Source organism: Aquimarina acroporae (genome assembly GCF_023195925.1).
Taxonomy (GTDB): domain Bacteria; phylum Bacteroidota; class Bacteroidia; order Flavobacteriales; family Flavobacteriaceae; genus Aquimarina; species Aquimarina acroporae.
The window spans coordinates 1-115,343 of the sequence record NZ_JALPRE010000009.1; the positions used below are offsets into that span (position 1 = coordinate 1).

The window sequence follows — 115,343 nt, forward strand, 5'->3', positions numbered from 1 at the left end:
TACAGACACGGCCTTAGTAAGCATTACGATTACCGATGTTGTAGATATTGCTCCAACCGCAGATACTTTTACCACTACAGATACAACACCAACACTTACAGGAACTGGAGTTCCAGGAGAAACTCTAACTATCGAGGTAGACGTTGACGGAGATGGGACACCAGAAGTTACATATACAGTTGTAGTAGATGGTTCAGGAAACTGGAGTGTAGATACAACAACAGCTACACCTGATAGTGGAAGTTTACCAGTGCTTAATGACGGAGACATGATCGAAGTGACTGCTATTAATTCTTCTGGAGTAGAAGGAGTAGGAATAGTAACGATTGATATTAATGCTCCTACAGTAGATACTTTTACCACTGCAGATACAACACCAACACTTACAGGAACCGGAGTTCCAGGAGAAACTCTAACTATCGAGGTAGACGTTGACGGAGATGGGACACCAGAAGTTATATATACAGTTGTAGTAGATGGTTCAGGAAACTGGAGTATAGATACAACAACAGCTACACCTGATAGTGGAAATTTACCAGTGCTTAATGACGGAGACATGATCGAAGTGACTGCTATTAATTCTTCTGGAGCTGAAGGAGTGGGAATAGTAACTATTCAATTATCTCTTACAGGGACTGTCGAGGGAACCGTATATGATGATATAAATGGAAATGGGAATCAAGATACTGACGAGCCAGGTATTTCTAATGTAGAGGTAATTATTACAGATGTGAATGGCGGAGAGCAAGTTGTATCAACCGATGCAAATGGTTTATTTACAGCTACGGTACCAGCTGGTGAAACTCAAGTAGATATAGATAATGCTACCTTAGAAATAGGAAGATTACAAACTCAAGGTACAGACCCAACAACCGTTACCGTGATTGCTGGAACCAATACTTTTGAAGAGAATAATGGATTTACCTTAATTGGTGATATCGACGAAGAGATTGTCGTATATACTGGGGTAACTCCGAATGGTGATGGCGTTAATGATGAATTTAGAATCGTTGGATTAGAGAATTTTCCTAATAATACCCTTCAGATATTTAATAGGTGGGGTGTTAAGGTGTTTGAGCAGGACGGATACGAACAACCTGGATCAGAATTCTTTAGAGGTATTAGTAACGGTAGAGTTACAATTAATAAAGAAAAAGAGTTACCGGTAGGTACTTATTACTATGTTTTAGAATATGAAAATGCTGATGGAATTAGAAAGTCTAAAGCGGGATACTTATACATAAATAAATAAATTATTTAGAATAACATATATTTGTTATACCCTAAATCTAATTAAATATCGATGAATAGACTATTATTAACAATTGTGCTGACCTTTTTGGTTCTCGTTTTTGATGACGCTCAAGCGCAACAAGATGCTCAATACACTCAGTATATGTATAATACGATAAGTGTCAATCCAGCCTATGCAGGAAGTCGTGGTGTTCTAAGTGTAATGGGACTTCATCGAAGTCAATGGGTTGGTCTAGAAGGAGCTCCACGAACACAAACTCTTACTTTAAACACACCTCTTGGAGACAACGAAAGAGTGGGTCTGGGATTGTCGATAGTCAATGACGAAATAGGTCCCACAGATGAAACGTATATCGATGTTGATTTCTCATATACCATTCCTACATCAGAATATGGGAAACTTAGTTTTGGTATAAAGGCGGGAGCTCATTTGTTGAATGTTGATTTCCAGCAACTCACTCGGTTTAATCAAAATGATGCCTTGTTTGAGAATAATATCGATAATAAATTTAGTCCACAAGTAGGAGTTGGAGTATACTATCACACCGATAAGTTTTACATGGGGTTGAGTGCACCTAATTTATTAGAAACTGATCATTTTGACGAAAGCACCACAAGTAGTGATAGTGATGCAATAAGTTTTTTGGCAGAGGAAAGAATTAATTATTACCTAATAGCAGGACATGTTTTTGATCTTTCTGATGATTTGAAATTTAAACCAGCATTACTAACCAAATTAGTTTTTGGAGCACCTTTGCAAGTAGATGTTTCTGCTAACTTTTTGTTGTATGAACGACTTACTCTGGGTGTGGCGTATAGATGGAGTGCGGCTGTTACAGGGCAGGTAGGTTTCCAGATATCAGATTCTATGATGATTGGTTTTGCATATGATCGTGAAACTACAGAACTAGGACAGTCACAATTTAATGATGGAAGTTATGAGGTAATGTTACGATTTGAACTTTTCAAGAAATACAATCGTATGCTTACACCACGCTTTTTTTAATTCATATTATTTATTATGTATATGGGGCAATATTTACTTAAGTTGTTTTTGATAATTACGATTCTTTTTTCAGGAGAATATACCTTTGCACAAGGTAAAAAACTTGAAAAAGCAAAAAATCAATATGATCGTTATCAATATATTGATGCTCAGGAGACTTACCTGAAAATTATCAAAAAAGGATATAAAGATGCCGATTTATTTAAAAATTTGGCTAATAGCTATTACTTCAATAGCCAATATAACGAAGCTCAAAAATGGTATAAAGAATTACTCGAAACCTATCCTAATGATGTAGAGCCAGAATATTATTTTAGATATTCCCAAACGCTAAAAGCAATAGAGAAATATGAAGAAGCCGATGAGTATATGAATAAATTCATCGAACTGGCAGATAACGATCAAAGAGTAAAGTTATATAAGGATAAACCGAATTACCTAGAACGAATAGATTTTCAATCTGGAAGATTTGAAATAGAAAATTCTTCTATTAACTCTTCGTTTACCGATTTTGGAACGGCATTCTTTGGTAGGTTTGTAGTTTTTGCTTCATCACGAGATACACTAATCTTTAAAAAGAGTGTACATCAATGGAATAATGAAGCTTTCTTAGACCTTTTTCAGGCAGAGTTCAATCCAACCAATGGAGAGTTGTCAGAAATTGAAAAATTTGGAGGGAATCTAAACTCTAAGTTTCATGAATCTACGCCTGTATTTACCAAAGATGGTAGTACGGTATATTTTACGCGAAATAATTTTAGCGAACGTAAGACAGGTAGAGATAAAAAAGGTACAAATAAGCTTAAAATATATCGTTCCTACAAAAATGCTCAAGGAGGTTGGACTACTCCACAGAGTCTTTCGTTTAATAGTGATGAATACTCTGCAGCACACCCGGCACTTAGCACCGATGAAAGTACGCTATATTTTTCTTCTGATATGCCAGGAGGGAAAGGACAGTCCGATATCTACAAAGTTGCTATTAACGGAGATGGAAGTTTTGGAGAACCTCAAAACCTTGGAGACAGAATTAATACCGAAGGAAAAGAAACATTTCCTTTTATAAGTGCTAGTAATGACCTTTACTTCTCTTCAAACGGGCATATAGGTTTAGGAGGACTAGATGTTTATGTCACTGCGTTAGATCCAAAAACTGAAGAAGAAGAATTAGTAGTCAATATTGGAAAGCCAGTAAATAGTCCCAAGGATGACTTTGCTTTTATAGTAGATTTAGTGTCTAAAAGAGGATATTTTTCTTCTAATAGAGAAGGAGGAGTTGGAGGAGATGATATTTATAGTTTCCTTCAACTAGAAGATCTTCGAAGTTTTTGCGAAATTTCAATTGCTGGTGTTGTCACAGATAAGGATACAAATAACCCTGTACCAGGAGCTAAAGTCTCAGTCTACGATAATAACAACAATGTCTTACAAAGTGCTCAAACCGATAGTAGTGGTAGTTATAAGTTTGAAGAACTTAAGTGTACTTCAAAATATTTTGTGAGAGCAGAAAAAGAAGAATATCAAACTGCAGAAAAATTGGTGTCTACTCCAGATAAGACTGAGGATTTAGAGGTGTCGCTGGTTATAGAAAGTAAAATTAAGTCGGCTGATGTTGGTGATGATTTAGCAAAAATTCTATCGCTTAAACCAATTTATTTTGATTTTGATCAATCTTATATAAGAGATGATGCTACTATCGAATTAGCTAAAATTATTGAGGTGATGAATCAATACCCTCAAATGAATATCGAAGTGCGATCTCATACCGATAGTCATGGAGATGATAACTATAACCTGTTATTATCAGATAGAAGAGCTAAGGCTACAGTAAAGTATATGATAGACCAGGGAATCTCTAAAGAAAGATTAACAGGAAAAGGCTTTGGAGAAGAACAGCCAGTGAATGACTGCAGTAATGGTTCAAATTGTAAGAAATCTGATTATCAGTTAAACAGACGTAGTGAGTTTATAATTATTAAATAAACTTTGAATATTTGAGTTTACTATGTAATTAAAAACAAAAAACACCTCTTTGTAGGGGTGTTTTTTGTTTTTGGACGAATTGTAGTATATTGATTTAAAACTCATAGTAGACTAGGTTATTTGATAAAATACTCATTATTAAGTAATAGAGAGTTATCATTTTGAAAACAAACGAACTTATAATTAGATTACTAGTAGGATTTCGTAATTTTGATATCACATAAAAATGCTAATGGAAGAAGAAAAAGTCATTTTGGTAAATGAAAATGATGAGCAAATTGGATTAATGCCTAAGCTTGAGGCACATCAAAAAGCACTATTACATAGGGCTTTCTCCGTATTTGTTCTCAATAGTAAGAACGAATTAATGCTTCAGCAAAGAGCACATCATAAATATCACTCTCCAGGATTATGGACCAATACGTGTTGTAGTCATCAAAGAGATGGAGAAACCAATATCGAAGCAGGAACAAGAAGATTGCAAGAAGAAATGGGATTCATTACTCCTCTTAAAAATTCAGTCTCGTTTATATATAAAGCGCCTTTTGATAATGGTCTTACCGAACATGAATATGATCATGTTCTAATAGGGAACTATGAAAGTGAACCTGTAATCAACCCAGATGAAGTCGCAGATTGGAAATGGATGGGTGTTGAAGACGTTAGAGATGATATTGCAAAACACCCAGAAATGTATACAGAATGGTTTAAAATCATTTTTGATAAATTCTATTCATACATCACATTATGAGGATAAAAGCATGTAGAAAAGCCCATTTTAATGCAGCTCATAGATTATATCGTAAAGATTGGAGTGAAGAGAAAAACTTCGAGGTTTTTGGAAAATGCAATAATCCTAGATATCATGGGCATAATTATGAGCTTGAAGTTGGTGTAATAGGAGAGATAGATCCGGATACTGGTTATTTGATAGATCTAAAAATTTTGAAAGATTATATCAAAACAGAGGTAGAAGATTATATGGATCATAAAAATCTTAATGAAGAAGTAGAAGAGTTTAAAAATTTAAACCCAACTGCCGAGAACATTGCAGTGGTTATTTGGAATAGGCTTCGTAATAAGTTAGACCCAAAATTTGATCTAGAAATAACTCTTTATGAAACTCCTCGCAATTTTGTAATTTATAAAGGAGAATAATTATGGCTCTGGAGGTAGGAGATAAGGTTCCCGAATTTGTAGCAAAAAAGGACACTGGAGAAGAATTTAATAGCTATGAAATCATAAAAAATAAGCCTCTGGTGATTTTTTTCTATCCAAAAAATTTCACACCAGGATGTACTAAGGAAGCATGTGCTTTTAGAGATAGTTATGAAGATTTTAAAACATTGGGAGCTGAAGTAATCGGTATTAGCTCAGATAGTGTCGCTTCCCATACTCGGTTTAAAAACAGATACAAACTTCCGTATACGTTTCTTTCTGATCCTGAAGGAGAGCTAAGGAAGCTTTTTGGGGTTAAATCAGAATTATTGGGGTTGTTACCTGGACGAGAAACTTATGTAATTGATCGCGATGGAATTGTTCGTTTGAAATTTAATAGCATGAACGCTTCAAGACATTTGAATAAGGCATTGTCTAAAGTTAAAGAACTGGCTAAAGTTTAATTGAAAATAGTAATTTTGCATAAAACAAAACAATATGGCAAATAAAAGAGATCTTAAGAAAGACATAAATTATGTATTAGGTGATATTATCGAAGAAGTATATGTATGGGAGTTAGATAATCCTGGAAAAGATAATAAAGCGGGAGAAGCAATTATTGATGAAGCTATTTCTACATTCGATAGTCTCATTGCCAGGGTTAACGATCGCAAGACTGAAAATCCGTCTAAACATTTTAAAGCTATCAAAGAAGACCTAGAGAAAACCGCAAAGTCTTTGGTAGAAAAAGTAAACGCTTTATAATTTTTTTAAAAAAGTATTTGCAAATATCGTTATTGCGATTATATTTGCACCGCTTTTGCCGATATAGCTCAGCTGGCTAGAGCAGCTGATTTGTAATCAGCAGGTCGTGGGTTCGAGTCCCTCTATCGGCTCTTAAAACAAAAAGCTCCGAATATTATTCGGAGCTTTTTTTATTCTTTATGATTAATTCTTATTGCTCTTCTGCCTGTATAGAATCGATCGTCCTAGATGCTTCTTCCTGTTTTGTTTTACGTTTTTCTATGTAATCGATAAGTTGCTTCCCATATAAAGACTTTCTTACCTTCGGGCTAAGAGATTTAGCAACAGTATCAAGGTACTTTACATTCGCATCATATACTTCACTTAATGTTACATAAGGAGCAACTTCCAGTTTTTTATTGAAAATAGCAAAATTGATAGTGTACAAATATTTTTGACGTAATAGCTGTTTGTACGCCTTGTCATTTTCCATTAATTTTTCATCGTCCTTTTGTTTAGTGGCCTCATAATCTTCACGCATCAATCTTAAGTTACGTTGGTTAAAACGTTCTAGCATTTTCTTGTATTCCTGATACTTTGCCTGATTTTTTCCTCCAGTTATTTTTACATCTTTCTCAAAATCACTTAAGGTAGTGTTTATAGTGATCTCGCCAGGTTCAGCAAAAAAATCTATACGATCATTGTATTGCGCACCATCGTCCTTATCCAGATATAAATAGTGAATTTCAGGTTCGTCGACATTTGATGTCATTACAAATTCTGAAATTCCTTCTACGATTACAGAATCTACATTCACCAGTAGGGTATCTTCAACTTTTTGCAGATATAAAATCCCTTTCTTTAAGCCTTTAATGTTTCCTGATACAGTAACGTTTCCTTTTTTTTCCGGAGTGCTACAATTGGTTAAAAAAAATGCGATCAGCACTATGAAAGAAAATTGTTTCATTTATTTTTTTGATGTTTTTAAAATAGACTACAAAGATGCTATAAATAAAACTGAAATACTAGCCTCCAGAAGCCATTTGCATTAAAATTGTACATAGAAGAGCGCCGTAGGTTCCCACTACATACCCAAAAACAGCTAATAGAACCCCCACTGTTGCTAGCGATGGGTGAAAAGTAGCTGCAACTACTGGTGCTGAAGCAGCACCACCAACATTTGCTTGACTACCGACTGCAAGAAAGAAATAGGGAGCTTTAATTAATTTGGCAACGACTATTAGCAGAAATGCATGTATAGACATCCAAACCAAACCAATAGCTATAAGTCCTGGCTTGTCGGCTACTGTTCTTAAGTCCATTTTCATACCTATAGTAGCTACTAATATGTAAATAAAAATACTACCAATTTTACTGGCGCCTGCACCTTCATATGTTTTGGCTTTGGTATAGGATAGCAAAATACCAATAGCTGTTGCAATAGTTATCATCCAAAAGAATTGGGAAGTAAAAGAAGACAAAGCAGAACTCTTGTCGTTAAAAACTTCAAAATTGGATGATAAAAATTTTGACATTCCTGAAGCTCCCCAATGAGAGAGTCCAACAGCAACAAAAGCCAATGATAACATGATCATATAATCTGTTAATGTAGGATTTCTACTTACACTTTCAGCATAGTCTGATACTTTTTGTTTAAGCGCTTCTATAGCCGAATTATCAGCCTTTAACCAGCGATCTATTTTATTGCTTTTTCCAATACCAATTAATAAGACCGCCATCCATACGTTGGCTACAACAATATCTACTAGTACCATTGCTCCATATTTATCTGGATTATATTGATAAATTTCAAGCATAGCCGCTTGATTGGCACCACCACCAATCCAACTTCCCGCAATGGTAGATAACCCTCTCCATACTGCATCAAAATCTGCTCCACCAACTGTTTCGGGTGAAAACATAGAAATTAAAAGAACTGCTAGGGGGCCTCCAATGACAATTCCCACCGTTCCTGTTAAAAACATAATAACTGCTTTTGGTCCTAGGTTAAAAATTCCTTTCAAATCAATACTCAAAGTCATAAGTACTAATGATGCTGGTAAAAAATATCTACTGGCAACATAGTAAACATTGGATGATCGTTCTATCACTTCACCATCGGCGGTTACTTCTTTCCATTCTGGTGCTATTAGGCCTAAAGAGTTAAAAATTGCTGGTAGCAAATAACATAATAGAATACCTGGAACATATTTATAAAAAGATTTCCAAGGTCCGGTTTTTATCGAAGATGTATAAAAAACAAAACCAAGACAGAGCATTAAGATACCAAAAACTACGGTGTCATTGGTAAATATTGGAGTGGTGTTTTCCATTTTTAGTGTATTTAGCGAGTTGCAAAATACACTATTTTAGAAAAGACTGAAAAACTGTAGGATGAAAAAACGCTAATCGTTGATCCAGTATTTAAGCAAACTCTTTTGATTATCCGTACTATTTGGTTTTGGTTGTAGGATTATTTTTTCAATCATTGGTGATTGAACCGTAGAATTAAACACTTTTTCTTCTCCGTTGCGTTTAATTTTAAAAACGATTGGAGCACCCATTTCCCATTGGTTTGAATCTGCAAATAGATCGTAGATGTTTTTAACAGAATACTCTTTACTATTAATACTTAGTAGAACATCACCTCCCATAATTCCTAGACTTTTTAGAAAACTATTGTGTTGTGTGTCTGATTCAAAAACAACTTCTTGGGTAGTTTCTGAAGCTTTAACCAAAGGTTGTTGTTCATCTATAAAATAGGAAGATAGCACATCTTTTGTCCCAAACTCAAGTCCTACTTTATTAAGATAAAAACTATAATCTATAGGGGTATTATTAACAACGTGAGTTTTTAAGAACTCTCCAATTTCAGGATAAGAAAGTTCTGTAACGACATCGATTAGCTCATCATCATCAAAAGGAGTTTCACTTCCGAATTCCCCAGATAATTCTTTTATAAGATCGAGCACACCCAAAACCCCATCACTTTCTTCCCGCATTATAATATCTAAGCACATTGAGATTAAGGCCCCTTTTTCATAAACATTTCTATAATTTTTTCGATAAGGCTCTTCAAGAATGTTTTTACTCATTGTAGTAAAAGACATAGTGTCATCAAATTGCTTTGAAATTTCTATTTTTTCCAAAATACGTTCAAAGAACTGTTCTTTGCTAATAAGTCCTTGTGTAATTTGAAAAAGGATGGAAAAATACTCTGTTGTTCCTTCATATAGCCATAAATGTTTAGACATGTTAGGCATATTGTAATCGAAATCATGAATCTCTTTTGAATGAATAGTAAGAGGGGTTACTATATGAAAAAATTCGTGTGAGACAACATCTGTTAGTGTTTCATTTAGTTTTTTAACTGAAATTGATTCAGGTAATACTACCACTGTAGAAGTATTATGTTCTAAGGCACCAAATCCTTGAGCATCATCCTTTTTGGAGGTAGATAGATATAGTAGGATACTGTATTTTTTGGTAGAATTAATATTTCCCAAGAAATTACGTTGTGCCCGAATTACTCGTTCCATCTGTTGCATTAATCTTGAGGCTCTATGAATTTTGTTTGGTGAGTACACGCTAAGCAGTATCTCAATACCATTTATGGTAAAAGTTATGCGATCGGGATCAGAATACATAATTGGTGAATCTGCCACATCTGCGTATCTTTTGAAAATAAAAAAATCGGTATCGTAATGGAGTTTTTCTACCAGGGTTTCCGGAGTAATTTCTTCCAAAGAACCTGAGGCTTCAAGATTTTTAGGATGTTTAATAAACAATCTATATTTATTCTCTTTCATTTCAGAAAAATAACCTACAAAGGCATATAAATTTAAAATGAAATTCTGATTACGACTTATATTCGTACCTGTAGGTGAGAAGATATCATGTTTGTCTTCAGTGTCAAAGGTATCATTAACCCAATAGGTAATACTTCCTAGTTCTTTTACATTATTTATTTTCCATCTATTGTCTCCATACTTTTGAACATACAAAGGATTTCCTTCTTTATCAAGAGCTTTAAAATCTTCAATGTATTTGCCGTAATTGTTATTTTGATATGTACCAGGTACTATTTTAGGGATAAAATAGCTTATAGTGTCTACATCAAAACTTTCAACCTTTATTTCTACCTTAACTTTATCGTCTTTTACATCAAAAAGATCTATATATGCGGTAATAGCAGAATAATTTCGTGAAATTACGGATGTAGTCTCTACGGGTTTACAACTAATTAATTCTAGTATTAAGAATACAGTTATAGTGGGGTATAGGATAGGTTTAAAAATTTTTAGCACTATTACAAAATATTATTTTTGATATAATCTGCAACACCATCTTCTTTTCCGGCTAAGGTAACAGCATTTGCAACTTCAAGAACCTCTTTCTTTGCATTTGCCACGGCAACACCAACACCAACGGCTTTAATCATGTCTACATCATTATAATTATCTCCAAATGCAATCGCTTCTGAAATAGGGATATTAAAATGTGTGTCTAATAGAATTTCTATAGCTGTTAATTTAGAAATGTTCTTATGGGCAATCTCAATATAAGTAGATTTTGAACGATATAGATGCAATATATCATCAAAATTGCGCTTTAAAAAATTAAAAACAGTATCAATATGGTTTTCTTCACCCATGCACATGATTTTATGAGCTCCGATATTTGATGTTTTCCAACTTTCAATAACTTCATTAGTGGGTTTCACCTGTGGTGATACTTTGGTGTTATTCGCTTCTCGATTTGCCCAAAAATCCATCTTCGGGACATACCAATCGTCGTTATGATAAAGACTTATATGTACTTTTTGCTCTTTGTTGAAGACGTGTAATGCCTCAATGATATCAACTGGGATAAACGTAGAATGTACTGCTTTTTGATCTACCAAAATTAATCCGCCATTATAACAGATTAAGGGTTGATTACCAATTTCTAACTCTTCTTGTAAATGTGTCATCGCACTTGGCATTCTCGAAGAGATAAGAACAACAGGGATTTCTTTTTTAATTCTTTTGATTTCAGAAATGGTAAATTCAGAAAGTTCTCTTTCGGGGTTTAATAAAGTTCCGTCGATGTCAGAAAAAACAATGCGATTTGGCATATTAGCAGTTATAGTTTGAATCAAAATAAAGGGGGTGCAAAAAATTATTGCTTAACAAAGTTAGCAATACTGGAAATAACTTCCGGGATTATTTTTCTCCAGGCTTCATTATATGATTTATGGTTTTCTAATCTATTCCCTTTTATTTCCTTTAAAATGTGGTTCATATTAGGTACAATTACATATTCAGCTTGAGGAGCAGCTTCTTTAAGTTTTTCTGCTTGAGTAAGTTCTACCTGAATATCTTTATCGCCATGTAATATAAGTATTGGTATTTCTAATTGTGCTATTTCCTCAGAGGGAGTATATTTTAACCAAGATCTTATAAAAGGTTGTAAATTATATCTAAAAATAGATTCTAATGCCGGATCGTAACCGGTGGCTCTGCCACTTTCTTTAAGTTGTTTAAAAGCTACAGCCGCACTTTTGTCTAAACCAGGAGCTTGCTTAGAGATTTGTTCTATAATTACATCGTCTAGAGATTCTGCATTTCCAGCAATTGAAATAAAACCATCAATATTTTCTTTGGCAGCAATCATGCCTACTAACGAACCTTGCCCATGACCTGCTACTATTATTTTGGTGTAGTTACTATTGTTTTTAAAATAATTAATAACAGATATAGCATCTTCAATAAAATGGTCAAAGAGCATTTCATTTTCTTTTAGCCCTAAACCATCCATTTTGAATAGTCTTTTGTCATAACGGTATGTTGCTATTCCAGATTTAGCCAGCTCGTATGCAAGTCTTTTAAATGTATCATTTTTAGACATGTGATCGTTCCCATCTCTGTTAATGGCACCCGCATCCATAATGAAGATGACTAAGGGAACTTTTTCATCAGAATATGGAGTAACTAGGGAACCTTCTATATATTTATTGACTTTTACAAAGGCCGAATTAAATTCTTTTTCTTGGGTGTTTTCTGTTTCATTATCTGGAGTTTTTAGTATTTCCTGACCTCGACAAATAATGGTAAGAGCTACAAAAAGTAAAGAAAGTTTCAACTTCATAATAGGGCAGATTAAGTTTTGAAAGTTATATACCAAACGATAAATACCTAATCATATTTTGATCTAAGTAAATTATGGCCTATCCCAAGATTTTCTCTCTGATTTAACTTCGTACTAACATACCCTTTTTTATCTTTGCGGCAAAATTTAAAATAATGAATCTTCAAAATAGGATCACTTTACTCTTGGTTTTTATATCATCTATAATGTTTTCGGCTGATGATTGGGGAAAAACTGGACATAGAGTTACTGGAGAAATTGCAAATACGTATTTGACTAATAAAGCTAAAAAGCAAATTTCAAAAATTCTTAAAGGTCAAAGTTTAGCTATAGTCTCAACCTTTGCAGATGACATTAAGAGTGATAAGAAATATAGAGGATATAGCCCTTGGCATTATGTGAATTTTTCATTTGATAAAAAGTATGGAGAGGAAACTCCAAGCGAATATGGTGATTTGGTGAAAGGCATAGAGAAATGTGTACAGATGCTTAAAGATGAAACTTCAAGCCCAGAAGATAAAGAGTTTTATTTAAAAATGTTAATTCATTTTGTAGGGGATTTACATCAACCATTGCATGTAGGGCGAGGAGAAGATAAGGGTGGTAATGATATACAAGTACGATGGTTTAAAGATGGTACAAATTTGCATCGACTTTGGGATAGTAATATGTTGGATCACTATGGGATGAGCTATACAGAATTGGCTTCGAATATCGATCAATTATCGAAATTTCAAATTGAAGAAATAAAAAAAGGTACTGTTTTAGACTGGGTTCATGAATCTCAAAACCTTGCTAAACAAGTTTATGCTTCGGCAAATGTAGGTGAAAAATTAGGATATAAATATATGTACGATTACTTTCCAACCGTACGTAAACAATTGCATAAAGGAGGTATTCGCTTGGCGGCTATATTGAATGAGATTTTTGGATAGTTTTTGCTAGTTGCTTAATGCTAACTCTTTACGGTATTGTTTGGGAGACATCGAGAAGTGTTTTTTAAATGTTTTTGTTAAATGACTCTCATCTGTATATCCAAGTTGATACGCAATTTCAGCAATGGTAAATTCGGTATGCTGCAATCTATATTCTACCAGTTTCATCTTGTATTTGGTCACGTATTGATGTATAGATTCTCCGGTTTTTCTTTTAAAATAAGTACTTATTGAACTTTGAGACATATTAAACTTATTAGCTAAGAAACTAATTTTAGTTAAATCATTATCATAAACATGTTGTCTAATGTGACTAAGAATTTGATCGATTTTGGTATGACTTATCGGAATTTCCCTCTGACTTGAATTATATTTTTCGGAGATATTTCGAACAATAATACTCAAAATAGTACTAATGGCATTGGAAATAATTTCCTGGTAGTATATTTTTTCATTCTTAAATTCTTCTAAGACTACATTGTGTATATCCCAAATAATACCTCTATCTTCTTCATGCGAAATTACATCCCCAGGTATAATATTAGGGTGGTGCAGCAATTGTTCTATACGCTGTAACCAGAATTTACGATCCGGTAGGTTCACTTTACTAGAAAATAAGAGCTCAGTAAATTTGAAATAAGTGAATTTAGAATGCGTTTCGATCTCAAAATGATGAGTGTCCTCTGGTGCAAGTAAAAATATATTATTTTCATCATAAGGAAATCGTACTCCATTTATTGTGTGATGGCCACTTCCTCTTTCAACAAAAATAATCTCAAAGTAGTTGTGATTATGTGGTTCCGCTTCCCATTCATCTGTGGCATATTGGTGTACAACGAAGGTTTCGTGTAATGTATAGCGGTTCATAAACAATTTTTTATATTCTAAAGTTACAAAATTTAAATCAATAAATGTTAAAATTTGATTTTTACAAGTATATTAAAACGAAAACGTTTGAAGGTTTTGATAGTTAGGTAGTTGTGTAATTTTTATACAAGTTATATAAAGATTTATACCAGAATTTAAGGTAATAAACTTTTAATTTTGTGCCACTAAATTTTTTTCTACTCTTCACATGAAATTTAAAATTTATTTATACCATTTTATACGCATTTCCTTTGGAATGCTTCTGGTTTTATATAGTGTTTATAATGTAATTAAATATTCAGGCTTTTTAAGCCGACTTGACCAGTATTTTAATTCAGCTTCCGTTTTTGATGTATGGATTATTGAGGCATTAGCTCCTTTGGTACCTTTTGAGGAGTTTATTATTGGATTTTTTCTGGTTTTGGGAATGTTCACGAGAAAAGTATTGGTTGTATCCACATTTCTATTGGCATTTTTTACACTCTTTTTATTTGATGCGGGATATACCAACTGTGCTTTGATTCATCTTGTTTTATGTACAGTGTCAATTATTTTATTGAAAAAAGATAATTACAATATAAATTCATTTCACTACGATAATACCTATAAAACGATCTAAAAGATTAGTAAGATTTCCCCCTTTTTATGAATTTTTTTCATAGAGTTGATTTTCGTTTGATTAGAAAAACCCTTAGTTCATAAGGGTTTTTTTATTGTATAACTCTGTACGTAAGGTTTATTCGGGGTTGTATTACTTTAGAAGTCTTAGGGATTTGGTGTAGCCAATGTTCTTGCGTAGTCCCTTGCATAATTAGAAGACTGCCATGTTGCAGTTGGATCGTTTTTCTATGGTCTTTATGAGCTTTATGTTTCAAATGAAACCTACGCTCTTCACCAAAACTTACAGATGCGATGACTGGGTTTTTTCCTAGTTCTTTTTCATTATCAGAATGCCAGCCGTTACTGTCTTGCCCATTTCTATATAAGTTCAAAAGGCAAGTTGTAAATTGAGTAAGACATACTTTTTCGATCTCGTTTTTGATCCATAATAATTCTTCAGTAAACAGGTTAGGGTGCATCGTAACATTCGAATATGTATATGTATTAGAGTTGTTGGCATAGAGTGCCGTGAGTCTAGGTTGCAAGTATGTTTTTCCAAACACTTTAATGGTGTCTTGTTGCCAATTGATTGTGTTTAGTAATTTCTTATAAAGATCATCTGCTTTTTTGGATTCAAAAAAAATGGGATAATAAAGAACATCGGCATCAATCATGTCTAAGTGTATTGGCTCTCTATCAGATTCAAAAAAATCCAGCTTCATATCAAAAAATAGTTTTGATCAAATATAAGTATAGGCCCAATATATTAAACCAAACTGAAGAAATAACCTAAAATACAAAACGGGTTTAGGAAGATTAAGCCCGGCTTTCTTATTTAAAATCATATGTATATGAACTGGGAAAAAAACTATAAGCATTGCAATTATTCCCCATAACGCTATACTTCGAGTTTTGCTAAAGAATAGTCCCAAACCAGCTAAAATTTCTGTAGCACCACTTAGGTATACCCAAAACTTATGATACGGAATGTAGAGAGGCATTATGCGCATAAATGCCTTGGGGCGTATAAAATGAAAAATACCTGCTATAATGAAAACGAAAGATAATACGTATAAATGCCAACTCATTAAACTCCTGTTGTTTTTTCTTTACCTGCACTACTTATTGCAAAATCTTTTCTTCTGGTCATTTTTTTGATAAAACTTACTTTTCTAAATCGAATTGCAGACCAATCATCATCTATAGAAACTTGTCTTACAGGTTCTAGGTTGTAATCTCCCAAAACTCCCCAACCATTATCACGGTTAATCTCGCTTTTGTATTTTTTTGAAGTCTTTTTTGGGTAAGCAAACCATAATATAGCGTCACCTACTAATTTTGGATACACCGTTTCGATTCGATTTTCAATTTGCTTTTTTTCGATGACAAAAACAATTGCAAAATCAACCTCTGAAACCTGAATCAATGATTCTTTAACAACAACATCTTTTAAGCAGTCTAGCTCTTTGCAAAAACCTTCAGGTTCGTTTAAAATTAGAACTTCATCTAGATCCTTTGGGAGTTGCAATTTTTTAAATAGAGGAGTCATGCTGTGAGATTTAAATCAAGTAAATGTGCTTCTTAAAGATACGAAAAAAACTGTGTATCTAATAATTCTGCTTTGAATAATGTAAAAACAACGTTTGCCTGTATTTAACAATTTATGATACAATAATAGGTTTAGATTGTAGTTTTAAACATATCAACTTAAATAAATTATATTATGACACAAACTCTCAAAAGCCATGGGCTAAAAGCCTTGGCTATTTTCGCATGCGCAATCTTCATTTCATGTGAGAATGACAAAACTGAAACTTCGATTGACCAAATCAATGACCAAAACTTGAAAGATGGTTTTTATCAGGAAGAAGCGTATCCTGAGACGGAAGGTGAAATTAAAACTATTCAGCTCAATGGGCAATCTGTAAAAGCCGAAAAAATTAATGGTGAGTATATCGTAGAAGGCGATATGATTTTTACTGAAGAAGACCTTGCCATGATGAATTCTAAAAGTACCGGTCGTACTACTAGGAGATGGCCAAATAATACGGTGTATTATGACATAGAAAGTAGTTTGCCAAACCAAAGTAGGGTAACAGATGCTATTGCTCATTGGGAAGCCAATACAGATTTAACGTTTATTCGTCGAACCAATCAATCTGCCTATATCTATTTTAGAAGAGGTAGTGGTTGTTCTTCATCTGTAGGTAGAACGGGTAGTAGACAAAATATTAATCTAGCCAATGGTTGCTCTACAGGAAATACCATTCATGAAATTGGTCATGCGGTTGGGTTATGGCACGAGCAAAGTAGAAAAGACCGAGATCAATTTATTACCATAAATTTTCAAAATATTCAATCGGGTAGAGCATTTAACTTTCAAACATATGTTCAACAAGGAATAGATGGTGATGAGTATACCAATTCCTTAGATTTTGGATCTATTATGTTATACAGCTCATTTGCATTTTCTGCGAACGGACAGCCTACAATTGTAAGGAAAGATGGGTCAACATATAATGCACAACGAAATGGTCTCTCTTCGGGCGATATTGCAGGAATAGGTGTTATGTACCCAGGAAATGGAGGTGGAAATGATATCTGCGATGGTGTAGCTCCATGGTCAAGTTCGCAAGTATATCAGGCTGGTGACTTGGTTACCTACCAAGGTTTCTTGTATAGAAAAAGATCGGGTAGAGGATGGGATAGACTTGGCGCTTGTGGATCGTCAAGAAGTAGTGGTAAATCTTCGGAGTCTTTATCAGATCTTAATGATATCACCAAAGACTAATTCATTTTATTAAGAATAAGAAAACCCTCCTTTTGTTTAGGAGGGTTTTTTTGGTATAAAACAACAAGTCTATTTATTGTAGACTTATTTCTTTTGCATTTTCAGGAGTATTAAATATAACCCCTTCTTCATCCAAAAATGTAATATCAGAAATAGTAGCTTCTCCCAATTTATCTGTCATTCCTTTTTCTTCGGTCCAACCATAAAAATCCCATTTTGTAGCAAAAGGAATACCGTCTACCATGATAAAATCTTTATAATGTATAGCGTGTGGGTCGGCTTCTGCCTTTGAAGTATCACCTCCGCTTCCAAAAGTGACAATATAGGCAGCTGCTTGCATAGTATTATTCTCAGGGTCTGTATAAACTACATACCAATCATCTGGAGCATCACCAATACCTTTTTCAAAGGTGAGTTTTGCGGTTTGATGATCTTTTTCATCAAGAGGTCTCATATTCCCCAATTCCCATTTGGTTCCAGGGTCACTCAATTTATAAGGAAATCCAAAAAAGTAAGTCCATGTAAACATATCGAAGCGTGCACCAGCCTCCTTAGCATCTTCAGGACATAAGAATACCTTTTCACCGGTATAGATAAGTTTACTATTGTCTTTTTTGTCAATTCTAATTTTAGTCGAATTGGTCAGCATAGTGATTTTACCTTCCAAGTGTTGTTTACCTCCAAAATAAATATTTGCATAAAAACTGACCACTTTATGATTTAAAAAAGCATCTTTTTTATGTGCGGTTTCTATATTTTTAATGTAGGCATCAACAATAGAAGTTGCACCATCACCAATTCCTCCATTTGGTTCTACAGGTATGGCTTCCTCTTTGGTTTGGGTATTGTCTGTAGATGGAGTCTCTTTTTTCGTTTGACCACAAGAAATAAGTAATGATAGTAGTCCTAAAGTAAATATTTGTTTCATGAATGTCGATTTGTGTTATCACAAGTAAAATTACTAAAACCTAAAGTTGGAAAATAATATTTGTGCAAAAATGTAACGATAAGACGAAATAACAGTTGTATTAGTGAAGCTGTTATGTTTTTTAGTGTCTGCAATTTAAAGATTTGAAGAAGGGTTTTCCTTCGTTCATGATAAAAACACTCAATAAAATGTAACAAAAACCCAAACGGGGTTACTTACTATGTACACTCTTATTTCTTTATAAATTAAATATAAACAATCAATGAAAACGAGATTATCAATGTTATGGGGCACTTTTATAGTGCTGTTATGTATGTCTTTTGCTCCTACTTATGGACAAGACGTGATCGGAACCTGGAAAGGGAAATTGTCGGTTCAAGGAAACGAAATCCCTTTAGTGTTTAATGTAGAAAAAAAAGATGGAGCCTTAGCAGCTACTATGGATAGTCCTTCTCAGGGTGCTACGGGACTTCCAATGGATACAGTATTATTTGAAAACAATCAATTAACTTTGGCATTTAAACAGGCTGGAATCAAATATGTGGCCGCTTTAGAAGCAACAAAACTTAAAGGAACTTTTTATCAGGGAGGAATGGAACTACCACTAGAAATGGAAAAATCAGAAAAAACTATACCGGGTAACCCAGAATTGGTTACATCAGATACAGAATTAATTGAGTTGGCTAGTTTAGATAAAGGTGATTATAAGTATGCAGTAGAAGATTATTTTGCAAGGCCCAAGGCAAGAACTTTTCGTTTTTCGCCTAATGGAAAATACCTTTCCTACCGAGAAAAAGATGACAATAAAAAGAATCATGTTTACGTAAAAGAAATCGCTACAGGCAAGGTAACGCGTGTTATCGAGGAAAAAGAAGAGTTAATTAGAGGATATGGTTGGGCAAATAACAATCGTTTAGTATATGTAATGGATAAAGGAGGTAATGAAGATTACCATTTGTTTGCAGCAAATATTGACGGTTCTGACCAAAAAGAATTAACTCCATTTGAAGGTGTACAAGTGAATATTCTTGAAGGCTTAAAAGAAGATGAAGATCATATGATTATCTCGATGAACAAGAATAACAAACAAATTTTTGAGCCATATAAAATTAATATCATCACCGGAGAACTTAAACAACTGTTCAAAAATGAAGATGCCGCAAATCCGATTGCAGGATATAGTTTCGATAAAGATGGAAACCTTAAGGGATATTCAAAAATTCGAGATGGAGTAAACTTTGATTTGTACTATGCCAAAGAAGAAGGAAAGTATGAAGTAATTAAAAAATTAAATTGGAAAGATACATTCTCTATTTTGAGATATGATTACGCAACAGATAACCCTCATGATGCTTATGTTGTTTCTAATTTAGATTCAGATAAATCTGAAATCTATTTATATGATTTGAAAGCAGATAAAATCATCAAAAAATTATTCTCAAATGATAAATATGATGTTTCCAATTTATCTATTTCAAGAAAAAGAGGATACGAATTAGATTATTGGTCATATGAGGGAGAAAAAAATGTTGTGGTACCAGTAAGTGATTATTACAAAAAGCTGCATAAAAAGATTACTGCAAAATTTCCTGATCACCAATATTCTATAGCAGATAAAACAGATGAAGAAGACAAGTATTTGATTTTCCTGCAGAGTGATAAACTATATGGAGTTTATTATTCTTATGATGTGAAAGCTGATGAATTTAAATTGCTATATAATTTGATGCCTCAGTTGAAAGAGAATGATATGGCAGAAATGCGTCCTATTACTTTTAAAAGTAGAGATGGACTTACCATTCATGGATATATCACTTTGCCAAAAGAGGCTTTACAAGGTAAAAAAGTGCCTCTAATTGTAAATCCACACGGAGGACCACAAGGTATCCGTGATTCTTGGGGCTTTAATCCAGAATCTCAGTTATTTGCAAGTAGAGGGTATGCCACTTTACAAGTTAATTTCAGAATATCTGGTGGCTACGGAAGAAAATTCTTAGAATCTGGATTTAAACAAATTGGAAGAAAAGCGATGGATGATGTTGAAGATGGATTAAAATATGTAATCGATCAAGGTTGGGTAGATAAAGATAAAGTAGCAATTTATGGAGGAAGTCATGGTGGTTATGCTGTTCTTAGAGGATTGACCAAAACTCCAGATCTATATACTTGTGGGGTAGATTATGTAGGTGTTTCAAACTTATTTACATTCATGAAAACAATTCCTCCATATTGGAAACCATACTTAAAGATTATTAAAGAGATTTGGTATGATGAAGATGTAGCTGAAGAGAAAGCAATAATGGAAGAAGTGTCGCCAGTATACCAAATTGATAAAATTAAAAAACCTTTATTTGTTGTACAGGGAGCAAACGATCCAAGAGTTAACATCGATGAATCTGACCAAATTGTAAAAGCATTACGCCAAAAAGGATTCGACGTACCATATATGGTTCGATATGATGAGGGACATGGTTTTGGTAAAGAAGAAAACTCTATCGCGATGTATAAAGCGATGATGGGATTTTATGCAAAATATTTGAATTCTAAAGAGAAAAAGACGCCTGTAAAGGGATAATTTGATCTTTGTTTCAAATAAAAACCTCCTGAAACTTGGGTCAGGAGGTTTTTTTATGCTTTTTCTTCATACTCAGGACAATCAAGTCTTATATCTTGATCTTTTAATGTAGTTTGTATAAGGTTACAATAGTGACCTGTATTGGTTTTGTCATAAAACCTACAACCATAACAGGTACGTTGTACAGACAAAACTCCAGCAGTATTTAATTTAAATATTAATGAACTTATAGTCTTTACCATAGACTCTTGTTCGTTTTGAGTTAAGTTTAAAACTTGTTTTCGAATTGGATCTGCAAAATTCTCTGTTTCAGATACACTTTTTTTGCCCTTAGGTGATAAAGAAATAAAGTAACTTCTACTATCAGAAGCTGTTTTGTGTTTTATAATCATTTCTTTTTTGTCAAGTGCTTTTATAGCATCACTTATAGTAGGCTTAGTAAGATTAAACTCCTTTGCAAGATGACTTACAGTACATAAACTTTCTTTATGATAAGCAATAAAGATTAATATTTGTATTTGAATTGGGCTTAGCCCTATAGTCTTAGCGTGATCCCAAAGAAGAGTTCTGAACGCTTCAGAAATACGTTCAAGACCAATTACAATTTTTGCAATATTGTCTTTGTGTTGATATGGTAAATCAAAAATACTCTTGTTCATAATCTTAAAACTAATGAGAAAGGGACTCTTTCTCATTAGCAAAGTTAGTAATCCTAATTATTTTAAGGTCAATTATTCACAGTTTTCCATTTCAATAATATCATAACCTTTGGTTTCGATGTTTTCAATCATTACTTTAGAGGCTACTGCAATATGACAGAATTTACACTCTTTCGACGTTAAATTTTGGGTGTCAAATGATTTTGTTTTTAGGTAAGATTTTCCGAATTCAAAAACACGTTGTTCATCTTTTAGTGTATCAGGAACTAAAATATCAAAATGCATTACGGTTCCGTTATTTCGTTGAACATAAGTATCCCAGACTGCTATTCTCATTTGTGTATTATTTAGATTGAACGATAAATGGTAATGATAATTCTTTACTTAGTATACTATATACCTTATAAACTCCAAGCATAGGGCGGTCTTTATCATTGGTATTTACCTCCATATAGGCAGAGACTGCATCGAATTTGAAATCGACTTTATGATGTATACGATAATCTGGAATTACTACAAGTATTTCATTTCTTTGGGTAGTAACCTGATAACCTGGAGAGTCCATGTACATGGGCATGCCAGGATTTGTGGGAGGTAACACTACAGTTTTATCATCTTTCTTAAATTGTTTGACCGAAAGACCACCATCTACTCTTTTATCTTCGTGTAGTATAACCCAATGTGGGTGCCAAATAACCCCATCGTTATCAAACTTCTTATCTGAATTTTCATCCCAGAGTGGAGTGTCATCAAAGTCAGGATGAGAAGTTAATGCTAATGCAACAATACCAGATGTTGGATTGAAACCAACATCTTCTGGTTGTAATGTTGTAGGAAAAACATATCCCAAAACTGGAGCTCCGTGTAGCTGTCCAGCTGGTGTTGGGGTTGTAAGACCTGCATTTCCTTCTACGGTTATTTTCCAAATGGTACTAGCAATAGAGGTGTCATGTATTACAGTAGCTTTAGAGATTTTGAAATCTTTAGTATTGTAATCAGTATGCTTTTGATAAGCATACGAGGCATATGAATATACCAGTAGAGCGATGGTTAAAATTAAATGTTTCATAGTTTTGAAATTTTAATAGCTAGGATTTTTTTAATTAGGAATCCTAACTATTAGTTTGAAAAAAATTAGCCTTTTACATCGGCAATTGATGCTCCATAGTTAATATGAAGAACATTTCCATTAGGAGTTAAAAGAGCAGGAACAGATTGTACACCCGCTTTTTCGGCGTTTTCGATTTCAGATTGATCTTCGCCAAGGTGAACGATTTCTACGTTCGAGTTTCCTATAAGATTCACTATGTCTTGCTCTGCACTTATGCAAACAGGACATCCTGCATGATAAAAAATTGATTTACTCATTATTTTGGTTTTGATTAAAATTCTGATACAAATATAGTAAGGAATCCTAACTATAAAAATAATTTTAATTTTTTTAACACTTTGATCAAAATCTTGATCTAATTCATTCGATTGAGATTGTCATCTACATTTTTGTTCTTGAAAGAAGATTTACGCTCCTTGCCAAAGGAGTATTTTAAAGAAAACGAAAGCTCTTGAGCATTTGCGTAAAAAGTATCGTTGGTGATTATACCATTTACAGTATACCTATCATTGAAGTTCATATTTCTAAAAATATCATTTACATTTATAGAAAATCGCAGATTTTTTAATACAGTTTGGTTATAGGATGCTCCTAGAATAAACATAGCATTTCTCTCAAAAATTCCTTGATACCTTTTAGATAATCCCCAAAAGTTAACCCCTATGGTAATTTTAGGTTTAATTTTTAACTCACTATTAGAATAATAATAAAAATAAGGCCTGGTTTTTATGTTCAAAGCGTTGAGGTCATTAATCTTGCTATACGTCAAATTAAAAAGGTTAGAGGTACTGAAGATTTTGTAACTCAAAGTATTTCTGAATTGTAAGGAGTAACCCGTTTCTTCATTAAAATTTTCTGGAGATGTAGTAATTCGATTTTCTTGAGGATTATATACAGAACTAAAGAATATTGGGTTTCTAATAGTAAAATAGTTTAGTCTAAGATTCGATTTTTTGTGTTGTATACTAGCGACAATTTCTTCAGTGAGTGTCGATCTAAGATTGACATTTCTTTCAAATTCTACCAATGGGTTTATAAATGTACTTATCGAACTGGCGTTAAGATACCCAGGTCTATTAATGGTTTTGTTGTAATTAATAGTAATGGTTTTGGTGCTGTCTACAGGAATATTTATTCTCAAATTTGGAAATACACGAGTTTGTTCTCGATTTACCAGCAAAGAAGAAGAATTTCTGAACGCTCCTTTTACAAGATTAGTTTCTACTCTGGTTCCTATGTTATAAGTGATTTTTTTTATAGAGCCCGACAATTGCGCATAGGTTGCATAAATATCTTCATCATAATCATATGTTGAGATGATACGATCATCGGTGTTCAGGAATTCAAAATCTGAAAAGGCAATTGCATTTCCAATTGAAACGGTACCTCCAACTTCCATCTTAAGGTGCTTTTTTAGTTGTTTCTCAAAATCTATTCTTGCGGCAAAAGATCCAATTTCGTAGGTTTGATCACGGTTTTGAGATAATTGAAATCCGCCCTCATTAATATTGTTAAAAATAGTACTCTTCAAGTCTCTTTTATAGTTTGAATATTGTAGGCCAAAAAATAGGTTATCCGTATTGTTTAATTTTTTAGAAAGATTAAGATTCGAAGTTAAGAAGCTTCTTGGAGCGTCATTGGCACTTTCTGAAACAATAAAATCTTCCACTTCACCTATTTGTTGAGTGGTATTGGTACGTATCGGAAATTTATCCCTTTGTGTTCTGTAGTTTATTCTACCTGAGATATAATCGGTATCATTAACCTCATAGAAAAAACCGGAACCTATTATAAATTGTGGTCGTGGTCCAATTGCTTTGGCATCATATTCAGATCTAATATTTTCTTGAGGTATGTTGAGTTGGGATCCTGAACTTTCCCAAAAACCTATCTGATTATAATTGAAATTACCTTGTAGTTCAAGTCTTTTTCTTTTAAAATCACCTTTTAATTCGGAGTAGTTACTAAATCTTCTTTTGAATGAGGCAACTTCAGAAATATGTATTTTATAGCCATCATTTTTATTTCTTTTTCGGGTAATTAAAATTAGTGTTCTACCTTCTGCCTCATATTTGGCAGGAGGGTTATCTATAATTTGAATGTCCTTTATATCACTTACCGAAATTGATTGTAGTTGGTCAAAATCAATACGTTGATTATCCAAATAGAGGAGTGGAGTTCCTCTCCCAATAATAGATAGAGATTCTTGATCTGGGCTAATTTGTATCCCTGGTAGTTTAGACAAAACATCGGTAGTAGAAGGTAAAGACTCAAAAATAGAATTTTCGATCTGTACCGATATGTTTCCATCTTTGAAACTAATGTTATTCTTGGTTCCTTTAATGGTAACTTCATCTAGATGGATAGTCTCTTTGGAAAGTTCAATTTCTATTTTTTTATGGGTATCTAAAACAACTTCTTTTGAGGCTTTTTTATATCCGAGACAGGTAACGGTAATTATATATTTACCTTCGGTTAGTTCGAGAAAAGTGAATTTACCATCTTTGATAAAGGTGTATTTTATAATTGTTCCATTTTGGCTATCGGTTAGTAGTACATCTCCATTTTCTACAATATTTTGATCTTGCACCAAAATAATACCGGTCAAATTATATTTATTTTGTGCATATAGTTGTAGCGATAGCAATAAACATATGGCAATAGAGATCTGTTTCATCAACTTTAATTTTGTGAAACAAAGAACTATAGAAATTACCCGATCTGTTGGTTTTTATGATCTGAATAAGGTACTAGTACCGGTATGATTTTACTTTTTGGAAAGTAATTCCTGGCGGTTCGAGATATTTAGTTTGCCGTAAATATTTGTGATATGCGTTTTTACAGTGCTTATACTTACAAACAATTCATTGGCTATTTCTTTATTGCTTTTACCAGAAATGATAAGGTCTTTTACAATTTTTTCCTGTTTGCTTAACGGAACTTGATTGGAGGAGCGTTTTTTTCGGGAAATTATAATAAAACTTACTAAAGCAAGAATGATCAAAATAGCAATGCCGTTTATCCAAAGACTTGTATGGTACTTTTTATTGGTTTGTTCCTGTATCAAGTACGTGAGTTTATTCTCTAAGTATAAGTAGGTGGCAGGATCAAGCTCACTTGATTTTAGCTCTTGTATAAGATCAAAATAATAATCAGGATTTTCTTTGATGTCTTTATCTAATAAATTTTCGTCATCAAGGGTTTTTATTCCAATGAGCTTTACCAAAAGGATTTGAAGAGAATCCTTGACATACCCTTTTGTTTCTATAAGGTATTGCTCGGGGTCAAAATCGGTGGTCAAATTTTCAAATCTACTTTTAAACTTTTTGAGCCTTTGCCATTCTAGATCAGCTTTATTATTAGTAGTGTAGCTTCCAAAAGGGATAATACTTTTATTAAAAAATATAGTATCCTTTTTTGATGCTATAAACAATCTATAAGTCTTTATTTTGTCCGAGAGTTTCTTTTTTTCTTTTAAAGAAATGGGCTGAAGCTGTACTTTATACATTTGATCTTCTTGATCGAAAAGCTTTTGATCAAATGCAAAAAAACCGTCTTTATCTATAGTAGCAGAGGCAATAGTGATACTACTGTAAACACTATTGTTTTCATTTTGTTCGATTTTACTTAAGTAGACTTTATTTTTCCAAACATCTTGGTCCTCTAAAGTAACATAGCCAGATACCGGAGTTTGACCAAAAATCAGGGAACTACAGAAGAAAAAACATATTGATATGTAATACAAAGACCTCATGTTTTTGAGAAAATCAGTTTCATACGAATGTAAAAGATTTACTATTCATATCAAAAGTGAAAAACAAAAACCGCTTCATTTAACAAAAATGAAGCGGTTTAAATAATTATATGGTGCTAATTATTTAATCATATCAAAGCTGCGATTAATAAAAGCAGTTAATTCTTCACCTTTCAACAAGTTTTGTGATAATCTTGCCAAATCTAATGATTGTTTGATTAGTCGTTCTTTTTTCTTGTCGGTTTTGGTTCCTGCTATTTGTCCTACCAATTCATGATTAGTATTTACAATTAGGTTGTACATTTCTGGCATATTACCCATACCAAACATACCGCCTCCACCAGTTTGTTGCATCTCTTTCATACGACGCATAAACTCTGGTTGCGTAATCATAAAGGGAGCCGCATTGCTATCCATAGCCTCTAATTGTACCGTATATTTATCTGCTGGAATTACCTTTTCAAGATCTACTTTTAAAGCGTCTTTTTCCTCATCAGATAATTTAGAAATCGTTTCTTCATCTTTTTTGATCAAATTATCGATATGATCTGCATCTACTCTGGCAAATGTTATTTTCTCTTTGCTGGTTTCTAATTTTTGAATAAGATGCGATACAATAGGAGAGTCTAATAGTAAAACTTCATACCCTTTGTCTTTTGCTGCTGCAATGTATGCATGTTGCTCATCTTTATTAGAAGCATAAAGAATAACAAGCTTATCATCTTTGTCGGTTTGATTTTCTTTAATCTTTTCTTGTAACTCTTCAAAAGTTAGGTAGGCGTTATCTACAGTTGGGTATAATGCAAATTTATCGGCTTTATCAAAGAATTTCTCTTCAGAAAGCATCCCGTATTCAATAACGATCTTGATATCATTCCATTTTTGTTCAAAATCTTCTCTGTTGTTTTTGAACATAGAATTCAATTTATCTGCTACTTTTCTAGAGATATAACTAGATATCTTTTTCACATTACCATCGGCTTGTAAATAAGATCTGGATACATTCAAAGGAATATCTGGCGAATCTATAACTCCACGTAGCATAGTCAAGAATTCGGGAACAATACCCTCAACATTATCAGTTACAAAAACTTGATTTTGATACAGTTGAATTCTATCTTTTTGTAAGTTCATATCCTGACCTAACTTAGGGAAGTATAATATTCCTGTTAGGTTAAACGGATAGTCTACATTAAGGTGAATGTTAAATAGAGGTTCCTCAAACTGCATTGGGTACAATTCCCGGTAGAAACTCTTATAATCTTCATCCTGTAAATCGGCAGGTTGTTTTGTCCAGGCCGGGTTAGGGTTGTTTATAATATTGTCTATCTCTTGCGTTGGAGCAGGATCTTCTTCTTTGGCATCTTCGGGTTTTGGTAAAGTTTCTGTCTTTGTTCCAAATTTAATTGGAACCGGCATGAATTTATTATACTTAACCAATAACTCATTGATTCTAAAATCTTCAAGAAACTCTGTATCATCTTCTCCTATGTGAAGGATGATTTCGGTACCTCTCTCGGTTTTATCATGTGCTTCTAAACTATAGGTTGGTGATCCATCACAAGTCCAGTGTGCAGCAGGTTCATCTTTGTAAGATTTGGTAATGATTTCTACTTTACTAGCTACCATAAAGGCAGAGTAGAACCCAAGACCAAAGTGCCCAATAATTCCAGATTCCTTGGCACTATCTTTATATTTTTCAAGAAATTCTTCGGCTCCAGAAAATGCTACTTCATTAATATATTTTTCGACTTCTTCAGCCGTCATACCAATTCCTTGATCAATGATATGCAAAAGCTTATTTTCTTTATCTACTTTTATTTCGATAATCGGATTTCCATACTCTACTTTGGCTTCACCAATACTGGTTAGGTGCTTTAACTTTAAAGTCGCGTCAGTGGCATTAGAAATTAACTCTCTTAGAAAAATTTCGTGATCAGAATATAAGAACTTCTTAATCAGAGGAAAAATATTTTCTACTGAAACATTAATATTTCCCGTTGTCATTTTTATTCGGTTTTAATTTGTTGTCTGTTTTTGAAAGCTACAGTTTCAAAAAAAGTACCAATTGTAGTTTGCTGACAAACTGGCATTGAAGTATTCTTTTCAAGCGAAATTTTGTAATTATTTCAGTGATTTTATGACTAAAAGTATTCAAAATTAAGTTTCAAAATTTATGAAACAACTTTAACATATTTTTTGTTTAACTTTTTATCGTTAAAATTAAACAATTCCTATCTTTACATATAAATATAAACAATATGGCCGCTACAAAAAGTAAACAAAACATTGATAGTCAGTATATCATATCGAAGTATATGGAATATGTGTTAGAAAACGATATGTTTCCCAAATCGGTTTATAAATTTTGTAAAGCGATTAAAATAAAGGAAGAAGAATTTTATCAATTTTTTGGAAGTGTAGAAAGTATTAATAAGGGTATTTGGAATACTTTTTTTACTACAACAATGTCCGTGATGCAGAAAAATAAGGATTATGAAGGCTTTACTAGTAGAGATAAAATGTTAACCTTCTTTTATACTTTTTTTGAGATGCTTACCCTAAATCGGAGTTATGTGTTATTTGCTCTCGATGGGCATGATGGCCCCTTTAAAAACATGGTACAACTTAAAAGTTTGAGAGGTCATATAAAAGATTTTGCCAAAGAACTTATCGAAGAAGATAATGATCATAAGTTGTATAAAGTAACTAAAAATCCAGTGGGAATATTTTCTGAGGGTGCGTGGTTGCAATTTTTGTTCTTATTGAATTTTTGGACAGGAGATGAATCTCCAGGGTTCGAAAAAACTGACATGGCTATAGAGAAATCTGTAAATACCATTTTCGACCTTTTTGATAATACCCCTTTAAATAATGTATTAGATTTTGGGAAATTTCTGTGGAAGGAAAAAGTAATGTAGCATTTGTTGTAAGGAATTAAAAAAATCGTAGACATAAAAGCATAGAAAATATATGAAGACAATAGATAAAATACCAACTTCAAAATTAGGACGTACAACCGAGCTTGTAAAAACCGGGGTGCGGGTAGGTGGTAATTATCTGAAGTATTATAGTAAAAAAGCTATAAACCCCAATACTACCAAAGAGCAACTGAATGAAGAAAATGCTGCCGATATATATGATGGCTTAAAGAATTTAAAGGGAAGTGCATTAAAGGTAGCACAGATGCTTTCTATGGAAAAGAGTTTACTTCCTAATGCCTATGTAGAAAAATTTTCTCTAGCTCAATTTAGTGTTCCTCCTTTGTCTGCTCCTTTGGTAAGAAAGACATTTAAAAAGTATCACGGGCAATATCCCGAAGAATTATATGATACGTTTGCAACTCAATCTGTTAACGCCGCTAGTATTGGACAAGTACATAAGGCTATTAAAGATGGGAAAAATCTTGCTGTGAAAATTCAATATCCTGGAGTTGCAAACAGTATAAGTTCTGATTTGGCGATGGTAAAACCCATCGCCATCAGAATGTTTAATTTAAAAGGTAAAGATTCTGAAAAATACTTCAAAGAAGTAGAAGGGAAACTACTCGAAGAAACAGACTATATTTTAGAGGTTAAACAGAGTAAAGAAATTACAGAGGCATGCTCGGTAATTCCAAATCTAAAATTTCCTAAATATTATGATGAGCTTTCAAGTAAACGTATCATCACAATGGATTGGATGGACGGCATTCATTTAAGCGAATTTACCAAAGAGAACAAAGATCAAAAAAAGGCAGATAACATAGGACAAGCCTTGTGGGATTTTTATATGTTTCAGATACACGCTCTAAAAATGGTTCATGCAGATCCTCATCCAGGGAATTTTCTGGTAGATCAAAATGCCCAACTTATAGCGATCGATTTTGGGTGCATAAAACAAATCCCGTTAGAGTTTTATACTCCATATTTCGAATTAGCTCAAAAAGAAAATATAAATAACCCCGATATTTTTACTCAAAAGATGTTTCAATTAGAAATACTCCGAGAAGAGGATTCTCCCAACGAAAAAAGATTCTTCTCGGAGCTATTTCATGAAATGCTAAGTTTGTTCACATTGCCTTTTCAGCAAACTACATTTGATTTTGCAGATGAAGGTTTTTGGGGTAAAATAACAGAATTAAGTGAAAAATATTCAAAAGATACAGAGTTAAGAAAAATGAATGGTAATAGAGGAAGTAAACACTTCCTTTATATGAACAGAACTTTTTTTGGCTTATATAATTTGCTGCACGATCTAAAGGCTAAGGTGCAGGTAACAAATTATGAAAAATACCTTTAGTTAGTCTTTCGACTAACTTGGTTTGTTTATTTATTGGTTAGGTTGTTAGGAAGGTGCGCTGTGGTTGGCGCACCTTCCCTTTTATGTCGAAATCATATCTATACTGTAGGAAAAAATGGCTCAAATAAAAATTGAAACTATTTTATTCTTTCAAAAAATACAAATATCCTTATCTTCACGGTATTAAATTTCCCCTGATTATGAATAAAGGCAAAATATGCATAAATATTATTGCTGCACTTTCTTGTTTTCTTTCATTCGCGCAGCTAAGTAAAGAAGGAATTCAAGATTTGATAAGTGAGATTGAAAATACCTCAGATAATTATTCAAAGCTTAAATTATTAGATTCTCTTACTCATCAACTCAATACTTCAAAATGGAATGATTTTGAGTATTACAAACAAAACTATCCAAAGTATACTCTTTTGTACATAGATATTGCAAAAGGAATAGATAGCATAGATTTGGCTGCTTCTAGAACAGCAAGACTCACCAATCATTATCTACAAATAGTTGGGAAACCAGATTCTGCTGCTGTAATTATAGCAAACATCATAAATGACAGTGCTAAATTTAAAAAAAGAATTAACCTTGGTCATTTGTATTTAAAAAGAGCAGGAACATTCTATTTGACCGAAGAGTTAGGTAGGGCGGTAGTAGACTATCAAAATGCCGAAAGAATTTATCATCAAACTAAGGATACCATTTTTGAGGCAGATGCAATATATTTTGAAGGCCAGGCTCGTGAACGATTAGGAGAGTTAACTACAGCACTTTTAAAGTATCAAAAAGCTGGTGAATTGTACGCCAAAATGAAAGATACGGCGTATGTAGCCTACACAGGGCTTGGTGTGTCGGGAATTTTTAGTCAATTATATGTGTTAGATAAATCTTTTGAAGAGCGACAGCGAATTAGAAATTTATTAGAAAAACAAAAAAATAAGGATTATCAAGCTTTATCAGAGTTGGCCATCAATGATGCACGCGATTATGTGAAAAGAAAAGAATTTGGGAAAGAAGGGCAAGCACTTTTAAGGGCATTTAATCTTATAAAAGATAATGAAAACTATGAAGCACAACGTTTTCGGGTTAGGTCTTATATTTCTGAATACTATTCTAAACAAAATCAACCTGAATTAGCAAAAAAGTATTTGGATACTTTGGAACAATTTCCAGATTTGGTTAACAACTCTTATGATAGAATTTTTTATCTGAAGGCCTTAGGTCGTTATAAAATTGCAAGTCAACAATATAAAGAAGCTATTCCTATTTTTAAGGAAGAAATAGAAATTTTTGAGAAATCTAAAGATGTTAGAGGGCAAGTACACCTCGAAAAAGAATTGCATAATGCTTATAGCAAATTGGGGCAGTTTTCTGAAGCTTCTAAACATTTAGAAAGACATATTCTTTTAAAAGACTCTATGTACGATTTGACTCGATCAAATAGCCTTATCTACTATCAAAATCTATATGAAAAAGAAAAGAGAGAAAATCAAATAGCTGCGCAAAAAGCAAATATTCAATTGTTAGAACAAAAGGATAAAGCAAAAAGAAATTTGTTAATCTTTGGTGGGATTGGTCTTAGTTTGTTATTCCTATCTGCGTTCTTATATAGAAATAGAGTGTATTTGTTACGTAATAAAAAACTACAGCAATCGTTCTTACAAGAATTATTGCAAATGCAAGAACGGGTGAGTAAACGTATTTCAAAAGATTTACACGATAGCGTAGGTCAAAGTTTATTAATTATCAAAAATAAAGTGCTGCAGAATGACGATAAAAAAACGGCCCAGGTGGTTGATGGTGTCATAGATGAGGTACGATCTATTTCTAGAACATTGCACCCTTTTAAGTTAGAAGAGTCAGGCCTTACGGTTACTCTTGAAAGTAGTGTCGAGACGATCGACGAGACCTATGATATTTTTATTTCGGCAGAAATAGATAATATAGATCAGGTGTTTGATCAAGAAAGAGAAATTAATATATATCGATTGGTTCAAGAAAGTTTTAACAATATCATAAAACATTCAAATGCTAGATCTGCAGAGATAAAGGTGGTGAATAAGAAAAATGACGTAGAGATTGTGATTAAAGATAATGGAAAAGGATTCGATGTCTCTAAAGAGAAGACCTCTGCTTCCAAAATAGGATTAAAAACATTGAGTGAAAGGTCTAAGTTTTTAAAAGCTAGTTTTAAAATACTTTCCGAGATAGATAATGGAACTACGTTGATATTTAAAATTCCGAAGTATGTTTAAACCAGATATACTTATTGCTGATGATCATCCCCTTTTGTTAAAGGGATTAGAAGAGTTTTTAAAAGAAAAGAATTATAGTATTATCGCAACATGCAGTGATGGACTTTCAGCATATAATACGATAATTAAAGAAAAACCTGATATTGCCATTCTAGATATCGAAATGCCAAATATGACAGGAATAGATATCGCAAAAAACTGTAGTAGGCATAATATTGAGACCCGCATTGTATTAAATACACTTCACAAAGAAAAAAAACTATTCGATGATGCGGTAAAATATAATATACATGGGTATTTGTTGAAGGAGTTTGCTCTTTCTGAAATTGAAGCTTGTATCGCAAGTGTTTGTCAGGGTAAACCTTATTTTAGTGAGAAAATTTATAAGAGATTCTCCCATAAGACTACAGATGGCACAAATACAGATGTGCTTACTCGTTCAGAAGTGAAGATCCTAAAATTAATAGCCGATGAAATGACTAGTAGCGAAATCGCCGATTTCTTGAGTATTTCTGTAAGAACGGTAGAAAAGCATCGAGCGAATATGATTAAAAAGCTCAATATTGATCAAAAACCTAATTCGCTTCTTATTTGGTCACAAAAGAACAAAGATTCTTTGTTTTAGAATGAATAGTAGTTTTTAGTATTTACGTAGCCCTACGTATGTTCTGGTATCTTCTTCGGGGTTATATTTGTACTCATCATTTGAACAATGAACAATTTTAAATAGTAAGACACTATGTTTTCGATATATCAAAACCCATTAGAAGGTAAAGTCTATATCGATCTTGAAGATAATTCTTCTTCAACATCTTATAAGGTTGTGAATGCAAATGGTCAAATTGTTAAAAAACGCAATAAGCTAAGATATAGGAATACAATTTTGTTTTCCATGTTACCAGAAGGAGTGTACACCATTGAGGTTAAAACTAAAAATAAGGTAACAACTAAAAAATTTCTAAAATTCTAAGTTTTAGGAAGATTGGGGGATAAAAGCCACGGGTTCTAGGAATTGTGGCTTTTTGTTTTTTTATGCTCTTTTTTGACCGATAATAGAGTTAAATAGTATTGATTAGCGCAAATAACTCAAAATTTTCAATTGTAAAATATTGTGTTTCATACAGAAGGATTCATTTTGCTATGCATGCATATAATATAATTAAGGTTTGTTTTATCAAAATGTTAAGAATACATATATTGTGCGGCAGTTTTAATTAAGTATAAAATAAGCACAATACACAATAATTAACTATATGTATACTTCAAGAATATCAGGGTTGGGATCATATGTTCCTGAAAATGTGGTTACAAATGATGATCTTTCAAAAATAATGGATACCAATGATGCCTGGATCCAGGAAAGAACAGGAATCAAGGAAAGAAGGCATATTAAAAAGGGAGATGGCAACAGTACTTCTACTATGGGAGTTAAAGCCGCTAAAATTGCTTTAGAAAGAGCAAATGTATCTACCGATGATATTGATCTGATTATTTTTGCTACGCTAAGTCCAGATATGTATTTTCCTGGAGGGGGTGTAAGAGTTCAGGAAATGATGAACATGAGAACCATTCCTGCCCTTGATGTTAGAAATCAATGTAGTGGTTTTGTATATGCCTTATCTGTGGCCGATCAATATATCAAAACAGGGATGTACAAAAATGTTCTTGTTATTGGTAGTGAAAACCACAGTGGGGGATTAGATATGTCTACTCGGGGAAGAGCTGTTTCTGTGATCTTTGGTGACGGGGCAGGAGCTGCTGTTGTAACACGTAGCGAAGAAGACGGAAAAGGAATTTTGTCTACGCATTTGCACAGTGAAGGAGCACACGCTAAAGAATTGTCGCTAGAAGGACCAAGTACAGATCACTGGGTGCCAGAAATCATTGCTGAGAACCCTCAAGAGAACATTCCATATTATCCTTATATGAATGGACAATTTGTTTTTAAGAATGCGGTTGTTCGTTTCTCTGAAGTAATAAATGAAGGATTACAGGCAAATGGATTATCTGCCACCGATATCAATATGCTTATACCACATCAAGCGAATCTAAGAATTTCTCAGTTTGTACAAAAACAATTTAGATTGAGTGACGATCAGGTATATAACAATATTCAGAAATATGGTAATACTACTGCAGCATCTATTCCAATTGCCTTAACTGAAGCTTGGGAGCAAGGAAAAGTAAATGACGGAGATCTAGTAGTGTTGGCAGCATTTGGAAGTGGATTCACTTGGGGTAGTGCGATAATAAAATGGTAATCAAAATGATAACTCTTTAAAATAGTATAAAGAAAAACGCGAATCTAACTAGATTCGCGTTTTATATAAATAAATAAGGTTATTATTTTTTAAAGGCTAATTCAAATAAATTATAACCAACTGTACTATATTAAACGGTATAAATTGTAAAGTGTTACAAAAACACTTAAATTTTTACAATTATTTAACTTTATAGGTTTTTTTGAGTTATCATTATTAAAATTAACTAATTAGCTTGATTTTGTTTATTAAATTAACATTTTTTTTGAAAAAAATGCATTTACAAGATGCCTCCTCCAGATTTTTCGTTATTATCTCTACGTTTTCTGGAAACTTTTCGATTTTTTCCACTCCCAAAGCGATAGGATAGTCCTAGATAAATTGTTTGTGTTTCTCCTTGAAATCTACCACTTTGCGGAAAAGGAGTGTCGCCAGAAAATCTGAATCTCATCGTATTAAAAATATCATTAAAATTAACACTTGCCGTTCCTTTTCCCTTCATGAAGTTGTATCGTGCCCCAGTATTGATAAAATAAAATGGTTTTGTTTTAAATTGTACTCCTTCCTGCTCGCCGCGATAAAAACCGAATATTTGAAAAGTAAGATTTTTGGTAGCTTTGAAATTATTATTGATTCTGAAATTGTAAATAACGGCATCAACTTCTCTAGAAACACCTTCAACGATTCCTTTTTGTGTTTGTCCATATAAATCAAAACTGGCATTAAAATTCCACCATGTTGTAGGCTTATAATTACTAGAGAGTTCCACTCCGTATGCTGAGTTGTTATCGAAATTATCGAAGGTCAAAATTTGTCCTTCTTCTACATCTGGATTTTCTACAAGTGTTTGATTAATTTCATCATCAATTAAACGATAAAATACACCGCCCGTTATAGATCCACCTTTTACTCTTTTGGTATAGTTTACTTCTATAGAGTTGGTGAATTGAGGATCCAATTCAGGATTTCCTATAGATATAATTCTTGGGGTACTCCATTCTCGAATAGGATTCACTTGATTAAGCCCTGGGCGATCAACTCGTCTACTATAACTCAACTGGTAGGAATCTTTTTCACCTGGTTTATAGGTTAAGTATGCAGATGGATAAACGGTGAAAATTTCATCTTCAAATACTTTTTCACCATTAAAAACGGCTTCTACTTGATAGCTTTCAAATCTTGCACCAAGTTGGTATGACCATTTTTCTAAGTTCTTTCCGTAGGTTGCATAAAACGAATGAATATCTCTATCATAACTATAGACCGAATTAGGGAATAAAGTAGATCTGTAATCATTATCTGTTCTTCGTAACCTGGTTTCATATCCTAATTCGAGCTTCGTGCTTTCAGATAGGGGATTTACATAATCTAAATTAATGGTCGTATTGGTTCTTTCATTATCAATAAGGTCATTATAATTTGTAAAAGAACCATTTCCTCCTATAAAGTTAAAATCATCGTCACTATCACTTTCAAAGACATTGTAATCTATTTCTAATTCTATGTTGTGCCCTTCTTTCTTGAAGTCATGTTTATAATCGAAATTATACGTAGAACCTAGATTATCACTATCGCTTAGAAGGTCCTGGGTGAGATCATTTTCATTTCCATTTAGGAAAACAATATCTGTGGTCCCCGAAGTAAGTCCGTCGAAAAGATTTTGGTTTGTGTATACCGATATCGTATTGCGGTCATTGATAAAATAATCTAAACCAGCCTTGAATAGGTGCGACTTATTGTTATCGAGAAATGTAAAATCGGTGAGATAATTTTCATCTTCTCTAAGTACAAACCCAGCATTTCTATTTTTGGTAATGTTTGCTCCGTAATTACCATATAGATTGACTTTTCCTGCTCTATAATTTAAGTCGATTGAGCTATTGAAACGTGCATTTTTATCCCAATTTACTCCAAGGTTGATGTTACCATTAAACCCTATATTACTATTTTTATGCAATACAATATTTATGATACCACTCATTCCTTCTGGATTGTATTTTGCTGATGGATTGGTGATTAACTCGATTTTTTTGATCGAGGTAGAAGGGATTTGTCGCAACAACTGACTGGCGGTCATATTGGTGGGCTTGCCATCTATTAAAATACGTACGTTTTGATTCCCGCGTAAAGCAATATTTCCGTCTTGATCTACATTAACTGATGGGATATTGTTCATGATTTCTGCTGCAGTACCCCCAGTTGTGGTAAGGTCTTTTCCTACATTTATCACTTTGCGATCTATTTTTTGCTCTACAGTGGTTCTTTCTGCTACTACTGTAACATCATCTAGTGATTCGGCAGTTTCTTCAAGAGCAATGGTGCCAACATCAATATCCTTACTTTTTTTCGAAATCTCTATAGGTTGAGAATAGGTGGAGTACCCTATAAATTGAATTTTTAAAGTATAATTTCCTTTGGGTACATCGGCAATAAGAAAATCTCCATTTTCTGTACTAATTCCTCCACTTATAATTTTATTTGTTCCATCATTTAGAACTACAGTTGCATAGGGAATGGGTTGTTTTAGATTTTTGTCTATAACCTTCCCTTTTATGGTTCCAACGATAGCTTCGTTATTGGGTTGAGCGGTGAGAATTAGACACCAAAATGATAGAAAAAACAGTACAATTGTCTTTTGATTAATTGTTTTCATCTGAACGTTTATTTGATTGATTGTTGAATGATAAAGTACCTTAATAAGGTACTTTACTTTTAAGCATACGGTGATTAAGCGTATATAATGACTAGACGACTAGAGTGGTTTTCTGTTACAATCTATTTTCGTTTTAACATTATGTTATAAAAAACGAAAACCGCCTTGTCGAAGGGCGGTTTTCCATAATAACCAAATAGTAACACTAACCATCAACTATGAATAAAATTTGATTATTATAAAGTAACTAACTAACTAAATCTATGAAAAATCATATCTTTATATAAGTAAGACGTGTCGGCTAGGTTTGTGTTACACTCTATGATTGTTTTTAACATTCTAACTTGTTTTTTTAACGTTTTACTATTTTAAGATTAAATACACAATCTTTTATTAGGAACTGGCATAGCATATGAGTAAAAAAACATTAGTGATTGGGGCATCATTAAAAGTCGATAGGTATTCGAATTTTGTGATTCATAAATTGATTAATCATAATCATGAAGTCATTGCGATAGGCTTGAAAGAAGGAGATATTGGTGGTGTTACCATAGAAACTGAATTACTTCCTTTTGAAGATGTAGATACGGTGACATTATATCTTAATCCCAAGCGCCAAAAACCCTATTATGATTATATAAAAGATCTTAAACCTAATAGAGTAATATTTAATCCTGGAACAGAAAACCCTGAGTTTTATGAGCTTTTAAAAGAAGCAGGTATTCATGTAGAAATTGCCTGTACGTTGGTGTTACTCTCTACGAATCAATATTAATCCTAAGAAGGTTAAAAGACCATTAAGTATTAGAATAAAAAAGCCAAATTCAAAACCAAACCAAGTTGAGCTATTATCACTAATTATATACGATAAAATAGGAGATGCTATTGCTACAATGGGGACTAATTTATCTTGTACTTTAAGCTTAGTAAATAACCCAAAGCTGTATAATCCTAACAATGGTCCGTAGGTGTATCCTGCAAAAACAAACAATTTGGCAATGACACTTTCATCTTTGATGATATATTTAAAAGAGATAATAACAAGAACTAGAAGTATCGAGAATAGTATATGAATTCTCTTTCTGATTTTAACTTGATCTTCTACCTTATACTTTTTTTCAAGATCCAAAATATCAATACTAAAAGAAGTTGTTAACGAGGTTAGCGCACTATCTGCACTACTATAAGCAGCCGCAATGAGTCCTAGTACAAAAAATATAGCGATGCCAAAACCTAATCCGCTTTGGGTAGCAATGGTAGGGAACAATTGATCTTTATGAGCATCTATGCCGTTTTGAGCTGCATATTGCGTTAGTAAAAGCCCTAGTCCCAGAAATATAAAATTTACAAATGTTAGTACAATGGTAAACCAAAACATGTTTTTTTGTGCATCTTTTAAATTACGACAAGTGAGGTTTTTTTGCATCATATCTTGATCAAGACCTGTCATAACAATTGCAATAAATGCACCAGAGAGAAATTGTTTCCAAAAGTAATTGGCGCTTTTAAAATCATCAAAAAAGAACATTTTAGAAAGATTACTATCTATGATGTGGCTTAGAAAATTACCACCTTCGATATTAAGACCTTCTGAAACATAATATATGGCTACGCCAACAGCGATTAACATAAATAGTGTTTGTAATGTATCTGTCCAAACGATAGTTTTTATTCCAGATTTGAAAGTGTATAACCAAATAAGTAAAATAGTGATAATCACAGTTACCCAAAATGGAATTAACAATGCATCAAAAAGTATGGCCTGTAATACATTTGCTACCAGAAATAATCTAAAGCTAGCACCAACTACTCTAGAGAGCAAGAAAAATGAAGCGCCTGTTTTGTATGAATAATTTCCAAAACGATCATCTAGATATGTGTAAATAGAAGTGAGATTAAGTTTGTAGTAAAGAGGGAGAAGTACGGTACCAATGACAGCGTATCCTAAAATATAACCCAAAACTACTTGCATATAGCTAAATTGTGAAGCTTCAACCCATCCTGGTACAGATATAAAAGTTACTCCACTTAAGGAAGCTCCTATCATTCCAAAAGCAACTACATACCAAGGAGATTGTCTATTAGCTTTAAAAAAAGCTTCATTTCCAGAATTCTTTCCTGTGAGATAAGAGATAAGCAAAAGAACGGCAAAATAGCCCGCTATGAGCAATAGAATTTGTGTGGGTTGCATAAATTTTGGTTCAAAAGAAAAGCAAAATACGAATTTCTCACTAAAGATTTTTAGTTCTTAAAACTGAGAAATAAGTTAATCTGTAATTAACAGAAAAATAAGGCAAGCCAGACTTGGGATTCGATATAATTAACTTTTTTTGCAGCGAATTTAAAAACTACGTTATGAGCGCCTCAAAAAATAACCAGATTTTAGAATTTAAGAACTTGGTTTTAAGTTATATCAGAGAAAAAGATGTTGGAGAATTCTCTGATTTTGTATTTCGATTATACCGAAGACATTATAGAAAAAAGTATGGTTGGGAACCTTCAGAAGAAGAATACTATGGGATGAAGGAAGAAGATATAAAAAGATTTTTCCAGTCTACATGCTTTGCTTTCAAAAATAACCTTAACCAAATAGTAGGTACAATTAAGGTTACCTATAAGTTGCCCGCAGATGTGTTTCCTATTGAAGATGAATTTGGGATTGATTTGGATACAATTATAAACGAAAGAGGCTTAAAGGTTAATCATATTTGGCACTTAGGGAGATTAGCTATTGATTCTGCTTTATTAAAAAAAGAAAAAGATATTATACCTTCTACGTTACTTATTAGAGAATTGATTCGACAAACTTTTATGATTGTAAATCGTAATAAAAATGGTTTGATTGTCGCAGAGTCTGATGCTCTTATCTATACAATATTTAGGGAGTTGGGTATAAATATGCAAAAAATTGGTCCTGTTCAGGATTGTTTAGGAAGTCCTACATACCCAGTTATAATAACGGGTGAAGATGTGAAGAGTTGGTTGAGAAATATTGATGACATAAACTCTGATACATTATATATGATTAAATAAAAAATAATATAAATTTGAAGTTCATAGTCGTATTGAAACAATAATCATTAACCAATAACAATAATTACACAATGAATCCAGTAAAGCAAATCGCCGAAATGCATGATGAAGAAAGATATCATAAAAACGTCTTATATATTACACCCGAACAGCAAGATGCTATAAAAAATGTAAAAATTGTATTTGGTGGTGTTGGTCTGGGTAGTGTAATTGCAGAAGCAGCGCTTCGTCTAGGTTTTGAGAATTTTGTGTTTATTGATGGAGATGAAGTAGAGATGTCTAACTTAAATCGTCAAAATTATGAGGGTGATGATGTAGGAGAATCAAAGGTTAAATCTATTACCAAAAGATTAAAAGCAATTAACCCTAATGCTCAAATTGAGTATCATCATTTGTTTCTTGAACCAGATATCATCTCACAATATGTTTCTGGATGTGATATAGCTATTAATGCGATAGATTTTGACACTGCTCATACTCCTTTTGTTTTTGATGAGGTATGTAAAGAGTTAGGGATACCAGTTATTCATCCTTTAAATTTTGGATGGGCAGCTGCAGCCTATTTAGTAACTCCAGATAGCGAACAGATTTATGATATTGCAAGGAGAGAGGGAAGGTTTGAGTTGGTGTTGGTAGAAAATATTTTGGCGTACATAAAGGATAGAGAAGATCTTCAGCTAAATTGGTTGTACGATTTTTATGAATTATACAAAGAAAAATCTACAGAAATAACTCCTCCTCAATTAGTCGTGGGATCACACCTTGCAGCAGGATTGGTTTCCAATATATTATTTTGTCTGTGTAATCGTCTAGAAGTTAAAAAGTTTCCAGAACCTTATTTTATTTGTACCAGATAAGAAAAAGGAATTTATCTGTTTCTTACATCACTTTCTATCATGCCGTCTCTTAGACGAATGACGCGATGCGCATGTTCGGCTACTTCTTCCTCGTGTGTCACGATGATAACGGTATTTCCGGCGGCATGAATCTCATCAAAAAGATTCATGATTTCTATGGAAGTTTTGGAATCTAAGTTTCCTGTGGGCTCATCTGCTAAAATAATAGATGGTTTATTTACTAAGGCTCTTCCCACTGCGACACGTTGTCTCTGCCCTCCAGAAAGTTGATTAGGTTTATGATCCATCCTATCTTGTAATCCAACATTGCTAAGTACTTCTTCTGCTCTTATTGTTCTTTCTTTTTTTGAGGCGCCAGCATAAATCATGGGTAAAGCGACGTTATCTAATGCTGTAGTTCTTGGTAGCAGATTAAAGGTCTGGAAAACAAAACCAATTTCGCGATTTCTAATTTCGGCAAGTTCATTATCGGTCATTTGGCTCACATCGTTTCCGTTAAGGTTATATGTGCCCGAGGTAGGAGTGTCTAAACACCCTAAAAGATTCATTAACGTAGATTTACCAGAACCAGAAGGGCCCATAATTGCTACATATTCTCCTCTGGCGATATCAAGATCGATACCTTTTAATACGTAAACAGTTTCTTGACCCAATTGAAAGTTTCTAACGATACTTCTAATCTCTATGACATTTTCCATATAATGACCTAATAATTTTGTCTAAGATACAATATTAGCTTATTTGACGCTTCAACGCTAAACTTGTTACAATCTAATTGTAAAATGTTCTTTTGCTTGTTCTTTTCTTAAAAAAATAAATCCTAAAGAAAAGCAGTCAATGGTTACCATGACTTGAGGGTGGTCTTTTATCTTGTTCCATATATTTTGACTGCCTATAGATCTATATGGTCCATTCAAAATAATTGCGCTATCATTATGGCAGTGGGAGAAGAGGGTAGTTATCTCAGATGCATCTACAATGTTTTTAGAGTCCAAAAAAAATAAATCGTAGTTGGTATCGCTTTGTAATGTATTATCAATGCTAGTGGTGTTTTTTAGGGATATTATTTTATTAATACTTGTATCTATATTTTCTGGAAGGAATGCTTTTGAATATCCCAAATAATTGGGTAAACGATTCAGTAATTTGGCAACTTTGAAAGAAAAAGGTTTATTATTGCCACTTTTTAGTAGTTCCGAGATTTCTGGAAACAAATCTTTATTAGTATTAACATAAAAGCAACGAGTAACTAGATTATATACAAATGGAGAATGGACACCATGTTGATTTGTAGAACTAAAAATGAATTTAAAAAATGACCTTATTTTGAAAAGCATAATAATAAAAAAAGAGATTAGGCATTCTTAATTTCATTCTTCCATTTTTTCAGAAAGTTCGAACCATCTCATTTCATGTTCCTCAATTTGATTGATAATACCTTGAAGTTTTTGTGATTCTTCATTGATTTGATCGCCTTCTAATTTCCCTTCAGCAAACAAGGCTTCGATTTCCTTTTTTTGAATTTCAAGCTTTTTGAGGTCTCGTTCAATTCTATTGAATTCTTTTTGTTCGTTATATGACAACGCTGCTTTATTGTCTTTTTTCCAGGTTTTTTTGGCCTTAGGTTCGGTGTTTTCGGTATTTGTTTTTTCTGGAGCAGCACTATTTTCATAGACTCTGTAATCTGTATAGTTTCCAGGAAAATCCTGAATAATACCATTTCCTTTAAATACAAATAGGTGATCTACTATTTTATCCATGAAGTAACGATCGTGAGATACTACCAAAAGACAACCCGGAAAATCTAATAAGAAGTTTTCAAGAACATTTAAAGTAACTATATCAAGATCATTTGTGGGCTCATCTAGAATTAAGAAATTCGGATTTTGAATAAGTACAGTACACAGGTAAAGCCTTTTGCGTTCACCCCCACTTAATTTTTCTACAAAGTCATATTGTTTTTTACGATCAAACAAAAATCGTTCGAGTAGTTGTTGGGCAGAAATTTGCCTTCCTTTCTTGAGGGGGATATAGTCACCAAATTCACGAATTACTTCGATTACTTTCTGGCCTTCTTTTATGGTAATCCCTCTTTGGGTATAGTATCCAAATTTTACGGTGTCCCCAATAACTATCTTTCCTTGATCTGGGGCCAGAGCACCAGTAATCATATTTAGGAATGTAGATTTTCCTGTGCCATTTTTACCAATAATACCTATTCGTTCTCCTTTTTTGAAAACATACTCAAATTGATCTAGCAGAGTAAGGTTATCAAATTTTTTAGAAACTTTATGTAGTTCAAGAATTTTACTCCCTAAACGTTCCATATTAATTTCGAGTTGTATCTGGTGATCATGACGCCTTTTATGTGCACGTTCTTTAATCTCAAAAAAGTCATCTATCCTAGATTTTGATTTTGTCGTTCGTGCTTTGGGTTGACGGCGCATCCAATCTAACTCCTTTTTATAAAGTTGTTTGGCTTTATCAGTGGCTATTTGTTCATTGGCAATTCTAGCTTCTTTATTACTTAGGTAGTAGGCATAATTTCCTTTGTAATTATAAAGTTTTCCGTTTTCGAGTTCTACAATTTCATTGCAAACATTTTCAAGAAAATAACGATCATGAGTAACCATGAATAAGGTGAAATTTTCTTTGGCAAAATATTCCTCTAGCCATTCGATCATTTCTAAATCCAAATGGTTGGTGGGCTCATCGAGATACAGTAGGTTAGGTTTACTTAGTAATATATTGGCCAAAGCTAGCCTCTTTTTTTGCCCTCCAGAAAGATCATCCACCTTTTTACTTAAATCTTCTAACTTTAATTTAAAAAGTACTTGTTTATATTGTGTTTCAAAATCCCAGGCATTCATAGCTTCCATGTTTTCAAAAGCCTTTTGGTACGCTTCGCTATCATCTGGGTTTTGTAATGCTTTTTCATAAGCATTTATTACCTGTAAGGTTTCATTATCTGATGCAAAAATTGTTTGTTCTATAGTTAGATGGGGATCAAGATCTGGTTCCTGCGATAAAAATGCTACTTTCAAATTTTTCCTATACACTACTTGACCGCTATCGGGTTCTTCATCACCAGCAATAATATTTAGTAAAGAAGTCTTACCGGTTCCGTTTTTGGCGACAAAACCTATTTTTTGTCCTTCATTTATTCCAAAGGAAATGTTTTCAAAAAGTATTCGTTCCCCAAATGCCTTAGCAATATTTTCTACAGATACGTAATTCACAGTTCATTTTTATAAAGCCGTAAAGGTACAAGGTTTCAAGATTAGAAAGAAGTAGGAGCAGGACTTTGTAGTTTTCTTTTAAGCAAAAATTAAACCTGAACGCTATAGATTATAATTTGCCCCTACGTTTTGTAAAAGAATATAAAAAAATAAGGACAGCCATAAAAACTGAAATTCGCGCAATATAATTTCCGAATCTAACATAAAAAGTAAGCTTGTCATTCGTTTTTAATGTCCCTTTAAGGGCTCCTTGCTTTTCATATCCTAATGAAGTTACTATTTCTCCAGTTTGGTTAATGATTGCCGAAATTCCTGTATTTGCACTTCTAGCAATACTTCTTCTAGTTTCAATAGCTCTTAGTCTTGCATAGTGTAAATGTTGTTGATGTCCTTGAGTGTTGTCCCACCATGCATCGTTAGTTATAATAGCTAAAAAATCTGCGTGGTTTCTAATATATCCTGTAGAAAACTCGCCGTAGATACTTTCATAACAAATCATAGGGCCCACACCAATACTATCTTTGGTGAAAAATACTTCTCTGTCTTCTTGGATAGTTTTTTTTGCAACAGTACCTCCAAGATCTATCATAACATCACCAAGAATTGGCTTTAAAACATATTGGTAAGGGAAATTCTCTACTCCAACTACTAATTTACTTTTATGGTATAATTCATCTGATCCATTAGGACGAACAAAAAAAGCAGAATTATAGTCGTCGTAAAACACATTCTCTTTGTAGATATTGGTTTGTTTTCTAATTCTTGAAGGATCATTAAAAACATCAATAAGGGATATCCCCGATAAAAAATGAGCATTTGGATGATTGCTAACTATTGTTTCTCCAGTTTTTTTTGCAATAGAACTAGAAAAACGATTAAGCCTGTTGCTATCTGCAAAAACAGTTTCTGGGGCAATTACGAAATTGGTGTTTTCCGATATTTCAGTTTCAGTAAGCGAAATTAATAATTCACTTACTTTCTGGTCTGATGTATTGTATTTCTCAGTGTAGGGGTTGATGTTAGGTTGTAGAAGTACTACTTCGATATTTTGTCCTTCTTCTTCATATGTTTTTAAAATGATAATGGAAATAAGAATAGGAACTAAAATGATAAGTAAATTTTGAACGGCAGCGCGATATATTATTTTTTTGTCCTTGTATTCTTGGTATAACAGAATGCTTTTAAAAATAAGAATGTTCACAATCCATATCCAAAGTGTTCCTCCAAAGGTTCCTGTATATTCATACCATTGAATCCAGGAAGTAAAACTTGCAAAACCGTTGCCTAAATTAAGCCAGGGCCATGATATTTGCCATTGTAGATGGAAATACTCAAAACTCATCCAAAAACAAACCAAAAAAATAGTGCTTAGGCTAAAATTTGTTTTTTTTGCCACCACATGGAAGAGTAAAAAAACTATGGTCATCATTAGCGTATTTACAATTTCGGCTATCCACATTCCTGTAACCGAAGAATTGTAAATCCACCAGGTAGTAATTATGTTCCAAATAAAAAATGCTAAATAGGTGAGTCCAAAAACCTTCAAGCCACTTCTTCTATGTTCTCGTACTTTATAGGTTGCCATTAATAAAGGAACAAAGCCAAAAAATAAGAATAAAGGAAAACCATAGGTAGGCCAACCAGCAGCAAGTAGTAACCCAGAGAGAATAGCTAATAGAATATTTTTCATAGTTATATGACCACTATATATAGGAACGAAAATAAACTTATTTAGTTACAATTAATAAAATAGAATACTTCTTTTTTGTTAAGCTTATGGTAGGTGAAATTAAATCTTCATTATTAGAAGATGTATTTGACTCAAATAGTTTGTTATTTTTACACAAAATCTAAATTCATGTGGTTGAAAAAACAAATTCCTAATTTCATAACGCTTCTCAATCTTTTATGCGGTTGTATTGCAGTAATTTTTGCGGTTCAAGGTAATTTGAAATTAGCAGCGCTTTTTGTTATGATAGGTATAGGGTTTGATTTTTTTGATGGCTTGGCAGCACGAGTTTTAAACGCCCAAAGCGATTTAGGATTGCAATTGGATTCATTGGCAGATATGGTGACTAGCGGAGTTGCTCCTGGAATAGTTATGTATCAACTCTTGTCGCAGGTTTTCGGGAAACCATTTTATGTAACCCCAGGTTCGTGGGACATGAACCAGATCATAGCAAGTTTTGATTGGTCGTATATTTCACTTTTAGGATTACTCATTACTTTAGCTTCGGCCTATAGACTAGCGAAGTTTAATATTGATACCAGGCAAACGAGCTCTTTTATAGGTTTACCTACACCAGCAAATACCTTACTCATTATCAGCTTGCCCTTAATTTTACAATTTCAACCCGAATCTTGGGTGACCGAAATTATCTTGGGGAAATGGTTTTTGATTCTATTAACGTTGCTAAGTTGTTACCTTTTGAATGCCGAAATCCCACTTTTTGCATTAAAGTTCAAGACATGGGGGTTTAAGGAGAACAAGGTAAGGTATCTCTTTTTATTGTTTTCGGTAGTTTTAATTGCGGTATTAAAATTTATCGCAATACCATTAATTATATTGCTTTATATACTGGTGTCAATGATCTTTAAAACAGGAGAAGCAAAAATTAATTAAAGTCTATTTTCTTTTTTCGAAGTTCGAAGTTTTGACCGAGGTAAACTTTTCTAACCATTTCATCTTCTGCTAGTTCTTCAGGGATTCCTGCTTTTAGAATACTTCCTTCAAACATCAAATATGTTCTATCAGTAATGGCTAAGGTTTCTTGTACGTTGTGATCTGTAATTAAGATCCCAATATTTTTGTTCTTTAATTGAGCAACAATTCTTTGAATATCTTCTACCGCCACCGGATCAACTCCTGCAAAAGGTTCGTCCAACAAAATGAAATTTGGGTCAGTAGCTAGGGCTCTAGCGATTTCGGTACGTCTTCGTTCGCCACCGCTTAATAGGTCTCCACGGTTTTTGCGAATATGTCCTAGACCAAATTCGTCGATTAAAGCCTCCATTTTATTCAATTGTTCTTTTTTAGAAAGCTTGGTAAGCTGTAATACACTGAGAATATTATCTTCTATGCTTAATTTTCTAAAAACAGAAGCTTCTTGAGCTAAATAACCGATACCATTTTGAGCTCTTTTATACATCGGATACTTGGTAATATCAGTGCTGTCTAATGAAATTTTTCCTCCGTTGGGTTTTACAAGTCCTACAATCATATAAAATGAAGTAGTTTTACCCGCTCCATTTGGGCCTAAAAGACCTACAATTTCGCCTTGATTTACCTCTAGAGAAATACCTTTTACTACTTTTCGGCCTTTATATGACTTAATTAGATTTTCTGCTTTTAATTTCATAATTAGAATGACTTCTTTATATCGTAGATGTTGCTAAAAATGGTTAGTAAATGTACATTATTATTTTCAACCCCAATTAAGAAGCTTTTTCCTCCAAAGCATCCCAAAATTCATAGGCTCTGCGCAAGTGAGGAATAACAATTGTTCCTCCTACCAGAGTAGCAATACTCAGCGCTTCTACCACCTGTTCTTTGGTAAGACCTTCTTTATGGCATGTTTCAAGATGATAACGTACGCAATCGTCACATCTTAAAACAGCAGAGGCTACCAGTCCTAATAATTCCTTGGTTTTTACATCTAGAGCACCTTCCATATAGGCGTTAGTGTCTAAATTGAAAATTCTTTTAATGATTTTATTGTTATCCTCAAGAATACGAGAATTCATTTTTTCTCGGTATTCGTTAAATTCATCTACTATGGTGCTCATGAAGATTGGTTTTGTAATTTTTTCTTTTCTTTTTTAATCACAATTTTCGAAATAAAAATACTTACCTCATATAATATTAAAATTGGTATAGCAACGATAACCTGACTTGCAATATCTGGAGGGGTAATGATAGCAGAAAGGATAAGTACTATTACTAATGCAAATTTTCTGTATTTTTTTAAAAACTCAGGGGTAACTAATCCCACTTTGGTAAGAAAGAACATAATTACGGGTAATTCAAAAATTAAACCACAGGCAATAACCGATGCTCTTACTAATGCGATATAGCTATCAATATCGAACTCATTAAGTACTTCCTTACTGACTTGATATCCTCCTAAGAAATTTATGGATAATGGTGTAATCACATAATATCCGAAAAGAACTCCTAAGAAAAATAAACAAGAGCAAATAATAATAAACCCTTTTGAATATTTTTTTTCGTTATCATATAGGGCAGGTGCAATAAATTTCCAAAACTCATACAAAACATAGGGAAATGCTATAATAAAACCAGCTGTTATTGAAGTCCAGATATGAACAGAAAATTGTCCTGCGACTTTCCGGCTCTGAACACTAAAAGGTAGTTCTTTAAAACATAAACTTTCATCTAATCCTAATAGTTTAGATAGATTGCAAAGTCCTTTGTATGTTGGGAAATCGGCCTTTTTTGGTCCAAAAATCAATACGTCAAAGATAAATTCTTTGGCGATAAATGCAATTATACCAGCAATGAGTACTGCTACTGTCGCTCGTATTAAGTGCCAACGTAACTCTTCAAGGTGATCAAGAAAAGACATTGATTGCGGATCTTTATTTCTGTTGTCTGCCATTATAAAATACCTTCTCGCATTAAATCATGAATATGTACCACGCCGGCATATTTTCCGTTTTCTGCAGCAAGTAACTGCGATATGGAGTTTTCTTCCAAAATTTCCAGAGCATCTACAGCCATGGCTGTATTTTCTATAGCCTTTGGATTAGGAGACATAATATCTTTTGCGGTAAGACCTTCATAAGAAGTATTTGTGGTTAGCATTCTACGTAAATCACCATCGGTAATAATTCCTATAATTTTTCCATTTTCGGTTACAGCAGTTACACCAAGCCTTTTTTCGGTCATTTCTACAATCACTTCATTGATGTTAGAACTTGGGGATACGCTTGGTTTTTCATTGCGAGAAGTAATATCTCCCACTCTTAAATATAGCTTTTTACCTAAAGCACCGCCCGGATGGTATTTTGCAAAATCTCTACTCGAAAAACCTTTCAAATGAAGTAAACAAACTGCCAGAGCGTCGCCCATAACTAATTGCGCAGTAGTGCTTGTGGTAGGAGCTAAGTTGTTAGGGCAAGCCTCCTTATCTACATATGCATGTAATACATAATCTGCTTCTTTTCCTAAAAAAGATTCTTTGTTTGCTGTAATACCGATAAGCGGATTTTCAAAATTTTTAATTAAAGGAACTAGTACTTTTATTTCAGGGGTATTTCCACTTTTAGAAATACAAATCACAACGTCATCCTTTAAAATATTTCCTAAGTCTCCATGAATAGCATCGGCAGCATGCATAAATACAGCAGGTGTTCCTGTAGAATTCATTGTGGCAACTATTTTTGTAGCAATAATTGCACTCTTACCTATTCCCGTTATGATCACTCTACCTTTAGAGTTTTGTATGGTTTCAACGGCCTTAGAGAATTCTTCATCTACAAGTTCTTCTAAATAAGCAATCGCCTGAGCTTCCTCGGCGATGGTCTTTTTGGCATAAGAGATTATAGTGTCTTGGGTGTTCAAAATTTAAAAAATTTGCTCGTTATAAATAAAGATTTTATTATCTTTAATTTACGCAAAGGTATACAATACCTTATTAATTTTAAATAGTGTCAAAAAAAAGGATTATTTTTTATGGTTTCCTTATATTTGACATTCAAAAATCATAACTGATAATGTCCACTAAATCTGTAATTGGGGAGACAGGTTTTAGTGTTGTTGAAATCTTTATTTAATTGGTATATAAAAGTTAGAAGATTTAATGAGCTTGAATGAAACTGACTTGCAAGATGCTCTGAAGAAGTATTTTGGGTTTAGTCAATTTAGAGGATTACAGGAAAAGGTAATACAAAGTATTTTAGAAGCACAAAATACTTTTGTGATCATGCCTACTGGTGGTGGAAAATCCCTATGTTACCAACTACCAGCTTTAATGTGTGAAGGGACAGCTATTGTAGTTTCTCCACTTATCGCACTAATGAAAAATCAAGTAGATGCCATACGAAGCATCTCTTCCGAAGAAGGAATAGCACATGTTCTTAATTCGTCTCTTAATAAATCGGAGGTGAAAAAAGTGAAAGGTGATATTACCAACGGAGTTACAAAGCTATTATATGTGGCTCCAGAATCACTTACAAAAGAAGAATATGTAGACTTTCTTAAATCTCAAAAAATTTCTTTCTTGGCCGTAGATGAAGCACACTGTATAAGTGAATGGGGTCATGATTTTAGACCAGAATATAGAAATCTTCGGAATATCATAAAACGAATAGGAGAAGATATTCCTATTATTGGCCTAACCGCTACTGCTACTCCTAAGGTGCAAGAAGATATCCTTAAAAATTTAGGGATGAGCAATGCACAAACGTTTAAAGCGTCATTTAATCGCCCTAATTTGTTTTACGAAATTAGACCAAAGACAAAAAATGTAGACGCAGATATTACCCGTTTTGTAAAACAAAATGGAGGTAAAAGTGGTATTGTATATTGTCTTAGTCGTAAACGTGTTGAAGAATTAGCCCAGACCCTAGAAGTGAATGGGATAAAAGCTGTTCCGTACCATGCAGGTTTAGATGCCAAAACCAGAGCCAAACACCAGGATATGTTCTTGATGGAAGATGTTGATGTTGTGGTAGCGACAATAGCCTTTGGAATGGGAATAGACAAACCAGATGTGCGTTTTGTGATACATCATGATATGCCCAAAAGTATAGAGAGCTACTATCAGGAAACTGGTCGTGCTGGCCGCGACGGAGGAGAAGGGCATTGTTTGGCATATTACTCTTATAAAGATATTGAAAAGCTTGAAAAATTTATGAGTGGTAAACCTGTGGCCGAACAAGAAATTGGTCACGCTTTACTTCAGGAAGTAGTGGCTTTTGCAGAAACATCAATATCAAGACGTAAATTCATTTTACATTATTTTGGAGAAGAGTTTGATGAGGTAAATGGCGAAGGAGCAGACATGGATGATAATGTTCGAAATCCTAAGAAAAAACACGAAGCCAAAGAAGAAGTAAAACTTTTATTAGAGATAGTTAGTAAAACCGGAGAAATTTATAAGTCTAGAGATCTTGTAAGTACTCTTATTGGTAAAAGCAATGCATTAATTATTTCACATAAAACCCATGAGCAGGATTTCTTCGGAAATGGAAAAGTAAAAGACGATAAATATTGGATGGCTCTAGTGCGACAGGTGTTGGTTGCAGGGTATTTACGTAAAGATATTGAAACCTATGGTGTCATTAGAATAACTGAGGAGGGTAGGAAGTTTATCGATTCTCCGGTAAGTTTTATGATGACAGAAGATCATATCTATGATGAGACAAGTGATGATACTATAGTGACTGCAGCCAAAGCAGGGAGTAAAGGCGCTAGCGATGAAAAACTAGTGGGGATGTTAAAAGATCTTAGAAAAGCTGTAGCTAAAAAACTAGGGGTGCCTCCGTTTGTTGTTTTTCAAGATCCATCTATTGAAGATATGGCTTTAAAATACCCTGTCTCTATTGAGGAATTAGGAGGTAATATTCATGGCGTAGGAGAAGGAAAGGCAAAAAAATATGGGAAAGAGTTTGTAGAACTTATCTCAAAATATGTTGATGAAAATGATATAATGCGTCCAGATGATTTTGTGGTTAAAAGTACTGGAGCAAATAGTGGGTTGAAACTATATATTATTCAAAATGTAGATCGTAAACTTCCTCTTGATGATATTGCTTCTGCAAAAGGGATGGAGATGCCTGAGTTTATTAAGGAAATGGAAGCTATTGTCTATAGCGGTACAAAGCTGAATATTACTTATTGGATTGATGAAATTTTGGACGAAGATCAACAAGAAGAAATTCATGAATATTTTCTGGAGGCAGAAAACGATAAAATAGACATAGCCATTGAAGAGTTTGATGGAGATTATGATGATGAAGAGCTGAGACTATATCGAATTAAGTTTATCAGTGAAGTAGCTAATTAGAAGTTAATAGATAATTATTAAAAAAGGCTTTGAAAATTTTCAAAGCCTTTTATTTTTTACTTCTATTTATTTTTTTGGTTTTTCTGTGGTTATAGGAATATCTCCAAAGCTAAGACCCATGGTCTCTACAGGCCCATTGTCGTCACCACGATTAGAACCGCCATAAATGGTTTGTATGTTTTGGATTTTGTAACACTTAAAATTTCTTAACATAATTTCTTTTTAAGAGGTTATTATAAATTATTACAATCAAGGGTTTCCGTTTACGCAAATACCATTTCTAGGGAACCAACCTAGACATAAGCATAATGTGCCATCTATGGAGATTGCTTGGGCACAACCATTACCGGAACCACCATTAATTGACTGTTGCCGGTTCTTGTCTAATTTTTGAGTTCCTTTGAGATTTAAAACGTTTTTTAACATGATATAGGTTTTATGAGTTAGTAATACCTAAAGTTAAACTTCTTAAATGGTTATGTATTCTTCTAGAATGTTAATTTTTGGTAATTAATTACTTTTTTATTAATAAGTTCAAAAAGCACTTTGTACTTATTCTCTTTAGCTTACAAGAAGAAAGAATAGTGAATCACTATTCTTTCTTCTAGCATAAATCTTATTGGCAAGCGACATCAAGAGATAAGCAATTCACCTCTGTTTGTCCACACTCATTGGTCTGTACTATACAATCTTTTGAAAAACAAGGTAAAGCTGCAGAAGCGGTATCACACTTTACGTCCTGAGAAACGCACTTTACTAAGGAGTTAAAAACACCTCCTTTAACCGATAAGCCTCCAAGTCTAGAGATTACATTTTTCTTTAAAGATAAATTGTCTAATTTTTTTTTCTTCATAATGATAATTTTAGAATAATACATTTCTGATCATTTATAGACACTCAGATACTATGTCTAAAAATACGTTCATCAAAAAGCTTATTGTTACTATGGCTTTTCTTTTTTTTGAAAAAATTAACAAATGTTTTATCAGAAAAGGTATTAAAGGAACTGCAAAGATTCCGTTTTATAGTTCTTTTTTTAGAAGAAGAATCGATATATCATAAGGATAAGTAAAACAACTCCAAATCCTAAGAAGAATATCCATAAATTATTAGATTTAGGGACTAATACTCCAGTATCTCCAATTAATACCAATGATGCCCAATAATGCGGTGATGCTTCCGCATCAGTATTGTTGTGCAAGTAATCGAGTTTTGCAGTTCGTAAGGCTTCAGATTTGGTTTGTCCTTGGCTTAGATGTTTATAAAAATTAGTAGTGATTGTAGCGGTTGCTTTGTCATTTGTACTCCATAAGGATGGAATCACTGTGTTGGCACCAGATTTAAAAAAACCTCTGGCTAAACTCATTACACCTTCACCTCGTTTTAACTTTCCTAATGATGTATTACAAGCGCTAAGTACTACTAATTCTGCGTTATTTTTAATTATATTGAGTTCATCCATAGTTAGTTTGGATTCATGAAATGCAATCCAAGGAGCAATCGAATCAGATGCATATGCATGCGTTGCCAAGTGTAAAATTTTGTACTCACTGGCTTGTCGCATAAAATTCTTTTTGGTGGCATTTTTTTTAATCAATAAGGATCCATCATAAAATGTATTGGCATTATTAATTTCTACTTCACTTTCATATAAATCGGAAAGTTCATTAGAAAAATTTACTGGAGCCACACCTAGAAACTCTTTTTCCGCTTGTCGAGGAATGGTTGAATTTTCTTGTTGAAAAGATAAAGAATAAGTATGGTTAACCTCAGAATCTTCTATAAGGTACCTTCCGGTATCCAAATTGGTAACTAACGCTTCGAAGGGAATAAAACCAAGAAAGTGATCTGTAACAATAGTCACTTTTTTATTTTTTATAGGATCACGTATCTCCGGGGGGAAAAGTATTTTGTATAACTGATTTGCTACTTTTTGATATGAATAAATATCTTCGGCTGTTGTAAATGGAGCTTTTAATTTTTCTCTTAGAGATTCAATTTTGTCCAATAATTGTTCATTATTTTTGAGGTTAAAAAGCATTTTTTTGTCATTGGATATATACATTCCATATGCTTCGGGAAGAACTTGAGCAACTTTTTCAACCATAATATATTCGATAATTACTTCATCACTTTTAAGCTTTATTTCCGATAAAGGAATTATTTTGGGATTGGAGATCGAAGAAAAATAAGTTGGGTATTGTGATGAAAGTGAATCTTTAAAAAGCTGTAGGTTATTTTTTTGTCCCAATAAAATTTCAGAAATAGAATCTTTTAGAGTCTCATTTGTTTCATAAAGTAATTTTCGAAGCCTAACAATTTCGGTTTCTATTTTAGTTTCTTGTTCAAGAATATTAATGGGAATATCAATTTTGTTCTTAGTAACTTCTTGAGTTAATAGTAATGCTTTGCTTTTTTCCATAAAATAGAAAGCATCTTTATGGTTTTTCAAATGAATACATGTTTCGATGCCCATAATATAAATTTGCGATGCCAAACTTCTCCATAATAACTTTGTCTGATTTGAAATGTCATTTTGTAATAATAGATCTATAAGTTCATCCCCTTTATATGTTGTTCGAATGGCTTCATTAAAATAGATAGATTCTTTTTTCGATTTTCCAAGTTCAATCCATGTTCTTAGTTTTCGTTTAATGAGTTCTAAAAAACTCACTTTATCTGATATTATTTTTAATTCATCCTTTTCAGGCAGCCAATAAATATTGCTTATTTTTTTATTGAATAATAAGGAAAATGAATTCGAGAATTTTTCATGTGCCTTAATGTAATTTTTTGAATATAAGTCTTTTATGCCTAGTCCGAAAAATATATTATGTTTAAATGAAGGATTATGATTAGAGTATTTTAGTGCTTGTTGAAAGTAATATCCTGACAAAGTGGTGTCGGTTTCAATATGTGTAAGCCCTAAATTATAATATATTCTTGGAAGTTTTTCTTTAATGTTTAAATCATGGAGTATTTTTAGTGCTTTGGAATAACATTCAATACATTTGTTTAAATCTTTGGTTTTAACCCCTTCACAATAGAGGTTTCCAAGATTATTATAAATTAAATATGAATTGTAGAGGTTAGATTTAGGTTGTTTTTTTAGTAAGCTTTCAGCCTTTTTTAAATGAAGGATAGCTTTTTTTGAACTTTCTTCAGATCTAATGTAACCATAGGTTGAAGCAATATATATATTACCGTCTATAAGTCTTCCCTTTTGAATATCACTTTTACTATAATTTTGTAATGATTTTTGTTGATAGTCAATTGAAGTATGATAATCTCCCAAAATACTGTAGCATTCACCTATAATTGCGTACGCACGACCTCTTAAGAAATCAGTGCCACCCAGACCTAGCATTTTTTTGAAATAAAATATAGCTACACTATAGTTTTTAAGTCTTTTGTTATAAATAGCATAGTTAAAATAACTTCTTTTTAAGAGTTCAATATTGTAGGGTTCGGCTTTTTCTCTAGCTTCATAAGCTATTTTAATAATATCTATAGCTTTATTCCATTTTTGCTCTTTATGAATCCATTTTCCTAATTGATGTGCATCATGTCCTAACTGGGTAAAATCCTCATTTTTTTCATATAAACTAAAAAGTTCAAGATATAAATAAAGTTTCTCATAATCAGAACCATTAAGCTGATGAATGGAATCAAGTTTAAACGAAATTTCCTGACCTCTAATGCAAGAGATCAGGAATAAGAAAGACAAAATTAATATGATATTATGGTTTTTGTTCAAACTTTAGTTTTCGTTAAGTAGAAGCCCAACAGATTTTTTAATTTCGCTACAAGAAAGGTCAGAGGCTAAACCCCATCCTTTGGCCCCATTGCATATTCTTCCGCAAGCAGGATCTTCATCTTCATTATCAGATAAATTAGAAGTTTCTGCAGCATGAGTTTTTGAACCTTCAGATTTAAGATTGTCGATAGGAGAACAGGCAAAAATACAATTATCAGTGGGGATTTCATTGCAAGGGACGTACCATTCATAAACATCGTTACAATATGGGAATGTACTATACATAATAGAGCTGAATTTAAATTTTCTAGCGAATATAGTATAGTCTATATGATCTTCTATTGTTGAATATTTTGGAAATACTACATAGATTTTGGTAAAGCATGAGGATGTATTCGATGATTCAGGAGATGCTTTAAGTAAACTTTGATTGTCGATCAAATCGTCTGCATTAAGAAAGTCATCGGGTATAATATTTTCTGATTTTTCGTTATACACTTCTTCTTTTGTTGAGCAGCTTTGTATTCCAATTGTAAAGACTGCCACTACCAATAGTAACGTGATTTTTTTCATTTTTAATTTTTTTTGTTTTCATTATTCATTAGTATATTCCCCAAACCTGACAAATGTTACCATGTAAAAATAAAAAAATAAAAAGTTAAAGATATTTTAATGTCGATAAACGAAAATGATCAGCTAAAACTGCTTGTTTCTGGAGATAGAAATGTCATACAAGATTTGTATCTTAAGGAGTTTCCTAAAATAAAAAGTTTTGTTCTAAATAATAATGGTACTTTGAGTGATGCAGAAGATATCTTTCAGAAAGCGTTATTACAATTAATCGCCAGATATCGGGTAAAAACCTTTGTTGTTGAAGGTTCGTTTAGGGCATATTTCTATTCCGCTTGTAGAAATTTATGGCGTAGAGAACTAAATAAACAAAAATTAATAGTAACAAACGATAAGGTCATAGAACGTAATAAAGCGACCGAGGACATGATCATGGCAACTTTGGAACAAGAAAAATGGGAATTGTTTCAGGAAAAACTAGCCGAATTATCGGATAATTGTAAACAATTATTACAATTGTTTTTTAAGAAAGTACCTTATAAAAAGATCACAGAAGAACTAGGATATAATAGTGATAATGTAGTACGGCAGCGTATTTTTAATTGTAAATCACAGTTAACAAAATTGATTAAAAAAGATAACAGATATAAAAACATGAAAGGATTATGAAGGATTATCCTATAGAAATTGATGATTACCTGAATGGTAAGATGTCAATATTAGAACAGCAAATGTTCGAGGAGAAACTTCGTACAGATGCTATACTCGCAAAGGAATTTAAATTACAAAAAGAGATGCTGGCTGTTTATGGAGGTAAAGATTGGGTAGAAGGAGATAAAAATATATTAAAGACAGATCGGGCAAAACAACTACGGTCGTTTTTTCAAAGTGAAGAAGCTTCAGATTTAAAAGTTACTATACAAGCCGTAGTTACTGGCAATCGAAAGAATGTAAATCATAAAAAGCTTTGGAGTATTGGCATTGCAGCAACTGTTGTCATACTGTTTATGGTTAGTTTATTTGTTTTTAAAGATAATAGCTATGATGATTTATATGGGACTTATATCCATTTAGATGAAATCCCTTCTTTAGTAACTAGAGGAAATCGTACTCATAGCTTATTGGAAAAGGCGCAGTTATTGTTTGAAGAAAAAGAATATGATAGGGCGGTACAGTTTTTTTCAGAATATCACCAAAAAGAAACTACAATTAACCCTCTTAGTTACATTTATAATGGAATTGCATATATCGAACTTGGAAAATTTGATAATGCACTAGAGCAGTTTGAGCTTCTTGAACAATCAAAGACATTACAAGCTAAAAAAGCAAATTGGTATAAAGCTTTAGTGTTTTTAAAACAAAAGAATAAAGTAGCTCTTAAAAGTATTTTGCAGACTATTATATCCGACAATAGTAATTATAAATATACAGAAGCTAAAGAAATATTAGAAGTTATAGATTAACTTTAGGAATTCTTTATTTCTCAAAGCTTTTTTATCTTGCTTACATGTCAATATTAATACTGAACAATCAACTGTTTTTGTAGCTTAAACATTAAGTAATTACCTATCTTTGCACCTCAATAAATATAATGCTTAAAGACAAAACATTATGCAAGACGGATTATACGCAAAATTTAAAACTAATAAAGGGGATATTGTTGTAAATCTCGAATATAAAAAAACACCAGGGACAGTAGGTAATTTTGTTGGACTTGCCGAAGGGAATCTGGACAACCAAGCAATTCCTCAAGGAAAACCTTATTATAATGGGTTGAAATTTCATAGAGTAATTGCAGATTTTATGATTCAAGGAGGAGATCCACAAGGAACTGGTGCTGGAGGCCCAGGATACCAATTTGACGATGAAATTCATCCAGACCTTAAACATGATGGACCCGGTGTTTTGTCTATGGCAAATGCAGGTCCAGGTACCAACGGTAGCCAGTTTTTTATTACACATGTTGAAACTCCTTGGCTAGATGGTAAGCATACTGTTTTTGGTAAAGTAGTAGAAGGACAAGATATCGTAGATGCCGTGGCTCAAGGAGACGAAATCAAAGAGTTGGAAATTGTTAGAGTAGGAGAAGAAGCAGAAAAGTTTAATGCTGTAGAAACTTTTAGACAATTTAATGGTGCTAAAGCAGAACGTGAAGCTGCTGCAAAAAAGAAAGCAGAAGAGCTATTGGAAGAGCTGGCTGCAGGTTTTGATAAAACAGATAGTGGTCTCCGTTATAAAATAATTCAAAAAGGAGACGGGGTTAAAGCAGAGAAAGGAGCAACAGTATCAGTGCATTACAAAGGAAGTTTGCCTGATGGCACGGTATTTGACTCTTCATATAAAAGAAATCAGCCTATTGACTTCCCTTTAGGGATGGGACAAGTAATTCCAGGATGGGATGAAGGAATTGCATTGTTACAAGTAGGAGATAAAGCTCGTCTAGTTATTCCATCTTATTTGGGATATGGAGAAAGAGGAGCTGGAGGAGTAATTCCACCAAATGCGACACTTATTTTCGATGTTGAATTGGTGAATGTGAAATAATAATAGTAATTCGATTACTTATCAATAGAAAATCCCTAAATTGTTTAGGGATTTTTTTTGAAATAATTGTAATAAAATTAAGGTTGTTTTAAATGATTGATAGTGAATGAATCATTTGTTGTATTGACTTGTAATTTTTACGTGATTAATGTTATTTTTTATGCATTAAATTTCTTTTAACATAAGATTTTTATATTTTGGTAGAAATCATTTTGTTAAAAAATTTTTAGCAAAGCTATTAGTTGTAAACAAAACTGCTATAATACCCCTAGATATGAAGAGAATATTAATATATTCACTGGCTATCTGTAGTTTTTATTTTTCGTTTGGACAGAGCAAAGAAGACGTTCTGACCAATATCAAAGATCAAATGGAAATTATTGATGGCTACATTGAATTTGAAACTTTTTACCTAGACCCCGAAGAGTTTCTGGATAAGATGGCTGATCATGGTGCCGAATTAGAAGGTTATTATGAACACGAACGCCTGAAAAAAATTAAAAGAAAGGTAAGTACACGCAGTGCGAGTATTATGACAGACTTTTATTTCTGGAATGATCAACTTATCTATGTAAATTATAAACAACGTCCGTATTTAAATACTACCAATGAAAGTGGGCAAAAAGTATTAGATTACTCGCGATCATTTACCAAATACGAATCAAAGCACTATTTTAATAATGGAGATGAAATCGATAAAGAAACCATAGGTTCTCCTTTGTCAGATGTAAGCCCTGAAACAGATTTTGTAGAATATGCTAACAAAATGAAAGCGTTGTTAGATAATAAATTCTATAACAAAGATACCTACGAAGCGCTGCAAGGTAAATGGTTATTTGTGCAAAATACTGATGACTACATCATTTTTGAAGGTACTATTAGGTTTAATTTTTACAATGGAAAATTTGCTAATAGATTAAAAACAAAGATAGATGAAGGTGTTTTGGTATGCTTTTTTCCAATGGACGATAGAATGTACAGATACAAAATAGAGAATCTTGATGCCAATGTATTAACATTGGTAGATCTTTTTTCAAACGAAGAGTTTATGTACGCCAAAGTAGAGCAATAATGAAGAATCTACAATATCCGATAGGGAAGTTTGATTGTCCAGAAGAAATTACTGCTAATCACATAAAAATATGGATATCGGATATTGAAAATTTACCACAAAAAATTTCCGAGTTGGTAAGGAACTTTTCTAATGAACAGTTAGAAACTTCTTATCGAGATGGAGGTTGGACTGCCAGACAAGTTATACATCATATACACGATAGTCATCATCACGGTTATATTCGCTTTAAATGGGCGATGACCGAAGATACTCCAAAAATTAAAGCTTATAATGAACAGTTGTGGGCAGAGCTATTCGATACAAAATTGGCACCAATTGGGCTCTCTTTAGATATGATAAAGGCATTACATGCCAAATGGGTATATTTTCTAAAAGGTCTTTCGCAACAGGATCTCGATAGAGCTTTTATTCATCCAGAAGGAAATATTACCATTTCACTTGCAGAAGATATCGGTATCTACGCATGGCATGGTAATCATCATTTGGAACATTTAAAAATTATCGCACAAAATTCTTAAACAATACAAATATTTCAACGCATTTGTAATGGTATTACTTCCATTTAATATTGCAACCAATACTAGGTTTTTGATCTGCAGATACGCTTGCATTACGAAGAACAGCGTCTAATGCCTGTCTTAAATCTCTTCCGTTAACAGGAATCCCATTTCCAGGTCTTGAATCATCTAGTTGACCGCGATAGATAAGCCTTAATTCTGTATCAAATAAATAAAAGTCAGGTGTACAGGCGGCATCATATGCTTTGGCTACATCTTGTGTTTCATCATACAGATAAGGAAAGGTGTAATTGTTTTTTTGTGCATTTTTCCACATTTCTTCCGGTCCATCCTGAGGATATTTTTCAACATCATTGCTACTAATGGCTATAAAATTAAAGCCCTGAGCACGGTAATCATTGGCTGCTCTTACAATTTCTTCATTAACATGTATTACAAAAGGGCAATGGTTACAAATGAACATTATAACTGTTCCCTTTTCTCCTTTGAGTTGTTGAAGTGAAAAGTTTTCTTTGGTAACCGTATCGGTTAGGGTGAAATCTGGAGCGATTGTTCCTAAAGGTAACATGTTAGAAGGTGTGCGTGCCATAATTTTAGTCTTTGAAGTGGTCCAAATTACAATTTTATATAGTATAAGTCTAAAAATTCTTACCTTAGTTACAATCAAACTAAACTTTATGAAATAGTTTTTTTATAGATGGGAGGTATTTAATAAATTGGCTGTCTTGAATCTATTCATTGTATTAAAAATAATTATATGAAATCACTAGAAACTTGGTTTGAAGAATATGCAGTAAGCCATCAAAACAAAACCAATATTGCAATACATTTTATTTGTGTTCCGGCGATATTTTTTTCTATAGTAGGGCTTTTAATGAGTATCCCAAGTGGGATTTTAGCCTCAATAATTCCTGGTAATAACCCATTTATCGAGAATTGGGCATTTTTGGCATTATTATTAGTGCTGTTTTTTTATATAAGGTTATCGATAAAGATGGCTTTTCAGATTTTACTTTTTTCGACGTTTTGTATTATCGCTAATTATTACATCGGTCAATATGCTCCTTTATGGATAGTGTCTGTCGGTATTTTTGTTGCGGCATGGGTAGGTCAGTTTTATGGACATAAAGTAGAAGGACAAAAGCCTTCTTTCTTAGAAGATCTCCAATATTTGTTGATTGGTCCTGCCTGGGTAATTCAAAAAATGTTTGGAAAAAAATAGGATGGATTTATCAGATTGGAAAAACTCTGGTGCTTATTTCGAGTATCAAAAGAAATATCAAATTTTTTATATCAAGTCTGGGCAAGGAGACCCTCTAGTACTAATACATGGATTTCCTACTTCTTCTTGGGATTGGTGTAAAATATGGGATACACTTTCTCTGCATTATAAAGTATATGCTTTAGATATGTTAGGGTATGGGTTTTCGGCTAAGCCTAAGAACTTTACCTATACGATTGCAGCACAGGCAGATTTATGGGAGTATTTCCTTGAACAACAGCAAATCTTCAAGTTTCATATTTTGGCACATGACTATGGAGACACTGTGGTTCAGGAAATGCTGGCAAGATATAAGGAGGATGATACCTACAAATTTAGAATACAATCTGTGACTTTTCTCAATGGGGGAATGTTTCCGGAAACAAATTTTCCTACCATTACACAAAAATTATTACTTACTCCTTTTGGAAGGCTTCTCAAAAATTTTATGGGAAGAAATACCTTAGCAAAGAACTTCAAAAAGATTTTTGGTAAAGATACTCAGCCAACAGAGAAAGAGATAGACGAGTTCTGGGAGGTGGTAGATTATAATTCTGGTAAAAACGTGATCCCAAAACTTATAAAATATCTTACAGAGCGAGATACTCATAAGATTCGATGGCGCGAGGCTATTCAGTATACCGATATACCAAAACGATTAATAGACGGGGGTTGTGATCCTATCTCTGGGAAACATATGGCAGATTTTTACCAAAAAATAGTGCCTGATGCAGATGTTATTGTGCTCCCAGAAATTGGCCACTATCCGCAGGTAGAAGCACCTCACGAAGTGCTAGAACATTATTTTAATTTCAGAAATAAGATAAAATAACAGATATTACATGGCTTTACCAAAGTAAATTGCGTTCATTAAAAGTTTATTTGTACCATACCAGAATGCCCTAAAATTTGTATTATCTGTAAATAAGATCAAATCTCCTTTTCCAAGATTGTTGTGTTTAAATGGTACTGTGCTTGATAGAGAATCAAGATTCTTTTTACTTATATAACCGCTTAATAGAGGATTTTCAGAATATTGAATAGGGTTATTGTAGCTCTGTTTATCTGGTTTTATGAAAAACCTTGTGTTTCTAAATAAAGGTATTTTGGTGTTTTGGTATCCAAAATTAATAGGATGCGAGCGATCTATTTTAGCTTCAAAAATAGCTCCTCCAATTACTTGAGCACCAAAAAAATCTTGTTTCTGCTCAAAAGAAATATTCTCGGCGTTATTCTCTGGTCTAACAAATTCTATGTTCATAAGCTCATTATTTTTAAATAATTGAGCTGCATTTCTATATCCAATCAATGTGCCTCCATTTCTTACCCATATTTTCAGTCTTTCTACTTGTTCTTTAGAGATGTTTTGTCTTCTGCTATTAGGTAGTATAATATGAGTGTATTTGGAGATATTAACTCGGGAAAAATTATCTGTGGTTAATTTGGTTATCGGGATATCATAACGTTGGTCCATAAGATGCCAAATTTCCCCAGCATCATATGAAGTAATACCTGTACCAGTAATTAATGCTATTCGTGGTAATGATAAAGGTCTAAATTTGTTACTTCCGAGATCAATTCCTTTAGTAAGACCAGTAGATACACCAGTAATATCGATATGGTTATTTGAAGCTACCTCTTGTAAAAAACTAAATAACTCATCACTATTTAATCGTTGGTTTTGAACAGGAATTAATATAGTACCATAATCATAGTTGTTATTTTCTAAAGAAAAAGGAGTAAGTCCTACTTTTGCTCTTAGACCTTGTTTTAAAATTTGGTACAAGGCTCTTGGGCTGTAGTATTCATGCCATTGCATAAGATACCCATAAGAACTCTTAGTAACTGTTGCATTTTTACGATATTTAACTTCGGACACTTCTGGTCCAAGATTAGTAATGGATGCGTTTTCTGAATAGTCTAAATTAAAAGCCAAAGGGAAGGTCCAAGCTGAAACGTCATAAAACAAACTATCTTGAAACTTTGTTCTTTTTTCAAAAATGGCCTTTAATAATCTTTTTTGTCTTTGATTTTTGGGAACAATGTAACTGTAACCCTTTTTAAAAGTTTTTCCCTTTAGATTGAAATCCTGTTTTACTTCATGTAGTTTTATTTTGTGTCTCTTAAGAATCTCTGCAAAGTGGTAAACAGAGGCGGCGTCATTTTGACTGCCAAAAATATATGCATCTTTTGCAACTTCTTTTGCTGCATTAGCATAAAAATCTTTTTTATAATTAAGAAGCTCTTTTCGCATAGATTTTGCTGCTTCTAGAGTAGATAATGCAGTGGTAAATTGATTTCTAATAGTGAATGGGAAAGTTAATAATCCATTATCAGATTGTTGCGCATGCCCTCTGGAACTTCCTTGTTCAAACAAAATACCAATACCACCGTTTATATCGGGAAAAGTTGAACCTTTACCATAGTAAAAATCATCAAAATTTTCTTCTGTATAATAAAGAGAGCCTATTTTATCAAGCGCTTTTGCATGATAATTTGCAATTTTTTTGGTGAGTTGCTGATTTGATTTGGGAGTTAACGGATGTGTTCTTGATTGGATACCTGGTTGAAAAAAGAAGGTACTATTGGTGCCCATTTCATGGTGATCTGTAACTATATTAGGATACCACTTGTGAAAGGTGTTGATCCTTGCTCTCGATTCTGGTAATTGCACAGGTAGCCAATCTCGATTCATGTCGAACCAGTAATGATTAGTTCTGCCTCCTGGCCAAATTTCACTGTATTCTCTATCCTGAGGATCAGAACTTATGTTTTTACTTTTGTTGGTGTTTGCCCAATATGCAAATCGTTGCAAGCCATCAGGATTCATCGAGGGATCCAGCAAAATTACAACCTTGTTCAATAATTCATCTATTTCAGGGCCTTGGGCAGCGGCTAGATAATATGCTGCGAGCAAACTGGCGTTAGAACCACTAGGTTCATTACCATGTATCGAAAATCCTTGATACACTACAGAAGGTAGTGTTTCTAAATTTACAGCTGCAGATGTGCTTTCTGTAAGTTGAAGATGTTGTTTTCTAATCTCCTCTATGTTCTTATGGTTTTCTTCTGAAGTAATCGTTAATAATAATATAGGTCGATCTTCAAAGGTCTTCCCTCTATTCTCTATTGTAATTCTTGGTGAAGCTGCCGCAAGAACTTGCATGTAATTGGCTAGTTTGTCATGAGAAACATGCCATTTTCCTGGAACAAAACCTAGTACGCTTTGCGGTGTTGGGATCTCTGCATTATAAGTCGTGTTTTTTGGAAGGTAATAATCTAAAGAAAGATCTTGTTGTGCTTGTAGTGTAAAAGAAAAAAATGAAAAAAGAACAATGAAGAAGTATTTCATTACAGTTGAGTTATTTTTAATAAAGGTGTGAATATAAAAAAAACCGCTTCAGAGAATGAAGCGGTTTGCATAATTTTAACTTAACAAAGAGTTAGTTAGTAGTGTGTCTTATATATCGTCAAAACTTACGTCGGTGAAACTTTCAGTTGAAGCAGTCACTTCTTCTTTGGTATCAACGATATCCTTGTCATAAGATTTTTGATAGTCTTTTTGGTGCCTTTCGCTAATAACTTCTTCACCTTTTTCATCAACGATGAAATGCGTCATTTCATTCAGGATTTCTGTAAAGCCTGCAAAATCTTCTTTGTAAAGATAAATCTTGTGTTTCTTGTAGTGAAAAGATCCGTCATCATTAGTAAACTTCTTACTTTCTGTTATAGTCAAGTAATAATCTCCTGCTTTGGTAGCCCTTACATCAAAGAAATATGTTCTTCTTCCTGCTCGTAAAACTTTTGAGAAAATTTCTTCTTTCTCCATCATTTCATTGTCATTCATAATCCGTATTTCTTAATTAATTAATATGTTATGATGGTTTCAAAAATCCAAAAAAAATGTTAATCGGACAAAAAAAACTCATATTTCTTTTTCGCTAAGCTGTTTTAAATACAGTTCTTTGTAGTATCCATCAGTGTTGATTAGTTGATTATGAGTGCCTTGCTGGATGATTTGACCTTCGTCGAGTACGATAATTTTATCGGCATTTTTAGCCGTAGATACTCTATGGCTAACTATAAAAGTGGTCTTGTTTTTGGAAATTTTATTAAGATTATTTAAAATTTCTTCTTCCGTTTCGGTATCTACAGCCGATAAACAATCGTCAAAAAGTAGTATTGCAGGATTCTTAATTATTGCTCTGGCAATAGAAACTCGTTGTTTTTGACCGCCAGAGAGAGTAATACCCCTTTCTCCAAGAATAGTCTCATATCCTCTTTTGAAATCTATAATGTTATTATGCACAACGGCATTTTTGGAAGCTTCATACACTTCATCATCTGTCGCACTTTCTTTTCCGAATTTAATATTGTTTTTGATGCTATCACTAAATAGGAAAGCATCTTGTGGTACATAACCGATACTTTCTCTTAAATCAAAAAGATTAAGTTTTTTTATGGGTTTATCATCTACGGCAATTTCTCCTGAAGAAACATCATATAGGCGCCCTATAAGATCAAGAATAGTAGATTTTCCAGATCCAGTTTTGCCAATTATCCCTATAGTTTCTCCGTTTTTCACTTCAAAACTTATATTTTTCAAAGCGGTAATATTGGTGTCATCGTAAGTAAATGTTACGTTTTTAAAGCTTACATCTCCTGTGATAGGCGTGTGTTGAGGAATAGTATTGGTAATTTCGGGTTCCTGACTTAAAAATTCATTGATACGAACCTGAGAAGCCTCTGCCTGTTGTATTATAGAACTTACCCATCCAACTGTAGCTACTGGCCAGGTAAGCATATTTACATACAGTATAAATTGGACAATGACTCCTAATTCTTGAATTGTACCATCCAAAAATTGTTTGCCACCAATGTAGATTACCAAGATGTTACTGCATCCTATAAGCAGAACCATTAAAGGAAAGAATAAGGCTTGTACTTTTGCTAAATCTAGGTTTTTGTCCTTACTAATGCCAGATAAATTACTAAAGTTATCATGGGTTTGAGGTTCAATACCGTAGGCTTTGATAACTGTAATACCGCTAAAGGATTCCTGAGTAAAAGTTGTGAGTTTCGATAAGAATTCCTGTACTACAGTGCTACGCTTATGTATGGCGACGCTCAATTTATAGATAGATATCGATAAGATGGGTAGAGGTGTGACAGTATATAGTGTTAACTCAGGAGCTATGCTTATCATATATCCTATAACTACTACAAATAATGTAATCGTATTTACACTATACATAATAGCTGGCCCAACGTACATCCTTACTTTAGAAACATCTTCACTAATACGATTCATTAGATCACCAGTTCTATTTTTTTTGTAAAAATTGAGAGAAAGCTTTTCATAATGTTGAAAAACCTCATTTTTTAAATCAAACTCTATAAAGCGAGAAACCACAATAAATGTTTGTCGCATTAAAAACGTGAAGAAAGCCGAAATTAAAACAGCGCCTAAAATAAGTAAGATGTTAATAATGAGGCCGTTTTTCACTTCTGACAAGTCGGTTACTTCATTGTTGATGTATTTTTCGACAATATCTACAGAATTTCCTACAATAGTAGGAACCAATGTTGCAAAAATCCTTGCTATAACAGTAATAACAAGGCCAATTAGAAGTCGATATTTATATTTTAGAAAGTACTTGTTTAAATGGCGTAATGCGCGCATATAGGTCTTTGTTTAAATGTCTAGATATTAAAGAATTCGTAAAATTTAACAGGATAAAATTTTAATTTCATAAAAATACATTATTTTAGCACTCTGATTTTGAATATTATATAATTTATAACCATTTAAATTTTTTAATACATGATAACCGAAGTGCTTACTGCAAATCAATTAAAAAAGGAGGCTCCTGTATTTGGACAATTATCTTTTAATGATCACGAACAAGTTGTTTTTTGTCAGGACAAAGATACAGGATTGAAGGCAATAATTGGTGTGCATAACACAATTTTAGGACCAGCATTAGGGGGTACAAGAATGTATGATTACAAAACAGAATGGGATGCCTTAAATGATGTATTGAGGTTGTCGAGAGGAATGACCTATAAAGCAGCTATTACTGGATTGAACCTTGGAGGTGGTAAAGCTGTTATAATTGGAGATCCAAAGAAAATGAAAACACCAGAGTTAATGACTCGTTTTGGTAAGTTTGTTCATACACTTGGAGGGAAATACTATACCGCAGAAGATGTTGGTATGGAAACCTCAGATATGGATACTGTAAGAGAGGTTACTCCTTATGTGACTGGTATATCAGAGTCAAAAGGAGGGGCAGGAAACCCTTCGCCTGTTACTGCCTATGGAGTTTATATGGGAATGAAAGCAGCGACTAAGTTTGCTTATGGTAACGATGCTTTGCAAGGAAAGAAGATTTTGGTGCAAGGAATTGGACATGTTGGAGAAGAACTGGTTCGTTTAGCTGCCGAAGAAGGTGCTAATGTTATTATTAGTGATATTAATGAAGAGAGATTGTCGGAAGTAAGTACAAAATATGGGGTTGAAATTTACAGGGGTAACGATTTATATGCTGAAGAAGCCGATATTTATGCGCCATGTGCTTTGGGAGCAACTGTAAATGACGATACTATTGATAAACTAAAAGTAAAAGTTATTGCTGGAGCTGCTAATAACCAGTTAGCAAATGAACAAATTCACGGACCTTTATTACAGAAAAAGGGAATTGTATATGCACCAGATTTTTTAATTAATGCAGGAGGTATTATTAACGTATATGCAGAGATAGAAGGATATGGTAGAGATCAAATCATTACCAAGACTGAAAATATTTATGATACGACCTTAGATATTTTAAATAAAGCTAAGGCTACAAACATAACAGCAAATGCTTCTGCTATGAGTATTGCAGAAGATAGAATAGCTACTAGAAAAAAAGAACTTTTAGGGTAGCTAGATTAAAAATAATAGTATTTTTGCAGGGCAAAAGTCAGAGAGACTTTTGCCCGTTTTTTTTGTATAAAGTTCTTTGTAATTATTCTATGTTAACCAGAAGACATATTAGAGTAAAAGTAATGCAGTCGCTCTATTCGATAGGGCAGACGCAAAGTGACAACCTTGATAAAGAAGAAAAATTCCTGCTTTTTAGTATTGAACAGATGTATGATTTATTTCTGATAAATCTTCAGCTTCTGGTAGAAATTAGAAAACATGCTGCCGATTTTTTGACAAAAAGTCAAAAAAAGTACCTTGCTACTTCCGAAGAAAAAAACCCGAACACTAAATTTATTAATAATGAAGTGTTGTTGTTTTTGGAAAAAAACCTTCAATTAAAAGAAGAGATCGATCGTAAGAAACTAAACTGCTGGGAGCTCGATAGTGAATATGTTTCCATACTTTGGAAAGCCATTCAGGAAAGCGAGTTATATGAAGATTATATGAGTACCAAATTGAGTTCTTTTAGGGAAGATAAGGACTTTGTAATTGATGTCTTCAAAGAGATTATTGCTCCAAACAATAAGCTTTACGAATATATTGAAGATAAGAATCTAACATGGTTAGATGATTTACCATTGGTGAATACTGCAATTATGAAAATGCTAAGAAAAATAAAAGCATCTCATGATGAGCAAAAATCTTTACCTAAGTTGTATAAAGATTTGGAAGACAAAAAGTTTGCAGTAGATATTTTTAGAAAAACAGTTCTCAATGGAGCAGAATATACCAAAGAGATCGATGGAAAAACACCAAATTGGGATCAGGATCGTATTGCAGACCTGGATAAAGCCATTATAAAAATGGCAATTTGCGAGTTTATAAAATTCCCTTCAATACCTGTAAAAGTAACAATTAACGAATATTTAGAGATTGCAAAAGAATATAGTACTCCTAAAAGTAGTATTTTTATAAATGGTATTCTTGATAAAATTTCTAAAGAGTATCAGGAAAGTGGTAAACTAAATAAAGTTGGCCGAGGACTTATGTAGTTCAAAAAAAAATGTATTTTTAACCCTCAAATAATTAAAAACCCAAGTAATGAAAAAAGGAATCTTAATTTTAGCCGGAATCTTTGCTATGACGGTTGTGTCTTGTAAAGATGATGCTACCAAAAAAGTTAAAGAAGAAAATGTTGAAATAGCAGCTGAGCGTGATGCTAAGAATGCTGATTTTCCGGTAATGACTTTCAGTGAGACTGAGCATGATTTCGGAACAATAAATGAAGGAGATGTAGTAGAGCATACATTTAAGTTTACAAACACTGGTAAAGCTCCTTTGGTAATCGTAAGTGCAAAAGGAAGCTGTGGATGTACAGTACCACAATGGCCAAAAGAACCAATTGCTCCGGGAGCAGAAGGAGAAATGCTTGTTAAGTTTAACTCTAATGGTAAGCCAAATCAGCAAACTAAGCAAGTAACTATTACTGCTAATACTGAAGCTGGTAAAGAAATTCTTAAAATCAAAGCGATGGTAACTCCAAAGGCTAAGCCAGCAGGAGGTGCACCAGCAGGTGAATAATATTTTATGGAACAAATTCAATCATTTCTTCCTTTTATATTGATTTTTGTAGTGATGTATTTTTTTATGATACGTCCACAAATGCAAAAAGCTAAAAAGGAAAGAAAGTTTACTGAAGATCTTAAAAAAGGAGATCGAGTAGTAACCAAAAGTGGTCTTCACGGTAAAGTTTTTGACTTCAGTGAAAAAAACAATGCTGTTATTATTGAAACAGGAGCAGGTAAATTAACTTTTGATAAATCTGCCATTTCTCTGGAAATGAGTGCGAAGTTAAACACACCGGCTACAGATAAGAAGTAATAACTAGCCTACTTGTTTAAAAGCCCGATACAACGTTATAGCTGTACCGGGCTTTTTTATTATAATATTTTTAGAAGAATCTATATCCTACCAAAATTCCTCCTCTTACAAAACCTTCGGGAGAGAAAGTGTCATCAGATAAATAACGACCACCACCTAAACTAATTTCAAATACAAAACCGTTGTCGCTTACCCACTTTTGTCCTAGTACAACTCCAATACCCACATTGGTCCAATCTTCGGTAGTTCTAGAATTATTGGCTATGTTGATTATTTCTTCTTCTCCGCCTGCAAATCGTAACAACCCTTCTACAAAAAATCCTCTGGCACCAAAATCCTTATTGTTAAAGAAATATTGTCTGTAATATGGCTCAATAGCAAAAGATTGATATTCCTTGTGATCATCATCAAAGCTAAAACTTGTGGCGATACCAGCTCCAGAGTATCTGCTAATTACATATTCATAATTGATTTCTAAATTAGGAATGGCCAATGCTTCAAGAGCGTCAATTCTAAACTCATGTCTATTTTGGTTCTTTACAAAACTTTCCTCTTGTGCTTTTGCCTGGAAACAAATAATTAGTAATACTACTGCTAAAATTTTTTTCATGTTATATTCTTTTTTGTTCTTTCTGTAGATAAGACGAACAAAAAAATATATGCACGTAACTAAATTTTCGTTTTTTTTATTTCGGTTGAAATTTTGTTGTCAATTCTGCAATTTTTACAATGACCTCGACTGCCTTAATCATACTTTCTACTGGGACATACTCGTAACGCCCATGAAAATTATGACCTCCGGCAAAAATATTAGGACAAGGAAGCCCCATATAGCTTAGTTGAGAGCCATCGGTTCCGCCTCTAATTGGTTTAATGATAGGGGTAATGTTCAATGATTTCATGGCTTCTTCTGCAATATGAACTATATGCATTACGGGTTCTACTTTTTCTCGCATATTGTAATACTGATCATTAATTGCAACAGAGATTACTTCTTTTCCATGCTTAATATTAATGTCTGAAGCTAATTTTTTTATGACTTCTTTTCTTTCTTCAAAGTGTTTCTTATCATGATCTCTTATGATATATTGAAGTTGAGTTTGTTCTACATCTCCTTCTATATGATGTAAGTGAAAGAAACCTTCTCGTCCTGTGGTATGTTCTGGGGTTTCCATGGGTGGTAAAGAATTAATAAATTCTTGTGCGATATACATACTGTTTATCATTTTACCCTTGGCATAACCAGGATGAACAATTTTACCTTTTACGGTAATCAAAGCGCCTGCTGCATTAAAATTCTCATATTCTAATTCTCCTATTTGACTTCCATCCATGGTATAGGCCCAATCTGCGCCAAATTTCTTTACATCAAATTTATGGGCGCCTCTCCCAATTTCTTCGTCTGGAGTAAATCCAACCCTTATTGTTCCATGTTTAATCTCAGGGTGTTGTACTAAATACTCCATTGCAGTTACGATCTCGGTAATACCTGCCTTGTCATCTGCTCCCAATAAGGTTGTTCCGTCTGTGGTGATAAGCGTCTGTCCAACGTATAATTTTAGATCCTCAAAATAATTAGGAGATAGAATAATATTGTTGTCTGCGTTCAATACAATATCTTTTCCGTCATAGTTTTCTACAATTTGAGGCTTAACATTTGCTCCTGTAAAGTCTGGGCTTGTATCAAAATGAGAAATAAAACCTATAGTAGGAACAGTTTTATCTATATTAGAAGGTAAAGTAGCCATGATATATGCATTCTCATCTATGGTAACATCACTTAAACCAATATCTTTGAGTTCTTGGGCTAATTTGTTAGCCAAATCCCATTGTTTTTCGGTGCTGGGAGTGGTGTTACTAGAAGGGTCACTTTCGGTATCGATAGTAACATAACTTATAAAACGGTCTGTGATGTGTTTTTTATCTATCATGATGATGAATTGTTTAATCAAAATTTGCTATCAAAAATACATTTTAATCCATTTTTATTAGAAGTATAGAAAACTTATTTTTGCATACCAAAATACTATTTAATGTATAAGTCATTAATTCGTCCGCTGCTATTCAAATTTGATCCAGAAAAAGTTCATTATTTCACATTCGATCTAATCAAATTTATATCCAAAATCCCATTTGTAACTGCTTTGATTCGATCAAGATATCAAGTAAAAGGTATTGGTTTACAAAGAGAGGTATTTGGTTTAAAATTTAAGAACCCTGTGGGTCTCGCGGCAGGATTTGATAAAAACGCCGTACTGTATAATGAATTAGCGGATTTTGGTTTTGGTTTCATAGAAATAGGAACTGTAACGCCAAAAGCTCAGGAAGGTAACCCAAAGAAAAGGTTATTTCGTTTGAAGGATGATAAAGGTATTATCAATAGAATGGGGTTTAATAATAAAGGGTTAGAAGCCGCTATTCAACAACTTCAAAAAAATAAGCATAAAGTAATTATAGGAGGTAATATTGGTAAGAACACGCAAACACTTCCCGAAAATTATACAGAAGACTATTTGGAATGTTTTAATGCCTTGCATCCTTATGTAGACTATTTTGTACTTAATGTGAGTTGTCCCAATGTAAGTAGTCATGCAAAATTAAATGATAAAGAATATCTTACAGAATTGATACAAGAGGTGCAAAAAGCAAATCATGTCTTTGATACACAAAAACCGATAGTCCTTAAAATTGCTCCAGATCTTAATCCAACACAGTTGGACGAAATTGTGGAGTTGGTTTTAGAAACTAAGCTTGATGGAGTAATAGCCAGTAATACTTCGGTAAGCAGAGATGGATTGAAAGCTTCAGAAGAACGCTTAAAAGAAATAGGTAATGGAGGATTAAGTGGACAGCCAATAAAAGATAAAAGCACCGAGGTAATACGCCATTTGTCTGAAAAAAGTAATAAAGCATTTCCTATTATAGGAGTTGGAGGAATACATTCAGCCAAAGATGCTTTAGAAAAATTGGATGCAGGTGCAAGTTTGGTGCAGCTCTATACAGGATTTATATATGAAGGACCAAAGTTGGTAAAGGATATAAATAAAGCCTTACTTCGTAAATAATATTCTATGGATATTATTAACTACGAAATCCTTTATACGTTTGCTTTGAGTACTTTGATATTATCATTGTCTCCCGGACCAGACAATATTTTTGTGTTGATGCAAAGTATGGTCAACGGGAAAAAAAACGGACTGGCTGTAGTGCTGGGGTTAATGACTGGTTGTTTGATTCATACTTCACTGGTTGCCTTTGGGGTTTCTGCCATTATCGAAAAAAGTCCTACACTTTTCTTTATCATTAAATTATTTGGTGCGCTGTATTTGTTTTTTTTAGCTTACAAAGTATATAAAAGCGATGCAGCTATTCAATTATCAGAAAATAGTTTGCCAGATAAAAGCTTAGGGCAGTTGTTTAGACAAGGATTTATGATGAATGTTTTAAATCCTAAAGTATCTATATTCTTCCTGGCGTATTTTCCATTGTTTTTGTTTAGCGAATCGATGAATAAAGTCGCGCAATTTTATGTTTTGGGTATGATCTTTATTCTGGTTTCTTTTGTAATTTTTGGATCGATCGCTATTTTGGCTGGTACTATTGCTGAATACCTGAAAAAGAATACAAAAATTGGGTTGGTTTTAAAATGGTTACAAATCCTAGTGTTTGTAGCGATTGGTGTTTTTGTTCTTTTTTCTGAAAAATAAGGATATACAAAAAGCCCTCAGTGATAGAAGGCTTTTTGATAGAGTCATATTTTATATACTTCTAAAAAGTACATTGGTTTGCTGCGTTATTGCATTCGGTTTGAATGCTTGCTAGTCTGTTTCTAAACTCTGCAGAATTACCAATGCCATTTGCAACGGCTCTAATTCCTCGATCATAAAAAACGGTAGTCCAATATTTTCCGCCATTTACATCGGGTTCTCTAAGAAGTAAGCCTCGATAGGCGATATAAATAAACTTATGTACTTCTACACTGTTTAGGTTATTTCTCGATAGAAAACTGTGGTACTGAGAATTCCATTTTACATTGGCTTCGTTTGATGTGATAAACCCTTTAGCAAGGTCATCGAACCCTTGAGTAAGAAGAACTTGAATCCAACCATTAACCACTTGTGCATTTTCTGGACACCTTCTTAGGTAAGATAAGTATGCTAGTCTAACTACACAGTGTGCATCAAATGTGGGAGGTTGCGGAATGTTTGGAGGTGTAAAATCAGGATAATCTGGTAAAGGGAAACGTTTCTCTGGAGAATCAATAGTATCTACTGCTTCAATGGAGTCATTAAGATCTTCCTCTTTTTCACAGGAAACTACAATAAATAGTCCTAAAAATAAAGGAATTAATATAAGGTTACGTAATCTAGAAATTGGTGTGTTCATAATACTGTTGTTTTTGTGATTTTATATGTGAAATGGTTTAAAATTTATGATTAGGTATAAGGAACACTGCTTTGGGAAAATTCCCAAAACAGCGTCCATTTGGATTAACCATCAACATCAATAACATCAAAACAGATGTAGACACCGCCAACCCAATCACATACCATATTATCTTCCGCACCTCCTTTAATTGTTTTTGTTTGTTCTTTGCGTAACACTTTTATTCCTTCGATGTTAAAAAATTGACTTCTTTTCATGTTATATAATTTAGTGATAGCCTTACTCTTTTTTAGGATTTTCAGATTCCTCCTTGTTTGATAATAATTTGTGCATTGTAAAAGACTCTGTTATCAAAGTTAGATTGTTATAGGTCTTAAAAACAAGAGTTTAGAGTCTGGTTTCCGGAATGAAGAGTAGGGTTTCCGGAAAGCAGACCTTGTAGTTTTTTCCTTGAGAATTGTATGTAAGACCCCTAGAAATGTGATATGTTTTAGAAATGCTAAGTGATAAAATGGTATATTTACTACTCATCAATCAATAATATAATCTGCCAAATGTTTTGGTAACCGTACTTTCGTTTTGCCTGCTTTTTTATAGGGTGAACATCTAGAAATATTTCAACATTTGGAGGTGTTACATATTCTTAAAACCTAATGAATACAACTGTGCGCATAATACGGCTTATCGTTCTTTTAAGTTGTTTGAATCCTGCATTTTCTCAATCTTTCGAAGAGCATTTCGTTATGCCCGATTCTCTTAAAAAGTATTCTTATAACGAAACGTACAAAATTTATGAGTTGTATTATGAAGATACTCTCAAATCTAAAGTGCTCCTAAGGTCATGTTTAGAAAAGGCCAAAGCAAATGTTGATAGTATTAAAATGGCCAGAGTCTATAATCAGCTTTTTTACTATGTAAATAATGATTCATTAAAACTTGATTTTCTAGACAAATCGATTAAACTTAGTGAAACAATAAATCACAAGTTATTTCCAGCGTATTCGTACTCAAATAAGGGAGGGTTTTATTTGGGTAAATGGGATTTCGAGAAAGCTTTGGATAATTATCTCGAGGCCTTAGCATTTTCTAAGAAAAATAAAAATGAGGATTTTCAATATCTAACCCAGCACAATATAGGTATTATAAAGAGCAAGTTAGGGAAGCATAAGGAAGCATTGGGCATTTTTAGGGATTGTCTGAAATATGAATTAAAAAAGGGGATTACAGACACCCTTGATTACCTTGATATCATGGTTGATTTAACCGAATCGTATAGTAAGAATAACTTAGTAGATTCCTCAAACTATTATCTAAAAAAAGTATTGCCGATTTCAAAAAGATATGATACAGGTTTATATTCGAAATTTACCTTCATAAAAGGGTTGAATTTTTATTATCAACAAAAAAATGAAGAGGCAAAGGAAAGTTTTAAGGAAGCTTTACCGTATTTATCTCAGTTAGCAGATAAAAGAGAAATGGTAAACACATATTTTTATCTTGGAAAAATTAATGAAACTTTATCAAATAATACTACTTCGGTTACTTACTATAAAAAGGTAGATTCAATATTACAAAAAACTGAGTTTATAACACCCGAGGTAAGAGAAGGGTATTTGTTCCTAATAGATAGTTACAAGGCTAAGCGAGATTTTAAAAATCAGCTGTTTTATGTAGATAGATTACTCGCATTTGATAGTATTATGCTCAAGAATAATACTCAGGTAAATGAAAAATTGATCAAACAATATGATACAGCTAAACTTCTTGCCGAAAAAGAAAAACTAATAGCTGCTATTTATGATAAAAATTCAAATTTTAAACTTTATATCTGGGTACTTGTAGTTATAGTTTTAAGTTTGATGATCCTCTTTTATTATCAGTTTCAAAAAAGAAAATTATATGCGCAACGGTTTAGTGTATTTATGGAATCTGAAAGCTCGAAAATTGAAAAAACGGCCAATGAGTCTAAGTTAGATACTAAAGTTTTAGAAGTTAAAAAGTTAAAGATCGCTGAAGAAATCAAGGAAGATATTTTACGTAAAATTGAAAGATTCGAAGAGAATAAAGAATACCTAGAACCAAATATTACTACAAATAGTCTGGCTGAACGTTTTAAGACCAACAGCAAGTATGTTTCAAGAATAGTTAATATTTATAAAGAGAAAAATTTTAAAAATTACGTTAATGATTTAAGAATAGACTATCTGATACAAGAATTAAAAACCAATAAAAAGTTTAGAAACTATACTATAAAGGCTATTTCTAGTGAAATAGGATTTAATACTACTGAAGCGTTTTCTAAATATTTTCATAAAAAAACGGGATTATACCCTTCTTATTTCATCAAAAAAATGTCGGAATATCAGGATGAACCCGAGGTAAACGTCTAATGTGAATTGATTTGTTTTTTTGGTGGTCTGATTTCCGGAAACCAGACATTTAAAGGCTAAGATTACTACTTTAACTCTAAGGAATGTCATACTTTTAGAGTAACAATTCTAAAACTCAATCACATGAAAACGAATAGAAAAAAAAGAAAATTAATTCTAGAAAAACATCAAATTGCCAAAATTAATGATCTTCATGCCATAAAAGGAGGAGGTATTGTTACTTTGGTTCAGGATCTTACAAGAAGTTTTAGACCGACCTGTACTTGCCCTTAATAAATCGGCAATTTATGTTCTTTGTTTACAGTCGGTGAATCACTATGATGTACCAAAAGTGCTGAAAATAAGTTTTTGGCACTTTTTTAATTCTAAACTATTATTAAGATAGGAAAAGAATTTTCAAAAGATTTCAATTGTATGAACATCATGAGTTACTCTTCGCGAATTATCTCTATGGGTTATAAAATTTTGTCAAGAAGTTTAGGAATTCTTCTAATTCTGAAAAATAATTATACTTTTATAGTCAAAATTGAAAATCTTCTATTTTGATTCGCTAAAATGGTCGAAAAAGTAAAAATTATTGAATGCCCGAGAGATGCCATGCAGGGCATTAAAGATTTTATTCCTACCGATAAAAAGGTACAGTATATCCAATCGTTATTACGGTGTGGATTCGATACTATCGATTTTGGTAGTTTTGTATCTCCAAAAGCAATACCGCAAATGGTAGATACGGCCGAGGTATTGTCTCGATTAGATTTGTCGACTACCCAAAGTAAACTACTTGCTATTATCGCCAATGTGAGAGGAGCAAATGATGCGGCTAAACATGAGCCGATAGATTATTTAGGCTACCCTTTTTCGATTTCAGAAAATTTTCAAATGCGTAATACGCATAAAACAATTGTACAATCTGTAGAAACACTCAAAGAAATCTTAGATATAGCCAATGCTGCAAACAAAAAAGTAGTAGCGTATTTGTCGATGGGTTTTGGTAATCCGTATGGAGACCCATGGAATGTTGAGATCGTAGGGGAGTGGACAGAAAAGCTTAGTGCAATGGGGGTGCAAATTTTATCGCTCTCTGATACCGTAGGAACATCTACTCCAGAAATTATAGACTATTTGTATTCAAATCTAATTCCTAAATATCCAAATATAGAATTTGGAGCACATTTACATACAACACCTACGACTTGGTTCGAAAAGGTTGATGCTGCTTATAAGGCAGGGTGCAGGAGATTCGATGGTGCGATACAAGGTTTTGGAGGCTGCCCAATGGCGAAGGATGAACTTACTGGAAACATGCCAACAGAGCGTATGATTTCTTACTTTACTTCGGTAAAAGCAGATACCAATATTAGAACATTAAGTTTTGAGTCTTCGCATAACGAAGCCACGAAAATATTTAGTACATATCATTAAACAACCATATATGAAGGGCATTATAAAGAAAGTAGGATTAGTATTGGTAATTGCATTGGTCGTTATGCAGTTTATTAGACCTGATAAAAATGAATCTGGATATGAATCGGTAGCTTTTTTCGAAAAAGAGACACAACCTACTGCAGAATTACAAACTATCTTAAAAGATAAATGCTACGATTGTCATAGTAACCAAACGGTGTATCCTTGGTATTCAAATATTGCTCCAGTGTCTTATTGGATCTCTCATCATGTAGAAGAAGGGAAAGAACATTTTAATGTTTCAGATTGGGATTCTTATTCTGTAAAAAAGAAAGATCATAAACTTGAAGAATTGGTTGAAGAGGTTGAGGAAGGAGAGATGCCACTAGATTCTTATACTTGGCTTCATGGTAACTTAACTGAAGATGAAAAAAATGTACTGATAGATTGGGTAAACAGGGTTAGAAAACAATATTCTGTAAGTCAGTAAGTTGTGTTGGGTGTTAATGGTTTAACCTTTCTTTTTAAACGTACTTCAAGGTTAAATTAACTTTAAATTTATTTAGATTTAGTATAAATAAAGTTTGTTTGTAGTGTTTATATCTATATATTTGCGCTCAAATAATTAACTATTTAAATTAAGTCTAAATTAAATATAATGAAAATCAATAGCTTACAGGGGTTACTTTACATACTAGCAATACTCTCACTAGTAGCTTGTAATTCTGATGATGATTCTACCATAGAAATTAGTGAACCTGCAACATACGTTTTTGAACGTAATGGGGAAAGTACAGTAAGTTTTGGAGGGCAAACGACAAGAATTAAAATGTCTCAAGAGATTATAGATGCTCTTAAGAATAATACTCTTGCAGATGCAGAAGCTACCATAGATGCAATGTTCGCACATGTTGAAGGGGCAAACGATTTTTCTGAAGCAGATCTTAATGCATCAGATAAAAGTGTAAGAAGTAAAACGGCTGCTTCAAGAGATTTCTTTTTTGATAATGCTACCGATGCCGCTGCAATTAAATCAGATTTTGATGGTTGGATCCAGAGTCAGGTAGATGAGGTATTTCCAAACTGGGGAACTACTGCTGTAGCTGGTACCGCTGGAGTACTTCAAGAAGCAGGAGGAGGATCTAATAGATATGTAAATGCAAAAGGATTAGAGTTAAATCAAGCATTTAATAAAGGTTTGATAGGAGCTTTGATGGTAGACCAAGCCTTGAATAACTATTTGGGAACGGCTATTCTTGATGAAGCAGAAAACAGACAAAATAACGATAACGAGGTGGTTGCCGAAGGAAAAGTTTATACTACTATGGAGCATAAATGGGATGAAGCCTATGGTTATGCTTATGGAACTTCAGCAAATTTGACTAATCCTAATCCTACAATTGGAGATGATGATAGTTTCTTAAATAAATATATTGGTAGAGTAGAGGAAGATCCAGATTTTGAAGGAATTGCAGCAGATATTTTCAATGCTTTCAAATTAGGTAGAGCAGCAATCGTAGCTAAGCAATATGATGTTCGCGATCAACAGTCTGCGATTCTTAGAACGAAAATTTCAGAAGTAATTGGAATAAGAGCTGTTTACTATTTACAACAAGGAAAAAATGGTTTGGAAGAATCTACCATAGATTATGGTAGTGTTTTTCACGACCTTTCTGAAGGATACGGGTTCATCTATAGTTTACAGTTTACTAGAAATCCTGATACCGACGCACCTTACTTTACTAGAGCTGAAGTGCAAGGGTTTATCTCTCAGTTGATGAATGGTACTAATGGATTATGGGATGTGACTCCTGCTACACTTGACGCAGTGTCAGACGCAATAGCTGCTAAATTTGACTTTACAGTTGCGCAGGCTGGTAGCACCAACTAATTAAACAAAACATAAAATGATAAAAAAAGAGGTGGGAAAACAACATGTTTCAACCTCTTTTTTTACATTTGCAAAACTTATTAAGAATAAATAAAAATAAATATGAAAAAGTATTTGTTCTCCGCATTCGCAATATTGGTGTTATCCTGGAGTTGTTCGTCGGGTGATGATGCAGATGAAACCACGGGGGATAGTTTTGATAGAGAAGCAATGCTGGTTAATTTGGCTGATAATATTATTATTCCTGCATATCAGAGTTTTTCTTTGGATATGACAGCTTTAAAAAATGCTACGACTACATTTACTGCAACTTCAGATGAGACAAATTTAGTAGCACTTAGGTCTGCTTGGTCAGATGCATTCATTTCCTGGCAATCGGTAAGCTTATTCGAAATAGGAAAAGCTGAAGAAGTTTCGTTTAGAAACTTCATGAACGTATATCCTGTTAATTCAACAAATATTGAAACAAATATTTCTTCAGAATCTTATGATTTAGCTACTGTTGCGGCTCAGGATGAACAAGGTTTTGGTAGTTTAGACTACCTTATAAACGGTCTTGCGACTACAGATGCTGGCATTGTTGCTTTTTATACAGATGCTACTAATGGAGACAAGTATAAGAACTACTTAACAGATTTAGTAAATAGAATGGATACCTTAACCAATGAAGTAGTAACCGATTGGACAGGTAATTTCAGAACAACTTTTGTTAATAATAATGGTTCTTCGGCAACTAGTTCTGTAGATAAAATTGCTAACGATTTTATTTTCCATTATGAAAAGCATCTTAGAGCTGGGAAAATAGGAATTCCTGCCGGAGTATTTGCTACAGAAACCTTTGATGATAAAGTAGAGGCATTTTATAAAGGTGATTTTTCCAAAGCTCTTTTCAATGCTAATCTTGATGCGATGCAAGATTTCTTTAATGGAAAACATTTTGGAGGTAGTGCTACAGGAGCAAGTTTTAGATCGTATTTAGATTTCTTGAATACTATTAAGGATGGAGAGGATCTAGCAAAAATTATAGATGACCAATTTAATATAACTAGGACCACTGCAGCAGGTTTAGGAAATGATTTTGCCAATCAGGTGCGTACCAATAATACTTTAATGCTCAATACTTATGATGAGCTTCAGAAAAACGTGGTTCATATGAAAGTAGATATGCTTCAAGCACTTTCAATTAAAGTCGATTTCGTTGATGCAGATGGAGATTAATCGTATTTAAATTATATATAATTAATAGTTTTAAAAAATATATTCAAAAAAATACAGAGGCTGCACCACTTGCAGTCTTTCGTATTTTTTTTGGGTTAATGATGCTAGTGAGTATCATTCGTTTTTGGAGCTACGGCTGGATCGATAAATTATATATTCAACCTAATTTTTTCTTTTCTTATTTTGGATTCGATTTTATTAAACCCTTAGGAGTATATACCTATTTTGTTTTTGCTATTTGTGGAATCTCCTCTGTTTTTGTGGCACTAGGTTATAAGTATAGAATAGCTATTACCGCATTCTTTTTAAGTTTTACCTATATAGAATTGATGGATAAAACTACCTATCTGAATCACTATTATTTTATTAGTATTCTTAGTTTTCTTCTCATATTCTTACCAGCAAATGCGTATTATTCTTTAGATGCCAAACAAAAAGGAGTTTCTTATCAGCAAATTCCAAAATGGACAATCGATACGATTAAATTAATACTGGGGATTGTTTATTTTTATGCGGGCCTTGCCAAACTTAATTCAGATTGGTTGGTAAAAGCAATGCCTCTTAAGATTTGGTTACCTTCAAAATACAGTATCCCGTTACTAGGTGATTTGCTGCAGCAAGAATGGATGCATTATGTGTTTAGTTATTTTGGGGCTATTTATGATCTTACCATACCTTTTTTACTCTTATATCGAAGAACCAGAATAGTGGCATTTATTTTTGTGGTGATATTTCATGTGCTTACCAGAGTACTCTTCCCAATAGGTATGTTTCCATATATCATGATCATTAGTACTTTGATATTTTTTGATGCTAAATTACATCATGGAATACTATATTTTATTTCAAAATGGTTTAAAATAAGTAAGGAAAAATTTGATTCACAGAAAACACTGGTTTTTAATACATTCCGGCACAAACTTTTGCTCTTATTTGTGTCGATTTTTTTTGTAATTCAATTACTTTTGCCGTTTCGATATTTACTCTATCCAGGGGAATTGTTTTGGACAGAAGAAGGATTTAGATTTTCGTGGAGGGTAATGCTTATTGAGAAGGCAGGATATGCAAATTTTAAAATTGTAGATGGTAAAACAGGTAAGAGATTTTATGTTGATAATGATGATTTTCTTACCTCATTTCAACAAAAGCAAATGGCAACGCAACCAGATTTTATACTGCAATATGCCCACTATCTTAAAGAGCATTTCGAAAGTCAGGGACATCAAAATATCGAGGTATATGTAGAAAGTTATGTGGCTCTCAATGGAAGGTTGAGCAGTCCCTACATAGATCCGGAAGTGGATTTAACAAAACAAAAAGAGTCATTTAAACATAAAACATGGATTATTCCATTTAAAGATGAAATTAAGGGATTATAAAGTATTTTTTTTAGTAGTTTTTATTAGCGGCTACACATTTTCACAATACAAAATAACAGGTAAGGTTGTAGATGAAGCTAATAAAGCCATAGAGAATGCAGAAGTATATAACCAGAATACCGGGGCACAAGTGGTAACAGATAATGATGGTAATTTTGTGTTTAATGATATAGAACCGGGAGATTATGTGATCACTGTTTTTAGCTATGATTTTGAAATCTTGGAAAAACAAATTAAGGTCGAACAAGATACTACGATTTCATTTACTCTTGCTCCTTTAGACGAAAAGCTTTCAGAAGTGTTAATCACTCAGAGAAGGGCAAAAATTTTCGGCCTAAAACAATTAAAACCAATCGAAGGAACAGCTATATATGCCGGTAAGAAAAGTGAAGTGGTTCTATTGGAGAATGCATTAGGGAACTTAGCTTCAAACAATGCCAGAGAAATTTATTCTCAGGTGGTTGGGTTAAATATTTATGAAAACAGTGTTGGTGGGTTGCAACTAAATATTGGAGGAAGAGGTTTGGACCCTAATCGTACTGCAAATTTTAATACAAGACAAAACGGATACGATATCAGTGCAGATGTTTTAGGATACCCAGAAAGTTATTATACTCCGCCAGCCGAGGCTCTTAGTGAAATTCAAGTGGTTCGTGGTGCAGCGTCTTTACAATATGGAACGCAATTTGGGGGGCTAATCAACTTTAAAATGAAACAGCCAAATCCCAATAAAAAAATAGAATTAGTTTCAAGACAATCCTTTGGAGCGTTTAATGCATTCAGTAGTTTTAATAGCTTAGGTGGTACAGTAGGTAAATTGAGTTACTATACCTATTTTAATTATAAAACTGGAGATGGATTTAGACCCAACTCAGAATTTGATTCTAAAAATATTTATGCAAACATAGGATATCAAATTTCAGATAAAACAAAATTGACCGGGGAGTTTACCTATTTAGATTACTTGGCACAGCAACCTGGAGGTTTAACAGATACCCAATTTGAATTGGATCCAGATGTGAGTAATCGCACGCGTAACTGGTTTGAGGTAGATTGGAAATTATTTTCGTTAAAACTTGAACATAAATTCTCAGAGAAAACAGATTTCAGTGTTAACCTTTTTGCATTAGATGCTTCAAGAAAAGCATTGGGTTTTAGAGGAATACCTACAGATCTAAATTCTAACCCGATTACCGCACCTGATGAAACTGATGTAAACGGAGTTTTTGTGACACCTAGAGACCTAATTGTAGGTAATTTTAGAAATTGGGGAGCAGAAACACGACTACTGCATAGATACGATCTTCTCGGGAGAGAATCTGTATTTTTGATAGGTGCAAAATATTACCAGTCTGATAATAGCTCAAGACAAGGTCCAGGTAGTTTGGGAACAGATGCGAACTTTGATTTTCAAAATGTAACATTCCCAGATTATCCAAATCAGTCTACATTCGATTTCCCAAATCAAAATATTGCTGTCTTTGGTGAACATATATTTAATATTACCGATAAACTGTCGATAACACCAGGGGCAAGATTTGAATACATTAAGACTCAGGCCGATGGTACTTATAATAATGTGATTTTTGATAATGCTGGGAACCCAATTAGTAATACATTAGAGACCGATGACGAAACGTTAGAGAGGTCATTTGTGCTTCTGGGTTTAGGATCTAGCTATAAATTTAATACTAGTCTTGAGGCATATGCCAATATATCTCAAAACTATAGATCGGTAACTTTTAATGATATTCGAATAGTAAATCCAACCTTTGTGATTCGACCAGATATTAGTGATGAAGAAGGTTTTACAGCAGATATAGGCCTTCGAGGAAAATTGAATAATCTACTAAGTTATGATGCTAGTGTTTTTGGATTGTGGTATCAAGATAGAATAGGTGAGATATTTAATGATAGAGCACAGAGAGTTCGAGGTAATATAGGTGATGCGTTTATATATGGTATTGAGAGTTATGTGAATTGGAATATTGCGAATACGTTTCTCTCTGATAATACCAACTACGTTTTCAATGCTTTTACCAACCTGGCTATAACAGACTCAGAATACACCAAATCTGAACAGCCCATAGAGGGTAATAAGGTCGAATTTATACCTTTGGTCAACTTTAAAACAGGAATTGGTTTTGGGTACAAGAACTTTTTAGGAAGCATTCAATTTACGCATTTATCTGAACAATTTACAGAGGTAACCAATGCTGATAGAGGTATTACCGGGAGTAGAGAAGAAGGTACTCTAGGTAAGATTCCTGCATATTCTATAGTTGATATATCATTTTCATACACATACAAGAAATTTAAGTTAGAAACAGGGATTAATAATCTTTTAGATGAAAGCTATTTTACGCAAAGAGCTACTGGATATCCTGGTCCTGGAATTATACCAGCTGCACCTTTATCTTGGTACACAACTCTTCAATTTAAGTTCTAATTAGTAAATAATTTAACCTTTGTTTACCCAAAGAATTAACTTTTGTTCAATCATATATACAAGTTAAATTCTATACATTTGGTCAAAATCCATGAGTTATGAGAGATTTTAAAGAATACGACGAGGTAATGACTAGCTATTATGCAAAGATGTCTAACTATGTTTTGCCTTTATTGTCTTGGGAGTTCTATGGAGAAAATCATATTGCTTTACAAGCATACAAAGATGATTTAGTAACGCTGAATCAAATCACTAAAAATTGGGACTTTGAAAAGAATTACATAGAAGAACTTGTAGATAAAGAGTCAGTAATTGTAATTACCAATACAGATTTGAAAATTGTTTATGCTTCTAAAAATATAGAAAAGCTCAACGGGTATTCTCCAGAAGAAGTTATAGGTAATTCTCCTAAAATGTTTCAGGGAGCAGATACCTGTGCAGAAACCACAAAGACCGTGCGAGCAGCGGTAGATAATGCAGCGCCTTTTGAAGTCTCTATCTTAAACTACAGAAAAGATAAAACACCCTATGTTTGTCTTATCAAAGGATTCCCAATTCTCAATAAGAAAGGGAAATTAATAAACTATATCGCTTTTGAAAAGGCAGCATAAGTAATTCTTCAAGTTTTTATAACATTTTATGATCTATAGATTTTGATAAATTATAGTTCATAGCACATTATGCTTAATAATTTACTTACATTAGTTGTAATTAAAATTTCAAGTATGATAGCAGAGATAGAAACGTTGTTAAACGAACAAATAAAATATGAGGCGAAAGCTTCTGCACAATACCTTTCAATGGCTTGCTGGGCAGATACTAATGGATATAATGGGGTTGCAGACTTTTTTTATACACAGTCTGAAGAAGAGCGGGTACATATGACAAAGTTGGTAAAGTTTATTAACGAACGCAACGGACATGCAATAATTCCAGCTGTAGAAAAACCTAGAGATGATTTTAAATCATTAATGGAGCTTTTTGAAACCTTTCTTGAAAGTGAAGAGTTTGTCACTTCAAAGATTAATAATATCATTTATCAATGCCTTCAGCTTAAAGACTATAATGTCCATAATTTTATGCAATGGTATGTTGCAGAACAGTTAGAAGAAGAGGCAGTTGCCAGAACATTACTAGATAAAATGAAAATTATTGGAGACGATAAATCTGGACATTATTTGTTTGATCGGGATATCAATGGTTTTCAAATAGAGGAAGAGCCTAAATAGTTGTTAATAAGTTAATAAAGAAAAAATGAAGATTCTTTTTATGAGAATCTTTTTTTTATATTTTTGTGCTTTATTTAGATTTATTAAAAATAATAAAGTGCATAGTTCAGATATTCCATCATTGTATTCTCCTTGTGTTGTTGCCGATTGCAGTGTGGCTTGTGGAGGAAAAAAGAAAAAATGTTGTAAGAAGTACAAGAAAAAGGGGAAAACAAATTGTAAAAGATGTCCTAAACTGTAGTAGTAACTAACATAACATATCATGGAAGCAGTTCCATTTTTGGCACGGAGGTATTTTTACCTCCGTTTTTTATGGTTTAGTTTTAATATGTGGATAATATACCAGGGCAATAAGTAATGGGATAATTCATAATATTTATAGTATATTTAGTAGCGCTATGAAAAAGATAATACCTACATTATTATTTATCCTAATGGGATTTCAATTGATAAGTGCCCAGGAATGGTTAAATGACTTCGAAATAGCTAAAAAAATTGCTGTAGAGAACGATAGACCTATAGTTCTTGTTTTTGCAGGATCAGATTGGTGTATACCTTGTATTAAACTGGAACGACAAATCTTGCACACCGAAGAATTTAAAACTTATGCAAAAGATCATTATGTTCTTCTAAAAGCGGATTTTCCAAGGAAAAGAAAAAATCAGTTACCGCAAGATATACAACGACAAAATGCTAGCTTGGCAGAGGAATATAATAGAAGTGGAGGATTCCCTATGGTTGTAGTGTTGGACAAAACAGGACAAAAACTGGGTGAGATAGGATATGAAAAAGTTACCCCCTCAGCCTACATAGAATCGCTAAACACTTTGATAAAATAATATAGTAAATACCTTTATATTGATTAGATATCTTGTGGGATGCGCAAAAACAACTCCTCATCTTCATTAAATTATAATATAGTACAAATGAAAAAGACTTTTGTGGTTTTAATTTGTTTTGTATTTGGTCACCAAACTTTCTCACAGTCTATTTATAAACGTACACTTAAGTTAATGGGGAGTCGGTTCGATATTACCGTAGTAGCAGAAGAAAAGGTAGTAGCAGAAGGTTTTATTAACGATGCCATAGTTGAGATTCAACGCATTGAACGGTTAATTTCCTCTTGGGATCCTTCTTCTCAAACATCTATGATTAATAGAAGTGCAGGAATTAAACCTGTGCAAGTAGATCCTGAACTTTTGAGCCTGATACAAAGAGCTATAGGTATTTCTAAACTAACCGATGGGGCATTTGATATTAGTTATGCATCTATGGATAAAATATGGAAATTTGATGGAAGTATGAAAAATATCCCCGAAGCAGATGTGATTAAAGCATCGGTTTCAAAAGTTGGTTTCCAAAATATTATTATCGATAAAGAAAAATCAACAGTATATTTATTAAATAAAGGTATGAAAATAGGCTTTGGAGCATTAGGAAAAGGGTATGCAGCAGACCAGGCAAAAGAACTTTTAATAAACAAGGGAGTTCAGTCAGGAATTATAAATGCTTCTGGAGATATGAATACTTGGGGCAAACAGCCAGATGGAACAGATTGGAAAGTTGCCATTACTAATCCTTTGAATAAAGAAAATGCATTCGCATTATTACCTGTGGTAAATAAAGCTGTAGTTACTTCTGGCAATTACGAAAAATATGTAACTTTTAACGGGAAAAGATACTCGCATATTATTGATCCCAGAACAGGATACCCTGCTCAAGGTATTGTAAGTGCTACTGTTTTTGCTCCTAAAGCAGAATTAGCCGATGCGTTGGCTACATCGTTATTTGTTATGGGAAAAGAAGTTGGGGTCGATAGGGTAAATCAATTGCAAGGTATTGAATGTATTATTATAGATGAAAATGGAGATGTGTTTACCTCGGAAAATATAAAAATAGAAAACTAATCTTTTGAATAGAAAAGAATATTGTCATGAAATATAAATTGGTTTTATCTGCTGTAGTATTGTTTTCTTTACTTAGCTCTTGTGTAGTAGTGAAGGAGTATGAAAAAGTACAAATTAATGATCCTGATATGGAGTTGGCCTCAAAAAAATGTGACCGATTTGAAACTAATTTTCAAGCATACAGAGAATCGGCTGCAGGGGGTAACGGAGGAAGAACCGGAGGAGGTTGCGGTTGTAACTAATACAAATCGATATCAATTGCTACGGCTAAATATAAACCTATAAAATTTTATCTATTGAAACTATTTTTCCTTCTTATTACGCTTTTCTCAACTGTTTTGATTTCTGCTCAGGGTGATAATCAAAAAGAAACCGAGCCTTATAAAAAAAGGGTTCTAGAAGCTACCGAAGTAGACTATCTTATGAGTTACTATACTCAGGACGGAGATAATGCAGCCGTTACAGGAGGATTAGGAACAGAAGAACTCAATGATATCACACCAACAATTGTAGTTTCTATTCCATTAAATGATGATGATGTATTAACCATAGACGCCAGTGTATCCGCATATACCTCGGCCTCTTCTAGCAATGTTAATCCTTTTGATGGAAATGGATTGGCAAATCCATTTGTAGAATCCTCGGGAGCTTCAGGAGATGACATCTTAACCACAATTACCGGAACCTACAGCCATAGTAGTGATGATCGTAACAAGATATGGTCTGCAAATGCATCTGTGGCTAACGAGTATGATTATTTCTCTATAGGTTTTGGAGGAAGTTATACGATGCTTTTCAATGAGAAAAACACCGAAGTTAGTATCAAAGGAAATGTTTTTTTAGATAACTGGAATGCTATTTATCCTTCAGAATTAAGAGATAATCCGGCGTTTACACCTTTTACCGATGAAACTAGAAATTCATATTCTTTAGGGTTAGGGTTTTCTCAAATTTTATCAAAAAAAATGCAAGGATCAATAGCGGTAGATATCATTCAACAAGAAGGACTATTATCAACACCTTTTCAACGAGTACTATTTTCTGATATTGCCGATGTGGTTGTGCAAGAATTTACACTAGGTGATGATGTTGAGCGTTTGCCAGATTCACGGTCAAAAATCGCGATTGGAGGTAGGTTACATTATTATGTGAATGAAATACTTGCGATACGTACCTTTTACAGATGGTATGTTGATGATTGGGGTATAAATTCGCATACAGCCAGTGTAGAAATACCAATTAAAATATCTGATAAGTTTACAATATACCCTAGTTACCGTTTCTATATGCAAACTGCAGCCGATTATTTTGAACCTTTTAATGAGCATTTATCTACAGAGGAGTTTTATACTTCAGACTTTGATTTGTCAGATTTTAATGCGAATCAATATGGCTTTGGAGTTAGTTATACCGATATCTTTACAAAAATGAATCTTTGGAAATTTGGTTTAAAAAGTATAGACCTCAGATTTCGCCAGTATGAACGTAATTCTGGACTAAGTGCAAGTTTGTTTTCTGGAGGTTTAAGTTTTGTTATGCAATAGTAAGCAAGTTTTGGGTTTTACAAGATGAGACTTACCTATACATTTATATTGTTTTTAAAGTAATATAAAGATGACATCGCAAGAAGAAGTTAATTACAATCGTATTGCCGAAGCGATTACTTATATCAAAGAAAATTTTAAAGATCAGCCTGCACTCGAAGAGGTAGCAGAAAAGGTTCATATAAGTTCATTTCATTTTCAACGATTGTTTACGAATTGGGCAGGAGTAAGTCCTAAAAAGTTTTTACAATATACCAGCGTTGAATATGCAAAGGAAATTCTTAAGAATCAAGAAACTACTTTGTTTGATGCTGCCTATGAAACAGGTCTATCAGGAACAGGGAGACTCCATGATTTATTTGTTAAAATAGAAGGAATGACCCCCGGTGAGTATAAAAATGAAGGCAAAAGTCTATGTATCAATTATAGTTTTGCCGAGACTCCTTTCGGGAAAGTAATTGTAGCATCAACAAAAAAGGGAATTTGTCATATGGCATTTGTAAAAATCGAAGCAGAGGCATTTTTAAATTTACAAGGTCAATTTCCAAAAGCAGAATTCATTCAGTTGGTTGATAAGGTTCAACAAAGTGCATTACAGATTTTTACAAAAGATTGGAAAAACCTTGATGAAATTAAATTACATCTTCGAGGTACAGATTTTCAGTTAAAAGTATGGAATGCTTTATTAAAAATTCCAAAGGGAGCTTTAACTACTTATAGCACTATTGCAGAACATATTCATAATCCCAAAGCGTTAAGAGCGGTTGGAACTGCCGTTGGGAATAATCCCGTAGCCTTTTTGATTCCTTGTCATCGAGTAATAAAATCTAATGGTGATTTTGGGCAATATCATTGGGGAGAAGTACGTAAAACCGCCATGATTGGTTGGGAGGCTTGCAACAATAAAGTTGGTTGAGCAAGTTTTGGGTGGTATAACCCATATGTCGAATGCATCTTTGTGTAAATATTTAAAACTGTAAAGATGAATACGTTTAAGATAGTACCAATAACAGAAAAGTTTGCATCAAAAATCAGAAATACCAAAAGAGATAATTTCAACAATGAAGTAATAGAAGAGGTTGCTACAGGATATGGACCTTGTAGAGTTTCTCTGCAACCGTTTGTGCCCGGTAAAGATATTCGACTGTTATTAAGTCATAGTCCTTTCGATATCAATAATTCGTTTAATCAACCAGGGCCTGTTTTTATTCATAAAAAAGAAGTTAGACCATACCAGGATATTCATAGATTTCCTAAAGAAATAAAAGCAGATAAGAAAAACTTTCCTTTATCACTTATAGGGTATAGTAATGATCAAAAAATGATGATTACTGAGTTGGTAGGAGAACGGGATGTAGATCAATTAATTTCTGAAATCTTTGAAGAAAATCCTATGGTAGCATATTTACATGCTAGAAATTCTGAAGCGTGTTGTTTTATATGCAAGATTGAAAGAGTTAATTAGTAGAGTAGCCATTCTATATTGAAAAAGGAGATACAGTAAAATGTATCCCCTTTTCGCCATTTACGTTATAGATAAGTTATGGGTGTTTATAATAAAAACGCATTAAAAGAGGAATACCCTACCCATAAAGTGAAAAAATTGAAATATTTTTTTGTCCATTGTAGATCTAAGATGTTACAAAGATTTTGAAAAAGCTGTTTTCATGTTTGTAAGAGGTAATTACTAAATATTTACAGCCTTTAGAATAGGGAAATATCATAAAAAGTGTTAATTTAGATTTGTTTTAAATACCATCGCTTATGTACTCGAAATTAATATTTACTGCTCTGTTGTTTTCATTTTGTTCGGTATACGGGATTGAGGGTACAACCAAAATCACTTCTAATTTTAGTCTAGCTTTTCATCAAGATAATCCCAAAAAATTAGTGGGTAAGTGGATTATGGATGGAGATGAGGAAACATATATAGAACTTAAGTCTGATGGTACTGTTGTTGAAAAATCTATCGGGGAGCCCTTAGAACGTTTTTGGTCTGTTAAAGATGATAAACTCTGTCTAAAAGCAACCTTAGAAAATGGAGGAACAGAAATGTGCCTTGATTTTGTGCTCAAAGAGGACGCTCTTACTTTAGTGATGGATGATATGAAGCTGCCATATACTAGATTTAAAGGCTAATATATTTTCTGGATTTACTTCATATAAAAACATCTGCAAGCATCCATCTACTTTATTGGTGCTTTGAAACGAAATCCTAACGTAAAATAACAAAAATGGGCTAATACATCTATAATATTTAAGGTGTGTTTGATTTAGCAAAAACTGTTTGTCTTCTTTTTTTCTGGGTGTATAGCGGTATCGATAGAATATTTATTTCATAAAAAATTAATATTTTTTCACAGTGCTGTCCAAATATGGAAAACATGTTCGTCATGCATGTGTAAAAAATAATCTAATTAAAAATAAACAACATGAAAGAATTTATGTTTCTCTTTAAGGGAGGAGACGAAGTATGGGATACAAAGTCTCCAGAAGAACAACAAGAACACATGCAAAAATGGCAAGAGTGGATTGGTAAAATTGCAGAACAGGATAAATTTGTAGGAGGAGAGCGTTTAAAATCGGAAGGAAGTAGTGTTACTGATAGAGGTAAAAGTGTAATCGATAGGCCTCTTACAGAAGGAAAAGAACTAGTTGGAGGATATTTAAGAGTAAAAGCAGATTCTCTTAAAGAAGCTACCGAAATGGCCAAAGGCTGCCCAGGTTTTGAATGGGATGTTGTGGTTGTTGAGGTTCGTGAAATATGGCCCGAAGATTAGAAATGTATCAATAGGTTACATTTTTAATGATTTGAAGTTGAATTTAAATAAATAAAACATGAAAGAATTTTTATACATAATTCGGGGAGGACAAGAGCTTTATATGAATAATTCCCCTCAAGAAATGCAAGATCATATGGAAGATTGGCAACAATGGATGAATACTTTAGCTAAAAATGGTAAATTGGTTGGAGGGCAACCTTTAATGAATGAAGGAAAAACACTTATAGATTTTGGAAAAAAAACTATAGATCGTCCTTTGGCAGAAGGAAAAGAATTGGTTGGAGGGTATTTGTTGGTGAAAGCGACATCTTTAAGTGAAGCTGCAGAGATAGCTAAAGATTGTCCTAGTACCATATATGATTGTAGCATAGAAATAAGAGAGATTAGCCCTATGTAATACCTGTATTTTTGGAAGAAAACAGACACATAAATAATACGGTAAATCATATTTTCAGACAAGAGTCAGGAAAAATGGTTGCCGTATTAATTAAGATATTTGGAACCGAAAATATTGAGTTAGCCGAAGACGTAGTACAAGATGCTTTGATAAAGGCATTAGAAACCTGGAAGTATAGAGGTATACCCGATAACCCCAAAGCTTGGTTGTACAAAACCGCGCGCAACCGAGCCATAGATGTTATAAGACGTAATAAATATAGTAAACTTATCGATTTCTCAGATCCAGAAAAACAGCTTTTAACTTCTAGTTATACTCTTTCTGCTACAATGGATAAGTTTTGGAAAGAAGATAATATAAAAGATGACTTTTTAGGTATGATGTTCGCTTGTTGTCATCCTAAAATATCTCAGGAAAATCAAATAACCTTTATTCTAAAATCCTTATGCGGATTTAGTACAAAAGAAGTTGCCAAGTCTTTCCTTACTAGTGAAGATACTATTTCTAAACGTTTATATAGAACCAAAGAATATTTTCGTAAAAACAAAATACGTCCAGTTATTCCAGATTCGAATAAGATAGAAGAGAGAATTCATACAGTTTTGAGCACGATTTACCTGATGTTTAATGAAGGGTATAATTCTACTCATGATGATGATTTAATACGTAAAGATTTAATATCTCAAGCTATATTTCTTTGTAAATCCCTATTATCAACAAAAAAAACAGAGTTGCCCGAAGTTTACGCGTTGATGGCCCTAATGTGTTTTCATGCAGCTAGAATTGAAAGTCGTATTTCTAAAACAGGAGATTTAATACTATTAGATAGACAAGATCGATCTCAATGGAATCTTGCATTAATACACTCTGGTAGGATAAACCTGAACAAATCTTCCTTTGGAGATAGACTAACTTCATATCATCTAGAAGCCGCAATCGCCTATGAGCATTGTAAAGCTAAACAATATGAGGGCACCAATTGGGGTAAAATATTGGAATATTACAATTTGTTACTAAAAATCAATCATGATCCCATTATTGTTTTGAATCGTTGTTTAGTCGTTTTAAAGTTAGAGGGACCAAAAAAAGCTTTACAAGCCATTGAGGAAATTAAAGATGATAAGCAATTACAAAAGTATTACCTGTATCATTCAATTATTGGGGAAATTTATATGCAAATCGAGAAATTAGATACTGCAATAATTTGTTTTCAAAAAGCGATAAAACTTACTCAATCTAAACATGAAAAAAGGTTTTTACAATCCAAAATAGATCAAATTTGTCTATAAATTCTCATAGAAGTTCTATTTCATGAAAATAGGGGTAAAAACCCCTACAATATGTGAGGAAAACCGTATAGATTTGAGGTAATAAATACTTATGTTAGCACTTGAATACAGTTTGACAAAAAAATAAGGTTTGTAAGTTAGGAATTATATCCCCTTTTAATTTGAAAGTTAAGAGTACTACTAGCTAATAGATATATTCAGCTACCAACTTACTTTACCTAAAGTGATTACCCAGAATGAAAACTCTGTTGTTGGCAATGATAAATGGATTACTAAAAGCTAAAGAAAATCGGACAAAAAGAACGGATAAAATATTTCTTTCATCTTCAGATTCAGTATCTGGAAGAACTCTAATGATAGAAGAAGATGAATATAATGTTTTAGTTTATGTGCTTGAGCCTGATAATGCAGGAATAGATTTTATTAGCTTCCTTTGTACAGTAATCTATCCTAAATCTTATAACGCCGATTCTTCCGAGTTAGATGCAGATGCTTCTTTATTACCACGCGATTATATTAGTTCATTCGGGTTTATAATGAATTTAAAGAAGAAAGACCTCACTATTCATTGGCAGAGAGATTATGTTTCTATTCTTATAAAGGATAAAGTCTTTATGATTTTGGATCTTGCTGCAAAGGTGGGATATTCCAAAGGGCTTTTAAAGGCTTGTAAATATGGAAAGCCATTAGAGGAATAATGCTCTTCCTAGTATGTTGATTTTGGAAATCTGCTTTTTTATATAAAGTAAACGGTTACATATCCTTGATATGTAACCGTTTCAATTTCCTGTTAGTACATCTATATTATCTATGAATCGCATAACTTGATGATGCTGGTAGCGTTTTTAAAAAGTTAATAAATGGTTTAAGATGTAATCCGAATTTAAAGTATATAGTTCTCATAAGCATTAAATTTAAAATTGTTGTTTTGTTTCTTGTATACTATAAATCAATCCTCGTGCCAAAATTTTAAATAATTGATAATCAGTATTTTATTTCGTCTTATCCGACCTCTTTCTAAAATCAAGAATTAGTTTTTAGTATAATTTTTATATTAAAAAGTTATATTAGCAACTCGTTATAATTGTAATTTAATAACGAAACGTAAACCATATGAAGAACGGAGTTAAGTTTTGCTTACTCCGTTCTTTTTTTAATCATTGGATGATATATATGAGTCTTCCGTCCATATGATCGGCTACTCTACCATATGCAATTAGTGAAGCTCCAATAGTCCATTTATTGGCAATACGATACCAAAGAGAATACCTTTGGTATAATGGTTTACTTTGTAAAGTTTTGGGTCTTGTAACATATAACCCGAATTGCTGTAAGAAATAAAAATTTCCTACAGAGAAGTGATGCCCGGCGGTTATGGCTGAGTAAAAAGCAGATTCGTCTAGAGTTTCAATTTGTGCCCGTTTTCGGTCAGACCAATCGTACCAAAGTTCACTGCCTACATTAAATCCGTTAATTCTAGATAAAGGCTTCAAAGCACCACCAGATATCCCTATTAAAGGGTGATTGGTGGATTCGGCTTCTCTATCGGCAGATCTAAGACTGGCAAAAGAATTAAAATAATAGCTCCAAGATTTGTTATATTGTTTAATATGATCTGGTTTGGGTTCTAAATTTAGATTCCCCAATGCTCTATCTATGCCTATAGAAATAGTTGGGAAATTCATTCCCTTATTGGGTTGTTTTTGCCCTCCGTTCGAAATATGACTATAGTTCGCAAATAGGTTAACGGCATACTTATCATTCAAGTGATAATTTAATCCTAAAGAAAGTGCTAGGTAAAAACTGAGGTTTGTACTAAAAAGCACATTTTCGGGATTTGTTTCAGCATCAAAAACGGTGTCTAAGTAGGAGACACCAATAGATCCTCGTAAAGAAAGTTTTAACGGACCTTTGTAGGTGAAATAGGGCTCCACAAAATAATTTAGATTATAAGAACTACCCAAAACACTCGGGTTTGAATAATTAAAATATGCAAAAGAAAACCCTGTTCTTCCATAGCAAAAGCATGTTTTCCAGGCTTTGTCACTTGTTTTTAATGTGCTGGTCTCAATTTGAAACCCAAAAGGATTGGTTTGGGAAATTGGTTTTAAGTCTGGAGTATGAGCAATGATGAAACCATAGTGGGATTTAATACCGTAAAACCGATGTTTATCTTGGGCTTGGACAACCAAAACCCCAAATAAAACCAAAAATCGTATAGTTCTACATATAGACATTTCCAGTATAAGATACTGAATTTAATTATGTATTATGGTAAGAAAAGAATTTTTGATCCTAAATTTATCTACAGTTAAAAAGAACTGAGAAAGAATAAGTAAATAGCCAAAAGACCTGAAAAGAATACTGGTACTTAGTTCACTTCCACTATTGCCAAATATGTCCAATTACATGTTACAATTTGTAATTTGTTTCCCTCTGCTTGGCTGGCCCATGAACTAATTGAGAGTTGTACGTTTACTTGTTTTCAGGTCTTTTGATTGTTGTTATGCAGCAAGTTCATTAGTACTTGTTGCATATTTGCCTATCACCAGAGATCCCCATTTTGTACTGGTGTCAAATGTTATGAATATAGGACTTTGTGTTTTAAATGTTGTGATAATAGCTTCTAATTCAGATTCGTGAATATGAATACAAAGCGTCCCATCGGGATGCTGTTTATTTCTCGGTAACGATTTTCCATTTTTGATAATTCCAAAATACCCTAAGTATTTAGAATTTTCTCCGAATAAATGAACATACCCTTTTTGGTGCCCCCCACCAATTGCATAATTGCTTATAATTACAAGGTTGTATCCCTGTATTTTCTTTGTAATAACCATGTAGAATTTGGTTTTTAACTGTTATTTAATTCCCCCTTTTAATTAATTAAATAATTATCAATCAATATTCGTTCCAAAGTTAATTTTTAGATATATGCCCGGGTAGAGGTAAAACACCGATTTTTGGATAGGGGTATTTCCCCAGATGATTCTATGGGAGTATGTATTATTTAGTTTTAATTTCTAGGTTATTATTGGTATATGAAGAGAGGGTCAAAATGTTTTAGAAACATAAAAGCCCAAACCAAAGTTCTCTCCAAATTGTGGAGCAAAAGCTACACCTTTCATTTTTTTAAAGGGATTCCAATCTAACAAATAGTCAAAATGATATACAAGTTTAGTTGCTAATATACCGATACCAGCTCCTACTAACACATCTGATAGATAATGTGCATTATTCATCATTCTTAATCCACCTGTAGCAATGGCAAACGCATATCCGCTATAGGCTAAAAGGGTATTCGAGTCTTTGAATTCTTCGAATAATACGGTGGCAGTAGTAAAAGCAGTTGTGGTGTGACCTGATGGAAATGAATTTGCATGAGTAGAATAAATATCTTCATCTCCAGGTCTTTTTTTATAGATTTCCTTTTTTAATATAGTAGATGTTCCATTACTTATTATAGAAGCTAAAACTAGGTTTTTGGTTTGATCAAACCAATGGTTTTTTGATTGAGCGCCCAAAATATCAGCAGCATACATTTGAACAACAGGAGCGTATCTGGTGAAATCATCTACTTTGGTGTAGAAATTTTTCCCAACAGAACTCCTTATATCATTCTGTAAAGATTTTTCAAAATCGCTGTTTGATAATAAAATTCCGGTTGTAATTAGGGCTACAGGAATTATTCTTTCTTTAAAAAAGTTTTTCCTAGGTTTAAATTCGCGATCTTTAAATTGAGAACTTTTAAAATTGATAGACTTTTTTTGAGTTTGTGGGAGCTCTGTATATTGAGCACGACCTATCGATAACGATAAGCATAGTAGGATTAAGCATAGGGTAGTTTTCATAGGTTTTATTTTGGGGCAAATAAGGGAAACATGTGTCCAAGATAAAGTATTTTGAATCAAAAAAATGTTAAAAAATTAACTTTTTAATGTTAAAAATGTATTTAATCGATGTAAATGGCTTTTTAACGATGTTTTTTAACTGCTTTAGCAAATTCAAGACTGACTTATGATTTCGTACTCATGAAGTGTTTTATAATATTTTTTTTAAGATTAAAATAAAGTTATATAATTCAGTATTCTTTAAAAAAGGCGTATATTTGCACGCAATTAAATTTTAATTGCAATGACAGCACACGATTCCAAAATTATTGGAGAAGGTCTTACTTATGACGATGTTCTTCTAGTCCCAGCATTTTCAGAAGTGCTCCCAAGAGAGGTAAGTATTCAGGCAAAATTTACTAAAAATATAACGCTTAACGTTCCTATTGTTTCCGCAGCAATGGATACCGTAACCGAAAGTCGTATGGCAATTGCTATGGCTCAGGAAGGTGGTATTGGAGTGCTACACAAGAATATGACTATTGAGGAGCAGGCTATTAAAGTTCGTAAGGTTAAACGTGCCGAAAGTGGAATGATTATCGACCCAGTGACTTTACCGAGAGATGCAAAGGTAATTGATGCCAAGAATAGCATGCGAGAGCATAGTATTGGAGGAATTCCTATAGTAGATGAACAACATAAACTTATAGGTATTGTTACGAATAGAGATTTACGATTTGAAAAAAATGATGAACGCCCGATCTCTGAGGTAATGACAAGTGAGAATTTGGTTACTGTAGGTGAAGGTACATCTTTACAGGAAGCAGAGGTTATTCTTCAAAACAATAAGATAGAAAAATTACCAGTGGTAAATAAAGATAATACACTGGTAGGGTTAATCACTTTTAGAGATATTACCAAATTGACATTGAAGCCAATGGCAAATAAAGATAAATTAGGTCGTTTAAGAGTGGCCGCTGCTATTGGTGTTACTGGTGATGCGGTTGATAGAGCTGCTGCTTTGGTAGAATCAGGGGTAGATGCCGTTGTTATCGATACGGCCCATGGTCATACCAAAGGTGTGGTAACAGTGTTAAAAGAGGTAAAGGCTAGATTTCCAGGGTTAGATATAGTAGTAGGAAATATTGCTACGGGAGAAGCAGCAAAATATTTGGTAGAAGCAGGTGCAGATGCTGTTAAGGTAGGCATAGGCCCTGGTTCTATTTGTACAACTCGTGTGGTAGCAGGAGTTGGGTTTCCTCAATTTTCTGCTGTATTAGAAGTTGCAAATGCTATTAAAGGATCTGGTGTTCCTGTAATCGCAGATGGAGGAATAAGATATACCGGCGATATTCCAAAGGCTATTGCTGCTGGTGCAGATACAGTGATGTTAGGTTCCTTATTAGCTGGTACCAAAGAGTCTCCAGGAGAAACAGTAATCTATGAGGGAAGAAAATATAAAACCTACAGAGGAATGGGGTCTGTAGAAGCAATGAAGAAAGGATCAAAAGATCGCTATTTTCAAGATGTTGAGGATGATATCAAAAAACTAGTTCCAGAAGGTATTGTAGGTAGAGTAGCATATAAAGGAGACTTAATAGAAAGTATTCACCAATTTGTTGGAGGACTAAGAGCTGGAATGGGATATTGTGGAGCAAAAGATATTGCTACACTTCAGAAAAATGGACGCTTTGTAAAAATAACAGCAAGTGGAATTCATGAAAGTCATCCACACGATGTTACTATTACCAAGGAAGCACCTAATTATAGTAGAAGATAATTAGTCATAAAAATTTATAAAAAAATAGCGCTTCAAAATATTGAAGCGCTATTTTTTATGGTTTTAGAATCTTACTTACCTTCTTCGATTTTTATACCTAGTTTAGTCATTACTTTTTTAGTAAGATCAAAATTAGGATCTACATAAGCTAAACCACTTGTGGTAATGGTAAATACTTGAGTGTAAGATTCTGCTTTTGCTACTTCTTCTAAAGCTTTACCTATTTTTTGATATAGCGGTTGCAATAATTTGTTTTGCTCTATTTGTACTAATTGCGAACCATTCTGGCGAAATTTTGCTATTTCATTCTCCAGGTTGATAATTTCTTCCTGCTTTGTTTTTTTCATTGGTTCAGTAAAGGAAGTCACATTATCTTGGTAATCTTTGACTTTAGCCTGATAGTCATCAACTTTTACTTTTAATTGCTCCTCTAGCTTTTTGTTGTAAGCTTCTAAGTCAGTTTTGACCTTGGTTAATTCGGGCATTTTTGAAAGTATAAATTCACTATCTATTGTTCCTGTTTTCGATTGTGCACTTAGTTGAAAACTTACTGCTAATACTATTATCGATAGGATAAATTTTTTCATCTTGTTTTGTTTTCTGATTTTTAAAATTTCTGCAAATATATAAGGTCTAAGGCAATATCTGTACCAATACCATTTTTTTTGAAGATTTATTCTTGATATATCTGTCCGCGATGAGGTTTTAGAGCATCTCTAACTTTTTTCATTTCAGATTCTGTTACTACCAAAAATGCTATACTGTGCATTTCTGTTAGTTCAGTATATCCGGTGATTTGTAAAGATAGCCCTTCGATATTTATATATTCCTTTAAATGAATCTCATGATGTTGCGCAGTTTTACTTGCGGTAGGACCTCTAAAATCCCATATTAATTTTAATTTTTTTTCCAATTTCTTTATTTGTGCGTTATATATTAAATTAATTAGAATCGAGTACACTTTTTCCATTTTCGACAAAGCTCTTAAAATCTTGCATGTAAACATAGGATTGTTTTTTGAAAGCACTGGACATGAGAAAGCCTATAACTTTCATAAAACCACTAAATTTAAACTCATTTTTAGATATCCATTTGGTATTTCCATTAGGTTCTTCTTCAAAATAGTTCTCTTGAATATTGTATACGTTTTTGGCGTCAAAAGTAAGATGAAAAGCTTCGGGTAAGTCTAATAAGGTTATGGTCTCAATCATTTCTATTTCCCGCTTACCCATTTTGTAAACGAGCTTCGAAGTGGCGCCGGTTTTTCCTTTTTCACCGCTTAAATGTTCTATGCTTATTAGCCCTTTTTGCCAATGTTTCATGTTTTTTTCATTGTCGAATTTGGCGATGACTTCATTTCGGGGCAGAGCAATTTCTATCTCTAGGGTATACTCCATAATGTGTTTTCGTTTATTAGTTTGTTAGGTGCTTACAATATACATAGATCAGAAAAAAATTAAAAGGGAATACTAATTTCAGAAATACCTTCGTTAGGAAAGTAACTTGTAAAACATCTTAATATTATTATTTTTGTTCAGTTTACGGACTTTATCATAAAAATTATGCGCAAAAAGTCATTTTTATTTTTTTTAGGGCTTATTTTATTCGGGTTTATCAATGCACAACATACAAACGAAGTGTTATTAACTATTGATGATACCCCAGTATATACTTCAGAATTTAAAACGGTTTATTTAAAGAATATAGATCTTGTTCAAGACAATTCTCAGAAAGACATAGATGAGTATTTAAACTTATTTATCAACTATAAACTAAAATTAAAAGAAGCAAAGTTTTTAGGTTTAGATAAGAAAGATTCTTACCTGCAAGAATTGAAAGGTTATAAAAAACAGTTGGTTTCCGGTTATCTTACCGATACTCAGGCATCAGAAGCCTTGTTAAAAGAGGCTTATGAAAGATCACTAAAGCGAGTGAATGCAAGTCATATTTTGGTGATGTTGAGACCCAATAGTTCTCCAAAGGATACTATTGCGGCCTACGAGAAAATTGTTGAAGCTCGAGAAAAAATAATGGGTGGAGAAAAATTTGAAGATGTGGCCAAATTGTATAGTCAAGATCCTTCGGTAGCGCAAAATGGAGGCAATTTGGGATGGTTTTCTGTATTTAGAATGGTATATCCATTCGAAAATGCTGCCTATAACACCAAAGTTGGAGAGGTTTCGCAACCTTTCAAAACTCAATTTGGATATCATATTATTAAAGTACAGGAAAGAGAGCAAAGGTTAGGAGAAGTAACCGTAGCCCATATTATGATAGCGGTAAAAGAAAATAGATCTAAAGAAGATGCTAAAGAAAGAATTCTAGAAATAAAACAACAACTCAATCTGGGAGCATCTTTCTCTTCTTTGGCAAAACAATATAGCGATGATCCCAGTACTGCGGTAGATGGCGGTAGGATAAGGAGATTTGGGCAAGGAGCTTTGAATTCTGAAAAATTTGAGGATGCGGCGTTTGGACTAAAAAAAGAGGGACAACTTTCGGATCCGATAGAAACAAAATATGGCTGGCATATTATAAAACTTATTGAAAAACATCCGTTACAAACGTTTGAAGAGCAAAAGAATGCGCTTACAAATAGAGTGAAAAGGGATAATAGATCTAAGTTGGTAACAGAGTCTTTTATGAACAAGCTTAAAGAGAAATATGCTCTTAAGGAAAATGAAGAGGCTATTGCATATTTTATAGCAAAAGTCCCAGACTCAATTTCTGAAGAGAATTGGAGTGATTTAGAAGACAATTATAAGAACAAGGAGCTTTTTAGTATCAAAAAAGAAAAATATATCTATAAGGATTTTGCAGAGTATTTATATAATAGACTACTTCGTGTTGGAAGTACAGTCAACGCTTCTGTGTTTGTAAATCAAACATATAAGCAGTTCGAATCTAAGACACTTCTAAAATATTATGAAAATCACTTAGAAGAGGATAACGAGGACTACGCTAGAGTTATTAAAGAATACAGAGAGGGGTTATTACTTTTTGATCTTATGGAATCAAAAATATGGAACGCTTCAAAATTAGATTCAACAGGACTACTTGAATTTTACGAGTCAAGAAAAAAAGAGAAATACACACAAGAAGAAACCTATAAAGTCATTAAAGCTTCGTCTTCTTCAGATGCTGCAATCAAAGAAGTACAAAAGTTGTTTGAACAAGGAAAAGGAATTAAGGAGATCAAGGAAAATGTAAATAAAGGGGATGCAATAAGAGTACTCTTTACCGAAGAAGAATTAATAGCTGGAGGGAATAAACTCCCCAATGGTTTTTCTTCTAAAGAAGGTGATGTAACCATCGTCACTGAAGATAATTTTGTTACCTTAATAAAGGTTGAAGAGATTTTGCCAGCAAGAGTAAAAGCATTTGATGAAATAAAAGGGGAGGTAATTAACGATTTTCAGACCAGTATGGAAGATAATTGGATATCTCAACTCAAAACAAAATATCCTGTTGAGGTAAATAAGAAGGTGCTGAAAAAAGTTAAAAAGGATTTGTCTATATAAATGAAGTATCTCGCATTCATACTAATGATTTTGACAATGGCTTCTTGTCAGGATGTAAGAACAACCAAAAAAGAACCAATTGCAAGAGTAAACGAAACTTATCTTTATAAGGAGGATATTTTAGAACTTGTTCCTAAAAATGCATCAAAAGAAGATAGTACCAATATTGTTAATAATTATATCAATAATTGGGCAACTCGTCAATTGTTTATAGACCAGGCTAAGAGAAATCTTACCGAAAAAGAACTTAAAGAGTTTGACGATTTAGTGGCAAAATATAGAAGTACACTTTATATTAATGCATATAAAAACGCGGTTATCAGTAAATCTATTGATCTCAATATCACCGATGAGGATTTAGAAGCGTATTATGATAAAAATTTGGAAAATTTTAATCTTAATGAGGAGTTAGTACAATTACGTTACTTACATTTGCCACCTGATTATGGTGATATTGTTGCAACGCAGAGACAATTAAATCGTTTTAATGAAGAAGATGCCGAAGAATTAGCAGCAAAGAAAGTCGAGTATAATGCTTTTTCTTTAGACGATTCTACTTGGTTTAGGTTAGATGAAGTTGTCAATAAAATCCCAATTCTTAAAAAACAAGATAAAAGTCGATTTTTAAGAAAAGGCAAATACACGCAATTAAGAGATTCGACCGGTGTGTATATGGTAAAAGTTAAAAATGTCTTGAAACCAAATGAAAAAGCGCCTTTAACGTATATTAAACCTACGATAAGGCAAATAATTTTGAATAAGCGGAAGCTGGAGCTGATAAAAAAAATAGAAAAAGATATTACAAAAGATGCAGTCGAGAATAAACAATTTGAAGTCTATAACTAAAACATCTATATTTTGTGGAGTACTTTTCTCTGCATGCCTCGGGCAACTTAGTGCTCAAGAAATAATACCAGAAGAAACCGATTCAATTATCAAAAGCGATACTCTTGCGGCTGCTAATGATTCTTTGAAAGTTCAGGAGCCAGTGGTGAAAGAACCTTTTAAAAGAACGAAAATTGATGGTGTAGCGGCAGTAATTGGCGAGAGTGTTATTTTAGATAGTGATATTGATATAGCATATCAGCAGTTAATCAATGAGGGAGTCTCGAGTGGCGATGTGAGTCGTTGTGAGTTGGCAGGAAGCTTGTTTGAAAATAAGTTGTATGCCCACCATGCTGTGGTTGATAGTATAGTCGTAAGAGATGCTGAGATAAATTCTATGGTAGATCAACAATTGGCATATATGACCAATGAGTTGGGAACTGTAGAGAAAGTATTAAAGCTGTATAAAAAAGACAATCTCACCGATTTTAAAAAGGAGCTCTTCGAAATCAATAAATCGAATAGATTATCTGAAAGGATGAGAACAAAAATTATTGAGAATATAGAAATCACTCCTGAAGAAGTAAGAGAGTTTTTTGACGATATTCCTGAAGGTGAAAGACCTCAATTTGGAACTGAGGTAGAGTTGGCACAGATTGTTATAGAGCCAGAAATACCTGAGGAAGAAGAACAAAAAGTAGTTGATAGATTAAATCAGTTTAGAGAGGATATTGTTGAGAGAGGAAGTAGCTTTGCTACCAAAGCTGTTTTGTATTCTCAAGATCCAGGATCTAAATCAACTGGAGGAAAATATACCTTAGATCGCCAAACTAATTTTGCTAAGGAATTTAAAGATGTGGCTTTTAGTTTGCAAGAAGGAGAAGTAAGTGAACCTTTTCAAACAGATTTTGGATGGCATATCGTAAAGGTAGATAAAATTAGGGGTGAAGAAATTGATGTTCGCCATATCTTACTGATACCAGAAGTTACAAGAGCTAGTGTAGAAAAAGCAAAAACACAAATTGATTCTATACGAGGGAGTATTGTTTCAGGAAGTATCGAATTTAAAGAGGCTGCTAGAAAATTTAGTGACGAGAAAGAAACCAAAGAAGATGGAGGTCAGTTAATTAACCCAACAACTGGTGATACCCATTTTGAACTTACCAAAATTGACCCTATATTGTATGATCAAGTATCTAAATTAAAAACAAATGAAGTTTCTTTAGTCATTCCTGATCAAGACCGTCAAGGAAGAAAAAAGTATAAGTTGATAACTGTGCTAAACCGATATGATGAACATATCGCAGATTATTCCAAAGATTATCTTAAAATACAGGAGCTTGCATTAAGAAAAAAACAAATTGATGCAATTAGAAAATGGCAAAATGAAAAAATATTAGATACTTACGTAAAAATCAATGGTGAATACAGAGACTGTGCATATAGCGGTAACTGGTTAAAAAAAGAAAAATAATATGTCAGACGACGTAGCAGCTATCGAAAAACTGGTTAAAAAACATGCTGAGCTCAAAAAAGAAATCTCCAAAGTCATTATTGGGCAGGAAAAGGTAATAGATCAAATACTTATTTCTGTTTTTTCTGGAGGACATGCATTGCTTATTGGTGTGCCTGGTTTGGCAAAAACACTTATGGTAAACACCATTTCGAAGGCTCTAGGTCTTGATTTTAAACGTATACAATTTACTCCCGATCTTATGCCCAGTGATATTCTAGGTAGTGAAATTCTGGATGAAACTCGTCATTTTAAGTTTATTAAAGGGCCAGTATTTTCTAATATCATTTTGGCTGATGAGATAAATCGTACACCTCCCAAGACGCAGTCCGCTTTATTAGAAGCTATGCAAGAAAGAGCCGTTACTGTTGCTGGTCACCATTACAACTTGGATCTTCCTTATTTTGTGCTTGCTACTCAAAACCCGATAGAGCAAGAAGGAACATACCCTTTACCAGAGGCTCAGTTGGATAGATTCATGTTTGCGATAGAATTAAAATATCCTAGTTTTGAAGAAGAGGTTGAGGTTGTAAAAAGTACCACAGGAGATTCCAACAAAACGATTAATCCTCTATTTACGGCTCAGGAAATAATAGATTTTCAACATTTAATTCGGCGCATACCTGTAGCCGACAATGTTATAGAATATGCCGTTGGAATGGTTGGAAAAACTAGACCTAATTCCGATAAGGCTACCGAATTGGTGAAAAATTACATCGATTGGGGAGCTGGTCCTCGTGCTTCGCAAAATTTGATTCTTGCTGCCAAAGCAAATGCTGCAGTAAGAGGAAAATTCTCTCCAGACATAGAAGATGTGCAAGCTGTTGCAATGGGGATTTTAAGACACCGTATTATAAAAAACTACAAAGCCGAGGCCGAGGGTGTAAGCGTAGAAGATGTGATCAAAAGTTTGTTCTAGAATTTTTGATGTTACTCTTTCTTAAATGTTTCCTAATAAATTAAACCTTCATTTGTTTTTAAGGTCTTACCTCTACTAAACCTTAAATAATATAATAATGAGAAGTATTTTAGTAGTTGTATTCGCGTTGATGTGTTCGGTTTTTATATCCAATGCTCAATCTGAAGAGGCACTTGGTAAAAGAGGTAAAAAAATGACAGAGTTTTATGAGAGCCTTTCAGAAGATCAAAAAAGCCTTTTTGATAATCAGAAAGAGTTAAGAGAACAGCATAAAGCAGACATAGAAGCTACTTTTAGTGAGGAACAACTTGAGATTGTAAACAATGATGATCTTTCAAAAAGAGAAAGAAGAAAGGCGTTGATGCCTACAATGACAGAGGATCAACGTAAAATGGTTAAATCTCATCGTGAAACAATGCGTTCGAACAATGAATCGTTTAAAGCTTCATTGTCTGAAGAGCAATTGTTGGCCTATGAAAATTTAAGAAAAAGAAAGAAAGGCAAAAAACGAGGTGGCAGACACTAAAGAGTAAAAAGTAAAAATGTAGAAAGTGGAGTCTTTTGGGGCTCCACTTTTTCTTTTTTAGCAATGAATTAGACTTTTTTTTACTACTTCACTACAACGTTTTCGTAAAATGAAAATTAGAGCCATTATTTATTAGTATTTTTTTTAGTGAATTAACATTTTTGATTAACTGATTTTGCGAATTTGAAGAAATGAATTGCTTATTTTTTTGAAAAATGAAAAAACAAGGCATTAGGACTATTCATTTAATAAAAATCCTTTAAAATTCGTATTTTCGTCAGACTTTTTTGATGCATAACACACAACGAAATAACACAGGCTTAAGATTTTTAAAACGCGAACAAAATGTAAGGATTTTGTTGATTTCGCAACAGAGGTTATAAACTGTAGCGATTATATATAGGTTTAAATTTGATAACCTTATGCAAAAGAGAAAAGAATGTATATGTGCTAGTTACATATAGAAGATTAATATTTAGAATTCTATTATTTATTATATGAACACTTATAACGATTACATCAAGGAAATTGAAGAAAGAAAATCCCTTGGTTTGCACCCTAAACCAATTGATGGAGCAGAGTTATTAAGCGAAATAATTTCGCAGATTAAAGATAAAAATAACCCGCATCGAGAGGATTCTCTTCACTTTTTTATTTACAATACATTACCCGGTACAACTAGTGCTGCTGGGGTAAAGGCTAAGTTTTTAAAAGAAATTATTCTTGGTGAATCTGTTATTGAAGAGATTTCAAGGGCTTTTGCTTTTGAGCAATTATCTCATATGAAAGGAGGTCCTTCTATTGAAGTGCTATTAGATTTAGCATTAGGAGAGGACACAGAAATAGCTATGGAAGCGGCTAAGGTGCTAAAAACTCAGGTATTTCTTTATGAAGCAGATACCGAACGTTTAGAAGGAGCGTATAAAGCAGGAAGTGAGATTGCGAAGGACATTATAGAAAGTTATGCCCAAGCAGAGTTTTTTACCAAACTACCCGAAGTTGATGAAGAAATAGAAGTAGTAACATATATTGCTGGAATAGGTGATATTTCTACCGATTTACTTTCTCCAGGAGCAGATGCGCACTCAAGATCAGATCGCGAGTTACACGGTCAATCGATTTTTGAACATAATAAAGAAATGCAAAAGGAAGTGTTGGCTCTTAAGGAGCAACATCCTGATAAACGTATTATGTTGATCGCAGAAAAAGGAACAATGGGAGTTGGTTCTTCAAGAATGTCTGGGGTAAACAATGTAGCATTATGGACCGGTGTAAGTTCTAGCCCTTATGTGCCGTTTATCAATATTGCTCCGGTAATAGCAGGTACCAATGGAATTGCTCCAATTTTCTTAACTACAGTTGGAGTAACCGGAGGAATCGGTATTGATTTAAAAAACTGGGTAAAGCAGAAAGATGAAAATGGAAATACTATAGTTGATGAAGATGGGGAACCAGTGTTAAAACAAGTATATTCTGTTGAAACAGGTACTGTTCTTACCATAAATACAAAAGAAAAGAAGCTGTATAGCGGGAATCAAGAATTAAAAGATATTTCAACGGCTTTAACACCTCAAAAACTAGAATTCATAAAAGCTGGTGGATCTTATGCAGTAGTTTTTGGGAAAAAATTACAAACGTTTGCTTGTAAGGTTTTGGGTGTAGAAGTTCCTCAGGTATATGCACCTTCAAAAGAAATTTCTATAGAAGGACAAGGATTAACAGCTGTAGAAAAAATCTTTAATAAGAATGCTGTTGGAACTACACCGGGTAAAACATTGCATACAGGTTCTAATGTTCGTGTTGAAGTGAATATTGTAGGTTCTCAAGATACTACGGGATTAATGACTTCTCAGGAACTAGAGATGATGGCCGCAACAGTAATTTCTCCAATTGTAGATGCTGGGTATCAATCAGGTTGTCATACAGCTTCAGTATGGGATGATAAGTCAAAAGCCAATATTCCAAGGTTAATGAAATTTATGAACGACTTTGGATTAATTACAGCACGTGATCCTCAAGGTGTTTATCATTCAATGACAGACGTAATTCATAAAGTGCTTAATGATATTGCAGTAGATGATTGGGATGTTATTATTGGAGGAGATTCACATACCAGGATGTCTAAAGGTGTTGCATTTGGAGCTGATTCAGGAACAGTAGCATTAGCACTAGCAACAGGAGAAGCAACAATGCCAATCCCAGATTCTGTAAAAGTTACTTTTAAAGGGGATATGAGAAGTTTTATGGACTTCCGTGATGTAGTTCACGCTACCCAGCAACAGATGTTAAAGCAATTTGGTGGTGAAAATGTATTCCAAGGAAGAATTATTGAAGTACACATAGGTACCTTAACCTCTGACCAGGCTTTTACATTTACAGATTGGACAGCAGAGATGAAAGCAAAAGCTTCGATTTGTATTTCAGAAGATGAAACCTTAATCGAGTCACTAGAGATAGCAAGAGACCGTATCCAGATCATGATAAAGAAAGGAATGGATAACGAGAAACAAGTTCTTAAGGGTCTGGTTGATAAAGCTAATAAAAGAATCGAGGAGATTAAGACTGGAACGAGACCTACCTTAAGGCCTGATGCCAATGCAAAATACTATGCAGAAGTTGTTATCGATCTAGATGAAATTGCAGAGCCTATGATCGCCGATCCAGATGTTAATAATGATGATCCTTCTAAGCGTTATACTCATGATACAATTCGTCCATTATCTTACTACGGAGGAACTAAGCAAGTAGATTTAGGTTTTGTAGGGTCTTGTATGGTGCATAAGGGAGATATGAAGATCTTGGCACAGATGTTAAAAAATATCGAGTCTAAGGAAGGTAAAGTAGAATTTAATGCTCCTTTAGTTGTTGCTCCTCCAACATATAATATTGTTGATGAGTTGAAAGAAGAGGGAGATTGGGAAGTGCTAGAAAAATACTCTGGATTTGTATTTGACGATAATGCTCCAAAAGGATTGGCTCGTACTAAATATGAAAACATGTTATATCTGGAGCGTCCAGGATGTAACCTTTGTATGGGTAATCAAGAAAAAGCAGAGCCCGGTGATACAGTAATGGCTACTTCAACTCGTTTATTCCAGGGAAGAGTGGTTAAAGATTCTAACGAGAAAAAAGGAGAATCACTGTTATCATCAACTCCAGTAGTAGTACTTTCTACAATTTTAGGCAGAACTCCTACTATGGAAGAATATGAGGCAGCTGTAGATGGTATTGTATTGACAAAGTTTAAACCATCACAAAAGGAATTGGTTATATAACCAGTTGTCTATTTGCATAATTAAAAAGCCTTAGTAAAAACTAAGGCTTTTTAGTTTTTGGGTAGTAATAAGTTTGTTTGGAATAAATAATTAAACCTTGTTAGGTGGTTGTTTTGGAGAAATCTCCTTTTTTTTATAATCATTCTATATTCAAACTACCGTTTCGTAGTCATACTATATTTCGTATCTTACAATACTTAATAGATACTAACGGAAATATATAAAAGTCTTATGGCATTTGATATTAATATGATTAAAAAGGTATATGCCCAGGTTGCAGAAAGAGTGGATGCAGCGCGTGAGGTAACCGGCAAACCTTTAACTTTGGCAGAGAAAATTTTGTATTCACATCTTTGGGATGGTAAAGCAAAAAATGCTTTTACGCGAGGGAAAGATTATGTAGATTTTGCACCAGACCGTATTGCTTGTCAAGATGCTACTGCACAGATGGCGTTGTTACAGTTTATGCAAGCGGGAAAGAAAAAGGTTGCAGTACCTACCACAGTGCACTGTGATCACTTGATACAGGCAAAAGTAGGAGCAACGGTAGATTTGCAAACTGCTCTAAATAATAGTAACGAGGTATTTAATTTTTTGGAATCTGTATCCAATAAATATGGTATTGGTTTCTGGAAACCTGGAGCTGGAATTATTCACCAGGTAGTTTTAGAAAATTATGCATTTCCTGGAGGAATGATGATTGGTACCGATTCTCACACTGTAAATGCTGGAGGATTGGGAATGGTGGCTATCGGTGTTGGTGGAGCTGATGCTGTAGATGTAATGGCGGGAATGCCTTGGGAATTGAAGTTTCCTAAATTAATAGGAGTAAGACTAACGGGTAAACTATCGGGTTGGACAGCTCCTAAAGATGTAATTCTAAAAGTAGCAGAAATCCTTACCGTAAAAGGAGGAACAGGTGCTATTGTAGAATATTTTGGTCCCGGTGCTACATCTATGTCGTGTACAGGTAAAGGTACCATATGTAATATGGGAGCAGAAATAGGAGCTACTACATCTACATTTGGATATGATGAGTCGATGGAACGTTATTTACGAGCTACAGATAGAGCAGATGTAGCAGATGCTGCAAATGCTGTAAAAGAATATCTTACTGCCGATCCAGAGGTATATGAAAATCCAGAGCAATATTTTGATCAGGTAATAGATATTAATCTTTCAGAGCTTGGTCCATTGTTGAACGGACCGTTTACCCCAGATTTATCTACTCAGGTAGGTAAAGCTATGACAGAAAAGGCAACAGCCAATGATTGGCCACTAAAAGTGGAATGGGGACTCATAGGTTCGTGTACAAACTCTTCCTATGAAGATTTATCCCGAGCTTCTTCAATAGCACAGCAGGCATTGGATAAAGGGTTAAAAACAAAAGCAGAGTTTGGAATCAACCCTGGTTCTGAGCAAGTGCGTTATACTGCAGAAAGAGATGGAATTTTAAGTGTTTTTGAAAAACTGGATGCCAAAATCTTTACAAATGCGTGCGGTCCTTGTATAGGACAATGGGGGCGTTATGAAGATCCTAAAAATGCCCCTAAAAACAGTATTGTTCATTCATTTAATAGAAATTTTGCCAAACGTGCCGACGGTAATCCAAATACACATGCGTTTGTAGCCTCTCCAGAGCTAACAGCTGCAATTGCAATAGCAGGGCGTCTGGATTTTAATCCTATTACTGATAAGTTACTTAATGAAGATGGACAAGAAGTGATGTTAGATGAACCAACAGGATGGGAATTACCTCCAAAAGGTTTTGAAGTGAAAGAGAATGGTTATCTGGAACCTGTTGAAGATGGAAGTGGAGTAGAAGTGGTAGTTGATCCAAATTCTGAACGGTTAGAGCTATTAACTCCCTTTGAACCTATTGGAAATGAGATTAAAGGCGCTAAATTATTAATCAAAGCATTTGGTAAGTGTACCACAGACCATATATCAATGGCAGGACCATGGTTACGATATAGAGGACATTTAGATAATATATCTAATAACTGCTTGATAGGGGCTGTAAATGCGTATAACAAGAAAACAAACTTTGTTAAGAGTCAGTTAGATGGAGATTATGATGGTGTGCCTACAGTACAACGAGCATATAAAGCTGCAGGAGTTCCTACTATTGTGGTAGGAGATCATAATTATGGTGAAGGTTCTTCTCGCGAGCATGCAGCAATGGAACCTAGACATTTGGGAGTAGTAGCTGTAATTGTGAAGTCATTTGCCCGTATCCATGAAACAAACCTTAAAAAACAAGGAATGTTAGGATTAACATTTGACAATGAAAATGATTATGATTTAATTCAGGAAGATGATACGTTCAATTTCTTAGATTTAGATCAATTTGCACCTAATAAACAGCTCACTTTGGAGATGGTACATGCAGATGGTTCCAAAGACACTATTAAATTAAATCATACGTATAATGATTCTCAAATAGAATGGTTCAAAGAAGGTTCTGCGTTAAATTTGATTAAGAAGCAGAATGCTTAACATATAATCAGTATTTATTTTTTTAAACTCCTGAAATAAAATCAGGAGTTTTTTGTTTTTTAGTGTAAGGAATACTAGTGTTTTACGACGTAAATTTTAACTAACATCTAAACACAATCATCATGAGTGCTATCTGGTTCTTCGAGGATGCAAATCTCTTTAAGGTATTGTGCCCTCATAAGTTCAAAAAATACAAGAAAGATCACGATTTCGACGCTTACAGAAAAAACGACTACATCTATTTTGAAGAAGACTCCGCTAACAAAGTTTACCTAATAGAGAATGGAAAAGTAAAAATCGGTTATTATGCAGAAGATGGTCATGAGGTGGTTAAGGCTATTTTAACTAGAGGAGAAATTTTTGGAGAAAAAGCAATCCTTGGAGTTAATAAAAGAACTGAATTTGCACAATCGGTAGATAATAAAACATCAATTTGCCCAATAGGTGTAGATACCATGCATGGTTTAATGAGAGATAATCAATCTTTCAGTTTACGGATATATAAGTTTATTGGTCTACGTTTCAGAAGACTGGAAAGAAGATTGCAATTGCTTCTTTTTAAAGACACAAAAACAAGACTCTTGGAGTTTTTAAATGAACTTAAAGAAGATTATGGACATTGTTGTCCAGATACCGGTGATATGGTAATCGAACATCCTTATACTCAAAAAGATATTGCCAATTTGATAGGAACTTCAAGACCTACATTAAATATTATTCTCAACGAGCTCAAAGAATCCAATATTATTGACTTCAGTCGAAAAGAA

General features: G+C 33.4%; 111 protein-coding genes and 1 tRNA gene (1 of these 112 running past the window's edge). 66 read left to right on the top strand and 46 right to left on the bottom strand.

Annotation, left to right across the window (positions count from 1 at the left end; genetic code table 11):
* From M0D21_RS13705 to M0D21_RS13740, 8 genes are all read left to right on the top strand, one after another.
* On the top strand, positions 1 to 1,252 hold a 1,252-nt coding region (locus M0D21_RS13705), incomplete at its 5' end, for a T9SS type B sorting domain-containing protein (RefSeq protein ID WP_248330470.1).
* A gap of 51 nt (positions 1,253 to 1,303) precedes the next feature.
* The gene (locus M0D21_RS13710) at positions 1,304 to 2,260 is read left to right on the top strand and encodes a PorP/SprF family type IX secretion system membrane protein (protein ID WP_248330472.1); all 957 of its coding nucleotides are present in this window, start codon (positions 1,304 to 1,306) and stop codon (positions 2,258 to 2,260) included.
* A gap of 21 nt (positions 2,261 to 2,281) precedes the next feature.
* A complete protein-coding gene (locus M0D21_RS13715) occupies positions 2,282 to 4,243 on the top strand; it encodes an OmpA family protein (RefSeq protein ID WP_248330474.1) in 1,962 nt (653 codons plus the stop codon).
* Positions 4,244 to 4,475: 232 nt separating this feature from the next.
* On the top strand, positions 4,476 to 4,994 hold the full coding sequence (gene idi, locus M0D21_RS13720) for an isopentenyl-diphosphate Delta-isomerase (protein ID WP_248330476.1): 519 nt from the start codon (positions 4,476 to 4,478) through the stop codon (positions 4,992 to 4,994).
* Positions 4,991 to 5,401, top strand: a complete 411-nt coding sequence (locus M0D21_RS13725) for a 6-pyruvoyl trahydropterin synthase family protein (protein ID WP_248330478.1) — start codon at positions 4,991 to 4,993, stop codon at positions 5,399 to 5,401. Before idi ends, M0D21_RS13725 begins: the two co-directional genes overlap by 4 nt.
* A 2-nt stretch (positions 5,402 to 5,403) precedes the next feature.
* Positions 5,404 to 5,865, top strand: a complete 462-nt coding sequence (locus tag M0D21_RS13730; protein ID WP_248330480.1) for a peroxiredoxin — start codon at positions 5,404 to 5,406, stop codon at positions 5,863 to 5,865.
* A 34-nt stretch (positions 5,866 to 5,899) separates the two neighbouring features.
* Entirely contained in the window at positions 5,900 to 6,166 is a 267-nt protein-coding gene (locus tag M0D21_RS13735; protein WP_248330482.1) for a hypothetical protein, read from the top strand.
* 57 nt (positions 6,167 to 6,223) lie between these two features.
* Positions 6,224 to 6,297: transfer RNA gene (locus M0D21_RS13740), tRNA-Thr, on the top strand.
* A gap of 59 nt (positions 6,298 to 6,356) precedes the next feature.
* Here M0D21_RS13740 and M0D21_RS13745 read toward each other — a convergent pair.
* The 5 genes from M0D21_RS13745 to M0D21_RS13765 all read right to left on the bottom strand — a co-directional run bounded on the left by M0D21_RS13745 (position 6,357) and on the right by M0D21_RS13765 (position 12,274).
* Entirely contained in the window at positions 6,357 to 7,112 is a 756-nt protein-coding gene (locus M0D21_RS13745) for a DUF4369 domain-containing protein (protein ID WP_248330484.1), read from the bottom strand.
* Between the two features lie 58 nt (positions 7,113 to 7,170).
* On the bottom strand, positions 7,171 to 8,478 hold the full coding sequence (locus tag M0D21_RS13750; RefSeq protein WP_248330486.1) for a DUF819 family protein: 1,308 nt from the start codon (positions 8,476 to 8,478) through the stop codon (positions 7,171 to 7,173).
* Between the two features lie 72 nt (positions 8,479 to 8,550).
* On the bottom strand, positions 8,551 to 10,452 hold the full coding sequence (locus M0D21_RS23070) for a M61 family metallopeptidase (protein WP_248330488.1): 1,902 nt from the start codon (positions 10,450 to 10,452) through the stop codon (positions 8,551 to 8,553).
* Positions 10,453 to 10,454: 2 nt separating this feature from the next.
* Positions 10,455 to 11,261: a Cof-type HAD-IIB family hydrolase gene (locus M0D21_RS13760; protein WP_248330491.1), complete on the bottom strand. Its 807-nt coding sequence runs from the start codon at positions 11,259 to 11,261 to the stop codon at positions 10,455 to 10,457.
* Positions 11,262 to 11,305: 44 nt separating this feature from the next.
* Positions 11,306 to 12,274, bottom strand: a complete 969-nt coding sequence (locus M0D21_RS13765; protein WP_248330493.1) for an alpha/beta hydrolase family protein — start codon at positions 12,272 to 12,274, stop codon at positions 11,306 to 11,308.
* A 155-nt stretch (positions 12,275 to 12,429) separates the two neighbouring features.
* Between M0D21_RS13765 and M0D21_RS13770 the strand changes: the two genes are divergently transcribed.
* Positions 12,430 to 13,209: a S1/P1 nuclease gene (locus M0D21_RS13770; RefSeq protein ID WP_248330495.1), complete on the top strand. Its 780-nt coding sequence runs from the start codon at positions 12,430 to 12,432 to the stop codon at positions 13,207 to 13,209.
* 6 nt (positions 13,210 to 13,215) lie between these two features.
* Here M0D21_RS13770 and M0D21_RS13775 read toward each other — a convergent pair whose 3' ends face one another.
* A complete protein-coding gene (locus tag M0D21_RS13775; RefSeq protein ID WP_248330497.1) occupies positions 13,216 to 14,076 on the bottom strand; it encodes a helix-turn-helix domain-containing protein in 861 nt (286 codons plus the stop codon).
* Between the two features lie 208 nt (positions 14,077 to 14,284).
* Between M0D21_RS13775 and M0D21_RS13780 the strand changes: the two genes are divergently transcribed.
* Positions 14,285 to 14,695 (top strand): MauE/DoxX family redox-associated membrane protein, encoded by a 411-nt coding sequence (locus M0D21_RS13780; protein WP_248330499.1) that lies wholly within the window; start codon positions 14,285 to 14,287, stop codon positions 14,693 to 14,695.
* Positions 14,696 to 14,786: 91 nt separating this feature from the next.
* Here the strand turns inward: M0D21_RS13780 and M0D21_RS13785 are convergent, their stop codons facing one another.
* Genes M0D21_RS13785 through M0D21_RS13795 form a run of 3 tightly spaced genes read right to left on the bottom strand, consistent with a single transcriptional unit; the run spans position 14,787 to position 16,225 of the window.
* A complete protein-coding gene (locus M0D21_RS13785) occupies positions 14,787 to 15,398 on the bottom strand; it encodes an alpha-ketoglutarate-dependent dioxygenase AlkB family protein (protein ID WP_248330501.1) in 612 nt (203 codons plus the stop codon).
* 18 nt (positions 15,399 to 15,416) lie between these two features.
* Positions 15,417 to 15,764: a DoxX family protein gene (locus tag M0D21_RS13790; protein WP_248330503.1), complete on the bottom strand. Its 348-nt coding sequence runs from the start codon at positions 15,762 to 15,764 to the stop codon at positions 15,417 to 15,419.
* On the bottom strand, positions 15,764 to 16,225 hold the full coding sequence (locus tag M0D21_RS13795; protein WP_248330505.1) for a hypothetical protein: 462 nt from the start codon (positions 16,223 to 16,225) through the stop codon (positions 15,764 to 15,766). The genes M0D21_RS13790 and M0D21_RS13795 overlap by 1 nt, the downstream gene beginning before the upstream one ends.
* 174 nt (positions 16,226 to 16,399) lie before the next feature.
* On the opposite strand from M0D21_RS13795, the gene M0D21_RS13800 reads away from it, so the two are divergent.
* Positions 16,400 to 17,467, top strand: coding sequence for a M12 family metallopeptidase (locus M0D21_RS13800; protein WP_248330507.1), 1,068 nt, complete (start codon positions 16,400 to 16,402; stop codon positions 17,465 to 17,467).
* Between the two features lie 73 nt (positions 17,468 to 17,540).
* Here the strand turns inward: M0D21_RS13800 and M0D21_RS13805 are convergent, their stop codons facing one another.
* The gene (locus M0D21_RS13805; RefSeq protein ID WP_248330509.1) at positions 17,541 to 18,395 is read right to left on the bottom strand and encodes a DUF6503 family protein; all 855 of its coding nucleotides are present in this window, start codon (positions 18,393 to 18,395) and stop codon (positions 17,541 to 17,543) included.
* A gap of 280 nt (positions 18,396 to 18,675) precedes the next feature.
* Here M0D21_RS13805 and M0D21_RS13810 point away from each other — a divergent pair, with 280 nt between their 5' ends.
* Positions 18,676 to 20,970: a S9 family peptidase gene (locus tag M0D21_RS13810; protein ID WP_248331256.1), complete on the top strand. Its 2,295-nt coding sequence runs from the start codon at positions 18,676 to 18,678 to the stop codon at positions 20,968 to 20,970.
* A 53-nt stretch (positions 20,971 to 21,023) separates the two neighbouring features.
* Here M0D21_RS13810 and M0D21_RS13815 read toward each other — a convergent pair whose 3' ends face one another.
* From M0D21_RS13815 to htpG, 7 genes are all read right to left on the bottom strand, one after another.
* Positions 21,024 to 21,629, bottom strand: coding sequence for a MarR family winged helix-turn-helix transcriptional regulator (locus M0D21_RS13815; RefSeq protein WP_248330511.1), 606 nt, complete (start codon positions 21,627 to 21,629; stop codon positions 21,024 to 21,026).
* A 72-nt stretch (positions 21,630 to 21,701) separates the two neighbouring features.
* Positions 21,702 to 21,965, bottom strand: a complete 264-nt coding sequence (locus M0D21_RS13820; protein ID WP_248330513.1) for a DUF2024 family protein — start codon at positions 21,963 to 21,965, stop codon at positions 21,702 to 21,704.
* A 7-nt stretch (positions 21,966 to 21,972) separates the two neighbouring features.
* Positions 21,973 to 22,698, bottom strand: coding sequence for a hypothetical protein (locus M0D21_RS13825; RefSeq protein ID WP_248330516.1), 726 nt, complete (start codon positions 22,696 to 22,698; stop codon positions 21,973 to 21,975).
* Between the two features lie 65 nt (positions 22,699 to 22,763).
* A complete protein-coding gene (locus M0D21_RS13830) occupies positions 22,764 to 22,997 on the bottom strand; it encodes a thioredoxin family protein (RefSeq protein WP_248330518.1) in 234 nt (77 codons plus the stop codon).
* 98 nt (positions 22,998 to 23,095) lie between these two features.
* Positions 23,096 to 25,417, bottom strand: coding sequence for an outer membrane beta-barrel family protein (locus tag M0D21_RS13835; protein WP_248330520.1), 2,322 nt, complete (start codon positions 25,415 to 25,417; stop codon positions 23,096 to 23,098).
* A 90-nt stretch (positions 25,418 to 25,507) separates the two neighbouring features.
* Complete coding sequence (locus tag M0D21_RS13840; protein ID WP_248330522.1) at positions 25,508 to 26,485, bottom strand: helix-turn-helix domain-containing protein; 978 nt, start codon at positions 26,483 to 26,485, stop codon at positions 25,508 to 25,510.
* Between the two features lie 129 nt (positions 26,486 to 26,614).
* Positions 26,615 to 28,501: a molecular chaperone HtpG gene (gene htpG / locus M0D21_RS13845; protein ID WP_248330524.1), complete on the bottom strand. Its 1,887-nt coding sequence runs from the start codon at positions 28,499 to 28,501 to the stop codon at positions 26,615 to 26,617.
* 254 nt (positions 28,502 to 28,755) lie between these two features.
* On the opposite strand from htpG, the gene M0D21_RS13850 reads away from it, so the two are divergent.
* The 6 genes from M0D21_RS13850 to M0D21_RS13875 all read left to right on the top strand — a co-directional run bounded on the left by M0D21_RS13850 (position 28,756) and on the right by M0D21_RS13875 (position 35,294).
* Positions 28,756 to 29,415, top strand: coding sequence for a TetR family transcriptional regulator C-terminal domain-containing protein (locus tag M0D21_RS13850; protein ID WP_248330526.1), 660 nt, complete (start codon positions 28,756 to 28,758; stop codon positions 29,413 to 29,415).
* Positions 29,416 to 29,467: 52 nt separating this feature from the next.
* Complete coding sequence (locus M0D21_RS13855; RefSeq protein ID WP_248330528.1) at positions 29,468 to 30,775, top strand: ABC1 kinase family protein; 1,308 nt, start codon at positions 29,468 to 29,470, stop codon at positions 30,773 to 30,775.
* 200 nt (positions 30,776 to 30,975) lie between these two features.
* Complete coding sequence (locus M0D21_RS13860) at positions 30,976 to 33,033, top strand: tetratricopeptide repeat-containing sensor histidine kinase (protein ID WP_248330530.1); 2,058 nt, start codon at positions 30,976 to 30,978, stop codon at positions 33,031 to 33,033.
* Complete coding sequence (locus tag M0D21_RS13865; RefSeq protein ID WP_248330532.1) at positions 33,026 to 33,658, top strand: response regulator; 633 nt, start codon at positions 33,026 to 33,028, stop codon at positions 33,656 to 33,658. Before M0D21_RS13860 ends, M0D21_RS13865 begins: the two co-directional genes overlap by 8 nt.
* 114 nt (positions 33,659 to 33,772) lie before the next feature.
* A complete protein-coding gene (locus tag M0D21_RS13870; protein ID WP_248330534.1) occupies positions 33,773 to 34,003 on the top strand; it encodes a T9SS type A sorting domain-containing protein in 231 nt (76 codons plus the stop codon).
* A gap of 283 nt (positions 34,004 to 34,286) precedes the next feature.
* Positions 34,287 to 35,294 carry a 3-oxoacyl-ACP synthase III family protein gene (locus M0D21_RS13875; RefSeq protein ID WP_248330536.1) on the top strand — a complete coding sequence of 336 codons (1,008 nt, stop codon included), beginning with the start codon at positions 34,287 to 34,289 and terminating at the stop codon, positions 35,292 to 35,294.
* 280 nt (positions 35,295 to 35,574) lie between these two features.
* Here M0D21_RS13875 and M0D21_RS13880 read toward each other — a convergent pair whose 3' ends face one another.
* The gene (locus tag M0D21_RS13880; RefSeq protein ID WP_248330538.1) at positions 35,575 to 37,947 is read right to left on the bottom strand and encodes a TonB-dependent receptor domain-containing protein; all 2,373 of its coding nucleotides are present in this window, start codon (positions 37,945 to 37,947) and stop codon (positions 35,575 to 35,577) included.
* Between the two features lie 412 nt (positions 37,948 to 38,359).
* Between M0D21_RS13880 and M0D21_RS13885 the strand changes: the two genes are divergently transcribed.
* The gene (locus M0D21_RS13885; protein ID WP_248330540.1) at positions 38,360 to 38,722 is read left to right on the top strand and encodes a CoA-binding protein; all 363 of its coding nucleotides are present in this window, start codon (positions 38,360 to 38,362) and stop codon (positions 38,720 to 38,722) included.
* Here the strand turns inward: M0D21_RS13885 and M0D21_RS13890 are convergent.
* Positions 38,699 to 40,138 carry a sodium:solute symporter gene (locus tag M0D21_RS13890; protein ID WP_248330542.1) on the bottom strand — a complete coding sequence of 480 codons (1,440 nt, stop codon included), beginning with the start codon at positions 40,136 to 40,138 and terminating at the stop codon, positions 38,699 to 38,701. The genes M0D21_RS13885 and M0D21_RS13890 overlap by 24 nt on opposite strands.
* Before the next feature lie 164 nt (positions 40,139 to 40,302).
* Here M0D21_RS13890 and M0D21_RS13895 point away from each other — a divergent pair, with 164 nt between their 5' ends.
* Together M0D21_RS13895 and M0D21_RS13900 are read left to right on the top strand one after the other, a co-directional pair.
* A complete protein-coding gene (locus tag M0D21_RS13895) occupies positions 40,303 to 40,980 on the top strand; it encodes a hypothetical protein (protein WP_248330544.1) in 678 nt (225 codons plus the stop codon).
* 71 nt (positions 40,981 to 41,051) lie between these two features.
* Positions 41,052 to 41,837 carry a HesA/MoeB/ThiF family protein gene (locus M0D21_RS13900; RefSeq protein WP_248330546.1) on the top strand — a complete coding sequence of 262 codons (786 nt, stop codon included), beginning with the start codon at positions 41,052 to 41,054 and terminating at the stop codon, positions 41,835 to 41,837.
* 11 nt (positions 41,838 to 41,848) lie between these two features.
* Here the strand turns inward: M0D21_RS13900 and M0D21_RS13905 are convergent, their stop codons facing one another.
* The 4 genes from M0D21_RS13905 to lnt form a co-directional block, all read right to left on the bottom strand.
* The gene (locus tag M0D21_RS13905) at positions 41,849 to 42,535 is read right to left on the bottom strand and encodes an ABC transporter ATP-binding protein (RefSeq protein WP_248330548.1); all 687 of its coding nucleotides are present in this window, start codon (positions 42,533 to 42,535) and stop codon (positions 41,849 to 41,851) included.
* Positions 42,536 to 42,601: 66 nt separating this feature from the next.
* Positions 42,602 to 43,051: a hypothetical protein gene (locus tag M0D21_RS13910; protein ID WP_248330550.1), complete on the bottom strand. Its 450-nt coding sequence runs from the start codon at positions 43,049 to 43,051 to the stop codon at positions 42,602 to 42,604.
* Positions 43,052 to 43,207: 156 nt separating this feature from the next.
* Positions 43,208 to 45,076, bottom strand: a complete 1,869-nt coding sequence (locus M0D21_RS13915) for an ABC-F family ATP-binding cassette domain-containing protein (protein WP_248330552.1) — start codon at positions 45,074 to 45,076, stop codon at positions 43,208 to 43,210.
* A gap of 109 nt (positions 45,077 to 45,185) precedes the next feature.
* Positions 45,186 to 46,766 (bottom strand): apolipoprotein N-acyltransferase, encoded by a 1,581-nt coding sequence (lnt, locus tag M0D21_RS13920; RefSeq protein ID WP_248330554.1) that lies wholly within the window; start codon positions 46,764 to 46,766, stop codon positions 45,186 to 45,188.
* A 168-nt stretch (positions 46,767 to 46,934) separates the two neighbouring features.
* On the opposite strand from lnt, the gene M0D21_RS13925 reads away from it, so the two are divergent.
* Positions 46,935 to 47,699, top strand: coding sequence for a CDP-alcohol phosphatidyltransferase family protein (locus M0D21_RS13925; RefSeq protein WP_248330556.1), 765 nt, complete (start codon positions 46,935 to 46,937; stop codon positions 47,697 to 47,699).
* Here the strand turns inward: M0D21_RS13925 and lptB are convergent.
* The 4 genes from lptB to M0D21_RS13945 all read right to left on the bottom strand — a co-directional run bounded on the left by lptB (position 47,692) and on the right by M0D21_RS13945 (position 50,660).
* Positions 47,692 to 48,435, bottom strand: a complete 744-nt coding sequence (lptB, locus tag M0D21_RS13930) for an LPS export ABC transporter ATP-binding protein (protein WP_248330558.1) — start codon at positions 48,433 to 48,435, stop codon at positions 47,692 to 47,694. The genes M0D21_RS13925 and lptB overlap by 8 nt on opposite strands.
* Before the next feature lie 76 nt (positions 48,436 to 48,511).
* Positions 48,512 to 48,862: a carboxymuconolactone decarboxylase family protein gene (locus tag M0D21_RS13935; RefSeq protein ID WP_248330560.1), complete on the bottom strand. Its 351-nt coding sequence runs from the start codon at positions 48,860 to 48,862 to the stop codon at positions 48,512 to 48,514.
* Positions 48,859 to 49,695 carry a twin-arginine translocase subunit TatC gene (tatC, locus tag M0D21_RS13940; protein WP_248330562.1) on the bottom strand — a complete coding sequence of 279 codons (837 nt, stop codon included), beginning with the start codon at positions 49,693 to 49,695 and terminating at the stop codon, positions 48,859 to 48,861. Before tatC ends, M0D21_RS13935 begins: the two co-directional genes overlap by 4 nt.
* Positions 49,695 to 50,660 (bottom strand): KpsF/GutQ family sugar-phosphate isomerase, encoded by a 966-nt coding sequence (locus tag M0D21_RS13945; RefSeq protein WP_248330565.1) that lies wholly within the window; start codon positions 50,658 to 50,660, stop codon positions 49,695 to 49,697. Before M0D21_RS13945 ends, tatC begins: the two co-directional genes overlap by 1 nt.
* 238 nt (positions 50,661 to 50,898) lie before the next feature.
* On the opposite strand from M0D21_RS13945, the gene M0D21_RS13950 reads away from it, so the two are divergent.
* Positions 50,899 to 53,106 carry a RecQ family ATP-dependent DNA helicase gene (locus M0D21_RS13950; RefSeq protein ID WP_248330567.1) on the top strand — a complete coding sequence of 736 codons (2,208 nt, stop codon included), beginning with the start codon at positions 50,899 to 50,901 and terminating at the stop codon, positions 53,104 to 53,106.
* 66 nt (positions 53,107 to 53,172) lie between these two features.
* Here M0D21_RS13950 and M0D21_RS13955 read toward each other — a convergent pair whose 3' ends face one another.
* The 5 genes from M0D21_RS13955 to M0D21_RS13975 form a co-directional block, all read right to left on the bottom strand.
* Entirely contained in the window at positions 53,173 to 53,319 is a 147-nt protein-coding gene (locus M0D21_RS13955; RefSeq protein WP_248330569.1) for a hypothetical protein, read from the bottom strand.
* 36 nt (positions 53,320 to 53,355) lie between these two features.
* Complete coding sequence (locus tag M0D21_RS13960) at positions 53,356 to 53,532, bottom strand: hypothetical protein (RefSeq protein WP_248330571.1); 177 nt, start codon at positions 53,530 to 53,532, stop codon at positions 53,356 to 53,358.
* A 190-nt stretch (positions 53,533 to 53,722) separates the two neighbouring features.
* Positions 53,723 to 53,959: a hypothetical protein gene (locus M0D21_RS13965; RefSeq protein WP_248330573.1), complete on the bottom strand. Its 237-nt coding sequence runs from the start codon at positions 53,957 to 53,959 to the stop codon at positions 53,723 to 53,725.
* A 183-nt stretch (positions 53,960 to 54,142) separates the two neighbouring features.
* A complete protein-coding gene (locus M0D21_RS13970; protein WP_248330575.1) occupies positions 54,143 to 56,863 on the bottom strand; it encodes a CHAT domain-containing protein in 2,721 nt (906 codons plus the stop codon).
* Positions 56,864 to 56,866: 3 nt separating this feature from the next.
* Positions 56,867 to 57,436 carry a hypothetical protein gene (locus M0D21_RS13975; RefSeq protein WP_248330577.1) on the bottom strand — a complete coding sequence of 190 codons (570 nt, stop codon included), beginning with the start codon at positions 57,434 to 57,436 and terminating at the stop codon, positions 56,867 to 56,869.
* Positions 57,437 to 57,535: 99 nt separating this feature from the next.
* Between M0D21_RS13975 and M0D21_RS13980 the strand changes: the two genes are divergently transcribed.
* From M0D21_RS13980 to M0D21_RS14000, 5 genes are all read left to right on the top strand, one after another.
* A complete protein-coding gene (locus M0D21_RS13980; protein WP_248330579.1) occupies positions 57,536 to 58,102 on the top strand; it encodes an RNA polymerase sigma factor in 567 nt (188 codons plus the stop codon).
* Positions 58,099 to 58,896: a tetratricopeptide repeat protein gene (locus tag M0D21_RS13985; RefSeq protein WP_248330581.1), complete on the top strand. Its 798-nt coding sequence runs from the start codon at positions 58,099 to 58,101 to the stop codon at positions 58,894 to 58,896. The genes M0D21_RS13980 and M0D21_RS13985 overlap by 4 nt, the downstream gene beginning before the upstream one ends.
* 148 nt (positions 58,897 to 59,044) lie before the next feature.
* Positions 59,045 to 59,977 (top strand): peptidylprolyl isomerase, encoded by a 933-nt coding sequence (locus M0D21_RS13990; RefSeq protein WP_248330583.1) that lies wholly within the window; start codon positions 59,045 to 59,047, stop codon positions 59,975 to 59,977.
* Positions 59,978 to 60,251: 274 nt separating this feature from the next.
* Entirely contained in the window at positions 60,252 to 61,049 is a 798-nt protein-coding gene (locus M0D21_RS13995; protein ID WP_248330585.1) for a hypothetical protein, read from the top strand.
* Positions 61,049 to 61,570, top strand: a complete 522-nt coding sequence (locus M0D21_RS14000) for a YfiT family bacillithiol transferase (protein ID WP_248330587.1) — start codon at positions 61,049 to 61,051, stop codon at positions 61,568 to 61,570. The genes M0D21_RS13995 and M0D21_RS14000 overlap by 1 nt, the downstream gene beginning before the upstream one ends.
* Before the next feature lie 34 nt (positions 61,571 to 61,604).
* Here the strand turns inward: M0D21_RS14000 and M0D21_RS14005 are convergent, their stop codons facing one another.
* Positions 61,605 to 62,159 (bottom strand): thioredoxin family protein, encoded by a 555-nt coding sequence (locus M0D21_RS14005; protein WP_248330589.1) that lies wholly within the window; start codon positions 62,157 to 62,159, stop codon positions 61,605 to 61,607.
* Between the two features lie 168 nt (positions 62,160 to 62,327).
* Between M0D21_RS14005 and M0D21_RS14010 the strand changes: the two genes are divergently transcribed.
* Entirely contained in the window at positions 62,328 to 62,792 is a 465-nt protein-coding gene (locus tag M0D21_RS14010) for an Mpo1 family 2-hydroxy fatty acid dioxygenase (RefSeq protein ID WP_248330591.1), read from the top strand.
* 1 nt (position 62,793) lies between these two features.
* Entirely contained in the window at positions 62,794 to 63,663 is an 870-nt protein-coding gene (locus M0D21_RS14015) for an alpha/beta fold hydrolase (RefSeq protein WP_248330593.1), read from the top strand.
* 6 nt (positions 63,664 to 63,669) lie between these two features.
* Here the strand turns inward: M0D21_RS14015 and M0D21_RS14020 are convergent, their stop codons facing one another.
* The 3 genes from M0D21_RS14020 to M0D21_RS14030 form a co-directional block, all read right to left on the bottom strand.
* On the bottom strand, positions 63,670 to 66,183 hold the full coding sequence (locus tag M0D21_RS14020; RefSeq protein WP_248330595.1) for a M14 family zinc carboxypeptidase: 2,514 nt from the start codon (positions 66,181 to 66,183) through the stop codon (positions 63,670 to 63,672).
* 108 nt (positions 66,184 to 66,291) lie between these two features.
* Positions 66,292 to 66,678 (bottom strand): PUR family DNA/RNA-binding protein, encoded by a 387-nt coding sequence (locus tag M0D21_RS14025; RefSeq protein ID WP_248330597.1) that lies wholly within the window; start codon positions 66,676 to 66,678, stop codon positions 66,292 to 66,294.
* A 78-nt stretch (positions 66,679 to 66,756) separates the two neighbouring features.
* Positions 66,757 to 68,514, bottom strand: coding sequence for an ABC transporter ATP-binding protein (locus tag M0D21_RS14030; protein WP_248330599.1), 1,758 nt, complete (start codon positions 68,512 to 68,514; stop codon positions 66,757 to 66,759).
* 141 nt (positions 68,515 to 68,655) lie between these two features.
* Here M0D21_RS14030 and M0D21_RS14035 point away from each other — a divergent pair, with 141 nt between their 5' ends.
* The 4 genes from M0D21_RS14035 (at position 68,656) to yajC (ending at position 71,622) form a co-directional block, all read left to right on the top strand.
* On the top strand, positions 68,656 to 69,759 hold the full coding sequence (locus tag M0D21_RS14035; protein WP_248330601.1) for a Glu/Leu/Phe/Val family dehydrogenase: 1,104 nt from the start codon (positions 68,656 to 68,658) through the stop codon (positions 69,757 to 69,759).
* 89 nt (positions 69,760 to 69,848) lie between these two features.
* Entirely contained in the window at positions 69,849 to 70,793 is a 945-nt protein-coding gene (gene nusB, locus M0D21_RS14040; protein ID WP_248330603.1) for a transcription antitermination factor NusB, read from the top strand.
* Between the two features lie 49 nt (positions 70,794 to 70,842).
* Positions 70,843 to 71,322 (top strand): DUF1573 domain-containing protein, encoded by a 480-nt coding sequence (locus M0D21_RS14045; protein WP_248330605.1) that lies wholly within the window; start codon positions 70,843 to 70,845, stop codon positions 71,320 to 71,322.
* A gap of 6 nt (positions 71,323 to 71,328) precedes the next feature.
* Positions 71,329 to 71,622, top strand: a complete 294-nt coding sequence (gene yajC, locus M0D21_RS14050; RefSeq protein WP_248330607.1) for a preprotein translocase subunit YajC — start codon at positions 71,329 to 71,331, stop codon at positions 71,620 to 71,622.
* Positions 71,623 to 71,692: 70 nt separating this feature from the next.
* Here the strand turns inward: yajC and M0D21_RS14055 are convergent, their stop codons facing one another.
* Together M0D21_RS14055 and pepT are read right to left on the bottom strand one after the other, a co-directional pair.
* On the bottom strand, positions 71,693 to 72,232 hold the full coding sequence (locus M0D21_RS14055; protein ID WP_248330609.1) for a DUF3575 domain-containing protein: 540 nt from the start codon (positions 72,230 to 72,232) through the stop codon (positions 71,693 to 71,695).
* A gap of 76 nt (positions 72,233 to 72,308) precedes the next feature.
* The gene (gene pepT, locus M0D21_RS14060; protein WP_248330611.1) at positions 72,309 to 73,553 is read right to left on the bottom strand and encodes a peptidase T; all 1,245 of its coding nucleotides are present in this window, start codon (positions 73,551 to 73,553) and stop codon (positions 72,309 to 72,311) included.
* A 102-nt stretch (positions 73,554 to 73,655) separates the two neighbouring features.
* Between pepT and M0D21_RS14065 the strand changes: the two genes are divergently transcribed.
* The gene (locus M0D21_RS14065; RefSeq protein ID WP_248330613.1) at positions 73,656 to 74,687 is read left to right on the top strand and encodes a quinone-dependent dihydroorotate dehydrogenase; all 1,032 of its coding nucleotides are present in this window, start codon (positions 73,656 to 73,658) and stop codon (positions 74,685 to 74,687) included.
* Between the two features lie 6 nt (positions 74,688 to 74,693).
* On the top strand, positions 74,694 to 75,329 hold the full coding sequence (locus tag M0D21_RS14070; RefSeq protein WP_248330615.1) for a LysE family translocator: 636 nt from the start codon (positions 74,694 to 74,696) through the stop codon (positions 75,327 to 75,329).
* 61 nt (positions 75,330 to 75,390) lie between these two features.
* Here M0D21_RS14070 and M0D21_RS14075 read toward each other — a convergent pair whose 3' ends face one another.
* Together M0D21_RS14075 and M0D21_RS14080 are read right to left on the bottom strand one after the other, a co-directional pair.
* Positions 75,391 to 76,008: a DUF4214 domain-containing protein gene (locus M0D21_RS14075; RefSeq protein ID WP_248330617.1), complete on the bottom strand. Its 618-nt coding sequence runs from the start codon at positions 76,006 to 76,008 to the stop codon at positions 75,391 to 75,393.
* A gap of 104 nt (positions 76,009 to 76,112) precedes the next feature.
* Positions 76,113 to 76,265 carry a hypothetical protein gene (locus M0D21_RS14080; protein ID WP_248330619.1) on the bottom strand — a complete coding sequence of 51 codons (153 nt, stop codon included), beginning with the start codon at positions 76,263 to 76,265 and terminating at the stop codon, positions 76,113 to 76,115.
* Between the two features lie 396 nt (positions 76,266 to 76,661).
* Here M0D21_RS14080 and M0D21_RS14085 point away from each other — a divergent pair, with 396 nt between their 5' ends.
* From M0D21_RS14085 to M0D21_RS14185, 21 genes are all read left to right on the top strand, one after another.
* Positions 76,662 to 78,398, top strand: a complete 1,737-nt coding sequence (locus M0D21_RS14085; protein ID WP_248330620.1) for an AraC family transcriptional regulator — start codon at positions 76,662 to 76,664, stop codon at positions 78,396 to 78,398.
* A 123-nt stretch (positions 78,399 to 78,521) separates the two neighbouring features.
* Entirely contained in the window at positions 78,522 to 78,671 is a 150-nt protein-coding gene (locus M0D21_RS14090) for a hypothetical protein (protein ID WP_248330622.1), read from the top strand.
* A 282-nt stretch (positions 78,672 to 78,953) separates the two neighbouring features.
* Positions 78,954 to 79,820, top strand: a complete 867-nt coding sequence (locus M0D21_RS14095) for a hydroxymethylglutaryl-CoA lyase (RefSeq protein WP_248330624.1) — start codon at positions 78,954 to 78,956, stop codon at positions 79,818 to 79,820.
* A 10-nt stretch (positions 79,821 to 79,830) separates the two neighbouring features.
* On the top strand, positions 79,831 to 80,292 hold the full coding sequence (locus M0D21_RS14100) for a heme-binding domain-containing protein (protein ID WP_248330626.1): 462 nt from the start codon (positions 79,831 to 79,833) through the stop codon (positions 80,290 to 80,292).
* A gap of 168 nt (positions 80,293 to 80,460) precedes the next feature.
* The gene (locus tag M0D21_RS14105; RefSeq protein WP_248330628.1) at positions 80,461 to 81,693 is read left to right on the top strand and encodes a DUF4856 domain-containing protein; all 1,233 of its coding nucleotides are present in this window, start codon (positions 80,461 to 80,463) and stop codon (positions 81,691 to 81,693) included.
* Between the two features lie 102 nt (positions 81,694 to 81,795).
* A complete protein-coding gene (locus M0D21_RS14110; protein ID WP_248330630.1) occupies positions 81,796 to 82,911 on the top strand; it encodes an imelysin family protein in 1,116 nt (371 codons plus the stop codon).
* A 98-nt stretch (positions 82,912 to 83,009) separates the two neighbouring features.
* A complete protein-coding gene (locus M0D21_RS14115) occupies positions 83,010 to 84,290 on the top strand; it encodes an HTTM domain-containing protein (protein ID WP_394802467.1) in 1,281 nt (426 codons plus the stop codon).
* A complete protein-coding gene (locus M0D21_RS14120) occupies positions 84,271 to 86,739 on the top strand; it encodes a TonB-dependent receptor domain-containing protein (protein ID WP_248330632.1) in 2,469 nt (822 codons plus the stop codon). Before M0D21_RS14115 ends, M0D21_RS14120 begins: the two co-directional genes overlap by 20 nt.
* 98 nt (positions 86,740 to 86,837) lie before the next feature.
* Entirely contained in the window at positions 86,838 to 87,350 is a 513-nt protein-coding gene (locus M0D21_RS14125) for a PAS domain-containing protein (RefSeq protein ID WP_248330634.1), read from the top strand.
* A gap of 114 nt (positions 87,351 to 87,464) precedes the next feature.
* A complete protein-coding gene (locus M0D21_RS14130) occupies positions 87,465 to 87,968 on the top strand; it encodes a ferritin (RefSeq protein ID WP_248330636.1) in 504 nt (167 codons plus the stop codon).
* 398 nt (positions 87,969 to 88,366) lie between these two features.
* Positions 88,367 to 88,807 (top strand): thioredoxin family protein, encoded by a 441-nt coding sequence (locus tag M0D21_RS14135; protein WP_248330637.1) that lies wholly within the window; start codon positions 88,367 to 88,369, stop codon positions 88,805 to 88,807.
* 87 nt (positions 88,808 to 88,894) lie between these two features.
* A complete protein-coding gene (locus tag M0D21_RS14140) occupies positions 88,895 to 89,875 on the top strand; it encodes an FAD:protein FMN transferase (RefSeq protein ID WP_248330638.1) in 981 nt (326 codons plus the stop codon).
* 26 nt (positions 89,876 to 89,901) lie between these two features.
* A complete protein-coding gene (locus tag M0D21_RS14145; RefSeq protein ID WP_248330639.1) occupies positions 89,902 to 90,117 on the top strand; it encodes a DUF4266 domain-containing protein in 216 nt (71 codons plus the stop codon).
* Between the two features lie 54 nt (positions 90,118 to 90,171).
* Positions 90,172 to 91,419, top strand: coding sequence for a DUF3570 domain-containing protein (locus tag M0D21_RS14150; protein ID WP_394802468.1), 1,248 nt, complete (start codon positions 90,172 to 90,174; stop codon positions 91,417 to 91,419).
* A gap of 70 nt (positions 91,420 to 91,489) precedes the next feature.
* Entirely contained in the window at positions 91,490 to 92,335 is an 846-nt protein-coding gene (locus M0D21_RS14155; RefSeq protein ID WP_248330640.1) for a bifunctional helix-turn-helix domain-containing protein/methylated-DNA--[protein]-cysteine S-methyltransferase, read from the top strand.
* A 66-nt stretch (positions 92,336 to 92,401) separates the two neighbouring features.
* Positions 92,402 to 92,884, top strand: a complete 483-nt coding sequence (locus M0D21_RS14160; RefSeq protein ID WP_248330641.1) for a DUF1203 domain-containing protein — start codon at positions 92,402 to 92,404, stop codon at positions 92,882 to 92,884.
* 299 nt (positions 92,885 to 93,183) lie between these two features.
* The gene (locus M0D21_RS14165; RefSeq protein WP_248330642.1) at positions 93,184 to 93,558 is read left to right on the top strand and encodes a lipocalin-like domain-containing protein; all 375 of its coding nucleotides are present in this window, start codon (positions 93,184 to 93,186) and stop codon (positions 93,556 to 93,558) included.
* Between the two features lie 293 nt (positions 93,559 to 93,851).
* Positions 93,852 to 94,199, top strand: coding sequence for a YciI family protein (locus M0D21_RS14170; RefSeq protein ID WP_248330643.1), 348 nt, complete (start codon positions 93,852 to 93,854; stop codon positions 94,197 to 94,199).
* Between the two features lie 58 nt (positions 94,200 to 94,257).
* Positions 94,258 to 94,599, top strand: a complete 342-nt coding sequence (locus M0D21_RS14175) for a YciI family protein (RefSeq protein WP_248330644.1) — start codon at positions 94,258 to 94,260, stop codon at positions 94,597 to 94,599.
* An 11-nt stretch (positions 94,600 to 94,610) separates the two neighbouring features.
* On the top strand, positions 94,611 to 95,888 hold the full coding sequence (locus M0D21_RS14180; protein WP_248330645.1) for an RNA polymerase sigma factor: 1,278 nt from the start codon (positions 94,611 to 94,613) through the stop codon (positions 95,886 to 95,888).
* 236 nt (positions 95,889 to 96,124) lie between these two features.
* Entirely contained in the window at positions 96,125 to 96,586 is a 462-nt protein-coding gene (locus M0D21_RS14185) for a hypothetical protein (RefSeq protein ID WP_248330646.1), read from the top strand.
* A 459-nt stretch (positions 96,587 to 97,045) separates the two neighbouring features.
* On the opposite strand, the gene M0D21_RS14190 is transcribed toward M0D21_RS14185, so the two are convergent.
* From M0D21_RS14190 to M0D21_RS14200, 3 genes are all read right to left on the bottom strand, one after another.
* Positions 97,046 to 98,125, bottom strand: a complete 1,080-nt coding sequence (locus M0D21_RS14190) for an acyloxyacyl hydrolase (RefSeq protein ID WP_248330647.1) — start codon at positions 98,123 to 98,125, stop codon at positions 97,046 to 97,048.
* Positions 98,126 to 98,392: 267 nt separating this feature from the next.
* On the bottom strand, positions 98,393 to 98,728 hold the full coding sequence (locus M0D21_RS14195) for a hypothetical protein (protein WP_248330648.1): 336 nt from the start codon (positions 98,726 to 98,728) through the stop codon (positions 98,393 to 98,395).
* Positions 98,729 to 98,941: 213 nt separating this feature from the next.
* Positions 98,942 to 99,739 carry a phosphatase PAP2 family protein gene (locus M0D21_RS14200; protein ID WP_248330650.1) on the bottom strand — a complete coding sequence of 266 codons (798 nt, stop codon included), beginning with the start codon at positions 99,737 to 99,739 and terminating at the stop codon, positions 98,942 to 98,944.
* A 283-nt stretch (positions 99,740 to 100,022) separates the two neighbouring features.
* Here M0D21_RS14200 and guaB point away from each other — a divergent pair, with 283 nt between their 5' ends.
* Entirely contained in the window at positions 100,023 to 101,498 is a 1,476-nt protein-coding gene (guaB, locus tag M0D21_RS14205) for an IMP dehydrogenase (RefSeq protein ID WP_248330652.1), read from the top strand.
* A gap of 71 nt (positions 101,499 to 101,569) precedes the next feature.
* On the opposite strand, the gene M0D21_RS14210 is transcribed toward guaB, so the two are convergent.
* The 3 genes from M0D21_RS14210 to M0D21_RS14220 all read right to left on the bottom strand — a co-directional run bounded on the left by M0D21_RS14210 (position 101,570) and on the right by M0D21_RS14220 (position 102,895).
* A complete protein-coding gene (locus tag M0D21_RS14210; RefSeq protein WP_248330654.1) occupies positions 101,570 to 102,085 on the bottom strand; it encodes an OmpH family outer membrane protein in 516 nt (171 codons plus the stop codon).
* An 86-nt stretch (positions 102,086 to 102,171) separates the two neighbouring features.
* Positions 102,172 to 102,411, bottom strand: a complete 240-nt coding sequence (locus M0D21_RS14215; protein ID WP_248330656.1) for a hypothetical protein — start codon at positions 102,409 to 102,411, stop codon at positions 102,172 to 102,174.
* 28 nt (positions 102,412 to 102,439) lie between these two features.
* Entirely contained in the window at positions 102,440 to 102,895 is a 456-nt protein-coding gene (locus M0D21_RS14220) for an SRPBCC family protein (RefSeq protein WP_248330658.1), read from the bottom strand.
* A gap of 165 nt (positions 102,896 to 103,060) precedes the next feature.
* Between M0D21_RS14220 and M0D21_RS14225 the strand changes: the two genes are divergently transcribed.
* From M0D21_RS14225 to M0D21_RS14260, 8 genes are all read left to right on the top strand, one after another.
* Positions 103,061 to 105,019, top strand: a complete 1,959-nt coding sequence (locus M0D21_RS14225) for a peptidylprolyl isomerase (RefSeq protein WP_248330660.1) — start codon at positions 103,061 to 103,063, stop codon at positions 105,017 to 105,019.
* The gene (locus tag M0D21_RS14230; protein WP_248330662.1) at positions 105,020 to 105,865 is read left to right on the top strand and encodes a peptidylprolyl isomerase; all 846 of its coding nucleotides are present in this window, start codon (positions 105,020 to 105,022) and stop codon (positions 105,863 to 105,865) included.
* Positions 105,828 to 107,318, top strand: coding sequence for a peptidylprolyl isomerase (locus tag M0D21_RS14235; RefSeq protein ID WP_248330664.1), 1,491 nt, complete (start codon positions 105,828 to 105,830; stop codon positions 107,316 to 107,318). The genes M0D21_RS14230 and M0D21_RS14235 overlap by 38 nt, the downstream gene beginning before the upstream one ends.
* Before the next feature lies 1 nt (position 107,319).
* Complete coding sequence (locus tag M0D21_RS14240) at positions 107,320 to 108,276, top strand: AAA family ATPase (RefSeq protein ID WP_248330666.1); 957 nt, start codon at positions 107,320 to 107,322, stop codon at positions 108,274 to 108,276.
* Between the two features lie 97 nt (positions 108,277 to 108,373).
* Complete coding sequence (locus M0D21_RS14245) at positions 108,374 to 108,802, top strand: hypothetical protein (protein WP_248330668.1); 429 nt, start codon at positions 108,374 to 108,376, stop codon at positions 108,800 to 108,802.
* Between the two features lie 497 nt (positions 108,803 to 109,299).
* Positions 109,300 to 112,077 (top strand): bifunctional aconitate hydratase 2/2-methylisocitrate dehydratase, encoded by a 2,778-nt coding sequence (locus tag M0D21_RS14250; RefSeq protein WP_248330670.1) that lies wholly within the window; start codon positions 109,300 to 109,302, stop codon positions 112,075 to 112,077.
* Between the two features lie 231 nt (positions 112,078 to 112,308).
* Positions 112,309 to 114,576, top strand: coding sequence for an aconitate hydratase (locus M0D21_RS14255; protein ID WP_248330672.1), 2,268 nt, complete (start codon positions 112,309 to 112,311; stop codon positions 114,574 to 114,576).
* Between the two features lie 122 nt (positions 114,577 to 114,698).
* Positions 114,699 to 115,343, top strand: the 5' portion of a protein-coding gene (locus tag M0D21_RS14260; RefSeq protein WP_248330674.1) for a Crp/Fnr family transcriptional regulator. 24 nt of this gene lie beyond the right edge of the window; 645 of the gene's 669 nt are visible here — the first part of the coding sequence; the start codon lies at positions 114,699 to 114,701; its stop codon lies off the right edge, out of view.

Excerpts from the sequence above, each read along its gene's own strand:
- M0D21_RS13765 (WP_248330493.1), bottom strand. The coding sequence starts at position 12,274 with ATGAAGTTGAAACTTTCTTTACTTTTTGTAGCTCTTACCATTATTTGT.
- nusB (WP_248330603.1), top strand. The coding sequence starts at position 69,849 with ATGTTAACCAGAAGACATATTAGAGTAAAAGTAATGCAGTCGCTCTAT.
- M0D21_RS13880 (WP_248330538.1), bottom strand. The coding sequence starts at position 37,947 with ATGAAAACAATTAATCAAAAGACAATTGTACTGTTTTTTCTATCATTT.
- M0D21_RS13955 (WP_248330569.1), bottom strand. The coding sequence starts at position 53,319 with ATGTTAAGAAATTTTAAGTGTTACAAAATCCAAAACATACAAACCATT.
- M0D21_RS13715 (WP_248330474.1), top strand. The coding sequence starts at position 2,282 with ATGGGGCAATATTTACTTAAGTTGTTTTTGATAATTACGATTCTTTTT.
- M0D21_RS14190 (WP_248330647.1), bottom strand. The coding sequence starts at position 98,125 with ATGTCTATATGTAGAACTATACGATTTTTGGTTTTATTTGGGGTTTTG.
- M0D21_RS14195 (WP_248330648.1), bottom strand. The coding sequence starts at position 98,728 with ATGGTTATTACAAAGAAAATACAGGGATACAACCTTGTAATTATAAGC.
- M0D21_RS13960 (WP_248330571.1), bottom strand. The coding sequence starts at position 53,532 with ATGTTAAAAAACGTTTTAAATCTCAAAGGAACTCAAAAATTAGACAAG.
- M0D21_RS13810 (WP_248331256.1), top strand. The coding sequence starts at position 18,676 with ATGTTATGGGGCACTTTTATAGTGCTGTTATGTATGTCTTTTGCTCCT.
- M0D21_RS13815 (WP_248330511.1), bottom strand. The coding sequence starts at position 21,629 with ATGAACAAGAGTATTTTTGATTTACCATATCAACACAAAGACAATATT.
- M0D21_RS13775 (WP_248330497.1), bottom strand. The coding sequence starts at position 14,076 with ATGAACCGCTATACATTACACGAAACCTTCGTTGTACACCAATATGCC.
- M0D21_RS13900 (WP_248330546.1), top strand. The coding sequence starts at position 41,052 with ATGAATCCAGTAAAGCAAATCGCCGAAATGCATGATGAAGAAAGATAT.
- guaB (WP_248330652.1), top strand. The coding sequence starts at position 100,023 with ATGACAGCACACGATTCCAAAATTATTGGAGAAGGTCTTACTTATGAC.
- M0D21_RS14200 (WP_248330650.1), bottom strand. The coding sequence starts at position 99,739 with ATGAAAACTACCCTATGCTTAATCCTACTATGCTTATCGTTATCGATA.
- M0D21_RS14255 (WP_248330672.1), top strand. The coding sequence starts at position 112,309 with ATGGCATTTGATATTAATATGATTAAAAAGGTATATGCCCAGGTTGCA.
- M0D21_RS14105 (WP_248330628.1), top strand. The coding sequence starts at position 80,461 with ATGAAAATCAATAGCTTACAGGGGTTACTTTACATACTAGCAATACTC.
- M0D21_RS13820 (WP_248330513.1), bottom strand. The coding sequence starts at position 21,965 with ATGAGAATAGCAGTCTGGGATACTTATGTTCAACGAAATAACGGAACC.
- M0D21_RS14115 (WP_394802467.1), top strand. The coding sequence starts at position 83,010 with ATGATGCTAGTGAGTATCATTCGTTTTTGGAGCTACGGCTGGATCGAT.
- M0D21_RS13990 (WP_248330583.1), top strand. The coding sequence starts at position 59,045 with ATGCAAGACGGATTATACGCAAAATTTAAAACTAATAAAGGGGATATT.
- M0D21_RS13785 (WP_248330501.1), bottom strand. The coding sequence starts at position 15,398 with ATGAAGCTGGATTTTTTTGAATCTGATAGAGAGCCAATACACTTAGAC.
- M0D21_RS14080 (WP_248330619.1), bottom strand. The coding sequence starts at position 76,265 with ATGAAAAGAAGTCAATTTTTTAACATCGAAGGAATAAAAGTGTTACGC.
- M0D21_RS13895 (WP_248330544.1), top strand. The coding sequence starts at position 40,303 with ATGAGCGCCTCAAAAAATAACCAGATTTTAGAATTTAAGAACTTGGTT.
- M0D21_RS14140 (WP_248330638.1), top strand. The coding sequence starts at position 88,895 with ATGAAAAAGACTTTTGTGGTTTTAATTTGTTTTGTATTTGGTCACCAA.
- M0D21_RS14075 (WP_248330617.1), bottom strand. The coding sequence starts at position 76,008 with ATGAACACACCAATTTCTAGATTACGTAACCTTATATTAATTCCTTTA.
- M0D21_RS14235 (WP_248330664.1), top strand. The coding sequence starts at position 105,828 with ATGCAGTCGAGAATAAACAATTTGAAGTCTATAACTAAAACATCTATA.
- M0D21_RS13795 (WP_248330505.1), bottom strand. The coding sequence starts at position 16,225 with ATGACTCCTCTATTTAAAAAATTGCAACTCCCAAAGGATCTAGATGAA.
- M0D21_RS14155 (WP_248330640.1), top strand. The coding sequence starts at position 91,490 with ATGACATCGCAAGAAGAAGTTAATTACAATCGTATTGCCGAAGCGATT.
- M0D21_RS13995 (WP_248330585.1), top strand. The coding sequence starts at position 60,252 with ATGAAGAGAATATTAATATATTCACTGGCTATCTGTAGTTTTTATTTT.
- M0D21_RS14245 (WP_248330668.1), top strand. The coding sequence starts at position 108,374 with ATGAGAAGTATTTTAGTAGTTGTATTCGCGTTGATGTGTTCGGTTTTT.
- M0D21_RS13835 (WP_248330520.1), bottom strand. The coding sequence starts at position 25,417 with ATGAAACAGATCTCTATTGCCATATGTTTATTGCTATCGCTACAACTA.
- M0D21_RS14085 (WP_248330620.1), top strand. The coding sequence starts at position 76,662 with ATGAATACAACTGTGCGCATAATACGGCTTATCGTTCTTTTAAGTTGT.
- M0D21_RS13855 (WP_248330528.1), top strand. The coding sequence starts at position 29,468 with ATGAAGACAATAGATAAAATACCAACTTCAAAATTAGGACGTACAACC.
- M0D21_RS14000 (WP_248330587.1), top strand. The coding sequence starts at position 61,049 with ATGAAGAATCTACAATATCCGATAGGGAAGTTTGATTGTCCAGAAGAA.
- M0D21_RS14110 (WP_248330630.1), top strand. The coding sequence starts at position 81,796 with ATGAAAAAGTATTTGTTCTCCGCATTCGCAATATTGGTGTTATCCTGG.
- M0D21_RS13935 (WP_248330560.1), bottom strand. The coding sequence starts at position 48,862 with ATGAGCACCATAGTAGATGAATTTAACGAATACCGAGAAAAAATGAAT.
- M0D21_RS14240 (WP_248330666.1), top strand. The coding sequence starts at position 107,320 with ATGTCAGACGACGTAGCAGCTATCGAAAAACTGGTTAAAAAACATGCT.
- M0D21_RS13735 (WP_248330482.1), top strand. The coding sequence starts at position 5,900 with ATGGCAAATAAAAGAGATCTTAAGAAAGACATAAATTATGTATTAGGT.
- M0D21_RS14055 (WP_248330609.1), bottom strand. The coding sequence starts at position 72,232 with ATGAAAAAAATTTTAGCAGTAGTATTACTAATTATTTGTTTCCAGGCA.
- idi (WP_248330476.1), top strand. The coding sequence starts at position 4,476 with ATGGAAGAAGAAAAAGTCATTTTGGTAAATGAAAATGATGAGCAAATT.
- M0D21_RS14100 (WP_248330626.1), top strand. The coding sequence starts at position 79,831 with ATGAAGGGCATTATAAAGAAAGTAGGATTAGTATTGGTAATTGCATTG.
- M0D21_RS14120 (WP_248330632.1), top strand. The coding sequence starts at position 84,271 with ATGAAATTAAGGGATTATAAAGTATTTTTTTTAGTAGTTTTTATTAGC.
- M0D21_RS13805 (WP_248330509.1), bottom strand. The coding sequence starts at position 18,395 with ATGAAACAAATATTTACTTTAGGACTACTATCATTACTTATTTCTTGT.
- M0D21_RS14165 (WP_248330642.1), top strand. The coding sequence starts at position 93,184 with ATGTACTCGAAATTAATATTTACTGCTCTGTTGTTTTCATTTTGTTCG.
- M0D21_RS13710 (WP_248330472.1), top strand. The coding sequence starts at position 1,304 with ATGAATAGACTATTATTAACAATTGTGCTGACCTTTTTGGTTCTCGTT.
- M0D21_RS13860 (WP_248330530.1), top strand. The coding sequence starts at position 30,976 with ATGAATAAAGGCAAAATATGCATAAATATTATTGCTGCACTTTCTTGT.
- M0D21_RS13885 (WP_248330540.1), top strand. The coding sequence starts at position 38,360 with ATGAGTAAAAAAACATTAGTGATTGGGGCATCATTAAAAGTCGATAGG.
- M0D21_RS13825 (WP_248330516.1), bottom strand. The coding sequence starts at position 22,698 with ATGAAACATTTAATTTTAACCATCGCTCTACTGGTATATTCATATGCC.
- M0D21_RS13905 (WP_248330548.1), bottom strand. The coding sequence starts at position 42,535 with ATGGAAAATGTCATAGAGATTAGAAGTATCGTTAGAAACTTTCAATTG.
- M0D21_RS13780 (WP_248330499.1), top strand. The coding sequence starts at position 14,285 with ATGAAATTTAAAATTTATTTATACCATTTTATACGCATTTCCTTTGGA.
- M0D21_RS14015 (WP_248330593.1), top strand. The coding sequence starts at position 62,794 with ATGGATTTATCAGATTGGAAAAACTCTGGTGCTTATTTCGAGTATCAA.
- M0D21_RS13890 (WP_248330542.1), bottom strand. The coding sequence starts at position 40,138 with ATGCAACCCACACAAATTCTATTGCTCATAGCGGGCTATTTTGCCGTT.
- M0D21_RS14125 (WP_248330634.1), top strand. The coding sequence starts at position 86,838 with ATGAGAGATTTTAAAGAATACGACGAGGTAATGACTAGCTATTATGCA.
- M0D21_RS14020 (WP_248330595.1), bottom strand. The coding sequence starts at position 66,183 with ATGAAATACTTCTTCATTGTTCTTTTTTCATTTTTTTCTTTTACACTA.
- M0D21_RS13870 (WP_248330534.1), top strand. The coding sequence starts at position 33,773 with ATGTTTTCGATATATCAAAACCCATTAGAAGGTAAAGTCTATATCGAT.
- M0D21_RS14090 (WP_248330622.1), top strand. The coding sequence starts at position 78,522 with ATGAAAACGAATAGAAAAAAAAGAAAATTAATTCTAGAAAAACATCAA.
- M0D21_RS14225 (WP_248330660.1), top strand. The coding sequence starts at position 103,061 with ATGCGCAAAAAGTCATTTTTATTTTTTTTAGGGCTTATTTTATTCGGG.
- M0D21_RS13725 (WP_248330478.1), top strand. The coding sequence starts at position 4,991 with ATGAGGATAAAAGCATGTAGAAAAGCCCATTTTAATGCAGCTCATAGA.
- pepT (WP_248330611.1), bottom strand. The coding sequence starts at position 73,553 with ATGATAGATAAAAAACACATCACAGACCGTTTTATAAGTTATGTTACT.
- M0D21_RS14065 (WP_248330613.1), top strand. The coding sequence starts at position 73,656 with ATGTATAAGTCATTAATTCGTCCGCTGCTATTCAAATTTGATCCAGAA.
- M0D21_RS13875 (WP_248330536.1), top strand. The coding sequence starts at position 34,287 with ATGTATACTTCAAGAATATCAGGGTTGGGATCATATGTTCCTGAAAAT.
- M0D21_RS13975 (WP_248330577.1), bottom strand. The coding sequence starts at position 57,436 with ATGAAAAAAATCACGTTACTATTGGTAGTGGCAGTCTTTACAATTGGA.
- M0D21_RS13830 (WP_248330518.1), bottom strand. The coding sequence starts at position 22,997 with ATGAGTAAATCAATTTTTTATCATGCAGGATGTCCTGTTTGCATAAGT.
- M0D21_RS14220 (WP_248330658.1), bottom strand. The coding sequence starts at position 102,895 with ATGGAGTATACCCTAGAGATAGAAATTGCTCTGCCCCGAAATGAAGTC.
- lnt (WP_248330554.1), bottom strand. The coding sequence starts at position 46,766 with ATGAAAAATATTCTATTAGCTATTCTCTCTGGGTTACTACTTGCTGCT.
- M0D21_RS14005 (WP_248330589.1), bottom strand. The coding sequence starts at position 62,159 with ATGGCACGCACACCTTCTAACATGTTACCTTTAGGAACAATCGCTCCA.
- M0D21_RS14250 (WP_248330670.1), top strand. The coding sequence starts at position 109,300 with ATGAACACTTATAACGATTACATCAAGGAAATTGAAGAAAGAAAATCC.
- M0D21_RS13745 (WP_248330484.1), bottom strand. The coding sequence starts at position 7,112 with ATGAAACAATTTTCTTTCATAGTGCTGATCGCATTTTTTTTAACCAAT.
- M0D21_RS13965 (WP_248330573.1), bottom strand. The coding sequence starts at position 53,959 with ATGAAGAAAAAAAAATTAGACAATTTATCTTTAAAGAAAAATGTAATC.
- M0D21_RS13865 (WP_248330532.1), top strand. The coding sequence starts at position 33,026 with ATGTTTAAACCAGATATACTTATTGCTGATGATCATCCCCTTTTGTTA.
- lptB (WP_248330558.1), bottom strand. The coding sequence starts at position 48,435 with ATGAAATTAAAAGCAGAAAATCTAATTAAGTCATATAAAGGCCGAAAA.
- M0D21_RS13730 (WP_248330480.1), top strand. The coding sequence starts at position 5,404 with ATGGCTCTGGAGGTAGGAGATAAGGTTCCCGAATTTGTAGCAAAAAAG.
- tatC (WP_248330562.1), bottom strand. The coding sequence starts at position 49,695 with ATGGCAGACAACAGAAATAAAGATCCGCAATCAATGTCTTTTCTTGAT.
- M0D21_RS14095 (WP_248330624.1), top strand. The coding sequence starts at position 78,954 with ATGGTCGAAAAAGTAAAAATTATTGAATGCCCGAGAGATGCCATGCAG.
- M0D21_RS14210 (WP_248330654.1), bottom strand. The coding sequence starts at position 102,085 with ATGAAAAAATTTATCCTATCGATAATAGTATTAGCAGTAAGTTTTCAA.
- M0D21_RS13980 (WP_248330579.1), top strand. The coding sequence starts at position 57,536 with ATGTCGATAAACGAAAATGATCAGCTAAAACTGCTTGTTTCTGGAGAT.
- M0D21_RS14170 (WP_248330643.1), top strand. The coding sequence starts at position 93,852 with ATGAAAGAATTTATGTTTCTCTTTAAGGGAGGAGACGAAGTATGGGAT.
- M0D21_RS14025 (WP_248330597.1), bottom strand. The coding sequence starts at position 66,678 with ATGAATGACAATGAAATGATGGAGAAAGAAGAAATTTTCTCAAAAGTT.
- M0D21_RS13985 (WP_248330581.1), top strand. The coding sequence starts at position 58,099 with ATGAAGGATTATCCTATAGAAATTGATGATTACCTGAATGGTAAGATG.
- M0D21_RS13790 (WP_248330503.1), bottom strand. The coding sequence starts at position 15,764 with ATGAGTTGGCATTTATACGTATTATCTTTCGTTTTCATTATAGCAGGT.
- M0D21_RS13750 (WP_248330486.1), bottom strand. The coding sequence starts at position 8,478 with ATGGAAAACACCACTCCAATATTTACCAATGACACCGTAGTTTTTGGT.
- M0D21_RS14030 (WP_248330599.1), bottom strand. The coding sequence starts at position 68,514 with ATGCGCGCATTACGCCATTTAAACAAGTACTTTCTAAAATATAAATAT.
- M0D21_RS13760 (WP_248330491.1), bottom strand. The coding sequence starts at position 11,261 with ATGCCAAATCGCATTGTTTTTTCTGACATCGACGGAACTTTATTAAAC.
- M0D21_RS14045 (WP_248330605.1), top strand. The coding sequence starts at position 70,843 with ATGAAAAAAGGAATCTTAATTTTAGCCGGAATCTTTGCTATGACGGTT.
- M0D21_RS14160 (WP_248330641.1), top strand. The coding sequence starts at position 92,402 with ATGAATACGTTTAAGATAGTACCAATAACAGAAAAGTTTGCATCAAAA.
- M0D21_RS14185 (WP_248330646.1), top strand. The coding sequence starts at position 96,125 with ATGAAAACTCTGTTGTTGGCAATGATAAATGGATTACTAAAAGCTAAA.
- M0D21_RS13800 (WP_248330507.1), top strand. The coding sequence starts at position 16,400 with ATGACACAAACTCTCAAAAGCCATGGGCTAAAAGCCTTGGCTATTTTC.
- M0D21_RS14070 (WP_248330615.1), top strand. The coding sequence starts at position 74,694 with ATGGATATTATTAACTACGAAATCCTTTATACGTTTGCTTTGAGTACT.
- M0D21_RS14175 (WP_248330644.1), top strand. The coding sequence starts at position 94,258 with ATGAAAGAATTTTTATACATAATTCGGGGAGGACAAGAGCTTTATATG.
- M0D21_RS14230 (WP_248330662.1), top strand. The coding sequence starts at position 105,020 with ATGAAGTATCTCGCATTCATACTAATGATTTTGACAATGGCTTCTTGT.
- M0D21_RS14010 (WP_248330591.1), top strand. The coding sequence starts at position 62,328 with ATGAAATCACTAGAAACTTGGTTTGAAGAATATGCAGTAAGCCATCAA.
- M0D21_RS13850 (WP_248330526.1), top strand. The coding sequence starts at position 28,756 with ATGGCCGCTACAAAAAGTAAACAAAACATTGATAGTCAGTATATCATA.
- M0D21_RS14135 (WP_248330637.1), top strand. The coding sequence starts at position 88,367 with ATGAAAAAGATAATACCTACATTATTATTTATCCTAATGGGATTTCAA.
- M0D21_RS14145 (WP_248330639.1), top strand. The coding sequence starts at position 89,902 with ATGAAATATAAATTGGTTTTATCTGCTGTAGTATTGTTTTCTTTACTT.
- M0D21_RS13950 (WP_248330567.1), top strand. The coding sequence starts at position 50,899 with ATGAGCTTGAATGAAACTGACTTGCAAGATGCTCTGAAGAAGTATTTT.
- yajC (WP_248330607.1), top strand. The coding sequence starts at position 71,329 with ATGGAACAAATTCAATCATTTCTTCCTTTTATATTGATTTTTGTAGTG.
- M0D21_RS14130 (WP_248330636.1), top strand. The coding sequence starts at position 87,465 with ATGATAGCAGAGATAGAAACGTTGTTAAACGAACAAATAAAATATGAG.
- M0D21_RS13925 (WP_248330556.1), top strand. The coding sequence starts at position 46,935 with ATGTGGTTGAAAAAACAAATTCCTAATTTCATAACGCTTCTCAATCTT.
- M0D21_RS14035 (WP_248330601.1), top strand. The coding sequence starts at position 68,656 with ATGATAACCGAAGTGCTTACTGCAAATCAATTAAAAAAGGAGGCTCCT.
- M0D21_RS13770 (WP_248330495.1), top strand. The coding sequence starts at position 12,430 with ATGAATCTTCAAAATAGGATCACTTTACTCTTGGTTTTTATATCATCT.
- htpG (WP_248330524.1), bottom strand. The coding sequence starts at position 28,501 with ATGACAACGGGAAATATTAATGTTTCAGTAGAAAATATTTTTCCTCTG.